Raw genomic sequence first — 83,785 nt, forward strand, 5'->3', positions numbered from 1 at the left:
GCCCATATTATATTTTTTTGCCAATGATCCATATCCTATGTTGCCATCTAAATACTCGGTGACAAGCTTCATTTTAAATTCTTCACTATATTTTGCCATAAAAAAACACCCCCGAAAGTTAGATTATTACTCTAACTTTCAGGGGTCGGTACCGATTCCAAGCGTCTTTTTTTAACTTGAAATTTTTGCAAGTTAATGGAACATGCTCGCTGAAAAAAGTACGAAGAATTATTGGTTTCACAGATGAGTACACTATAGATAAAGATTTTATAACTGCAGTGTGATAAGCAAAAAAGTGGACGAACTCCTTTCAAAAGCCGTAACATTTTTATATAAGATGGAAGAAAATAAGGAGTGCACATATATGCAAACAAAGCGATTTAATGGTGTTCCTTTATCTGTACTTGATTTAGCTCCAATCACAGAAGAGGGTTCACCTAGTGAAGCATTTCAAAATAGTGTTGAACTGGCTCAACATACTGAAAAGTGGGGATTCCACCGTTATTGGTTAGCTGAACACCATAACATGCCAGGCATTGCCAGCTCGGCAACTTCAGTAGTCATTGGACATATTGCGGGTGCAACAAACAGTATACGCGTAGGCTCTGGCGGTGTTATGCTGCCTAATCATGCACCAATTGTGATTGCCGAACAATTTGGCACACTAGAGTCGATGTACCCTGGACGAATCGATCTCGGTTTAGGCCGTGCCCCAGGAACTGACCAGGCTACATCCTATGCTCTACGACGAACTTTAAATAGTAGCCCTGAAGATTTTCCACAGCAGGTCGCTGAGCTTGAGCACTTTTTTGAGGGAGACCCAAATGCTCGTGTGAAGGCCTATCCTGGGCATGGACTTCGTATCCCTATCTGGTTGCTTGGATCCAGTGGTTTTAGTGCCCAGCTCGCTGCTCATAAAGGGTTACCATTTTCCTTTGCTAGCCACTTTGCACCCGACAATACGCTTGGGGCCTTGAAGCTTTACCGTGATAAATTTCAGCCGTCTGATGTATTGGAACAGCCTTATGCTATGGTTGGGGTCAATGTCATAGCCGCAGACACAGAGGAACGAGCTCAATGGTTATCAACCTCCCAGCAACAACAATTCCTAAGTTTGCGCAGAGGAGAATCCAGTCCATTGAAGGCACCGGTAGAAAATATGGATGAGGTCTCGACACCTTTTGAAAGAGCCGCTTTAGAAAGTACGCTCGATTCTCGTACAACTATTGTAGGGACGAAGGAAAAAGTTAAAGAAAAATTGAACAACTTCCTTGAGGAAACCAATGCAGATGAAGTGATTATCAACTCTCAAATTTATTATCAAAAGGATCGTTTACGCTCCTATGAAATTGTTGCTGAATTAATGGATTCTGAATAACTTGAACCCAATAAAATATTGTTATCGAAAAGAACGAATCTAATGAATATATAGGTTCGTTCTTTTTTCAACAGCAATTTCTAATACATAATTTCCCTTCCTAAGTAAGACAATAACATCACGAAGACAACCCGTGTTATGGCTCTTATTAATACAGAAGGGAGATTACTTATGAAAGAGAATTATACTGTCTTTTATATCTCTGTGGGAATTCTCATCATTCTAGTTTTGATGGGAATTATAATTCCTGAATCAACTGAACGAATCACATCAAATATGCAAGTTTTTCTTTATGACACTTTTGGTTGGTACTATTTAATTATCGTTAGCCTTCTCCTCGTCGTTTCCTTATACTTATTAGTTAGTCCAGTAGGCCGAATTAGGCTTGGTAAACAAGATGAAAAGCCTGAGTTTTCTAGACCCACATGGATAGCAATGTTATTTAGTGCTGGAATGGGGATAGGACTAGTCTTTTATGGTACTTCAGAGCCAATAAGTCATTATGCTGTTAGTTCCCCAACAGGAGAGCTTGGTACTGAACAGGGGATAAAGGATGCTCTACGCTTTACCTTTTTCCATTGGGGAATTCATGCCTGGTCTCTATATGCTATTGTTGCCTTAGCCATTGCTTACTTCCATTTTAGACATGAACGCTTGGGCTTAATAAGTGCAACATTAAGACCTATTCTTGGCAATCGTGTTGAAGGAGGACTAGGTAGAGCAATTGACGTTTTTTCTGTTATTGCAACCGTAATTGGGGTAGCAACCTCGCTCGGCTTTGGTGCTGTTCAAATTAATGGTGGACTGTCCTACCTTTTTGATATTCCAACGAATATCTGGGTTCAGTTTTTAATTGTACTCATTGTGACTGTTTTATTTTTGATTTCTGCTTGGTCAGGTTTGAGTAAAGGGATCAAAATACTAAGTAATGCAAATATGGGGCTTGCCGGACTAATATTTGCATTAATGTTTATATTTGGACCAACCTTATTTATCTTAAATTTATTTACCAATACCATCGGAAACTATATACAAACCCTTCCACAAATGAGCTTTCGAATCGCTCCGTTAAACGAAGACATTCGAGCTTGGATCAATGGCTGGACCATTTTCTACTGGGCATGGTGGATAGCATGGGCACCATTCGTTGGAATTTTTATTGCTCGCGTGTCCAGAGGTCGTACCATTCGCGAATTTGTATTTAGTGTGCTACTCGTCCCTACTCTTGTAGTAGCACTATGGTTCACAACATTTGGAGGCTCTGCTATCCACCTTGAACATAACGGGATCGCCAAGATATCAGAACTATCGGCAGAGCAAAATTTATTTGGGGTGTTTGCGAATTACCCACTCTCCATGGTGATGTCCATTACAGCGATGATTTTAATCGGTACTTTCTTTATTACTTCCGCGGACTCTGGAACCTATGTATTAGGCATGATGACAACAAACGGCTCCCATTCACCTAGTAACAAAATTAAAGTGACCTGGGGCATCATGCTATCCGCAACCGCCCTCGCTTTACTTTACACCGGAGGGCTACAAGCCTTAGAAAATATGATGATTATTGCCGCTCTTCCATTTTCACTTATCATGACCCTAATGGCAGTCAGTTTGTTAAAGGCACTGTCTAAGGAAGCAAAAGAGCTTGGAATCGGTCGAATTAGAAAGAAGAAAAAGCCAGTAGAGTAAGGTAAAGAAAAGGAACGCATCTTCTTAGACGCGTTCCTTGCTCTTTTTCTTTTTAATTTGTTTACTACGCAACTGTCCACAGGCAGCATCGATATCTGTTCCCTGTTCCAAACGAACCCCACAATTAATTCCACGACTTTTTAGTGTGTCGTAGAATGTTTTTATTGCTTCCAGTTCACTTCTTTGATACTGATTATGCTCACTAACTGGATTGTAAGGAATTAAGTTTACATATGATAAATGACGTTTATCACGAAGTAATTGTGCAAGCTGAATAGCCTCTTGCTTATGGTCATTCACATCTTTTAATAAAATATACTCAAACGTAATTCGGCGATTCGTCTTTTCCAAGTAATAATCGATTGCATCCATCAGCTTCTCAATTGGAAATGCACGATTAATCTTCATTATTTGCGTTCTTAAGTCGTTATTCGGAGCATGAATCGAAATCGCCAGGTTCACCTGTAAACCAAGGTCGGCAAAATCATAAATCTTATTCGCTAAACCACTTGTAGATACAGTTATATGACGAGCCCCAATGGACAATCCTTGTTGGTCATTAACAACACGTAAAAAGTCAACCAAATTATCAAAGTTATCAAATGGCTCCCCAATACCCATAACGACAATGTGACTCACTCTTTCATCCTTGCCTTTACTGTCAAGGTAATGCTGGACATTCATAATTTGTTCTACAATTTCACCACTGGATAAATCACGGTTTTTCTTTAGAATTCCACTGGCACAAAACGTACAGCCAATATTACATCCAACCTGTGTAGTTACACAAACCGATAATCCATAGTTATGACGCATTAATACTGTCTCAATCAAATTCCCATCCTGAAGCTTGAACAAAAACTTAACTGTTCCATCTTCTGATTTCTGCTGTATTTCTATATCTAAGGTCTGCACCTCAAAATGTTCATCTAAAAGGTCAATACAATCTTTATTTAAATTTTGCATATCCTGAAAGCTTTTTACTCTTTTTTGATAAAGCCAATCCCAAACCTGTTTTGCTCTAAACTTCTTTTGACCATGTTCGACTAACCATGCTGTCAATTGGTCAAAGGTTAACCCATAAATGGATTCTTTTGCCATAATATACCCTCATTTCAATACAATTCAATCCTATACTATCTTACTGGAATTTAAGGTGAGTAGCAAATGGATTATTGTGTTAATTAGCGGGTTTAGGGCCCGTGTCTTTAGCGAATGGCTGTGTGCATGTGCTTCTTCAGCATATTAAATAGTGTCTTTAGCCTCGAGCAGTCAATCTTTAGCATTTTACATTGTATTTCTAGCGTAGGCTCTGCATTCTTCAGCATTTGCCCCTGTCTTCAGCATTTCCAAACGTTTTTTAGCATAATCACAGCCTGGTTCAGTATCTATCTAGAACGCGCCTGCCTTCAGCATAATACTCGACATCTTCAGCCGAGACTTTTAGAACTTTAGCATAACTCTCATCTACTTCAGCAAAATCCCCTCAATCTTTAGCATTCCACACCTTCTTCAGCATTTGCTACAATAACTTCATCATAACCCACCAATCTTCAACACAACCCTCACCACATAAGCATCTAAAATCCAATGTAATTATTACCAATTTCATTCTTGTTATATTCGAAAATATCCTTCATAATATGATGCGGATTACGAAAAAATAAGTATGCGTTTTATTAAATTTTCGTGTTGAATGTCTCCTATTTTTGCGGACAAACACCACATTATTTTTCAGTCACGCATACGGAAGGAGGTTTGTGTGTACCTAGCACACAAAACAAATGAGTAAAAAAAATTATACTTATACAACAGATAAACCATCGATCGTATTTTACATTTCTGCTATTCTTGTAGCGTTATTTGTCATATGGGGAGCACTTTCACCTAAATCCCTTCAAGACATAGCATCACAAGCTCTTGAATGGATGATTACCAATTTTGGCTGGTATTACATGCTGATTACGGCATTTTTTGTTTTATTTGTGATTATCCTTGCCATTAGTCCTTATGGGAAAATCCGTTTAGGAAAACCAGGTGATGAACCGGAATATTCTTGGTTCTCTTGGCTTGGTATGTTATTTGCAGCTGGTATTGGCGTTGGATTTGTATTTTGGGGTGTTGCAGAACCGGTTCTTTATTACTTAGATCCCCCTTATGGATATGCACCTGAAACGAGAGAATCGGCTATTGCTGGTCTTCGTTATGGTTCTTATCATTGGGCATTACATCCATGGGCTATCTTTTCAATTGTCGGACTAACGCTAGCCTATGTTCAATATCGAAAGGGTTATCCTGCTTTAATTAGTTCTGCCTTTTACCCTATTTTCGGAGACCGAGTAAAGGGTTGGATTGGAAAAATAATTGATATTTTAGCAGTTCTAGCTACTTGTACAGGTGTTGCAACCACTTTTGGTTTAAGTGCGATGCAAATTACTGGGGGGCTTTCCCATTTAACTCCGATCCCAAATAATATTTGGACACAAATGATTGTGATTGCAATCGTAACAGTTTTATTTATGTTTTCAGCTGCCAAAGGCGTAAACAAAGGTATCAAGATTTTAAGTAACATCAACCTAGGTATTGCTGGTATCTTCTACTTATTTGTTCTCATTGTAGGACCAACTTTATTTATTTTTGAAAGCTTTGTCACCACACTTGGGGGCTACATCTCCAATGTGATTCCAATGAGTTTAACGCTCACACCGTTTACAGAAAGCGAATGGCTAGGAACCAATACCATCTTTTTCTGGGCTTGGCATATTTCTTGGGCACCTTTTGTCGGCTTATTCATCGCCAGAATATCCAGAGGCCGGACTATCCGAGAATTTATGGGTGGGGTACTAATTGTTCCTGCACTATTAGCTCTCATTTGGTTTACAACCTTTGGTGGAACAGCCTTAAACCTTGAAATGTATGGACCAGGTGGAATTGCTGATTTAGTAACGAACAATGTGGAATTAGCTCTATTCACAACGCTTGGGGAGCTGCCATTAAGCATGATCACGAGCGTCTTGGCGGTTATTTTGATCATTATTTTCTTTATTACGTCTGCTGATTCTGCATCTTATGTATTAGGTGCGATGACATCCAGAGGTAGTTTAGCCCCATTAACTTCCGTGAAAATAGTTTGGGGATTTTTAATTGCAGGAGCAGCAACTGTACTATTAGTTAGCGGAGGCGGTGGCCTAGATGCACTGCAAACCGCTTCAATCATTGCAGCATTGCCTTTTTCCGTTATTATGTTAGTGATGATTGTATCCATCTTGATTACATTGAGTCGAGATTTTAAAGCAGATAAAAGAAAGAAGCGCACCAAACGTATCGATTCATTTAAAGAGGAATTTAAGGATGAATTTTTTGATGATGTCAAAGAAGAAGTCTACGATGACATGAAAGAGGAAGTATATGATGAAATGAAAGACGAAGTGTACGATGAAATGAAAGAAGAACTTTACGATGAAATTAAAGATGAGGTCAAATCGGAAATGAAGGAAGAAATTCTTGAAGAGCTTGATTTAGACCAGGATTCCAACAATAACAATAAGGATAAAAAATAAAAAGGTAGTTATAGGTGACGCTTGCTAACGGCGTCACCTTTTTTATTAGGAATAAATTTTGGATTAATGATTATTTTGACTAATTTATTAATTTTTTGATATTTTGTTATTTTAGTAAAACTTTAAAACTTGAAAGTAGTATATTTTTCCTCTTATTAATAAGATTTTGACAAATGCCATATACAGAAAGTATTATATTAATATATGGGAGGTTTGAGAAATGTCAAAAATAAGTAAAGACAAAATTGTAGCAAGCGTTCCCCAAAAAGGATTTTTTGGTCATCCAAAAGGTCTATTTACACTGTTCTTTACAGAATTCTGGGAACGTTTTTCATACTATGGAATGAGGGCTATCCTTCTTTATTACATGTACTATGAAGTTTCACAAGGGGGATTAGGTCTATCTAATACTGCCGCCCTTTCGATTATGTCCATTTACGGTTCATTAGTTTATATGTCTGGTGTCATCGGTGGTTGGTTAGCCGACCGGATATTTGGTACCTCCAAGGCTATATTCTATGGTGGCATACTGATTATGTTAGGACATATTGCTTTAGCCATACCGGGTAGCTTAAGCATGTTTTTTGTTTCCATGGTTCTTATTGTAATTGGTACTGGTTTGCTTAAGCCAAATGTTTCTAGTGTAGTCGGTGAAATTTACAGTACAACTGATGATCGTAGAGATGCGGGCTTCAGTATTTTCTATATGGGAATAAACCTTGGTGCCTTTATCTCACCTTACATTGTGGGATCCAACTATGTAATGGAGACAAGCTTTCATATTGGGTTTGGAATGGCCGCTGTTGGTATGTTCCTAGGACTTATTCTCTTTATGGTAACGAAGAAAAAGAATCTTGGATTAGCTGGAACTACAGTTGCAAATCCACTTTCTCCTAATGAAAAGAAAAAGGTTACTAGCTATATCGTTATTGCCGTAATTGCAATTGCTATTATTTGTGCTATTACCATTCCTGCTGGTCTTCTAACGATTGAAAGCTTTGTTGGATTTGTCGGAATTCTTGGAATTGGTATTCCAACCATTTATTTTTGGAGAATGTTCAGAAGTCCAAAAACAACCGTCGAGGAACGTTCTCGCCTTATTGCCTATATTCCGCTTTTTATTGCCTCGGTAATGTTTTGGGCAATTCAAGAGCAAGGTTCAACGATTCTTGCAAGTTATGCGGACAATCGAACTCAATTAAATTTTGCTGGAATTGAATTATCCCCAGCATGGTTCCAATCTTTAAATCCGCTATTTATTATTGTTTTAGCACCTGTATTTGCTTGGATGTGGGTGAAATTAGGTAAACGTCAGCCGACAGTACCACAAAAATTCGCGCTAGGTTTATTATTTGCTGGTTTATCCTTCGTCGTTATCCTTATCCCGGGTTATTTGGCAGGTTCGGATTCATTAGTAAATCCAATGTGGCTAGTACTCACATATTTTATTGTTGTTCTTGGTGAGCTTTGTCTATCTCCAGTTGGACTCTCAGCGACTACAAAATTAGCGCCTTCAGCATTTTCAGCCCAAACAATGAGTTTATGGTTCTTATCAAATGCTGCTGCCCAAGCAATCAACGCACAAATTGTTAAATTTTATTCTCCTGAAAATGAAATCTTGTATTTTGGTGTTATCGGAGGAATATCTATATTACTCAGTATCTTACTCTTCCTTCTATCACCAAAAATTCAGAGCTATATGAAGGGTATTCGATAGCAATAAAAGAGTCTGCTTCCATAATGGAACAGACTCTTTTCATTTATCGATTTTCTTGTTTCTTTTGGTCAATGACAAAAGGAAAGGGTTGATCCGGATCCTTCCATAGCTTATAAAGGTAAGACGATGTTAATTTATAACCATCCTCAATTTTCTCCGTCAGATGGCTAACTCGCTCATATACAATCGAACGTAAATTATCCATTTGCCGAACCACTTTTTCCATAAGCGCTTCTTGGTTCTCCAAACGATTGAAAACCTCATTTTGTTTTTCATCATATTCTGAGATCTCTTCACATAATTCCTGCTGAAGTTTAAATAGCTCCTCTACTCTATCATTTAGATGATGATTGGACGTATCATACTTATCTAAATGATTTAAAATAGACTGGTTGGATTCATTTAAGTACTGGATCTGTTCCATGATTTCTTGATTTTGAGAATGCTCATCCTGTAACATACCTTGAATGTTTTGATTGCCTTGATGGAACTTTTCTATCCAATTCGATGCTTGTTGCTCAAATTGTTCATGCTTGCGACTGTTTTCAGTTAAATAGTTTAACTTTTGGTCGATTGCACTCCAACGTTTGGTTTGTAGATGATTTTGCTGTTTAAATTGACTAAGTGATTTTAGCATCGTCTTATTTAACTTCTTTTGTTCCTCAACCATTTCTTGGGCATAGTTTACCCGCGAATAACCTAGATTGGGTTCTTTAATTTTGTCCTGATTTTTAAACATATCAGGATGTTCACCTTTGTTCATAAAGATCGCCATAGTTATATCACATCCCTTATTGTCGTGCTGTATTATCCTATGCCGATGGTCTGAATTTGGGACGCATATAATGGCTTTTTTATGATTGAATCATATTTATAAAGTCAGCGAGTATCCTTGCTGTCAGCCCCCATATCACTCTGTCCTCATAAAGATAAAAATACTCATCTATTTTTCCTGTTCTCCAATTATAGTTCTCTCCACCTACTATCAGATCAAATGGGAACTTTTCGTCAGGCTCAATATTTATATATACATGATGTATATCAGGCTTAGTTTGGAGAAAGAAAGATAGTGGAACTGTAAATACTTCTCCAACCTCTTGAGGGTTTGAGTTTACGGCATCAGGTTCTTGAATAAACCCTACAAAAGGATAAACCATCATGCCAAAGGGAGATACGAGATAATTAATAGGAAAAACATTCGTGATATCTTGATCTTTTAAGCCGAGCTCTTCCTTGGTCTCTCTTATAGCTGCTGCCTGTTCTGTTGAGTCTTCTTGATCTATTCGGCCCCCAGGAAAACAAATTTCACCCGGCTGTCTTCTTAGATGTTGGGAGCGAACCTCAAATAAAATATGGAGACCATCTGACTTTTGAATGATTGGCAATAAGACGGCAGATTTTGTATATTCTTCGCTTCCTAATATAATTGGTTTATGTCCCTGAACCTTATTTAAAATATGCTTAGTATCCATATATTCACCTCAAGGTTTGGTCTTTCTAATACTATAACAAAGGATACAGAACATATGGAAATTTTAATGATTATTTTCTTATTCGCAATTGCTTACTATTTCCATTATGATAATAGCATAATCATTAAACATTGGAGTGATTGAACGTTGGAAACAAAGAAAGCGTTGCCCATTCTATTTGCCGTTATGTTCTTTGTAATGGTTGGGTTTGGGATAATTATACCTGTTTTACCCTTTTATGCAGAAGATTTAGGTGCATCACCAACTGAATTAGGATTATTAATGGCTGTTTATTCCGTGATGCAGCTCCTATTTGCTCCAATGTGGGGACGGATTTCAGATCGTATTGGGAGGAAGCCTGTCATAATGCTTGGTATTTTAGGGCTTTCCTTTTCCTTTTTCTTCATGGCTTTATCTACTCAGCTTTGGATGCTATTTGCCGCTCGAATCATTGGCGGTTTTTTATCCTCCGCTAATATGCCAACTGTTATGGCCTACGTAGCTGATATCACAAGCGAAGATGATCGTGGTAAAGGAATGGGCATCATTGGCGCCTCAGTTGGGCTAGGATTTATCTTTGGCCCTGCTATTGGTGGAGTCTTTTCTAAAATGAGTCTAAACATGCCATTCTATCTAGCAGGAACCTCTTCTTTATTAACATTCTTCTTTGTTTGGTTTGTGTTAAAGGAATCGATTGATGTAAATAGCCATGACGCTAAATCGCAGCAAAGACCATCTTTACGTCAGGCACTGAAAGGCACGGTTTCCTTTTTATTTATCCTGCAATTATTTGTCTCTTTATCCCTATCAGGACTGGAAGCAACATTTGCCTACTTTGCAGCCGAATCAGCAGGACTTGGGACAACGGAGTTAGGGTATATCTTTATGATTATGGGGTTAGCTGGAGCCATCGTTCAAGGCGGATTAGTAGGGAGACTCACCAAAAGGTTTGGAGAAGGCTCAGTGATTCAAGGTGGCATTTGGATATCCGCTTTAGGCTTTTTTCTCATCTTGTATGTAGACAGCTTTCTCACCGCCGCCGTTTTCTTAACGGTATTCGGTATTGGAAACGGAGTCATCCGACCTAGTGTTTCTTCCTTGTTAACTAAGAAATCTCAATCTGGGCATGGGAGTACAACTGGTTTGCTCTCATCCTTTGATTCACTTGGTAGAGTAATCGGCCCCCCATTAGGAGGCGTTCTTTACTCTGTTACTATAGGCTTGCCTTATATATCTGGGATTTTGTTGTCAGTTGTTGCGTTTTTGTTGTATCGGGTTTATGCGGCTAAACAGCTCAATTCTGCGGCTGCAGTACAAGATTCATAAAGGGGCTGTGCACTAATTTTTGCCTGTCATTGAAACCTCGTGACAGGCGTTTTTAATCCTCAAATAGGTTTTGGCCCCACTTAGCTTTTTTGAAATTAGAGCTAAATGAAAAAAAGATTAGATTAGAGCTATAATAAGCCTCGTAATCTAACCCACATTATCTGTATATTTAACCCCTTGTTTGTTTACTTTAATCGATAAACCCTTGTTTCATATGGCTTTAGTTGTATAGACAAAGGGGCCTCTGTTGTTTCACAAGAATAGTTGCTAATAAATAACTCATAAGATGTATACTTCAAGGAATCAGGTAAGTTAAATACTGGTGTTTCCTTTGAAAAGTTTGCAATTACTAGCAATGTTTCATCATTTAGCATTCTTGTATAAGCATATATTTGATTGTCATCCTCTAAAATAAGGTTATATGAACCATAAACAATGATGTCATGTTCCTTACGAAGCTGGATCAATTTCTTGTAATAATGATAGAGTGAATTTGGATCATTCATTTCCTTTTCTACATTGATGTCACGGTAATTCGGATTCACATCTATCCATGGCTTTCCAGTTGTAAACCCTGCATTAGGTGAATCATTCCACTGCATCGGTGTTCTTGCATTGTCACGTCCTCGGTAATGAATCGCATCCATCAATTCTTCCTCTGTAAAATTACCTTTATCCTTCTGATCATGATAGAAATTGAGAATTTCAACATCCTTATATTGATTAATGTTCTCAAAGGCTACATTTGTCATTCCGATTTCCTGACCTTGATAGACAAATGGTGTTCCCTGCATCATATGAAGCCACGTTGCTAACATTTTTGCACTTTCTTGATGATAGGCTTGATCATCTCCAAATCGTGATACAGAACGAGGTTGGTCATGATTTTCAAGATAAAGTGCATTCCATCCACGGCCATCTAAATCCTTTTGCCATCTGGTCATGATTTTCTTAAAATCAGTTAGTTTCCAGTCTCGGTTAATCATCCATTTACCAAGATTTCCGCCTACTGGTGATTTATCAATGCCCATATGCTCAAATTGGAAGAGCATACTCATTACACCATCTTCTTCATTCGTATAACGAACCCCATCTTCAGTTGTCACGGCTTGTGTTTCCCCAACCGTCATCATGTCATACTTATCAAAAACTTTTTCTTTCATTTCATGTAAATAATCCATAATCTTCGGACCGTTTAAGAAATAGTCCCCGCCCCACTGATATTTACCATCCATCGTCACTGGAGCGTCGGGCAACCCTTCTGTTTTCGATAAAACATTGATGACGTCCATGCGGAACCCGTCCACACCACGGTCAAGCCACCAGGTCATCATATCGTAAATTTCTTGGCGGACTTTTGGGTTTTCCCAGTTTAAATCTGGCTGTCTACGAGAAAAGAGGTGAAGGAAATACTCCTCTGTCTCTTCATCGTATTCCCAGGCAGATCCACTGAAAAAAGAAACCCAATTATTTGGTTCTTCCCCATCCTTACCTTTCCGCCAAATATAATAATCACGATAAGGATTAGCTTTTGACTTCCGGGACTCAATAAACCATGGGTGCTCATCAGACGTATGGTTTACCACTAGGTCCATCACAAGCTTGATGTCACGCTTGTGCATTTCTTTAATGAGCTGATCCCAATCTTCAAGCGTACCAAACTCATCCATAATATCCTGATAATCACTAATATCATAGCCATTATCATCATTAGGAGATTTATAGACTGGTGATAGCCAAACGATATCAATCCCTAAATCCTTTAAATAGTCTAGTTTGGATATAATACCTTGTAAATCTCCAATTCCATCCCCATTGCTATCATAAAAGCTTCTCGGATAGATTTGGTAGATGACTGATTCCTTCCACCATTTACGTTCCATGTACAATCCTCCGTTTCAAAAGTATGCTTACCCTTTTACTGCTCCTGCTGAAATACCCTCAATAATGTTCTTTTGTAAGAATAGATACATAATTAGTACTGGAATAATTGCTAAAGTTAACGCTGCTAGAGCATAGTTCCACTGGGTCATATACTGTCCAAAGTATACATATGAAGCCAATGAAATCGTTTGATTCTCAGGTGAACTTAGCATTAAATATGGTAATAGGAAATCGTTCCAAACCCATAGTGTATGAAGGATTCCAATAGTAGTTGTAATCGGTTTTAGTAATGGAAACACAATCTTAAAGAATGTTCGGAAAGGTCCACAGCCATCAATCGCTGCTGCTTCTTCAAGCTCCAAAGGAATTCCTTTAATAAAACCGTGATATAGGAAAACGGCTAGCGGTACACCAAAACCAAAGTACATCATAATAATACCGGGAATGCTATCAATCATATTAAAATCACTTGCTACTTTTACAAGTGGGATCATCATAGTTTGGAATGGAATGATCATAGCTGAAATGATAATAAAAAATAAAATATTACTAACTTTCCCTGGTGAACGCACAAGGCGATAGGACGCCATTGAGCTGATTAAAAGAATTCCAGCTACACTTACGACTGTTATGATTAAGGTATTCATAAAGACGACTGGGAAGTTCAACTGCTCCCAAACCTTCACAAAGTTATCAAAGCTTAACGCTGATGGTAGGGACGCCGTCGAGTTCAATACTTCATTATAGCTTTTAAACGCATTAGTAAATACTAGATAGATAGGCGCTATAAAAAGAATGGCTAACGCAATCATAATGATTTCTGTGAAAAATTTCGATGCTGTATATTTCTCCATCATTACATATCCACCTCTTTTCGTTTCATAAGAGCAACTTGTCCAAGTGTAATAAGCGCTACCATCATAAAGAAAACAACTGCCTGTGCAGAACCAAATCCGTACTGGTTATTCACGAATGCTTCTTGATAGATTTGTAGAGCTAACATCTCTGTTGAATTAAATGGACCTCCGTTTGTTAGGGAGAGGTTCAGGTCATACATTTTAAAGGCTTCTGCAGCAGCTAAGAACGTTGAAATCGTAATTGCTGGCATAATGAGTGGTAGAACAATATATCGTAAACGATCCCAACCACTAGCACCATCAATATAAGAGGACTCGACTAACTCTTTCGGAACCCCTTGAAGTGCAGCTAAATAAATAACCATTACATAACCAACAAATTGCCATGAGAATACAAGTACTAACGCATAGAAAGCAGAATCCGGAAGTGTTAGCCAGTTTATTTCAAAGAAGGACCAGCCTGTACTTCCATAAATTTGGTTAAATACTTGAGTGAAAATAAACTGCCAGATAAAACCGATAATTAGGGAGCCAATTACGTTAGGCATGAAAAATAACGTACGTAAAATATTTCGGGACTTTAATGCTTTATTTAATACAAGTGCAAGTAAAAACCCCGTTACGTTCACTCCGATTACCGTAAGAATAACAAATTTAGCAGTAATCCATAGTGATGATATAAAGTCTTTATCACTAAATAATGCAATGTAGTTATCAAGTCCTACCCATTTCGTTGATGCACTAATTCCATTCCACTCTTGGAAAGAATATATGATAGCTTGGGAAAAAGGGATAATAATGACTAGCGTGAAGAATATTAGTGCTGGAAGAACAAATGATAAGTAGATTAAGGTCTTTTTAAGCTTAGGTGTCATCTTTCTCCTAGCCCCTTTCCGTTTTATATTTAGTCCTTGTGTTAAAGGGAAAACACCTTCTAATGCTTAATTGATATGGCCATTAGAAGGTGCTTTCTTAGCATTTCTGCTTATAAATGATTATTCTTTCATTCGGTCATCAACAATTGATTGTAGTTGTTCAATTGTTTCTTCTTGGTTAGTTTGTCCTGCAACATAGGATTGAAGTGCTGCAGCGAAGTCCGTATCCAACCCTGATGGCCAGTAGTTCATAGCCCAAGGCATCGTTTGACCTTCCTTAGAGTACTTCATTAACTCCTTAGCCAATGGACCTAGTTCATCTGTTGTTTCAATATCTTCAAATGCTGGAATGAAGTTAAATGAATCAACTAGGTAAGTGTCACCGTTTTCATGTAACCAAGTTAAGAACTTCTTCGCTTCTTCTACGTGGTCACTTTGATTATTTACTGCATAGTAAGCTGGTACATCAACTGGTAATCTTGTTTCTTCTGCATTTTCACTTAATGGAATCGCGAACATTCCGATATTCATATCAGCGTTTGCTTCTTCAATAGATCCCATTGTCCATACACCTTGTTGCATCATTGCAGATTCACCAGATGTAAAGCTTGATAATTGACGAGTATAGTCAACACCAATTGAGTTTGTGCCTTCACCGTAGTCAACGGTTGCATCTAGTACATTAAAGAATCCGTCCATATAAGGGTTATCGTTTAATGTTTTCTCACCAGACTTTAAGCCTTGCGCATATGCGCCGGGATCTTCAACTGCTGAGAATGGTAGGTTAAATAAATGTAGACCTAAAATCCAATCCTCTTTATAACCTTCAGTAAAGGACTTAATTCCTGCTGCTTTGAGCTTTTCATTTACTTCCTCTAGCTCTGAAAGTGTTTTCGGTACTTCTTCAATTCCAGCTTCTTTAAATAAATCCTTGTTGTAAATGAAGCCATAGCCTTCTAGTCCTACTGGAAACCCATACATTTTTCCGTCTAGCGTCATTCCTGGTTTAGCTGCTTCTGAAACCTGATCCATCCATGGTTCATTTGAAAGGTCTGTTAAATACTCTGACCAATCCTCCATGTCTGTGTAACCGCGGACAAAGAAAATATCAGGACCTTGTCCAGATGCAAAACGTGCTTTACGTAAAGTAGAGTAGTCATCTACCACTTGAGCATTAATTTGAACATTTGGATTTTCCTTTTGATAATCCTCAGCCATTTGTTTAACTTGCTCTACAATCTCTGTTTTAAACTGTAGAAGATTAAGTGTGACCTTGTCTCCACTTTCTTCTCCGCTTTTGCCTTCATTATTGCTATCTTCTGTATTTCCACACCCAGCCATAATGACAAACATAAGTGCAATTAGAATAAATGATAATTTCTTAACCATTTAGAGTTCCTCCTTGTTCATCGGTGTAACTACATCATAAAACATTTTTGAAAGCACTTACATGTCATATTTACATGTGAAGTGGTAATATTTTAAGCGGTTTCATTTTTTGCATAATTACGTCAACTTAATATAAAAAAGAATGGATTTCGATTATCCATTCTTTTTCCCAACATATTTTTCTCGGTAATTTTTAGGAGATAATTGTACATACTTCTTAAAAACCTTGCTAAAATAATTTTCGTTACTAAACCCTAATTCATAAGCAATGTCCAAAATGGATTTGCTAGTTTTCATTAAAAGTTGTTTTGCCTTCTCTATTTTTAATTTCGTAACATATTCTACTATGGATATTCCATACTGTGCTTTAAATCGGTTCGAAATATACTGTGGTGATAAATAAAATTTTTTAGCAAGGATATCAAGTGTAATTCGTTCATGAAAGTGCCCATCTAAATAGTTTTTAATTTCTAATATGGAGCTACTTTCCTTCGTTTGTTCTTTTTCATCAATCTCCACTATCTTTTGAAATTGGCTAAAGGATTCTGTTTCCTGCCAATTTTTAATTGCTTGCTTTAGGGCTTTTTCAATTTCTTCTTTTTTAATTGGTTTTAGTATATAATCAACAGCGTTTGCTTGAATAACCGCTCTCATATATTCAAAATCATCATAGCCACTGATGACAACGACTTGGATGTTCACCTTTTCCTTCTTTAATGTTTCAATTAAATGGATTCCATTCTGTTCGGGCATCTTAATATCACAAAAAAGAATTTCGGGATAGTGTTCAGCAATAAGTTCTTCCGCCTCCACGACACTACCAGCAAATAAACGTTCCGTAATATTAAACTTATCCCAATCTATTAGATATTCAATGGCTTCACGTACGTGAGCTTCATCATCCACGATTAATGCTTTCACGGGTGACATCTCCTTCTTTTATGGATATATACAATCGAAGGACTGTGTTTTCAAAGGGTTCACTATCGATTGTCCAAGTGAACGAGTCTCCATATTCATAATACAGACGGAAAAGAACATTCATCAACCCTATTCCACCTTGTCTGTTTTCAGAGAGAACTTCTTTACTTTTATACATATTTTGTAGCTCTGCTATTTTTTCAACTGAAAAACCTGGACCATTATCTGAAACCTCTAACTGAAACATATTTTCATCCAACTGACTTGAAATTTGAATACGGCCTACTTGGTTGCCTCTCTCAATTCCATGAACAATGCTGTTCTCTACAAGGGGTTGTAAAACCATTTTAGGTACCTCTATTTGCAACGATTCATCAGTACAACGGATGTCATATTCTAAACGGTCTCCAAAACGCCCTTTTTGCAGGTATAAATATTCGTCAATCATCTCTACTTCTTTAGCTAAAGGAACACGCTTGTTTTTTAAGTCCATACTATATCTAAAAAGTGAGCTTAACGAGATTAACCGTTGATACACATCAGGCAGCTTATGTTTTAAAGCAATGGTTCCAATTGATTGAAGTGTATTATACAAAAAATGAGGATTGATTTGAGCCTGTAGCATTTTCAACTGTGCTGTTGTAACTTCCATTTGTAGACGCATTTCTTTGTTGACCAACTGATTTAGTCGGCCCACCATACTGCTAAAACGCTCTTCTAATAACCCAAGTTCATCTTCACGCTTAACTCCCTTTTCCTTAACCTCAAAGTCACCTTTTTCAATTGATCTAATGTTTTTCATTAACCGATGGATGGGCCTTGTGATAGAAATAGAGACAAAATAGATAAAAAAGATAATGACTAATACAGTAATCATTTGGACGATAGCTATTTGTTGCAAAGGGGATTGAGCCTCTTCTGCAATAATCGTAAACGGGATAAACTTCACTAATGTCAGAGAGAGATCTTCATATTGATCTTGATGAAACAGAGCCGTCCCATCCTCCTGATTCACTTCCATATCCAAGCTACCACTTGTCTGGCCATTATCTTTAATGCTATCAGTTAATATAGATAAAACACTCTCATCATTGACTTGATTTGGGTGTTCGGATGAATAAGAGGAAATAGTATTATTACTTTCTATAAATAAAAACATATTTTCATCTTCCTCATACAAACGCTGTAAAAAAGCATCTAGCTCATCCACATGTGTATAAATCGATAAATATCCTAACACTTCACGATCAGGTACGGAAACGATTTTTCGGTGGAGAACTAAAGCCACCTCATCTTGATATTTTTTTAGTTCAAATACCCGATAGCGATCACCCATTTTCTTACGTAAGTCGTCCACACGTTGTTTTTGTTGTAAATATACATTCCTCTCACTGTAGTAAGTATCCCCTGTATTATCCACAGAATATTGTACTCGGCTAATATTCGGATTTTGATATAACAAGTTTTTAATTTCATACTCTAGATTTTGTTCTTGTTGAAAGTTCAAGGTTTGATGATCTAGATCATTCATTAATTCTTCATCAAAGGTCCAAGAGAGGGACATTTGATCAAGCTCTCTAAAGTAATAAACTAAATTATCCATCCCTACTTCCATTAATTGCTGATTGGAATTCACTAAATTTTTTTCAATTGTTTCGGAAGTGGATTGGTAAGTAATAATAGTTGAAATGATAATAGGGATGACTGTGACTAGTAGCATTCCAACGAGCAGTTTTTTATGTAAGCTTTTACTCATAATTATGGACCCCTTGATTACCCATTTTTCGCTGTTTTCAATTCTTCCAGGCGCTTAAAGATAATTTGAGCAACCCAGGTAATCCAGTAAGCGGGAAGACTAAGACCAAAAAATAGCAATAAACCAGAAAAACTACTCAAAGCATAAACAAGTAGTCCAGTAACAATAAACATGACAATACTTAATAAAAGCTGAGAAAGGCTGATTAATAGAGTATTTTTAAAATACTCTATTGTTTTCAGCTTATAATGCGTAAAGACAGGGAAAATAAACAGGACAACAAGAGAAAATATAAAAATAATACTCCCTGTTAACAGCTCAATGACAAAAAACATCGGTCCTTCTTTTTCGGAAAAAAATTGATAGTCATAGTATAAAATAGCTCCAATGGCTACCAACACATAACCAATGATTTGAACCTTACCGAAGTTCTCTTTATATGAATTCCAAAAAGTCTTAAATAAAGGTATATCTTCTTTTCCCATCACCCAATAGCGTGTAATAGTGAATACGGAAGCTGTTGCAGGAAAGATTCCAAAGACAACTAGCCCACCCAAAGTAAATAAAACCCACAATATATTTAAGTAAGCTAAACGACTAATCCATTCACTTGCTTCATATAAACCTGACATTAAGCGACTCATGTTGGTGCTCCCCCTCTAGAACATTCATTCAAAATTTCATTGTATAATAACTACTAAGTTCTTACCAAGTATACGTACTAGATATGATGAAGAAAAAAAATAACACCGCCTTATTCTAATTTTTGAAGGCGGTGTTATTTTTATCCGTTTTGTATTCAGTTATTGCTTCTCATTACTCGTCAACGTCAAATCAACTGATTGTAATTCCCCATCACGATAAAATTCAATGGTGACTTCATCTCCAACCGATAGCTCTGTATATAAGTAATGGCGTATATCATCTGCATTTTTGATTTTTTTATCATTAATGGCCACGATAATATCTTCTTCCTGAATACCTGCTTTTCCAGCTGCTGAATCTTCATCAACTGAAACGACCATTGCTCCTTCTTTGATATCTCCAGACAGTTTGCTGCGATAATAAGGGTGAATCTCATCTAAACCTGCGAGCCCGACACCAATGTATGGGCGCACGACTTGGCCATTTTTTGAAATTTCTTCTACGATTTGCGAAACGTCATTACTTGGAATCGCGAAACCTAGCCCCTCTACACCGTTTTCGGAAATTTTCATGCTATTGATGCCTACTAGTTGACCTGATGTATTGATGAGAGCACCACCACTATTTCCTGGATTAATGGCAGCATCTGTTTGGATAACTTCTACCTCCCACTTACCTGCAGATGTCGGAACCGTGATGGTACGATTAACGGCACTGACGATTCCTTGTGTCACTGTTCTAGATAACTCAAGCCCAAGTGGGTTGCCAATGGCTATAACTTGCTGACCAGGGCGTAGGTTGCTGGAATCACCAAATTTTAATGGAGTAATATCATAATCTCCCTCTAATTTTAAAACCGCTATATCAGTTAATGAATCTGTCCCGACCAATTCCGCTTTAACTACCTCCCCATCATGTAAGGACACTTCAATTTCATTTGCCCCAGCAATGACATGATGGTTGGTGACAATGTATGCTGCATCCTCTGTTACTTTATAAATAACCCCAGAGCCTGTTCCTTTTTGTATTTCACCTGATGGTTGTCTAAAAGGATTAGAGGTCTGTTTTTGCTTGTTAACAACTCCTACAATGGCTTCCGATGACTGATCGACCACATCCGCAATAGATGTGGATTCTGCTGAAACCTGATCAACATTCACTGTTGAGGCTGACTCTTCCCTTGCTGTTTGTGAGACCTCTTCTTGCTTATTAGCATCTTGTATGTCGTTGTATAGGAAATCCATTTGTGGCACAGCTGCAAGAGTGAGTACAGAGCCAATGACTCCAGCTGATAACGTAGTCAAAAACCTTTTTAATGTGGATGACTTTTCATTTTTAACCTCTGTCTTTTGTTCTTGCTCTTCCATTATGATCACCTCTGATTTTGGATTGACAATTTTAGAGTGCTTATCTCTTATATGTTTTACTTTAAATCGTCAATGTGTCAGGCAGATGTCAAAAGGAAAATTTAATTAGGATTTACGTACATCAGGGTAATGACGGGTACTTTTCGGCTTTTTGTCATTCTTCGTATGTGATGTATTGCTCTTAGGTAATACAATCCGAAAAATCGTCCCATCTGATGAAGACTTTACAAGCTGCAGGTCACCTCCAAGCGCTTGGGCGATCATTTTACTAAATGGTAAACCAAGTCCGAGTCCACCTACTTTATATTTTTTCCCTTCTCCACGATAAAAACGCTCAAAAATAAATGTTTGTTCAGCCTCCGGAATCCCGATACCATTATCTTTTACATCAATAGTTACCGCATCTCGCTCCGTTCCTAATGAAATATCAATCTCACCTGTCTCATCCACAGCATGTAAGGCATTATTCAACAGATTCGTGATGACCTGCTGCAACCTTATTGGATCAACATTAAGCTCGATTTCATCATCTAGCACAGAAACAGTGACCTTTGATTTTTGATGATCCTGGGCTACCTCCCATTGATGAACGATATCTTTTACTAATTTATTAACCTCATGAATCTCCTTCGATATAGGAATGGCATTGGCCGCAAATGAGTTGAAGGCTAATAAGTCCTCCACCATTTTTTTCATTTTTGTTGTTTCTTTTAAGGATATTTCTAAAAACTCCTTGGCCTCATCGCCATTAACAACCCCATCATTTACCGCTTGAAGTAAGCCACTAATGGACGTAACTGGTGTCTTCAATTCATGAGTGACTCCTGCCAATAATTCGGTACGTAGAGACTCTAACTTCTTGAGCTGCTGGGACATCTCTTCAAACGAATGAATGAGTTCATACACTTCTTCTTCTTTCACATCACCCGGGGAGGGAAGTTTAACGTTGTAATCTCCTTTTTGTACTTGCCCAGCCGCTTTTGCTACCTCTTTGATTGGTTTGGACAGCCTTCTTGATAAAAAGTAAATGGCGGCCCAGCCTAAGAGAGCTAAGCTGCCAATCATAATAAGTAACTGTCGATACTCCTGATTAACAGCCGTTAAATTGTCTTCTGTATCCATCACCACTACATAGCCTAAAATATACGATTCATATTGGATAGGTCTTTTCACTAAGTAAACTGGCCCCGTTTGATCGTTTAAAGTAATTTTCTGTGTAGTATCCTGGCTTTTCATAATCGCAGGATTTAAACGCTGTTCAAAAGGACTTCTTGGTTTATTACTAGATAAAATCGCCCCATCCGTATTGACAACATAAATATAGGGTGTGCTTTTTAAGTTGGAAAACTCACCTCGTTCCTCTAAGAAAGCACGGACATCATCCTTTGGGTCAAGGGAATCCTCGTAAACAAAGCGGTACGCAATTTCATTTGCCATAAAATCCATCATATCCAACCGGTTTTCAAGTGTAGAATGGCGAATCCAAAGGGCAGAAAAAATCGCAACAACCACAAGCCCGATGACAAGCGTATATAAATATCGGGTCGTCCAATAACGCTGGAGAGGGATTCTTTTTTTATTTTTTATTGTAAACACTTAACTGATACCCCAATCCCCGTAGTGTTCTGATTTCCCCATCTGATTCAGGCCAGTCCTTTAAGGCTTTGCGAATACGTTTAATCGATAAATCAACCGCCCGGTCACTGCCATCGTAGTCAAAGCCCCAAACCCGTTCGATTAACTGCTCTCTGGTAAAGGTTTGATTCGGGTGGTTCACTAAAAATAGGAACAAGGACAAATCACGAGGGGTAAACTCAATCTCTTTACCCTTCAGATATACCCGGTGTGCTTGGAGATCGATTTTGAGTTGGCCAAATGTTTTCACCGATTCATTGTCATCATCTACACGTCGTAAAACCGCATGTACACGAGCGACGACCTCTTCACCTACAAAAGGTTTTGAAATATAATCATCTGCCCCTTGATTTAACCCACTTAACCGATAGTTCACGTCTCCAAGAGCTGTGAGCATAATGACAGGACATGAGCTTTTAGCACGGATCTCCTTCAACAACTCCCAACCATCCTTTCCTGGGAGCATAATATCTAACAGAACTAAGTCAGGAGATACCTCTTCAAATTTTTTTATTGCCTCTTCACCATCATAGGCCTGTTCCGTATGAAATTCCGCTTTTTGCAAATAGGCTTTTAGCACCTGGCTAATCGGGTATTCATCCTCAATAATTAAGATGGTTTTCATCGCAACCGCTCCAAATTTTGTTTTATATTTAATATTATCATGTAAAATATGTCAGCAGGATGTCAAGAGAATTCCAATTTGAGAACTACGTTTATTGAAAACTTGCTTCCTATTTTTGGACAAAAAAAGGATATCCTAATCAGGACATCCTGTTTACTTTAATCACCATTCTCCACACGATAATAGCTCTTAATTTCTTCAATATGCTCAAGTTTTTCAAGCTCAGATAAGACTTCTTGTATGCCTTTTTTGCTAGATTGGTGAGTCACAATAATTAATTCAGCTTTATGCTCGAGATGATGAGGTCTTTGAATAACTTGTTCAATGCTGACATCATAGCCTGCAAGCTTTTGTGTAATTTGGGCCAATACGCCACTCTGGTCATCTACTAAGAGACGCATAAAGTACTTGGAAAAGATTTCCTCGTCCTTTTTTAACTTCTTCTCTTTGTATGGGGCGACCATCCCTCTTCCGTTGACCCCAAGTTTCATATTTTTCACAACCGTTACTAAATCTGATACAACGGCATTAGCTGTTGGAAGTTCACCGGCTCCAGGTCCATAAAACATCGTTTCCCCTACCGCTTCACCATATACATAAACGGCATTAAAGACTCCATGAACAGAGGATAGTGGATGAGAATGCTTGAGCATAGTTGGTTCCACGCTAACTTCAATTAAATTATCATCTTGTTTAGCAATACCAATTAGCTTAATCGTATAGCCTAATTGTTCTGCATATTCGATATCCTCTAAGGTGACATTCTCCATTCCGTTGCAGTCCACTTCATCTAAATTCATTCCGACATGAAAGCCTAAGGTACTTAAAATGGACATTTTGCGAGCTGCATCTAATCCTCCCATATCTGCAGTCGGGTCTGCTTCTGCGTATCCGAGCTCCTGAGCCTCTTTTAATACATCCTCATAATTGCCGCCTTCCTGACTCATTTTCGTTAGGATATAATTAGAGGTTCCATTCACAATTCCCATCATTTTGGTTATTCGATCTGATGAAAATCCTTCAACAAGGGCTCTAAGAATCGGGATCCCACCAGCTACACTAGCTTCATAAAACAGATCACATCCGTTTTTGGCAGCTTCTTCAAGCAGTTCCCCGCCATGTACAGCCATAAGATCCTTATTGGCGGTTACGACATGCTTTCCCTGTTGAAGAGCTGCTAATATGTGTTCCCGGGTCCGCTCAACGCCCCCCATGACTTCCACAATGACGTCGATTTCTGGGTCCTGTAACAGGCTGTCAGGATCGTCTGTAAACAAATCAGACTCTACATCAATCGTCCTCTTTTTTTCCTTGTCTTGTACTAAAATCCTTGCAATCTCAATATTCATTCCTGTTTGTTGTGATAAATCCTCTTGATGGCTCTCAACTAAGCGGTAAACTCCGGTGCCGACCGTACCCATACCCATTAAACCGACTCGGACGCTCTGATTTGTCATCCACTTCACCCTCTCACCTTTTATGTCCTATATGCGTGAACATTTGTATTTATATAACGGACATTATAAATGCTTAAGAGGAACTTTTCAAGAGGAATTTTGTTCTTATTTAGGGTGCAAATGTAGAAACAAGGCTTGGGGAAAGAATTAATTTGTTTTACCAAGTTTTTTTGCAATAAAAACACCTCCCAGAGATACTCCCCAGGAGGCGTTAATCACATTTTATAAATTCTCTAAAAATAACCGAATCACATCTGCCCCACCAATAAAGGTGCCAAGTGAACTCCCAACATTCGCTAATACAACCACAAGCAGAATTCTGGTCACTTTATTATTCCAGAAGCCTTTGGCGCTAAACACATCCTCAGTCAGATTTTCAAAATCTCTTACATGAGGTTTTCGTATTAGAGCTTGAACAAATCCGGCAAAAAAGCCAGCTGCAATCAATGGATTGAGTGATGTAATGGGTGCTGCGATAAAAGCTGCTAATATGGTTAAAGGATGTGCTAAGGCAATAGCTGTTCCAATTGCTGAAAAGCTTCCATTCCAAAGTACCCAGCTTACAGTCTGCTGCCAACCCGCTGATGGGTTTGTAGCAAATGTATAAGCAATAATCGCCAATATCAAAACAGGAATTGACCATCCAATAATTTTAGGTACCTTTGATTTAGGTGGTCGTGTAGATAGCTTCTTTAAATCGTGATCCTTATGAATTTCTTCCTTAATTCCTGGAACATGAGCAGCCCCTAAAACAGCAACAACCTTATCCCCCTTGGCCTCTTTAATCTTTTGGGATAAATATTGATCACGTTCATCAATTAAAGGCTTTTTCAGCTTTGGAAAGTGCTCTGTAAACTCCTTCAGCATAGAATCAAGCATATCTTGGGATTTCATTTTTTCTAGATCCTCTTCTGAAATGCTCTCCTTACTAAAGATACCCCCAATGACCTCCATGAGAAGCATGGCCTTTCCTTTGAGTCCAATTCCACCCCAAATTCGAGAAAAGGTAACTTGAATATTTCGATCAGCTAAAACCAAATCAGCTCCTATTTCATTCGCTGATTCAATTCCTTGAATCATTTCTTGCCCTGCTTTAATTCCGAATTGTTTAGCCATTCTTTTTTGGAAGGAGGAAATGGCAAGGTTCATGAGCAATAAAGTAGCCTTCTTTTCTTTAATAACCTTAAAAATATCCATGTCCTTCCATTTGTTACCCTCTTGAATGGATTGATAGCGTTGCTCGTCCAATTCGACACAAACAGAATCTGGTTGCTCCGCTTCAATGACTTCTTTTACCTGTTCAGCACTATGCTTGGATACGTGCGCAGTTCCGATAAGAATATATTCTTTACCATCTAATTGGATTCTTGTAATGTTTTCTTCCGACATATAGACCTTCCTTCTACCTACTTTTAAGGAATACGTTTCTATTTCAATTGTAAACTAGAAACGGAAAAATTAGAATGTGAATTTTATACTTTATCCAAGAAAGTAAGGACTGACCCGAAATATAACTCGGGCCAGCCCTATCGAAACTTACTAACCATTACGTTGTAAACCATGTGAAATAAAACCAAGAAGCATCCCGATAAAGCTCGGAACAATCCATCCCACACCATTAGCCATGAATGGTAGGTAGGAAGTCCATTCGGTAACCATTTCTATTTCAAAGCCAGCACTAATGAATCCATCATAAATACTAACGATAGCTGCCCCAATAATACCTCCTAAGTACACTTTACGAGGAACCGCCTTAATAGCATGAACAAGGGACAACAAAATGAGTACAATCGCGACTGGATAAATAGCTGTAAGTACAGGCAATGATACAGCTATTAATTGACTTAAACCTAAATTTGCCATAGTTAAACTAAATAAACAAATAATCGTAATCATAGCACGATAAGAAATTCCTTTAATACGTTGACTTAAGAACTCCCCACATGCCGAAACTAGTCCAATAGAAGTTGTTAAACAAGCACCAATGATGACAACGGCAAGAATGATGGAACCGTATGGCCCAAAAAGATGGGACGCAACAGCAGCCAGAACAGCGCCCCCATTATCCTGTAAGCCTACTGTATCGACGCTAGTGGCACCCATATAGGCCAAAGTAATATAAACAAAGGAAAGACCAATTCCTGCGATGACTCCTGCCTTTATCGTATAGGAACGAATATCGGCAACCTCCGTCAAGCCCTTCTCCTTAATACGGTTAATAATAACTAACCCAAACACAAGGGCAGCAATGGCATCCATCGTTAAATAGCCTTCATTAAAACCACTAAAGAAGGCATTTTGTATATATTTACCTAATGGCTGTCCAATTGGATCCATAGGTGAGCTAAACCCTTTAATAGCAATGATTACAATGAGCGCGAATAGAATCGGTGTAATTAATTTACCAATTCGGTCTACAAGTTTAGCTGGATTTAATGCTAGCCAAAAGGTTATAGCAAAGAATATGAGGGTAAATATAAATAGACCGCCCCCACTATCCTCAGGAAGAAACGGCAAAACTCCGATTTCATATGCCACTGTTCCTGTGCGTGGAATACCAAAAAAAGGACCAATAGCTAAGTAAATAATAAATGGAAAAATGTATTGAAATCCGGGACTCACCCGTCTAGCCAAGTTATCTAAATTCCCGCCTGCAGATACTGCAATAATAGCTAATAAAGGCAGACCAACTCCTGTAGCTAGAAACCCAAATACTGCAGGCCATAACGATTCACCTGCTTGTTGTCCAAGAATAGGTGGGAAAATAATATTCCCTGCACCTAAAAACAAAGCAAACATAAAGAAACCTAACGCAAGTAGTTCTCTTGTTGGTAGTTTTTGTTTCATAGAATCCCCCGATAGTCTATTTTGACTTTGTCGAATATTGTAGATGATTGTTGTATTTTTTCTATTCAAATATACAAAAAATTTAAAAAAAGTGCAAAGAATTTTTTAAATTATATATACAGTTTGTGACCTGGTACAAATTTAAAGCGGGTCAGAGTAACTCCGCCTATATCATCTTAAAGTCTTCGCTTGGGTAACCGCTTCAGCAATTGTTATTAGTTCAAACATTCATATGCCTCTTTTCATCAGTCAATATCAGCAAGGACTTTATCATGAAATGGCGGGAAGGATTGTGAGGACCATCACTTTGATTAGCGCTCTTGGTTTTAGAAAATTTGCACAAAGGAGAACAATAACAGCTTCTTTTCATGATAAACTATCAGTAAATGACTAGAGTCACAATACACACAAAAAAGGATGGTAATGCATGACACAAAATGGTATAACCGCAGACGATCTACTAAAATTCTCATTTCTGCAGGATCCACAGCTTTCACCAGATGGAAATTGGCTTGTCTATGTAAAACGAAGTATTAATGAGGAGAAAAAATATCAATCTAGCTTATACATGATGGACCTACAAACGAAAGAAGAATTTCCTTTTACAAAAAAGGATGACAAAGCCGTACAACCTCGCTTTTCACCTGAAGGACATACGATCTTGTTTACATCTAACCGTAGTGGTACACAACAAATTTGGAAAATTGCTTCTAATGGTGGAGAAGCAGAGCAGCTGACCTATTTTAAAAACGGGGCAGCAGACCCAATTTGGTCACCAGACGGCAAACAGGTTTTATGTACTGTACCTCTTGCAGAAAATGAAGTCCTATTAACAGAAGATGACTCAGAGGACGATAGCAAGGAAGCCAAGCCTTATGTTACCTCTCGACTAAAATATAAAGCAGATGGAGAAGGCCTTTTAAACGAAACCCACAAACATCTTATATTAATAGATTTAGATTCAGGGAAAGGTACTAAACTGACCACCGGAAGTTATGATCACCAACAGGCTACCTTTTCACCCGATGGTAAGCGGATTGCCTTTGTAGCTAATCGTTCTAAAGATCCTGATTATGAGCTCATCTCGGATATATATGAATTGACACTTGAAGATAATCAGTTCACCAAATTAACGGATAGTGACGGTGTTTTTACATACCCAAATTATTCTCCTGATGGGACAACTCTCTCCTTACTTGGACACCGCCGAGAATACAAAGGAGCTACCTTAACCCGAGTATGGACACTTGACCGAGCAACTGGCAATCTCACTTGCTTAACAGGCGATTGGGATGTAGAGGCTAATGATGTGGCGATTAATGACATGGGAACAGGTGTACAAGGTAAAGGAGCGGTTTGGTCAACTGAGAATGATGCTCTATATGTTCAGGCAAGTGAAAAAGGCTATACAAATCTATATCATGTTTCTCTAAACAAAAGGATCAAAACGATTGTTAGTGGAAAGCGTCAAATCTACGCATTCAGCCTTGATCAACAGCAAAAAACGGCTGTCATTGGTGTTAGCGATCATGAAACACCAGGGGACTTTTCACTCGTTTCCATGGCTGATGGCAAGGAGGAAAAACTAACATACGCCAATCAGGAGTGGCTACAGGAAAAGGTCTTATCTGTTCCTGAAGAGATCAACTTTGAAGCAAGAGATGGAAGCAAACTTCATGGCTGGGTCATGAAACCGATTGGCTATCAGGAAGGAACAAAGTATCCACTAATCGTCGAAATACACGGGGGACCTCATGCGATGTATAGTCATGCTTTTATGCACGAATTTCAGGTGCTTGCTGAGAAAGGCTATGGCGTATTATATATCAATCCAAGAGGGAGTCATGGATACGGCCAAGCTTTTGTGGATGCTGTTCGAGGTGACTATGGGGGAAATGATTATCATGACATTATGGATGCTGTTGATTATGCAACAAAAACCTGTGATTGGATTGATAAAGACAGACTTGGTGTAACTGGAGGAAGTTATGGAGGGTTTATGACCAATTGGATTGTAGGTCATACAAATAGATTCAAAGCTGCCGTTACCCAGCGCTCCATTACTAATTGGTTAAGCTTTTATGGGGTAAGTGATATTGGATATTTCTTTACAGAATGGGAGCTAAAAGCTGATTTGATTCAAGACCCTGATACACTCTGGAAGCACTCTCCTCTCCGTTATGTAAAAAATGTAGAAACACCGCTTTTAATTTTACATAGCGAAAAGGATCATCGTTGCCCCATTGAGCAAGGGGAGCAGTTTTATGTAGCTCTTAAACAACAACAAAAGCCTACTCGTTTGGTGCGTTTTCCTGAAGCCAATCATAATTTGTCCAGAAGCGGTGACCCATCCCTTCGAATTAGTCGCTTAAACGAAATGATAGAATGGTTTGAGCAATATTTATAAATACAAAACGAATTTATTGCATAAAAATTCAAATAATTTATACTTTATTAAAACGACCATTTAAAGGAGGGATTGCTGAATGCCCATTAATATTCCGAAAAAGTTACCGGCACGAAATGTGCTTGAACACGAAAATATCTTTGTTATGGATGATGAACGCGCCCATACTCAAGACATTCGTCCTTTAAATATTGTGATTGTTAATCTGATGCCTGATAAGGAAAGGACAGAGACGCAATTACTTCGATTATTAGGAAATTCAGCTTTACAAGTCCATGTTACCTTGCTTCATACGGCTTCACACAAGTCCAAAAACGTAAGTGCATCACACTTGCAACAATTTTATAGTACATTTTCTTCCATCCAGGAACAACGGTTTGATGGAATGATTATAACAGGTGCACCTATAGAGCGAATGCCATTTGAACAGGTGGATTACTGGGAGGAGCTTTCGACCATTATGGAGTGGTCCAAGACACATGTAACCTCTGTCTTACATATTTGTTGGGGGGCACAGGCAGCCCTTTACTACCATTACGGGATTGGTAAGTTTGAGCTTCCTAGCAAGTGTTCTGGAGTATTAAGGCATAACCTGTTTGACTTTACTGTAGAGCTTGTACGTGGATTTGACGATGAATTTTTAGCTCCACATTCTCGTTATACGTCCACATCAATAGAAGAAATACAAGCATGTGAAGATTTAATCCTATTATCAGCCTCAGAGGACCAAGATCCATTTTTAATTTTATCCAAGGACGAAAAACATGTGATGGTGACTGGACACCTGGAATACGATTCGAAAACACTGGCGGACGAATACAAGCGTGATTTAAACAAAGGCTTAGAGGCAGACTTACCAAAAAATTATTTTCCAAATAATAATCCAGAAGAAACTCCATTAAATCGTTGGCGTTCACATGCGCATTTACTCTTTTCAAATTGGTTGAATTATTATGTTTATCAAGAAACACCTTTTGAATGGAAATAAGCTAATAGTAAGCAAGACGATCAAATAACTAATTCTTTGATCGTCTTCTTTTTAGGTATAATGGAGTTGTAAAGCACATTTGTTAATCTTTAGTAAATAGGCCAATCATTGTGGTGAACTCTTCCCCTTTTTCAGACTCACATGATTCGAGGTACACAATCGGTCCACGCTTTGATATGTATTGACATGTATAAGTACCTTTAGGAGACGGTGGATAACCCCCATATGTATTCTCAAAGGTTATCATTTTTCCATCGTAGGAAATTGTATTTTGAAAAGGAGCTCCTGTGGGGTTAAATATCGATATGTTAACAGAGGACTCATGGTTTTGCTCCACATCATTGATAAAATCATTGATTTTTTCGACATTTTCGACCTCTAATGCACCTTGGGAAATTTTGTTAAAGTTAACGGTTTGGTGCTTTACAATAATATCTTCATTTTCCCTGGCATCTTCAATTGTATAATTATCATCTGAACAAGCACCTAATACCATCATCCCAAACAACAAAAATAATACTCTTTTCATCAAATCACCCCCATTAACGAAAAAGGCTAAGAAAAGTTGCCTTAAAACTTATAAAGCTTATTCTATTTTTGTTTAATAAATTCCTTCATTTTATAAAAAGAATGAGATAAAGCAATTGTAAATGCTCCATCTCATTCTTATGGTGCGATGCTTTAATCACACAGTCCTTTCATTACAATACCTTTGACAAAAAGGCCTGCGTTCTTTCATTTTGCGGATGATTGAATAGCTCATCTGGTGTGCCTTGTTCAACGATATATCCTTCGTCCATAAAAATCACACGATCGGCTACTTCCTTAGCGAAGCCCATTTCATGCGTTACTATGGTCATTGTCATTCCTTCTTCAGCTAAATCCTTCATGACCTGAAGAACTTCCCCTACCATTTCCGGGTCAAGGGCTGAGGTTGGCTCGTCAAACAACATAATGCGGGGTTCCATCGCTAATGCTCGCGCGATAGCAACACGTTGTTTCTGTCCACCAGATAGGTTGTCCGGATATACATCCGCCTTGTCCACTAAGCCTACTTTTTCAAGCAGCTTTGTACCTAATTCTCTTACCTCCGCTTGGGACTTACCCTTTAATCGTTTAGGTCCCATCGTAATATTGTCCATTACAGACATGTGGGGGAACAGATTAAATTGTTGGAAGACCATTCCTAGTCGTTGGCGAAGTTCATTTATATTGGTTTTAGGATCTGTGAGATTGTCCCCTTCAATAAAAATATCGCCACCTGTTGGTTCCTCTAATAGATTCATACAACGAAGGAGTGTACTTTTTCCTGATCCTGAAGGTCCAATTACACAAACCACTTCTTGCGATTGAACATCTATATTGATATCTTTCAGCACTTCTAACTTTCCGAATGATTTTTTAAGATTATTAATTTCAATCATGCTCATGCTACATCCAATCTCCTTTCAAGCCAACGCGAGAACAGGCTTAATGAATAAATAATGACAAAGTACAGAATTCCTACAGCAAATAAAATTTCGAAGGCATGGAAATTAGCTGCATAAATAGATTGTCCAGATAGTGTAAGTTCAGCTAAACCAATCGCAGAAAGGAGTGAAGTATCTTTAATGCTTACAATAAATTGGTTAACAAAAGCGGGAATCATGCGACGTATGGCTTGAGGTAATATAATTAAACGCATAGTTTGACCATAGGAAAAACCAATTGTTCTTCCGGCCTCCATTTGTCCCTTATCAATAGAGTTAATACCTGCACGGAAAATCTCTACTAAATAGGCCGCAGCATTGACAGTAATGGCAATAACACCTGCAGCAAATGCTGTTAGACTAATATCTAGTACACTTGGTAAACCGAAATAAATAAACAAAATTTGAACGAGTAATGGTGTACCGCGAATGATATCAACAAATGCAGTTGAAATTGCACGTAAAACCTTAAACTTTGTGATACTAAATACACCAAGTACTAACCCAATAAACATAGCAAGAATTAGTGAAATAACGGTTACTTCTATTGTTAATCCCATTCCTTTTAATAGAGTGGGTAATCCTTCAAGTATAATCTTGATCGTTTCCATTGTTTGGCATCCCTCTTTCTATTTGAAAAGGTGTGACAAACTAGGCCACACCTCTTATCATTAATTATTTTTCAGAAAAATATTTGTTATAGATTTCATCAAACTCGCCACTATCTTTTAGCTCTTGAAGTCCAGTATTTACTTTCTCTACTAGTCCTTCGCTACCTTTAGAAATAGCAATACCATAGTCCTCACTAGGATACTTATCGCCTACAATTTGTAGCTGAGTATCATCGCCATCCTGGTTGATTTTATAAGCAACACTAGGATAATCATTGATGACAACATCGGCATTTCCATTTTCTAGTTCCATATACATGGTTGCATCATCTTGAAGCTTAGTGACATCCCCGTTATATTTTTTTGCCAGTTCATTGGCTAGTTTTAAACTAGAAGTTACTTGTTTTGCAACAATCGTTTTCCCTTCTAAATCTTCTTCACCTTCAATGCCACTACCCTTTAAAGTGACTAGTGATAGGCCAGATTCAAAATATGGGTCAGAGAAGTTTACTACTTCTAAACGATCATCTCTAATTCCAATTGCAGATACAGCTGCATCCACTTGGTTTGCCTGTAGCGCTGGAATAATTCCATCAAATTTCATAATCTTCCAGTTAACAGATAGGTTTGCTTTATCCGCAATCGCTTCCACTAGTTCTACATCGAAACCTGTGAGTTCCTCATCTACCTTATATTCAAATGGTGGATAGTCCTGCACCACCGCCACTGTAATTTCTTCTTTCGCATCACCTGTAGATTCGCCATTTGCTTCATCTGTTCCACAACCCACTAAAGCTAGTGCAATGAAACCTACCAAAGAAAACATTGCAATTCTACTAAAAAATCTGTTCTTCGTTTGTTGTTTACTCATGAAGAGCCTCCCAAATAGTTTTTTGCCGCTGTTTTTAAAACGACATATATAATTGTATCGATATACATAATCCTTTCCAAACGAGATTAATGTTGGTTTGTGATGATAAATTGATATCTTTTTAGATTATTCTCATTAATTAAACGTTTGTATAGAAATTCTTATAGAGAAGTAGATATACTATCATTTCCTTCAATATTGGTCAGAAAAAATAGACTAGTCCGACAGAAAATAAATAAAAATGCTCTTTTCTAAGAGATTGTTGTTTTGACTTAAAATTAGATATAAACTGCGACGTAACTCTAGTGTGACTCGTTTCCAAATATGATGAGTGCAAAACCATCACTCCGGAAATACACTTCGCTTTCCGCGGGCGAGCGGTGAGCGAAGTGTATTTCCTCCGCTATAAACAGTGCCTCATTCGTTTATTTAGAGGTAAACTATTGGTTGGTTAATTAAAAGCTTTTTAACTGTATAATCATCAGAACACTCCAATAGTGGAGGCAGAATACGGAGACTCCTATAGGAGGAAGCGTGGTGAAGACCCCGCAGGAAGCATCTTTGTTTCCGAGGAGGCTGAGGCCGTGCCCATGGAAAGCGGAGTATTCTGCCGGAACGGTATGCATGCACTCAATATTAATAAGAACGGCTCAAGCAAAACTAAAGAGTCTAACTATCTAGCACTTTCTATCTACTGTAAAGTACAAAAAGCAACAATTTTTACAAAAATATATAATAAAAAAAGAATGAGAAAAGAACTCTAATTCTTCTCTCATTCTTTGAACTCATATTATGATAAAAATATTGCCCCAAAGCTTAAAGCCCCAATTATCACAAAGGCTGGATGAACCTTAAGTTTCTCTAATAAGAGAAAGCTCACAACAATTAAAAAGATCGTTTCCCATAAACCTGTGTTTTCATAGGAAGTTTGAAAGAAACTAAAAGCCATAATTCCAAGTAAAATCGCAATCGTTGGACGAATTAACATCGTCATCTTTTTTACTTTTGGTGAATCTTTAAACTTATTCAACACACTTAAAAGGACAATCATGAATAGTAGAGAAGGAGCAACTGTTGCAAATACCCCAATTACGGATCCAAGTATACCTGCCTGCTGAAATCCAATATAACCCGCCATTTTAGTTGCAATCGGTCCTGGAAGGGCATTGGCCATCGCCAGCATTTCACTAAAGTCCTGAACCGTTAGCCAACCATAACGGTCGACTACTTCATTTTCCACAAGAGGAATGGATGCGGGACCACCGCCATATCCCACGATGCCTGGTATAAAAAAGGCTAAAAATACTTGCCAATAGATCATATCGATTGACCCTCCTCTTGAGGAATCTCGGTATCTTGGTCTTTGGTCTTTTTCGTTGGTTTAGCAATAGCATAGATTAGTAAAACTGCTATTAAAATACCTGGATGAATGCCAAGCCATTCGATCAAACCTAGAGAAACCACCGCTAATACGATTGTTAATGTCCAACCAAGGCCACCCTTAGCTTTTTTGAGGAAGTCATATGTCAAAACCGCAAGCATCACACCGACAACTGGAATAACAGCCTGCGTCATTCCCTGCACCCAAGGCTTATCACTCATAGATGATAAAAAGGTTAATAAAATAATCATGATGACAATTGTAGGTAGAATGGTTGCGAGGATTGCATTCAGCATCCCCACAACTCCAGCAACTCGATAGCCAATATAGCCTGCCATCTTAGTCGCAATGGGCCCAGGCAATGAATTACCGAGGGCCAGCGTGTTTGCAAAATCCTCGTCATTAAGCCACTTATACTTTTCAACTACTTCTTTTTGAACTAACGGAATGGAAGAAGGACCTCCACCATACCCCAGAATTCCAACACGAAAGAAGGCTAAAAAGATATGCCATTGTGTCATGTTGATCCCTCCATGTCAGTAATTAGTACGCCGCAATCGTTCCGTCTGTTCTAGACTCCGTTCCACCGTAAAGTGTTCCGTTTTCCTCGTCTCTCCAAATAATTTGACCTCTACCAAAAGCACCTCTATCTAACTGTACTTGAATCTCATGCCCTTTCCGCGCCAGTGCTTCAGCGATGTGTGTTGGGAAGTTTGGTTCAACTAAAACCTTTTTCCCTTCTACCCATTGCCATCTAGGGGCATCCAAGGAGGCTTGTGGATTTAAGCTTAAATCAATTGTGTTCATAATCACCTGCATATGTCCCTGTGGCTGCATAAAACCTCCCATGACTCCGAATGGTCCAACAGGCTTTTGGTCCTTTGTTAAAAAACCTGGAATAATTGTATGGTAAGTTCGCTTACCACCCATTAACACATTGTCATCCTCTTCATTTAAAGAGAAATTATGACCACGGTTTTGTAAAGAGATTCCGGTTTCTGGCACCACTAAACCTGAGCCAAAGCCCATATAGTTACTTTGAATAAAGGACACCATATTTCCTTCATTGTCTGCTGTTGCTAGGTATACTGTTCCACCTTTTGGCGGATTTCCCGGCTCTGGTTCAATAGCTTCTTCTTCAATAAGAGCACTTCTGGACTTTGCATATTCCTCTGATAATAATCCTTCTACAGTCTGTGACATATGCTTTTCTTCAGTAATGTATTTCTTTCCGTCTTCAAATGCTAGTTTCATAGACTCAATTTGTTTATGATAGAAATCTAGTGAATTTGTGCTAGTTGATTCAAAGTGTTTCATTGTATTAAGGGCCATTAAAGCAATTAGGCCTTGGCCATTCGGTGGGATTTCCCAAACATCATAGCCGCGATAATTCACAGAAATCGGGTTTACCCATTCCGGTTTATAAGCCGCTAAATCTGCTTTCTTTAAGAAACCATTGTGTTTCTTTGAAAAGGCATCAATTTGATCAGCAATTTCGCCTTCATAGAAGGACTTTGCCTTTGTTTCTGCAATTGACTTTAATGTACGCGCATGACCTGGTGACTTCCAAACCTCTCCTACTTCAGGCGCCCTGCCATTTGGAGCAAAGGTATCAAACCAATGCTTAAATTCGTCACCTTGTAAATTTTCCGTATATTTTTTCACAGCCGACTTCCAATACTTAGCTAGTGTTGGAGAGAGAGGAAAACCATTTTCTGCGTATTCAATGGCTGGTTGTAACACATCTGTGAGTGGTAACTTTCCAAAACGCTCTGATAATTCTGCCCATGCTCTCGGTGCGCCAGGAACAGTAACAGGAATCCATCCAAACTTCGGAATTTCATCATAACCGAGTTTTTTTACCGCTTCTACTGAAATATCCTGTGGTGATGGACCACTTCCGTTCAACCCATGTAGTTTCCCTTTTGTCCAAACAAGAGCAAAGGCATCTCCACCAATACCGTTAGAAGTTGGCTCCACAACGGTTAATGTAGCTGCAGTAGCGATGGCAGCATCAATGGCATTTCCACCTTTTTTCAAAATATCTAATCCTGCTTGAGCCGCTAATGGCTGTGAGGTTGCAACCATCCCTTTATTAGCAATTGTCGTATTTCTTTGAGATGAGTACGGGTGATATAGGGTGTCAAAGTTCATAACATTTCCTCCTAAGTCATTTTTTAAAATAATTTTGATATATTAACTGCCCAGTAATGAGTAATATAGCTACACCTACAGTAAGTAAAATGGCAATAGGAAAGTTTACCCATGTTAAGGATAAGTAACCGAACAGTGCAGCTAAAATTCCAGTGAGACTGTTTACTTTCTTATTAACAAACCTTATTACAATAACGGGGAAAAAAGCCACCATCCATATTCCGAAAATAAAAAACAAAAATGAAAAGTGCATCCATTGTTGATCTAAGGAAACAAGAAAGAAGATGAATGAGGGGAGTAACCATACTAACCCCTTATGAAGAAAACGAAATCCTTCAATCTTTTTAAACTCCATACGAAATGTATCCAGTAAGGTAAAGAGAAGAAAAATACTTACTAGCCAGAAAACAATTCGATAGTCAATGGTATATAGTAAGTCCCTCACGACGGTAAACGTAGAGTCAAATCCACCCTCATAAATAACGGAAAGAACAATAATAACAAACGAAATTGGCGTTGATGCCCACGCAATTCCACTGAGTAATACCACTTTGTAGTTGCTTTTCGTTTCTAAAATATAGGCAATCGACTTAGAATCAACTAGTATTCTACTCATAAACACCAGACATACTGCAAAGGTGAAGATTTCAAGATCGCCCCATTCTACATACAATAGATAAGGATGGTATAAGCGAAGACCACTAAAGATAACTTCTGCATCATTTGTCACATAAGTATAAACCATTAAGCCCGTCGTTATTAAACTTAAAAATATTAATTTAACTTGGTGTCTTATTGGGGGTAATTTCTGAACATATAAAAATAAAAAACCGACCCCAATGAATATCACGATCCCCACTGAAAGGTGATTCGAAAACAATATACTGATTACCATTCCGCCACCAATTGCTATCATAAATAACTGCATAAGTGAACTAACAATATAATAAAGTTGCAATACCCAGTCCGTTTCCACCTGTATACTTCGCTTATCCACAAAATAAGTTAAGTAAAGATAGCATAGGGAAACAGCAATCAAGACCGCAACACCAAAGAAAATTCCTTCCATCAGGCCATAGTGAATTAAAAAAGAGGGTCCAGTAAAAAGGGCACTAACGGATAACCAACGAGATATGATTTTTACTGGGTTTGTCGAATCAATGGATGAGTACTGTTTATTCATCAGCTTTGATGCCCTCTTCCCTAAATTCCTTAGGTGTTTGGCCTACCTTTTGCTTAAATGTTTTGCTAAAGTAATGTAAGCTGTTAAACCCACATTGATCTGCAATTGAAGAAATACTCTCCGTCCGGTTATTTAATATTTTTTCCTTCGATTTCTCTATACGATAGTCGAGAACATAGTCTGAAAACTTCTTCCCTGTTTCATCATGAAACTTCCTACTTAAGTAAGATGGATTAATGTGAATTTGTTCGGATATTAAGGATAAGTTTATGCGTTCATGGTAATTTTGATGAATGTAATTCAATGTATCTAACACGACAGTTGAAAAGTTATATTGTTGGACATACCTACCAAGTACTTCTTTTAATTCCTCTTCAATAATAGGCTTGGTCAGATAGTCATCGACACCAATTCGAATAGACGTTTTCGCATACCGAAAATCTTGATAAGCAGATAACATGACAATATTCACCTGTGAAAAGCTTTTTTTCATTTCCTTTGCTAAAGTTAATCCATCTTTTCCAGGCAATTCGATATCAAGAATAGCCAACTGAATATTGTGTTGATTCAGAACTTGTAGAGCCTGAATACTATCCACACAGCTAAAGGTTTCCCATTGTGGATGGAACTCTCCAATTAAATATTCTAATTGCTTTAACACAAATGGCTCGTCGTCAACTAGGAGTATTTTCATGTTCTTCACCACTCTTATTAGTTTGCAAGGGAAAGCTCACGCTGGCGGTCGTACCTGTATCAGACGGGCAAACTAGTAAATTTACATTCTCTTTACCAAAAAGCAACATCAAACGTCTTTGGATATTGTCTAAGCCATGACCAGAAGGCGTTGCTTCCATTTGTTTTAAGTTAATTCCCACACCATTATCTATAACTTGAATAACCAATCTTGTATCATCATTCTTTAAGAGAATTTTAAGATATTTCTCCCCAGCCTTTTTTTCTAGTCCGTGTTTAAAGGCGTTTTCTGTTAGGGTTTGTAATGTATATGGGGGAACCAAAGCATCATACACTTCCGAATCCACCTCATACTCGATGGTTAAATAAGATTCAAATCTTGCTTGTTGAATGGCCAAGTACTTTTTGGTTTGTTCAAATTCCATTGAAAGTGGAATCAGCTGATCTTGTACTTGATAGCTAAACCTTAAATACTGTGAGAAGTTTTCAATCGTGTTTACTAACTGCCTTTTCTCATCAAGCCGAGCATATCCAAGAATTAAATTAATCGTATTAAACAAAAAGTGTGGTTGAATTTGAGCGTTTAGCTGCATGTATTTACTTTGCTGGAAGTCTTTTTCTAATTCTACATTTTGTTGTTTGACCTTCATTAGCCGGAATTCCTTTTCATAGCCCATAATCATGAAAAGGGCAATGACACTAATAATAGGAATAAACACAGCTATGATAATCATCGTTGTAAACCATTCTTGGCTGATGAGCACAACATATCACTTCTTTTATTTAATAGTTAAGATAGTTCCTCAGCATAAAAACAGGCTACCCTATTTGTTTTGTCGCCTACTTGCTCTATAGTAGGCTCATTTTGCTTACAATATTCAGTTGCAAATGGACACCTAGTATGGAATCTACAGCCCGTAGGTGGATTTATTGGTGATGGAACATCCCCTTTTAAAATAACCCGCTCTTTACGCTTTGTACGATCTGGCTCTGGAATAGCCGATAATAAAGCTTTTGTATAAGGATGCTGTGGATGATCAAAAATATCTTTTTTCTCACCAATTTCAACCACTTTCCCTAAATACATAACCATAACACGATCGGATATATGTCGAACCACACCTAAATCATGTGAAATGAATAAATAGGTTAAATTATACTGTTTTTGCAGCTTCTTTAGCAGGTTGAGAACTTGTGCTTGTACGGATACATCTAAGGCGGAAACGGCCTCATCACAAATAATCAGCTTAGGGTTTGTTGCTAGTGCTCTTGCAATACCAATTCGTTGCCTCTGTCCACCACTAAACTCATGTGGGTAACGGTAGGCATATTCTGGACGCAATCCTACTTGTTGAAGCAATTCTTTAACCCTATCCAATCGTTTTTCTCTTGGCATATCGGTTAGTATTTCCATAGCTTCTTCAATGATTCGCCCTACCGTCTGTCTAGGATTTAAGGAAGCAAAAGGATCCTGAAAAATGACTTGAATATCTTTACGAGCCGCGCGCATTTCCCGTTTAGTTAAGTCTAATAAATTAATATTGTTAAATCGTACCTCACCTGATGTCGGGTTTTCAAGTCTTAATATTGAACGGCCTGTTGTAGACTTCCCACAACCAGATTCACCCACAATGCTTAGGGTTTCGCCTTCATATACCGTAAAAGAAACATCATCAACTGCTTTTACGTGATTAACCGTCCGGGAAAAGATCCCCCCTTTAATCGGGAAATACTGCTTTAAATTAGTTACCTTGAGAAGGGGCTGCTTCTTTGTTGATGTCACCATTTTGGCTCTCCTCCTTATTCCATTCATCTGTATAAGCGAAACATCTAACCTTACTTCCAGACTCGAGCGGCGTTAATTCTGGTAGCTTCTCGTGACAAATATCTTTTGCAATTGGGCATCGAGGTGCAAACCGGCATCCCTTTGGTAAATTATCTGGATTCGGCACAGTTCCCTCAATGGCATAAAGCTCATCAACATCTTCATCAATTCTAGGCATTGCTTTTAATAGCCCTTGCGTGTAAGGATGAAGTGGGTTATCAAATAATTGATCCACGTGTGTATGCTCAACTACCTTTCCCGAATACATGACGACGACATTGTCACAGGTCTCGGCAACAACTCCTAAATCATGAGTAATCATAATAACAGCTGAATTAAACTCTGACTGAAGCTTCTTCAACAAATCTAATATTTGAGCTTGAATCGTTACATCTAAAGCTGTTGTCGGTTCATCCGCAATTAGGAGTGAAGGGTTACAAGCAAGAGCCATAGCAATCATAACTCTTTGCCTCATCCCACCACTTAGTTCATGTGGTTCTTGCTTGGCTCTTTTTTCAGGAGAAGGAATCCCGACTAGCTCTAGCATCTCTACAGATCGTTTCCAGGCTTCGGATTTATTTAAACCTTGATGTATACGTAAGGACTCAGAAATTTGCTCCCCAACCGTAAAAACAGGATTTAAGGATGTCATAGGCTCCTGAAAGATCATGGAAATTTGGTTACCACGGATGGATCGCATTTCTTCCTCGGATTTATCTAGTAAATTTTGATCTTTAAAATAGACACCGTCACCAGAGATTTCACCCTGTTCATCTACCAGTCTCATAATCGATAAGGATGTCATACTCTTTCCGCACCCAGATTCACCCACAATCCCTAGGGTTTCGCCTTCCTTCACTTCAAAATCAACACCATCGACGGCCTTTACAACTTTTTTACCTGACTTAAAATGGGTTTTTAAACCTCTTACCTTTAAAATTTCTTTGCTTGTCATGGTGAAACCCCCTAGTTTAGATCTACTTTCTTATCAACAAATTTATAGGATATATCCACGATTAAGTTCACTAACACAAATAGTGCTGAAACAACTAGAATTGACCCTTGAACTAATGGTAAATCTCGCATTCGAATCGCGTCGACAATCATTCGTCCTAATCCATTAATGGCAAATACGGATTCCGTTAACACCGTCCCACCTAATAAAGCACCGAACTGTAAACCGACTACGGTGATAACTGGAACTAAAGCATTCTTTAATGCATGCTTATACACAATATATCTTTGTTTAACACCTTTAGCTTTTGCCGTTCGAATATAATCTTGTCTGATAACCTCTAGCATACTTGATCGAGTCATTCTTGCTACAATGGCAGCACCACTTGTCCCTAACGTAAGAGCCGGCAATACAATATGAGCAAACGTTCCCCATCCGGAAACCGGGAATATTTGGAATTGAACAGAAAAATACAAAATTAACATTAAACCTAACCAGAAGTTTGGTAGAGATACACCGATTAGAGCTGCAACCATAATACTAACATCAGTTAGAGAGCGTTGTTTCGTCGCAGAAATCACCCCTGCTAAAAGACCTAACACAACGGTAACAACAATACTCCAAAAGGCTAATTCGATGGTCACTGGTAAACGAACCAAAATCTCATCTAATACAGGTCGGTTTGACCGGATAGACGTACCTAAATCCCCTTGAATTACATTTTTAATATAATCAAAGTATTGAATATAGAGTGGTTGATCTAACCCTAATTGAGAACGTAATTGATTGACTTGTTCTTCAGTTGCACTTTCACCTGCTAATAAGACAGCAGGATCACCCGGTACCATTTGCATAATTAAAAATACAACTAGAGAAACACCTATTAATACTGGAATTGTTTGAAGAACTCTTCTGACGATGAATATAAACATAGACGATCCTCCTCTATTAGTTTTTCATCCTTGGATCTAACGCATCTCGTAATCCATCCCCAAGTAAGTTAAAGGCAATTACGATAATGGCAATCGCTAACCCTGGGAATGTTGCCACGTGCGGTGCTGACCAAAGGAAAGTTCGTCCATCCGATAGCATGGCTCCCCACTCAGGTGAAGGAGGCTGTGCGCCCATTCCTAAGAAGGATAGTCCCGCAGCTGTTAAGATGGCTGTTGCTAATCTTAATGTTCCTTGCACAATAATAGGTGACATAATGTTCGGTAATATATGGAGGAAAATAATCCGAAAGTCACTTGCTCCAAGTGCCTTTATCGCATCAATATACTCCACTTTCTTTAACGTCATTGTGGAACCACGGACAATTCTTGCAAAGGTAGGAACAGAGAATATTCCAACCGCAATCATAACGTTTATTAAATCTGGACCTAGCGCACTGATAATCGCTAAAGCTAGCAATATACCAGGAAAGGCTAATAAAACATCTATAATTCTCATGATGACTGTATCTACGAATTTACCGTAATAACCAGAAATCAACCCAAGTGCAATGCCAAAAAAGGCACCAATTAATACAGAAACAACTCCAACTGTTAGAGAGAGTCTGGAACCGTATATAATTCGACTTAAAATATCCCTTCCCTTATCGTCTGTCCCCATCCAATGATCTGCAGTAGGCGGCTGCAATTTATTAGGTAAATCAATCCCTAATGGATCGTAAGGAGCAATCCAAGGAGCAAATACCGCTGCCACAAAATAAATAAGTACGATAATTCCTCCGACCAGGGACATCTTATTTGTCACTAACTTCACCATAAGAGACTTGACCCTTTCTAGCCGAGGTGACTTTTTCTTTGGAAGGAAGTTTGGATCTTCTATTGTAGTTTCTACATTTGATTGATTTATTTCCATGGCCAATCCCCCTAAGTTTATTTATTAGAATATAAATTATCAGAATTTAAGGAAACTTTGTGCTTTTTTTCGACATAAGTCAAAATAATACAACAATTTGTAAAAATATTAAAAACATAATATTCAGAAATTTTCTATAATCGATTTAATATACAAAAAAGGTGGTGTCGTAAAGTTGTACCAAAAACGGTTGGAAAGTTTACATCAGCATATGAGCGATCAGCAAATTGAAGCTGTATATTTATGCTCTGATGTGAATTGTTACTATTTTTCTGGGTTTACAGGTTCTAGTAGAAACATTGTAATCAGTTCTAAAACAAATTACTTTTTTACCGATTTTCGATATGGAGATCAAGCTCAACAAGAGGTACAAGAACATGAAATAAAGGTTGTAACTCCACCTTTATTAAACACGGTCGTTGAAACCCTTTCAGAGCAGAAGGCCAAAAAGATAGGTTTAGAGTTTTCAAAGCTTAATACAAAAGACTATCTTTATTTAAAAGAAAAGCTGCCTGATGCAGAATTTATTAATGTGGATCCGTTTCTATCAGAAACAAGAATGATCAAAGACGAGGTAGAATTATCCTATATTAAAAAAGGGATGGAAATTGTGGATTCAACCTTTACCCACATTCTCTCTTATTTAAAAACTGGAATTAGCGAAAAGGAACTAGGTCTCGAACTAGAGTATACGATGAAAAAATTAGGTGCAGATGGCATAAAAGAAAACCATGTCATTGCAACAGGAGCTAGGTCTAGTTTGCCTCATGGACAAGCTACCAATAAAATCATTGAACATGGTGATTTTGTCAAAATGGATATTGGTGCCAAAGTAAACGGTTATTATACTGATTTTACACGAACCGTTGTAATGGGTGAGGCAACAGAAGAACAACTAAACATGTATTCAATCGTAAAAGAAGCACAAGAAGCTTCACTAGCTGCTATCAAAGCAGGAAAGACGTGTGCCGAACTAGACAATGTGGGAAGATCTATTATTCAAAAGGCTGGTTATGGCGAGAACTTCGGACACAGTTTAGGACATTCTTTAGGATTAGAAATTCATGAAATGCCAGCCATGAGAAGTACTGACCAAACTGTTTTACAGCCAGGAATGGTTCTAACCGTTGAGCCTGGGATTTACGTACAAAATTTAGGTGGCGTACGAATTGAAGATTTAGTGGTTGTAGAGGAAAATGGCATCAACAATTTAACAACATCAACAAAAGAATTACAAATTATTCAATAGGAGGGCTTAGCATGAAAAAAATTGCGATGCTAATGGCTATAAGTTTCTTAGCCATTCTAATGATGACTGGTTGTACGAGTGAGCCACAAACAGGTGGAAGCTCAGATAGTGAAGGGGCTGAAGGTTCTGGTAATGGATCTGCAGCCGGAGATGAACTTATTATTGCTGTATTATCTGATGCAACACAATTAGATCCACATACAGGAACAGATATCCCATCTGCGAATGTGTATCATGGGAAAATCTATGAAGGATTAGTTAAGCAAGACGAAAATATGGAGATTCAACCAGCTCTTGCAACAGAGTGGGAGCCAATTGATGATGTAACATGGGAATTTACATTAAGAGAAGGGGTTAAGTTCCATGATGGGACACCTTTCAATGCTGAAGCCGTGAAGAAAAATTTTGAACGTATTTTATCTGAAGAAATTGCATCACCAAGAGCCACTTTGTTTGAAATGATTGAAGAAGTTAAGGTTGTAGATGACTATACTGTACAAATTAAAACGGCTTATCCGTTTGCTCCATTACTTGCAAACTTAGCTCACTATGCAGGGGGAATTGTAAGTCCTACTGCAGCCGAAAAGTATGGTAAAGAATTAGGTCAGCATCCAGTAGGCACAGGGAAATTTAAATTTGAGGAATGGACACCAGGTTCTCAAATTACACTCTCGACATACGATGAATACTGGGGTGAAACACCTTCTTATGAAACTGTAGTTTACAAAGTTGTTCCTGAGGACGCTACCCGTATCGCAATGGTGGAGACTGGCGAAGCACATTTAGCAGAGCCTGTTCCTGTAACTGAAATTGAACGTATTGAAAACAGCGACAGTATGAGCCTTAATCGCAGTCAAGGGTTAGGAACAGATTATTTAGGTTTTAACGTACAAAAAGAACCATTCAATAACAAAAAGGTTAGACAAGCCATTAACTACGCAGTTGATACTGAGCAAATTATTGAAGGTGTTTATAACAATGTTGGAACTGTAGCTGACAGCCCAATGGGTCCTGGTGTTTGGGGATATAACGAAAATGTAGAAGGCTATGAATACAACATTGAAAAGGCAAAAGAACTTCTTAAAGAAGCTGGATACGAGGATGGCTTTAAAACGTCTATCTGGACCAATGACAACCAAGCTAGAGTCGACGTTGCTGAGGTAGTTCAATCACAATTAAAAGGTATTGGGATTGAAGCTGAAATCAATGTAATGGAGTGGGGAGCTTACTTAGAGGCTACTGCCAATGGAGAGCATGATATGTTCATTCTAGGCTGGTCTAATATGACAGGGGATGCGGATTACAATCAGTACTTCCTTTTCCACTCTGAAGCTCAAGGAACGCCTGGTAACAGAACATTTTATGAAAACGAAAAAGTTGACGAGCTAATTGATGCTGGCCGTCAAGAAACTGATCCAGAAAAACGTCTAGAGATTTATGCTGAAGCACAGAAAATTGAAGTTGAAGATGCACCAGCTATTTTCTTACGATATGATGAGAACCTTGTTGCAGTAAATAATAATGTAGAAGGATTCTGGATGCATCCAGCCGGAATTTATATGATTGATGATATCACGATTAATGAATAATTGAGGTTTAACTACTCCTCCATGTCTTCACAATTCGTGAAGTATGGGGGAGTTTTAATTGGAGTTCAATAGTAAATAAGATTTGTTAGCAAATTCACTAACAGGATCTTCCTAATTGCATATGATCAAATGCATTGGGAAGTGTTAGCTATTAATTCTATCTAAAACCCTAGCAATCTAGTCATCACAGAACCTAATCAAGTCAAACATCTTGATAATCACGTCCCACCCAGACTCCTGGCTAGTTGCTCTTATACTATATACCTATCAACAAATTTGATCGTATAAAAAAGGTGTACCGAGTTGGTACACCTTTTTTTAGTCCTCTTTATTCTTGTTATTGCCTCGTTGCTCTTTTCTTTCTTTTTTAGCTTCTTCTTTTTCTTTTTTCATTTCTTCACGTTCTTTTTCTCTTTCCTTTTTAGCTGCTTCTCTTTTTTCTTCTCGCTCTTTCTTAGCCTGTTCTTGTTGCTCTTTTCTTTCCTTTTTAGCTTGTTCTTTTTCTTTTTTAGCTTCTTCTCGTTGCTTTTCTTTCTCTTTTTTTGCTTCCTCTTTTTCCGCCTCAGTAGTTACATTCTCTACTTCCTTTTCTACTTCTTCAACATCACGATCTACTTCTTCCTCAATCTTTTCTTCCTTATTTTCTAATTCTGCTTCTAGTTTCGTTACTTCGCGGTTTGCTTCCTCTTCAGAAATTTGCCCAGATTCTTCTTTTTCTTCAACTTCACTGACTTTTTCATCAAATTTTAATTCTGCTTCTTCAAGCTTTTTAAATTTCTTTTCTAGTTTTTCAAATGACTTTTGAATGTTTTTCATGATGGCTTCTTGAGCACGTGGATTATCAATCTTTTCTAAAACAGCTACTAAAGAATCAATATTGTTTGCAAGTTTATTTTCTGTTGAATCCTCTGTTTTAGTGGTTTCCTTAGATTCAGTTGCGTCTTCCTCTTCTTTTGTTTCTGTGTCTTCTGATTCAGTTGCATTTACCTCTACAGTTCCTTCTACTTCTTCAGACTCAGTTGTATCTTCATTTGTTGTTTCTTCCTCTGTTGTTTCTTCATTTGATTCAGAAAGTTTCTCACCTGCTTGCTCTTGTGTCAAAATGGCTTCGTTAAGTAATTTTTCAGCTTCTTCCGTTTTCCCTTCAGCAATCAAGGCATTTGCCTCTGCAATACGTTCAGCAGCAAAATCCGCTAATAATTGTGCTTCTTTATAGTCATCAAATGTTACCGCAAGGCGGATATTCTCAGCAATTGTTTTAGTAAAATAGAAAAAGTCCCCAGGAATTAATGATGGCTCGTCCACTTTTTCTTGAGTGGCATCTTCTTGTTCTTCTGATTCTTCTGTTGTTTCTTCTGATTCTCCATCTGTTTCCACTGATTTTTCAGTATCTTCATTAGCTTCCTTAGCCGTATCTTCATTTTCTACCTGTTCGGTTGTTGTGGTAGTTTTCATTGGAACTTCCGTAATCTCCTCATCCTCGTTTGCAAAAACAGTTCCTGTACCCATTGATAGAATAAGTGCTGATGCCAATAAACTACTAGTAATTTTTCGTTTCATAGTAACATATCTCTCCTTTTTTATTTTCTAGTAAAGGAATTCGTCAATGTTTTGAACCATATGTCGGTAAATGTTTAATTATCATGGAATTTTTTAAAAATAGGAAAAAATACACCCATTAATATAAAGCATATGAAAACTAAGACTTTTTGTCCTGGTTATTTTTTATTCCCAATTAACTTACTGGTGCATAAGCTAATGAAAAAGCGGAGGTATGCACATGTATAGATACCCATATCATTATAATCAACAGTATGTACCAATGAATTATTACGGTCAGCCTTACTTTACGGAATTTCGGCAACAGCCTAGTGTTCAACAGGTCCTGCAAAGATTGCGTTCTCAGCACGACAACTTATATTCAAGACTTGAACAAAATGGTATGAATAGACAAATTGCCGATTATGCCTTTTACTTTGTGGTCAATTATACACTGAATCAAGCGAACACAAATCTTTCAGCTAGCCAAATTTATAACCAGTTCCAGAGACAAGTACCATGGCTTAACCTGTTATTCAGACAATATAACATTCCTCAAAACGTAATGACGCAAGTGTTAACGAGAGTGATTCAAATTACGTTAAACATGATGCAAGGCGGTGGAGAGCAGCCTGGGCCTGGTCAAGGCTGGTCACGCTGGGAAAACTTAGGTGGAACATTAACTTCAGCTCCTGCTGTTTCCTCTTGGCAACGAAACCGATTGGATGTGTTTGCAAGAGGAACAGACCAAACTCTTTATCACAAATGGTGGAATGGACAGAGATGGAGTGATTGGGAAACCCTCGGTGGCACTCTAACCTCTGCACCATCTGCTGTTTCTTGGGGACCGAACCGCATTGATGTGTTTGTGAGAGGAACAGACCAAAGCCTGTACCATAAATGGTGGGACGGTCAAAGATGGAGTGATTGGGAAAGCCTTGGTGGAACGTTAACGAGTGGACCTGCTGTATCTTCACGCCGTTCCAATCAACTGGATGTGTTTGTGAGGGGTACCAACAACCGTCTTTATAAAAAGACCTGGAATGGCTCTCGTTGGCTGGATTGGGAAGATCTAGGTGGAAATTTAAACTCTGAACCGGCTACTGTCTCATGGGGGCCAAATCGCATTGATGTGTTTGCAAGAGGGCAAAATCGAAATTTAATACACAAGTGGTGGAATGGGTCCACTTGGAGTAATTGGGAAAATCTTGGCGGTACTTTGACTAGTGCTCCTACAGTTTCTTCTCGCCGACCAAACCAATTAGATGTCTTTGTAAGAGGTAACAATAATCGCCTTTATAAAAGAACCTGGAATGGCTCTCGCTGGGAGGACTGGCAAGACCTTGGCGGAACCTTGACCTCTGCTCCTGCCGCTGTTTCTTGGGGGCCAAACCGTATTGATGTGTTTGCAAGAGGGCAAAATCAAAATCTTATTCATTCCTATCTAGGACAATAAGGACCACAAGGATATTGGGTATACAGCTACCCAATACCCTTATTTTTTATCCTTCCTGAACCCTTTTATTAGACGGTGCAAACCAGCCTAATAGGGCAATGCCGACTAAAACTCCATAAAAAGTAAGGGTCCAGCCTGTACTGTGAGGAAAATCATGAGGGAGTACACCTATGTCATTATGAGCAAGTGTAATAACAGCCAGCTTGACACCAACCCATGCCACAATTGCGTATGCTGTTGTTTCCAATGCCGGTCGTTTTTCAAGTAACCGAACAAACCATGTTGCTGCAAATTTAATTAAAATTAATCCAGCAATGCCTCCAAGTACAACCACAGCAAATTGACCGCCATCCATACCTCCGAAATCACCAAGCGGAGAATCAGGTAAGCCAAGTGCCAAGGCAACAGCAGCTAAAATGGAATCAATCGCAAAAGCAAGGTCAGCTAAAGCAATTTTTCCTACTGTTGGCCAAAAGCCTTTACCCGCTGATTCCTCCTCCACCTCTTCTTCTGCATTTTCATTTTCCTTTCCAAATTTATTTTGAATGACATGTTTTAAGCCTAAGTATAGTAGATAGGCTGCTCCAATTGCCTGCACCTGCCATACATTTGCAATAAAAGAAATGGCAAATAGGGCAATAAATCGAAATACAAAAGCCATTATGATTCCGTAATTAATTGCTTTCCCCTTCTCATTATCAGGTAAATGTTTGGCGATAACAGCTAATACAAGGGCATTATCTGCAGACAATAAGCCTTCGAGTCCAATTAAAATTAATAATGTCCAACCATACTCCAGCCATATTGACTCCAAAGTATATCTCTCCTTTCATAAATCCACATATATGGTTACAACTTATTGTTTTCTTCTACCCAAAAAGTATGATGCCGATTATATAACTAGACAATGTGTTTTTAGGTATATCTCTATTTTCTAATTTCATTCATTAATAACTCATCCTCCTGTTACCTATTTTGTCTACTATACATCCTCTTCTGTCCTATAGATTCCTTAGATTCTCTATAGTTTATTACACATTTTAAGATATTTAATATATTTGCCCATAGCATGTCCCTCCTATCAACATAAGGTGATTACAAAAGGAGGTGAGAACATGGTTGAACTATTGTTGTTTTCACTTATTGCTGGATTGTTTATCTATGGTGTAGCTTTTTCAAGAGTGATGACGAGACGTCAAGTAGACCAAACACTTAAAACACTTGTAGACAACTGGGAGCCTAAAACGAAAAAAGAAAAGGTTCTTTCTGTTCCTGAGCATCAGCTTGTTTTACAGGAATCCGTTAAACAAATGAAAGACTAAAAACAGAAATTACTATATTGTCTTCAATATAGAGTAGGACCTAATCCCAATATCCTACTCTATCTATTTCACAAAAAAACTAAATAACCTCCATTATTGTCACTTTTTTAAAGAAAGAAGGTGAAATGATGCTACAAATATTCCTATTTATTTTGGCTTTAGGTGTATTTCTCTTTGGAATGTACCTAGTAAGGACCGGTCTTTTCAAACTATCAGCTGACAAACTAAAAAAGTGGTTAGCCAAGTTAAGTGATAAGCCTTGGAAAGGTCTTCTTCTCGGTACGGTTGTGACGGCCATTTTACAAAGCAGTTCCGCGGTAACCATTATGGTCGTTGGACTTGTTGCTGGGAGAATGCTTACCTTTAGCCAATCAATCGGGATTATTTTAGGAGCTAATATTGGGACAACGGTAACCACTGAAATTATTACGCTAGATATCGATGCCTTGATCCTTCCTATGGCAATAATTGGTGCAATTTTATATGTTTTTAAACGAAAAAATGTACGCAACACAGGTATGACACTATTAGGATTATCTGCAGTATTTGGGGCAATGTTTGGACTTAAAGAGTTAGCAGCACCATTAGCAGAAATGGAATATATGAATCAGTTATTCCTCCGTTTAGATAATAATCTATTCCTAGCTGTGCTTGCAGGTACAATCATTTGTGCCATTCTTCAATCAAGTACAACCACTACAGCCATAACAATGGGATTTATTGCAGCAGGAGCACTACAGCTAGATACCGCCGTTGCCATTGTCCTTGGAGCCAATATCGGGACTTGTGTTGATGCATGGCTGGCTTCAATTGGTGGAGGAAGAGAAGCAAGACTTACTGCTTGGTCACACATTTGGATAAACATCTTAGGAGTTATTGCCTTTTTCCCATTAATAGGGGTCCTCGCAGATATTGGTACTTTATTAGCAGATCGCCCAGAAGTTCAGGTTGCACACATTAGTGTAATATTCAATGTTGCAAGCTCCTTAATTGCCCTACCATTTGTAGAAAAGTTCTCAAAGCTCATATTAAAAATCCATGATCGCAAAAACGCTCAAGTTTAGAAGCAGTTTCCCTATTTGGAAAACCATCTCCTACTTTTTTGGGAGATGGTTTTTAAGCTTAACAGTCTGGAGGGAGGTTAAAAAAATGATTTATATCATTGCTTTCATTTTATTCTTAGGAAGTTTTATCTTTGGCATGTACCTTTTAAGATCTGGACTCTTTAACCTATCAAGTGACACCGTAAGAAAATGGCTCATTACACTTACTGATACCCCCTTAAAAGGGATTTTAATCGGAATCTTGGTTACAGTGATTTTCCAAAACAGCGCTGTCGTTATAATGGTCACAGTCGGATTAATTGCGGCGGGATTACTTACCTTTCGTCAATCGCTTGGGATTATCTTAGGAACAAATATCGGTTCGAGTATAACAGTTGAAATCATAACCATTGACCTAGGAGCTTATGTTTTACCAATGGCTCTTATAGGGTCTATCCTATGTTATGTAAAAAATAATAATGTGATTCGTTTTGGTTATACGCTCATTGGATTATCACTTGTATTTGGTGCCATGTGGGGGTTGGAAATGATAGCAGCTCAAATAAAAGACCTAGATGGTGTTTTGGGACTACTTGTATATTTGGATGATCATCGTTTCTATGCTTTACTTATAGGTGCAATTTTCACTGTTCTTATTCAATCTAATACTGCTGTTACGGGTATGACAATGAGTTTCCTCTCAGTCGGAGCAATGGATTTAGCCACTTGTATTACCTTCATACTTGGTGGATATATTGGTATATGTGTGATTGCCTTAGTTGCTACCATTGGTTCTGGCAAAGAAGCACGGCATGCAGTTTTTGCCTATATGTGGTTAAATATCCTAGGTGTCCTTATGTTTTACCCATTTACTCATTTACTTGCTTCCATTGGCTCAGCCTTATCCAATTCTCCGGAAACTCAGCTTGCACATAGTAATTTGATTTTCACTCTGTTTGTTACCCTGCTCATTCTTCCTTTAGCCAATCAATTTCAAAAGCTTATTCAATACATTCATCGTTATTAAATAAAAGGCTGTTGGGTGTATCAACAGCCTTTTGCTTATTAGTTTTGACCATTTGTAAGTTTTTCCACCTTAATTTTCCTGACACGTCGACCAACAACCTCCTCAACGCTAATCTTTAAATTTTCATAAACAAAGTAGTCTCCTATTGAAGGAATGGTCTCTAGATTTTCCATCATCCACCCTCCTAATACATAATAGGAGCTTTGGGGTAATGGGATATTCATCTTCTCCGCAAAGTCATGTAAATGATACTGAGCATCAAAAATATAGGAATTTTCATTGATTTTAGATACGAGATAGATTTGTTCTTCATTTTCATCTAATATCTCTCCTACAATCTCCTCTAAAATATCCTCTAGTGTCACAAGACCTACTGTGCCCCCAAATTCATTGACCACTATGGCCATGGGTACCTTTTCTTTTTGGAGTCGTGGTAAAAGGGTGGAAACCTTCATCGATTCTGCTACATACAAGGGCTCTCTTAGCAGCTTCCTGATATTCACTTCCTTATCTTTTATTAAATGCGTTAAAAATTCCTTTTCAGTAATAAATCCAATAATGTGATCCATGCTGTTCTCATAAACAGGAATTCTGGAATAACGCTCTTTAAAGAATACATTTTTAACTTCTTCAGTTGATAAATTACAGTCAACGGCGACAATATCCATACGTGGAGTTAAAATTTCTCTGACAGGGGTCTCATCTAAATTCAATGAGCGATCAATTAATTGCCTCTCAACCTTATCAATAACACCCTCCTTTTCACCTATACCTAAAATGACCTTAATCTCATCTTCTGTGATGGATGGTAATTTGATTTTTGGACATAAACTTGTTCATTACTTCTTTTAATTTGAGAAAAAGAAAGTTAATCGGTTCAAGTAGCTTAATCAACATATACATTACAATGGATATAGACATTGAGTACGTTTCTGCATGCTCTTTCGCTAATGACTTCGGAAGGATTTCTCCGAATGTTAATATCAGTATCGTCATAACCACTGTACTGATGACAACACCACTATTTCCACCAACAAGGTCTGTCGCAATTTTGGTCGATATACTCGCAGCCGCAATATTCACAATGTTATTACCAACTAGGATTGTGGAAAGAGTTTTATCAAAATTTTGACTTTGTACAAGATGAAGGGCTTTTTTACTTCCTCGCTTTCCATCATTAGCAAACTTTTTCAGCCTTATTTTATTGATACTTGAAAAGGCAGTTTCAGAAGAGGAAAAGAAAGCCGACAATAGAATGAGAAAGGCCAATAAAATGAATGAATTCACGATATCACCTCCAATACATAATCATAGTTACTAAACTACTAATGGAGAACTTGTACACTAATGTAATAGGAGTTCGTTTGGTTTAAGTCACCTTTTTATTAAGATATGCTAGTAAATTCTATTAGAAACCGCTCTTATACCACTATGTTCGTACATATAATAAATTCTGATAATAAAAAAATAGACTACCTTTCTCCTCGCGTCTCAGGAAAAAGATAGTCCATGTGGTTATAGGATATTATTTCTTTTTATTTGATGTTGTGAACTCAATCATGTCAATTCTTTCACAAATGGCCACAAAGGTACTATTGGAACTATTAGTAAAATAAGCAAGGCCTCTTTTTCTATCATATCTTACAAACTCCTCAACACCTGACACATCTTCACCATTCATCATTAACTCCTTGACAGCTGTACCAGAAGGAGTTTCCTCTAAAAGTCTGCAGATAGAAGTCAACTTAAAATCCTCCCTTACTAATTAAGTTACTATACTATATTTGCATTAGAGGGCTTTTGTATGTGCATATATTGATTTATTCTAAAATGTGCTTTTGTATAGTAGATTAATAATCTAGTTATATCGTTCATTTTCACTTTTTCTAGGAATATACCGCTACAAAACCTTTAAAACTTCATAAATTATTAGAAACGTGATGAAGGGAAGGGAGAATATGTTTGGTTATTCCATGACCCAGATGGTGAGAAAGCACGCAGATAAACTGGATCGTCCTTTACGGGAAGAAATCCTAAACGTTTATAAACCTTTCAAATGGATACCTTGTTTTCTTCACCAAGTATTTGAAGGCTATTTCAAAAAAAATAGAAAAATATCTGTCATCATTGAGTTTGAAAATGGGAGCTATGATACAGGTTGTAAAGAAGTCCATGATATTATGAAACGTCATCGAAGGAATAAAATTAACCATTACTTTTCAAGAGTTTCCTGCTGCAGTGCAAATGTGACCCCAAATGGCTTAGAAGCTATTTTCTCCAGCTGTCAGCACATCAAAAGAATCTACATTAATCGTGAGGTAAAAGCACTTCTTGATGTGGCTGTTGAGGCTGCAAATGCAAAAAATATTACTAGAAATAATACGACTTTAACAGGGAAGGGTACTAAAATTGCTGTTATCGATACAGGAGTATATCCACATCAGGATTTAGCTGGAAGAATCACAGATTTTGTAGATTTTGTAAATAATAGAACAGAGCCTTATGATGATAATGGCCATGGTACACACTGTGCAGGTGATGCTGCAGGAAACGGTGAAGCATCAGCCTCAAAGTATAAGGGACCCGCACCAGAAGCAAGTATAGCAGGAGTAAAAGTATTAGACAAAATGGGATCAGGCTCTCTCGAAACGGTTATGCAAGGTATTGATTGGTGCATTCAATACAATGAAAACAATCCAAATAACCCTATCGATATCATTAGTATGTCATTAGGTAGTACGGCTCAAGACTATGGAGAGGAAAACAAAGATCCAATGGTTCAAATGGTAGAGGAAGCTTGGGCAACTGGTATTGTCGTCTGTGTTGCGGCGGGAAATGAAGGCCCAGAACCAAATACAATCGCAAGTCCCGGAATTAGTGATCAAATTATTACTGTTGGCGCATTAGATGATAAGAATACAGCAAATACGAGAAGTGACGATGAAGTGGCCAATTTTTCTAGTAGGGGACCTACCATCTACGGATTAACTAAGCCGGATATTTTAGCACCAGGAGTAAATATCGTTTCCTTACGCGCACCTAATTCCTATTTAGATAAATTACAGGGTTCTAGCCGAGTAGGTGAACATTACTTTCAGTTATCCGGAACTTCCATGGCTACCCCATTATGTGCTGGTGTTGTTGCATTAATAAAACAGTCTAATCCTAGACTCACACCAAAAGAGGTCAAGGATTTATTGAAATCGGGGGCAGATTTATGGAGAGACCGTAATTCTAATGTCTATGGCGCTGGTTATATAAACGCTCAGAGGTCTATGCCGTCGAATTAATATCTAAAATAAAAACAAGCGGTAACCTCTACATGGTCACCGCTTGTTTTATCTTTTCATGGCTATATGTGTATACACATCGTTTAAATGAACATAACCTAATTTTTTCACACCCCGAATTCCTTCAGACCATAATTCTGCTGTGGCTAATGCATCGTATAAAGCATGGTGTCTTAGCTGATTGTTAATTCCATAATGATTACAATATTCATCAAGGGTAAAAAGATTTAATTGAGGTTCCACAATTTTAGTTAAAAAGGACGTGTCGATAATTCGATGTTGAAAGTTAGTTTTCATAGCAATCCAACTAGCATGCTTCATAAAGTGTTTTTCATGACTAGAATGGTGAGCAACAAGTATATCACTTTTAACAAATTGATAAAATTCACTTAAAACGTCATGAATGGGCGGTGCGTTTCTTAATTGCTCTTGCGTGATTCCAGTTAAAGCTTCAATTTCCTCTGAAGGACCTTCATCATTATAAACTGCTGAGTAAAAGGTTTCTTCTTCTAAAATTTGTTCCCCTCTCATTCTGACAGCACCTATCGTTAAAATCCGATCCCCATTATATGGATAAAACCCTGTTGTTTCTATATCAAACACAACCACATTTAATTCATCAAACGGAATATTTAGGACATCATTCTTTTTCATTTCTCGTTGTAGGTTTCGAATATAGGCGATGTTCTGCGGATTTGATAAAGAGGTATAAGTATTGGAATTCAGTCGTCCTGACATTTGCTTTACAAATTGCACCACTTGATTCATAACCATGCCGATCACTCATTTTTGATGATTTTATTTGTTTTTGAAAAAAGGTCATAGCCTTTTTTCATTAATAATTTAAGTTCCTTTTTATCCAACTTTGTTAACTCATCAAGGGGTATAAGATGTGCCTGTTGATAGCTTTTTATATTCTGCTGAAAACGAAGACGAAACTTAAGTAGTTGATTAAAGTATGGTTCAAAATTATAGATTTCGGGATATGTATATTTAATTTGGTGAAAACGTGAGAGCGTAGATGGCTTCAGGATTTTCTCTTTTAAGGCTAATAGTCTCAATGCATTAACATGTGGAAAGAAGGCCGTTTGTTTCAGTTGAATATTCCCGGTCTGTTTACCATGTAATTCTGGTAGTAATTGACCGAAAACACCAACACCCTTTTTCATAAACTCAACATTTTCGATTAAGCGAATATACAATTTGGGTTGATTTTCCATGAAACGAAATACAAAATGTTTCACCTCATTGATAAAATCAGCATCACCAACTAATACTCGTGAATCAAAAAAGGTTAGAAAGTGACGTAAGGATGCCCAGCTTGCCTCCGTTAACCAATCTGATAACTGCAACTTCCAATCTCTAATGGAATGACACCACAATGGATTCGATGCCATTACCTTCCCTTCACATAACACATAACCCGTAACAGACAATCCATATGCAATTTCATTTCCTAATGTTAAAAAATAATCCTTACAGTCAGGAGGGCCATGAAAGATAAGGCCATGATCTTGATCACTCCATATCGACTGTTCAAATCGACCAGCGCTTCCCATTAAAAAGAAGGCAAAGGGAGCAGGAGGTGGCCCCCACTCTCTTTGCACTTTATCCATTGAAACTTGGACTGATTTTCGTATTATTTCATCGTGAAACGTATTCAATTGAACATGATTAGTTGAAACCTGGTGTATTTGTTTCTGGCGCCATTTAAAAATTTCCCCGTAATCATTCAATGTAGGCAACCCCCTGTTTCAACCCATCATATCATCTTACGCGCCCTTTTTGTCATTTGGATGAGGAATATTTTCAGGATAGCCATATCCACCATGTTCACTTAAATCAAGACCCACAATTTCCTCTTCCTCTGATACACGAATACCGCCCATAACTTTGTCCATGACTTTTAGGATTATAAATGAAACAACAAATGCGTAAAGACCACTCGTTACAACCCCGATTATTTGAACTCCTAATTGAGTGAATCCACCACCATAAAATAATCCTGGAAGTCCCCAGCCAATACCTGAAGAAAATTCAGGTACAGCAAATAATCCGTTAGCAAGTGTACCCCAAACGCCTACTGTACCGTGAACAGATAAGGCGAAGATGGGATCATCAATTTTAGCTTTATCAAACAGCTTCATGCTAAAGACGACAATGACACCACCAATCAAGCCAATGATAACTGCTGCCCATGGTTCCACAAAACCGGCAGGAGCTGTTATAGCAACAAGACCAGCTAATGCTCCGTTTAAGGTAGTGGGAACATCCGCTTTTCCTGTTAAAGCCCAGGCAACAAACATAGCTGCAACGGCACCAGCACCCGCTGCTACTTGTGTATTCAGAATTACAAAGCCAAAAAATCCATCCGCTACCGCAAAAGTACTTGCTCCGTTAAAGCCAAACCATCCCACCCATAGAAGTAGGACACCTAATGCTGTATATACTTGGTTATGACCAGCAAGATCATTAGAAGAACCGTCTTTATTATATTTACCCATACGCGGCTTTAAGACTAGGGTTGCAGCAAGAGCTGCCATGGCACCTGTTAGATGAACAACGGTCGATCCGGCAAAGTCCTGCTTTCCGTGATCAGCTAACCAACCACCACCCCAAATCCAATGTGCGACTACTGGGTAAATAACGGCTGAAAATAAAACGGCAAAAATAACATAGGAGGAAAGCTTTGCCCGCTCAGCAAATCCTCCAAACGCAACCGTCAATGCCACCAATGCAAACATCATCTGAAACATAAAATCAACTGCAGGTGCTAATCCTTCTCCACTAAATGATGCCTCTCCATAAAAGAAATCTGACAATCCGATAAACCAGTTACCTTCTCCATAAATAAAGCCCCAGCCAATCGCCCAGAAAACTAACGAGCCAATACCGGCTGTAAAAATGGTTTTACCAGCAATATGACCAGCATTCTTCATTCGAGTCGAACCAGCTTCAAGTAAAATAAAGCCACCAAGCATAAGAAATACTAAAAAAGTACCAATAATTACCCATAAGTTATCCATTAATGCTATTTCCATTTAAACATCTCCCCTTTTATGTTAATTTTTTTAACATTACTTGTTATTTAATAATTTACTATGGCATGAATTATCACACAATTAACCTGTTAGATTTTCTGACAGGGTTTTATAATAAAGGGAAATTCCGAAACAACATTTGAATATAACGCTTGTATACGACAAAAAATAAAGATTATTAAAAGACGATTAAAAGGAACTGAATATGAAAAAAGTATTCTTCTTTATATGCAGCCTTATCATTATGATGTCAGGAAATATGACTTCTCTTCACGCAGCTGAAGATATACCAAAGCAAAAAAGTAACCATATGCTAATGACTAAAAAAGAGTTTAAGGAGTGGTTATTTGATCAACAAGTCGATCGAAAAATAAGTCTGATTCAGCAGCATCATACGTGGGCCCCTTCATATAAGCGTTTTAATGGTTCAAACCATTTAGAGTTACTAAGAGGAATGGAAAAATATCACACAAAGGAAATGGGATGGTCACATATAGCCCAAAATATTACGACTTTTCCAGATGGCATGATTGCCGTATCACGCCCTTTAGATATAGCGCCAGAGGGGACCATCGGGGATCAAGCGAACGCTGAAGGAATAACGATTGAAAACCTTGGAAACTTTGACAAAGGGCACGATAAAATGACCAAGGAACAAAAGGATACAATCATTTACATTACCGCATTATTATCCTTGAAATTTGGATTAAAACCATCCATCGATACCATCACCTATCATCATTGGTGGCATATTAAGACGGGAGAAAGAGTACTAGACAATGCCGCTAGTAACGAGGTCAAATCCTGCCCGGGCACTGGATTTTTCGGTGGGAATTCAACGGAAAGTGCAAAAAAGTACTTTTATCCACTCGTGAGGGAGAAAATGAAGACAATAAAAAACTTATAGGCATAAAAAAGCAGCTAATTAATTAGCTGCTTTTTCATTATGCTAAAAGTTCTTGAGTTATATGTAGCTTTATGTGAACAACCTTAATATTCTACTTCTAACTCCTTAACACCAAACTCTAGTGCATCCTCTACCTCAGGCATATATACATCTATTCGTTTTTCTGTAACGGCACTACCTCTATCCTCACAAGTAAATGTGTCATCAAAATAAGGAATATACACTTCTGTACCAAATGAAATTGTTTTTGGACATGCGATGGTTTGTCCCTCTTTTACTTTTGTACCTGACGCAGTAATACCATACCCCGGATCACCAGGCCGTTTTCCAGTCGATTCATAACCTGCTGTATAAGCCGTTACTGTAAAAGTTTCCCTCTTTCCATCTGGAATAGTAATGGTCTGACCGGCAAAAATTATATCTGGGTCTGAAATTGCTGAGTTAGCTTCAACCAATCTATCCACGCTTACATTTTCCTTCACTGATATTTCCGATAATACATCACCTGGTTGGATTGTATACTTACTGCTCGCATATACTTCACTTGAAAATAATAATAAACCTAATGTAACTAATGTGATTAATCTTAAGTATTTGATAGAAATTACCTCCTATGTGTCTATTCAATATATAGATATCGCATAGAAGGCTAACTCTTTTGTAGGTTTTAATAGATTTGAAATATATATGTAAAACGAGACATAAACTACTTAAATGGACTTGAAACTATATAAAGAGAGGCTTTTAGCTCTAATAACTTATTAGAATCTTCTATTAGAAGTAATCAAAATGAAATCGAACTGTATAAATCATCTACTAGATTTCATGATATCTTATAGAAGGACCCGTATTATTTAAAATTTGGAGGCTATTTTATGTGCGTTCTCCATGACAATAAGGAAGGTATGTCACAAAAAGCTAGACGTCAATTGTCATATGAAATTATAGAATACAAGCAATTATTAAAAGGTTTGAAGATAAAATTAAATGATCTAACCAGCTCTTGTCCCAAAAATGCGGATACACGTCAAAACGCAATCAAAGTGGCAAAGCTCATATCCGAGAATACATTTTTATCAAACTATATAAAAGAAATGAAGAAACCGCCATTAAAGGAACTAAAAAAGCTCCCCATAGTTCACCATAAAACCATTAAAAAGCATAGAAAATATATCATTGCCATTTCCATCATCTATATCATGGAGTTTACCTACATCAAAAAATATATGAACCATTGAATTTTCTTGTCCGTGTTATCTATATGCTTAAAGAACATAACACGGACAACAGTAAGGTTAAGGGCGAGTATAGTCATCAGCATTAGGAATGCTTTGAATTTCTACTTTGATACTGTTAATTCTTTGATTCTCAATGTCCTCCACACTCACTTTTAAATTGTCATAAATAAAAGAATCTCCTTTAGAAGGTACAGTCTCAAGATTCTCTAAAACCCACCCTCCTAATGTGTTGTAGTCACTTTTTGGCATACGAATATTTAACTTATCTGCAAAGCGATGCAATTGATATTTAGGATGAAAAATATACACATTCTCACTAACTTTGGTAATAAGCTTCACTTTCTCATCACGATCATCCAATATTTCACCAACAATTCCTTCTAAAATATCTTTTAAGGTTACTAGCCCTGATGTTCCGCTAAATTCATCTAGGACAATTGCCACTGGGACCTTTTCCTGCTTTAATTGGGGTAATATTGAAGAGACCTTCATGGTTTCAACGACAAATATAGGTTTTCTGATCAATTTTCTAATATCAGTATGATCATTTATGATTAAATCATTTAAAAAGTCTTTTTCTGTTAAAATGCCTATAATATTATCAATACTTTCTTCATAGACTGGGATTCTTGAATAACGACTTTCAAAAAATAATTCGATGATTTCCTCTATGGGTTGATTGATATTGATAGCTACCATATCAATACGTGGGGTCATAAATTCTCTAATAGGGGTTTCGTCCAAATGCATAGAGCGTAGCATTAATTTCCTTTCTAAATGATCAATAACTCCCTCTTTTTCGCTTATATCTAATATTACCTTGATTTCCTCTTCAGTGACAGAAGGTAAAGGGTCATTTTTGTCTTTAAAAAACTTTAATAGAAATTCTGTCATTTTTATAAAGAGTTTACTGATTGGGGAGCATATTTTAATAATGATAGTCATTAAGCCTGCAAAAGCTATTGCTAACGTTTCGGTCTTTTCATTCGCCAAGGTTTTAGGAAGTATTTCGCCAAAAATTAGAATAACGATTGTCATGACTACTGTATTTAGTATGACCCCTGTATTACCGCCAACCATTTCAATGAATATCTGAGCTGATATCGTAGCAGCGGCAGTATTCGTAATATTATTTCCTACTAAGACGGCAGAGATCATATTATCAAAATCCTCCGCAATATGGAGAGCCTTTTTACTTCCAGGTCGCCCTTCCTTTGCAAATTGCCTCAACCTTATTTTATTTACACTTGAGTATATGGTTTCAGCCCCCGCAAAAAAGGCAGACCAAACTAATAAGAAAACCAACAAGATTATAGAACCTATTGGTATCGCCTCCAAACCATTCCACCTCCCGTTATCTGATAAACTAAGCAAATCATCTAAGAATAAACGAGCTTATCCAACCTTTGTTTACATTATTTTTTCATTTCCTTTGGTTTTCTTCATATTAAAATATGTCTTTTAAATTTTAATGGACACCTCATTATTCCTACTTTCAAAGCACATTTCAAAAAATAGGGTATAAAATAAACAAAGAGTGAACTAGGGAGGGTGTGCCGCGAGTTCTTTAAACATCGAAAAAAATATAGTAAAAGGAATAAAAAAGCAGGTAGAATAAATCTATATCAATTCTACCTGCTCTTTATTATTACGTTTGTTCTTCCGCTAACACTTTTTGCAATGCCTGAACAAATGTTTCAGTTGGCTGAGCACCACTTAGTGCATACTTCTTATTAATAAGGAAAAATGGCACACCATTAATGCCATATTCCCTTGCTTGTCGCTCATCGGCTAAAACCTCTTCTTTCATGTCTTCGCTTGCGAGCATTTTCTCTACAGCCTCTCGATTCAAACCAACTTCTACAGCTAATTCTGTTAAAGTTCTGTGGTCGCCAATATGCTTCGATTCAGTAAAATAAGCATGTAAGATTCTTTCAGTCATTTCTGTCATTAAGCCCTGTTCTTTAGCAAAAAGAGCTAATCGATGAGCATCAAATGTATTGGTTAAAATAAGTGTATCCAAATGATAATCCAAACCAGCCTCTTTTGCCATTTCAACCATGCTTTCGGTATTAGCCTTTGCTTGCTCTATACTCATCCCATACTTGTTGGCTAATTTTTCATACATGTTTTCCTTAACATCCCGTTCCATAGTCGGATCCAACTCAAATGATCTATAGGTTACTTCAACGGGGTGACCAATCTTCTGAATAGCGCCCTCCAGACGCCTTTTGCCTATATAGCAAAATGGTCAAGCGAAGTCTGTCCACATTTCAATATGCATTTTGAATACCTCCAAACAATGTTATTTATTTTATAGTATATCGAAAAACATTTCTTTTAAAAAAATATGCTCGACATATAAAGAGAAAATTTATGCAAAGATAGTACAAAAAAGGCATTGGTCTCTACCAATGCCTTTTTATCATTTAACTGTTAAGTTTTTGCTTAGTTGAGAATCACTCGATTATTTAAGATCAAAACGATCTGCATTCATTACCTTTACCCAGGCAGATATAAAGTCTCGAACAAACTTCTCTTGGTTATCTTCTTGAGCATAAACCTCTGCAATGGCACGTAATTGTGAGTTTGAACCGAAGATTAAATCTACTCTAGTTGCCGTGCGTACTACTTCACCTGTTTGACGATCACGTCCCTCGTATACGCCACCATCTACAGGCTTCCACTCTACTCCCATGTCAAGTAAGTTTACAAAGAAGTCGTTGGTAAGAGTGCCTACTCGATCAGTGAATACGCCATGTTTTGTGCCTCCGTAGTTCGTATCTAAAACACGCATACCACCAATAAGTGCAGTCATTTCAGGTGCAGTAAGAGTCAATAGTTGTGCCTTGTCTACTAAGAGCTCTTCTGGACTTACACGATACTCTTTCTTCTGATAATTGCGGAAACCATCAGCGAAAGGCTCTAGATCTTCAAAGCTTTCTACATCTGTTTGTTCTTCAGTTGCATCGCCTCGTCCTGGAGCAAATGGAACCGTTACGTCAAAGCCTGCGTCTTGTGCCGCTTTTTCAACCGCAGCACTACCGCCAAGTACAATCAAGTCGGCAAGGCTGACCTTCTTATCTAGGTGACTTTGAATACCTTCTAATGTATTTAGAACTTTTTCAAGTTGTTCAGGCTGATTTACTTCCCAATCCTTTTGTGGAGCAAGACGGATTCGAGCACCGTTTGCACCTCCGCGGTGGTCTGATCCACGATAGGTACTAGCAGACGCCCATGCAGTTGTGACAAGCTCACCAATTGTAAGTCCTGAATCTAGAATCAATACTTTAATATTTTCAATCTCTTCTTCTGATAATTCATAATCAACAGCCGGAACAGGATCTTGCCAGATTAGGTCTTCTTCTGGAACTTCTGGACCTAGGTATCTAGATTTAGGACCCATATCGCGGTGTAGTAGTTTGAACCATGCACGAGCAAATGCATCTGCAAACTCTTCTGGATTCTCATGGAATCGACGAGAGATTTTTTCATATTCTGGATCATGACGTAATGCTAAGTCCGTAGTAAACATTACCGTCGGAACTTTAGTAGAGGCATCTTCTGCATCTGGTGCAAGATCCTCCTCATCAGGATCAACTGCGAGCCACTGCCATGCACCTGCAGGACTCTTAGTCAACCACCATTCATACCCAAACAATAGATCGAAGTAACCATTATCCCATTGTGTTGGATTCGCAGTCCAAGAACCTTCAAGACCACTAGTGATGGTGTCGCGACCTTTTCCGCTACCATGTGTACTTAACCAACCAAGGCCTTGTGCTTCAATTGGAGCAGCTTCTGGCTCTGGACCGACATGTGCAGCATCTCCTGCACCGTGTGCTTTACCAAAAGTATGGCCGCCTGCGATTAATGCAACAGTTTCTTCATCATTCATTCCCATACGTCCAAAAGTTTCACGAATGTCGTGGGCACTTTTAAGTGGGTCTGGTTTACCGTCTGGACCTTCTGGGTTAACGTAAATGAGGCCCATCTGAACAGCTGCAAGCGGATTTTCAAGCTCACGATCGCCTGAGTAACGGTTGTTACCTAGCATTTCTGTTTCAGTACCCCAGTAGATGTCTTCTTCTGGATGCCAGATATCTGCGCGTCCACCACCAAAACCAAATGTTTTACCGCCCATTGATTCAATTGCAACATTACCAGTTAAAAGGAGCAGGTCTGCCCAAGAAATTTTATTTCCATACTTTTGTTTAATCGGCCATAGTAGTCGACGAGCTTTATCAAGGTTGCCGTTGTCTTCCCAGCTGTTAAGTGGCGCAAAGCGTTGATTGCCCGTTCCACCACCTCCACGACCGTCACCTTTACGGTATGTACCTGCAGCATGCCAAGCCATACGGATAAAGAATGGACCATAATGCCCATAGTCAGCAGGCCACCAGTCTTGACTGTTTGTCATTAATTCGCGGAGATCCTTCTTTAATGCCTCGTAATCTAGTTTTTTAAATTCTTCCGCATAATCAAAGTCTTCTCCCATAGGGTTAGATTTTGTGTCGTGCTGATGTAAAATATTCAAGTCTAATTGGTTTGGCCACCAATCTTTGTTTGTAGTAGCATTCGTATTGTTACTAGTGACACTACCGTGATGTACCGGGCACTTTCCAACTTTAGCATTTTCTTTTGAATCCATAATTTTTCCCCTTTCTAGATAAATTGCTAGATAATAATAATTATTATCTTGTTATGTATATTATAGTTAACTTCATCATAAATGAAAAGAAATATGACTCGACTTAATTTTTTATCTTTAAGTTCATTTAGGATTGAGAAAGAAACCATGGATTTTTTTAATAAAATAACGTATTCCATAATTCAGTTGAAAGTTTAATGAACTATAATGGAAAAACAGTCTATTCAAATGTATGCTCTGCAAGACAAGTACATGCATGCTTTTGAGCATGCAAAAAGAGCTAAGTTTAAAACTTAGCTCTTACAAAAGTATCAGCTTAACATCAACTTTTTGCTTCTATTTGTGGTACGGTTCACTTTTTAAGTATTGGTAAACATATTAAAAACCTTTATTAACATGTATTGCTTTTTGTAAGATAGTCAGTTAAACTGATTATATAATTAACTGATTAATAAAGGAGGTGATTTACATTTGAATAAGTTAAACCATTCTTATGGGTTTTTACTAGGTAAAGTTCTCCAACAAATGGAAAGTAAGTTTGCTGATACATTACGTCCATTCAACATTGATGCCAGACAATATGGAGTACTTTTATTTATCCAAGATAAGCCTTACTCATCTCAAAAAGTTATTGCTGAAAGACTACAGATTGATAGAACAACTATGGTGAGTCATATTGATCATTTAGAAACATTAGGTTTTGTTGAGAGGACTAAAAATCCAGATGACCGTAGATCCTATAGCCTTTTGATTACTAGTAAAGGTAATAGTGTATTGGATTCATGTTGGGGGTCTTTAACTAACACAGAAGCAGAGGTTTTATCCCCATTAAACGAACAAGAAAAGCAATTACTTAAGGATATACTTATAAAAGTTTGGAATTCACTATAGAAATCAGGAGGTTATTTTGTGAATACACTTGATTATTTTAATGCCCGCCTACAAGCAACAATTAGTCCAATGGATTATTTAAAGTCCATTAAAATTAATCCCGAAAAATATTTCTTAATTGATGTAAGAAACGGGCCAAATAATTTAAGAAATATTACAATTAAAGGTGCTAAAGTTATACCAGAACAAGAACTACAAAATCGCTTAAATGAGATACCAAAAGATAAAGAAATTATTGTCTATTGCTGGGACGTCTGGTGCAATACTGCTTCTAAAGTAGCAAAATTTTTATTAGAAAGAGATTATACAGTTAAAGAGTTAACCGGGGGTATAGCAGCATGGAAAGAAATGAACTTTCCTGTTTCAGATTCAACGCAAAAGGATAGCACACCTAATAATTGTGGGTGTTAAGACAATGCAAATGAAAACAAGGTATTGGATTTGCGTTGCGTCTCGTGATCATGTAAATAGGGGAGTGAATGGCGGATTTGCCCAACTTTGTCATGGAAAAGAGACTCCTTTAAAAAAGATGAATACTGGTGACTGGATTATTTATTACTCTTCAAAGAAGAATTTTAAGGAAAATACTCCGCATCAAAAATTTACTGCTTTGGGAAAAGTTATCGATGATAATGTTTTTCAGTTTGATATGGGAAATGGTTTTGTACCTTTCCGGAGAAATATAGACTTTATTAGTTGTACAGAAGCATCCATTCATCCGTTAATCTCCCAACTCTCTTTCATAAAAAATAAAGAGCGCTGGGGTTATCCATTCCGATTTGGCCATTTAGAAGTGTGTGAACAAGATTTTAAACTAATTGCAGAACAAATGCTTTAAAACAAAGGAGATTAGAAAGGTTTGCTGAAGAAGTCTTTCATTCCTTAAATGAAACAAATTATAGTCTTTTAAGCGATCCATTTAAGGATATAAATTCTATTGGTTTTTTTGAAAAAACTTATCACAAAAATAATGCTCTTTCTTCGCAACTAGAAAATTTCAAACAGATATTACCTAATCTCAATATTAATTCTATTGGTTATGAGGAACAATTTCATAAGATCATGTATTCTATTTTAAATGAACACTTAAATACATATACAGAAATCGAATCGTTACATGCAATTCGTAATTCTACACGTGAAGAATTATATAGAAGGGTAAGTATAGCACACGATTACATTAGATATTATTTTAATCAACCAATCAAACTAGAAGAAGTTGCTAAAGTTGCTTGTTTATCACCTAACCATTTATTAAGAAGTTACTCTCAAGTTTACGGTAGAACGCCCCATCAGCATATTTCAATATTTAGAATACAAAAGGCAAAACTACTACTAGCAGAATTAGACCATAATATGACCGATATAACCTTTGAACTTGGATTTCAAAACCCTGTATCCTTTAGTAAAATGTTTAAACAACATGTTGGTTTATCTCCTAAAGATCATCGAAAAAAAGTGATATTGGATAAGAAATTATAAGTGAGATTCTTTATTCTTATTAGGAATAAGAAATTTGAAGGGAGAAATGTTTTATGGATAATACAATGATTAAGAATGTTGGGCAAATTGGGATACCTGTAAAAGATATAAATAGGGCACTAGATTTTTATAAAGATAAACTAGGACTCTCTCTATTATTTAACACGGATAGTATGGCATTTTTTGAATGCGATGGCTTGCGGCTAATGTTGTCACTACCTGAAAAAGATGAATTTGCCCATTCAAGTTCAGTTATTTATTTTCAAGTAACAAATATTAAAGATACTTATGAGTGCTTAGTAGGTAAAGAAGTTACATTTATTGATGAACCACATGTGGTGGCGAAAATGGGACAAACAGAAACATGGATGGTATTTTTTAAAGATACAGAAGATAATACTCATGCATTGATGAGTGAAGTACAAGTTTAAGAAAACCAAAAGGAGACCGTCTAAATCACTTAAACGGTCTCCTTCAATTTAGATTAGCCTTTTTAATACTTCTTTTTCCAGAATTACTTCTACCCTCTGCTTTACCACTATTTGTGGTACGGTTCAGCGTAGTTATTTAAGAGGCAAAAAAGGCATTGGAATCCTATTATTTCCAATGCCTTTTTATAGAGGCAAGTTTATACTGTTATTCTTTTTGAGTACTACCAGTGGTCGGGGTTGATTAAAAGCTGATTGTACATATACTATTATCATTATGGATTTCGAATTTTACCAAAGGATTCTAATTCAATAAACTTTGACTTTGTATATTCAGGGTCCATCTTCCTTTTAATTAATTTGTAGAAATTTTCATTATGTGTGGAAAGTATTACTTGTTTATCAAGTTGGTTTGTAATAGTTCTTAACAAATCAATAAAAGAAAGTATATTAAGGTTATCTAAATGTTGTATAGGGTCATCCATAAAAATAGTGTTCAAACCATCGTGATCTTTTAGAAGTGCCTTTGCCAAAAAAATACTTAAAGATAAAATATTGACTTGGGCAGCACTAAAATAAAGAATTGGCGCTAACTTTTCTTTCCTATCAGAAGCATAAATATTTATTTCTGGTTTATCTTTGCTTAGGTCGCTTTCAAATTTTATATTGTTAAAATCCGGGTGGGGGTCTATGCGTTGGTATATACTATTAATGGATTCTAGATTAAAAGAATTATTAATCTTATTTTCTATATAATTAGTTATATACTCTTTAGCATTTGACAGCTCTTCATTACCTTTCTCTAAAACTGCTAAGCTGTCTTCTAGCTCTCTTTTTTTTGACTCTTTAGTTTTTGATTCAATATTATTTTCTATATAATTTGTAAATCCCATGAGATCATTTAAAATATTCAATGCTGAATTAGCTGAACTAATTTGATTAGATAAATCAGCATGAATTTGTATTAATTCCTCTTTACTTGAGGGATTACTTACTCTTAATTTGTCTAATTCCAAATTATAATTATCAATATAAGTCCGGACCTCTTGATGGCTATTTTGTAATTCCATATATTTATCATTTATGTCTTGTTCATTATATTGAAATAAGTCAATATCTAGGTTATAAATTTCATTAGAAATACTTCGCTTATTATTAACCTTTAATAAAAACTTTTCCTTCACTTCAACAGAGGTTTCTTTAATTTTTTCTATATTACTTCCTATTTTTAATTCACTTAACACTTGATTAAAGCTCTTTAGAATTGAATCTTCCCTAATTTCTCGTATTTTATTTTTATTAGAAACATATTCTACTTCTTTTTGTTTTAGTATTGTAGTTATTTTTTTAATACTTTCACTTGTTTCATTTACCTTATTTTCGTAATCAAGAATTGTTTTACTAAGATTGTTTATCTTTCCTAATATAGATGATTTAATATCAGCAATATTTTCATTACTACTATCTTCTATATCTATATTTAATTTATTGAAGAAACTGATTAAATCACTTTCTTCTTTTTTAATATTATTTAACTTATTGTTCATTCTTTGATTGAGAGAATTATAAGAAGAAATCTTTGTCTCACTTTCGATATCCATTATTGAGAGAACCTTTAATTCTTTGTCTATTTCTTTTCTATATAAATCAGTAAATTTATTTACCCTATTTTTTTCATCTTTTATACCGAGTTCGAGATTTACAATTTTACTTTTCATCTTATTTAAGATATCAATATCTTTAAAGTCTTTATCGACACTTCTTACTAAGCTTTCAAAATCATCATATTCTTTTTTGCATAAAGGACAAGAAGTAGTCCGAGATTCTTCAATAAACTTTTTTCCTACTTTATAAATTGTATTAATCTGCTCATTAAGTTTACCAAATTGATTATATTCCTGATTAAGTTCTTTTAATTCCAGTTCTTTTTGCTGAATAAATTTATAACTTTTACTGATCTCCATAACTAAACTGGTAATATTTTTATTATCAATATTAATATTGATAATATCTTTTACTTCATAATCTCGATAAGAATTTAGAGTAAGCATTTGTTTTTTATATTTTTGTATTTCAATCTGCCTTATATTAATCATTTCCTTTAGAAGTAAAAGTCTTTGGGATAAATGAGCTTTTTTTCGTCTTATATAAAAATACCCTTCTAGGTTGCTATCAAGTTTTGAATAACGGTATTCTATATCTTTTTTTAAATTCTGTATATTATCTAACTTCACTTTAGTTTCATTTAATATATGTTCTTGCTTAGTCTTTTGACTATTATTGGTTGATATTTCCTTAACTAGTTTTGAATTTTTCTCTTCAAAGTCTATTATCTTTTTTTGTAAATTTGCTGTTTTATTATGTAATTTAATTAGCTTTTTAATTTTTCTATATTTCTCATATAAATTATAGGCTTCATACACAATGCTATTTAAAGTATTTGTTCTCTTCTCTTTCTTTTTATATTTATCTAAAATATTTTTAGTGAATTTCATATCTTCTGTTATGTTAATAAGTATATTCTTCTTGTCGTTGTAAGCTTCAAAGTTTTTTGTCAGATATTGAGCAGTCAATACTTTCTTATTATTCTCTTCCATAGCAGATTCTAGCTTTGATTTAGTTTCAATTAATGCGTTAATAAATCGCTTATTATTATTTGTATTTAACTCAGGGAGACTTAATTCTTTTGACTTGATTTGGTTAAACTTTTCTACTAGATTGTTAATCTCTACCATAATGCTAGGTCGTATTACTAAACTTTGTATTTCTTTGGTAATCTCTCCTAAATCTTCTTTTACTTGTTTAAGTTGTTTTTCCGATTCACTATATAGATTTAATATCCTTTTAAATAATTCAGAATCATTTTCATCATCCCAGAAGTTTGTTAAGGTATCATACCTATCTTTAGGACTGATTGAACGAAGAAAAGAATCAATTTTATCCTGACCAAGTATAGATTTAGTAGAAAAATCAGCGTAATTAATTTTCTTAAATACATCAGATTTGAATATTAAGTCACCGTCCGCATAATCTGTCTTTCTATTACCACCAATTACCTTAGTTTTCTTTTCTAATAAGCCTCCGCCTTCTGCTATTAGTTTTACGGTTCCATATTCTTTTTCACTCTTTATATTTTTTAAAATTAAACCCTTTTCATTATCTGCTGTTTTCTTTAATATAGTGTTCTTTGATATCCTATTTATATTTCCCGTTAAAGCCCATTCAACTGCATCAATAAATGAGGTCTTTCCATATCCATTTGGTGCATATATAACAATTAGATTGGCCACCTCACCTGTATTAGTAAGGAAATTAAAAAACTGCTTGTTCTGGTATATTCTAAAAGCATCTAATTCTATACCTTTTAATTTAAAGTTCATTTTTTAACAACTCCAAATACTTAGTAAATAAAACTGAGGGCTTTTCATGATCGCCATCTTTAATAACTTTGATTAAATTTCCATACTTAGATTCTAATGTACTAAAAATTGATTCAGGGGGATTTGCATTACCAACAGACTCTACATTAACGTTAAATAGTTTCTCATTGATAATATTTTCAATATCCTCTGTACCTATAGGTCTTTCGACATTCTCAATTACTAATTTACGTGAAGAATATTTATTCTGTTCAATTAAATATCTTATATCATTATCTACACTACCCTGTACTAAGAACAAAATATAAATATTCCATATTTCAATATCACTTACTAATTCTCCCTGGAAATGGACTGCTATATCACCACTTATCTCCTTCCAATGTTCCATTAATTCGTCCTGGTCGTTTATTATCATAGTAAATATATAAACATTATAATTTGTTTCAGATTTTACTAGGCATTCAACTAAATCAAATGAATTGTTTCCGCTTTCATGTTTTATTCTTTTAATAACATCATATTTATTAAGGAACATTATTAAACACCTCTTTAATACAATCCTTTAATTTTTCTTCAAGTTCGGGCAAACTAGTTATTTCATCATATTTAGAAAAGATATCTTGAAATAAATCAATGTGTATAAATTCTACATCAGTTAGTTTTTCCGGATCATCTATATCAATACCTTTTTCAACTAATCTCTCTTTATCTGCACGATCTATCTTACGAACTATTCGCTTTGTTTTATCTTTATTGTAACTTTTGGTTCCTGGATTGCTATTTTTAGTATTAATAATTATTAAATCATTTAACTCTATATCGTCATAATTGTTTACAAATAAATCCATAATGCAAGTAGATAATCTTTTTTCCCTCGTAAAGTACATTTTAATATTATGGGAATACTCAACTCTATTTCTTATTAATTTAAAATTACTTTTATTTGGTAGATTAGATGTCTCCATATAATAGTATGTTAATAATGAAGCCCAACCTTCCCATAACTTAGGATTTAACAGTTCCTCTTCAACAAAAGAGTTATACGGTACATATAACTTTTCGTTATGGAACTTAACAATATCGTTAGGGGCTAAATCTAATATTGGCCTTGAATTTCTTTTTAATATTGACTGGATGTAACCTTCATTACTCTCAAAAGCTGTTTCGATGTAACTTTCAAAATTTAATAATTCTTCTGGTATTAACAAGGGTAGCTGGTTCTCTAATAGAATGTCATTTATTGATGAAATATCATAACCCAGAAGTGCACCATACGCACCGTCTTCTTCTTTTAACTGAGTGAAAATACCCATTAAAAACAAATTATTATCCGATTTTAGAAATATTCCCGACCCTGAAAAGCCACTTAAAGTTTTATTTACACTATTCATTAGGTTTGAGACATCAGGAATAGCTCTAAACTCTAATAAATTTTGTTCTGGATAATTGAAGTATGTTTTACATTCTAAAAGGTGACCTAATTCGGCTGTATCTTCTCCATTTAATAGATGTGGGAAACCATAAAGACCCACCTCTACATTATCTTTTGGAACTGTTATCAGTGTTCCAGGAATTCCTTCAATATATTTAACCTTAATTACTGCAAGATCATATTTACTATGAAAATAATAATCTAGCACGGTTATTTTAGTTCCTAAATTATGTAGGAATACCTCTATATCCTTCTTTTCAAATGATTGAGGATTCTCATTTGTCCCTTCTAAACAATGCCTTGCTGTTATTACATATGAGAATTCATTAGTAAATGGTTGAAACATACATCCTGAACCTTCAAAATCAATGCACTTTATTTTTACTGCTATTTCTCTGTATCTAGCATTAATACTCACCATTAACCCCCCACTGTATAACCGTTATCCCTGTTTAAATAGACACAAGTGATATTGTTTTCTTGACATTCTTCTGGAGAAAAAATTTTCTTCATTAAATTATAATTAAAATAAAATGCCACAGGTTTATCCATACTTTGTATTATTCTTGCCAAGCTTTCTTTGTTAGGTAGTCCGTGTTTACTCCCATCAGAACTAATAATGAACTTTTCACAATCTATTAGTTTTAATAATTCAGGACTTGTATTTTTTTTGCTTGCATGGTGAGAAATTTTCATAATGTCTACCCTTAATTTATTTTCATCTGAGTATCCTAAATTCCTCAAACTATTTACAATAGTTGATGGATGAGAATCACCCAACATTAATAGTCTAAAATTTTCATGCTCGAGTAAAAATGCAATACTACTTTTATTAAAGAGTGACGAATCCTCTTCAAATAATTCTGCAGCGAGTTCGTTAATTGATTTATGATAATCTGTGGCAGAGGACATCATTTTCTTTTTCATTCTTTTCTTAACTATCTTTTTTAATTCTGAATCCCACTTTTCATTTAATTCTTTAAGGGTCTCTATGTCTGGTGATAATACCCTAAGTATAATTCCATCATCATCATAAAATTGACCTGTAGAAATCAATTTTTTATGCCATACACCTGTTTCTTCAAGTATTCCTTCCAATGTTTCCCCTTGTCTTACACTCATCTTCCTTGATGATTCATCTGACGCTATTGGAAAATTAAAGTTACTCCCTTTATCTCCCTTTAATTCACTAGCAATTAAGGTTCCAGAATTAAACCAAACTCTATCTATAATAGATGTATTTACCTTTTTATCTTTAAATATCTTTATTATCCCTGCTATGTGATCATCATCAATATGAGTAACTACTAACAAATTGACTCGTTGATTATTATTTTCCATTTGTTCAAATTCATTTTTCAACATTAAATGACACAGTTCTCCTTTTCCACCATCAATAATAATATTTTTAATATCTGAATCATCTTTAATTCTTATTAAGAAACTATCTCCATTTGCAGCAGGATATACTTTTATATACTTACACATATGTCATTACTACCCCTTGTTAATTGTCGATAATTGGTATTAATATAATTATAATATTTTTATAGATATTATTTAAGGAATAATTAATAATAAAATGAGAAATATCTAATAATTAATATACTCAATTGGTATGACGGTGAAAAGACTTGGCTTATTTAGAATAATATGGTAGGGGGCTGCGTAGATTATTTATATAGAGAATTCAGGTATATGATAGTCGGGAAAAGAAATACAAATATAAATTGCAGATCACTCGAATTACTGTTCCACACACTCTATTTTCCAGTATTTCAACAGATAAATATAGTTCTTAACAATTTGACCTGATAACTCAAAAGAAACCCAAAACGATTCAGGATTGTTTTGGGTTTCTTATCTTTGATATTAGGAAATCATGAAGACGGTTCACCTTGGTTATTTAAGAGGCTAAAAAGGCATTGGTGAAATGATATGCTCCCCTTTAGGACTACTAAAGGGGAGTATTTTTTATGTCTAAAAGATCATTTACTCCAAAGTTTAAAACTGAGGTTTTACAAGCATGGGAAGATGGATCATTTACCTTATCGGAGATCGTTAGTAAGTATGAGGTTAGTGAAAGCACAATGAGGAAATGGAAATATAGATTTGATACATTTGGTTCTGAAGGTCTTAAAGAATCCTCAACTTGGAAGAAGTACACAAAGGATATAAAGCTTTTAGCTGTTAGTGATTATCTGTCTGGTAAATACTCTTTACTTGAGGTTGTCAGAAAGTATGAAATATCAAGTCATTCCGTCCTCCAAAAGTGGATAAAGAAGTATAATAGTCATAGTGAATTAAAAGATACGTCACAAGGAAGGACGAGTTCTATGACTAAGGGAAGAAAAACGACTTGGGAAGAACGAATACAAATTGTACTTGATTGCTTGGGGAACGGAAAAGATTATCAAAAAGCAGCTAATACTTATCATGTTTCGTACCAACAACTCTATCAGTGGGTTAGGAAGTACGAAGATGGTGGAGAGGAAGCGCTAAAAGATAAACGAGGTCATAAAAAAGAAGAAGCTAAGTTAACTCCAGAAGAGAAAATCAACCTTCAAATGAAAAAGTTGGAAAGAGAAAATGAACGGTTACGTGCGGAGAATTTATTCTTAAAAAAGTTAGAGGAGATCGAAAGGGGGCAAAAGTAAGTCAAATCAGATTTGAGGATAAATATATCGCTATTCAGGAGCTTCATGAAAAAGAGAATTTAAGCATTAGTTTACTTTGTGAAATTGCCGGTATTGCACGATCTGCATAAATGGTTAAATCGTACTCCTACATCCAGGGAAATACTGAATAAAGAAATCATCAACGAGATGAAAATTCTCCATGAAAAACTGGTGGCATACTTGGTTATCGCCAAATGACTCTTCACATGAATAGAAAGTTCGAGGAGAAGCTTAATCATAAAAGAATCTATCGGTTGATGAAAGTGGCTAGATTACGCTCTGTCATTCGTGTCAAGAAGAAGCGATATAAACGTTCTACACCCCAACATGTAGCAGAAAATATAAATCGTGAATTCGCAGCCGAAAAACCCAATGAAAAATGGGTAACGGACGTTACAGAATTAAAGTATGGCCAATCAAAAAAGGCCTATTTAAGTGCAATTCGTGATCTTTATGATGGATCCATTATAAGTTATGTTCTAGGACACTCCAATAATAATCAACTTGTATTCAAGACACTTGATCAAGCCACAGTACTATTGAAGGAAGAACACCCTCTTATCCATAGTGACCGTGGATTCCAATACACCTCTATAGGGTTCAAACGTAAGATAGATGCGGCAGAAATGACACAAAGCATGTCGCGAGTTGGTCGGTGTATTGATAATGGACCAATGGAGTCCTTTTTTGGGACACTGAAATGTGAGAAGTATTATTTACATAAATATAAGACCTATGAGGAACTTACTACTGCATAAATGAGTACATCCATTTTTATAATCATGAGAGATACCAAAAAAGATTAAACGGCCTTAGCCCTATGGAATATAGAGCTAAAGCCGCTTAAATCATTTTTATTATTTCCACTGTCTACTTGACAGGGAGCAGTTCAATATCTTGTGCACCCCAAAAATGCCACATATATTTTTGCTCTTTACCTGCTATGAAAGTTCCGTACTCTGCAAATCCTAATTTTCCATTGTCCCCAATTCTAAAAACAAAATTGCCTTTTTGTCCATCGTCTGAATTTACAACTTCTCTAACCAGAGTTGGACTTTCTTCCCAACTTTCTTTAGATGTCTTGATTTCTTCTTTTGAACAGCTCATCAAGAATATCCCACATATAAATATGAAAAGATATTTTTTTATTATAATTCCCCCCTAACTGAATTACCACTTTAGCCATTGTTTATTAAACTAATTTTACCTCGTTAGCTCATTATCTCCTAAACTAATGTTAACATAATATTCCAACTATTTATCGGATAAAATAAAGACGACCAAAATGTTGATCGCCTTGTTCAACTATTGCACCCTTCGTATTATAAGGTTAGCCAGAATGCTAAATATTTCTGGTTGACCTTTTTTTATATGGTCTTATTATAAGAGTAGCCAGGGTAGAACGTAACTGCCCGTGGGACATTGATCCCGTCAACTAAACCGTTCGCCCCTCTTGTAGAAACATGTTTGAGGCTGGTTGGGACCTAGATCTCGTATAACAAGCGAAGCTGTGATACTACATTAGGCATTAGGGGTTACTGGCAACTTTTCGATTGTATAGGAGAAGATACAAAATGAATTCAGTCGTTGGTCTGGATGTTTCAAAAGGAGAGAAAGTCAAGTTCAAGCATTCTTGGACAAAGGGAAACCATTTCGTAAGAGTTTCAAGGTTTCGCATACACTTGAAGGACTTAGTCCACTAGTAGAATTTCTTGAGGATGTAAAGAAAGAGTCTGGTCAAAAGCCACCTGTCATATTAGAGGCGACTGGACACTATCAAACTCCTGTTGTTCACTACCTGGAGGAACGTGGTTATCTATTAATTATCATTAATCCTTTAATTTCATACAAAGCTAGGAGTTCGAGTTTGAGGAAAGTTAAAACGGATTCCATTGATGCATATCTTCTGTGTGAGTTGTTATACAAAGAAGAATTAGAGCCTTATAATAAACGTGGGGTTCAACTTTTAAACCTTCGTAATCTCACGAGACAACATGAGAATATTACTGGGGTTGCGATGCAAACAATGCTTCAATTTCAGGCAGTGCTTGAACAAGTGTTTCCTGAATATAAAGGGATTTTGGGGATTTGTATTCAGTAGTTTCACTCTTAACTCTTCAAAGGTTTCCTTCTTCTGAAGATATTTTGAAAACTAGTGAAGAGATAATCATTGAGACGATTCATGAACTTTGTAAAAGTCGATCAATAACTTGGGCAACTGAAAAAGCTCAAAAGCTTAAAGTTGCAGCAGCTCGCAATCCTTTTGGAAATACCGTTTACCAGAGTCATATTTTAATTCTTGGTATGTATGTTAATATCATTCTCCAATATAAACAGCATCTATCCAAGTTAGAGACAGAGATAGACACTCTCGCTAGAGAAATTGAAGAATATCATATTATCAAATCTATCCCTGGTATCGGTGAAAAGATCGCTGCAACGATCATTTCTGAAATTGGCGAGATAGACAGATTTAATAATCCTAAAAAGCTTGTTGCTTTCGCAGGTGTTGATCCTAGTGTCTTTGAATCTGGTAAATTCTCAGCCACTCAGAACCGAATAACTAAAAGAGGATCTAGTAGACTTCGACATGCCTTATATGTGGTAGTACGTTGTGCTATTCGTGACTGTCGTAAGAGTAAGACTAGTGACGAGATCATTCCTCGTAACAAGAAGTTACATGAATTCTATGACAAAAAGCGTGAGGAAGGAAAGCCTTTTAAAGTCGCTGTAATTGCTTGTGTAAATAAGCTCTTACATTGGATCTTTGCCCTTTTAAAAGGCAAAACCACTTTCCAAGATATAGCCTAATATCTATATCTAACTAAATAACACAAAACCTTCCAACAAAGCTAAGACGGAAGGTTATTTGGCATGCGCTTTTTTAGTATATCATGTCTATTTTAGATTTTTTATTGAAAAATAATGACAAACTATTAGCTGGTTTAGTTAATAAGCTCGTTCTTTTTCTCTATGTATATTTTAACATATAATCCCAAAAAGCCTTTCCAAATAACCAGAACAAATCATTATTAGCTTCACATATCAACTTTAAAATACATAGCTTTTAACACGCTTTTTAGCAACTTAAATGTACACTGTACATGAATTTATGTACGTTTGTTAAAAAGGCTGCTATTTATAATGTCAATTTAGGAGTTAAAAATAGATAAATGTTGTCACATCAAAAAAATAGGAGTACGAAACGCTATGCGATTTGTACTCCTATTTAGTGTGTTATTTATTGTCTTCTCCTAGAACTGAACCTGTTAGTATTTTAGTTTAGGTCTAACATTATCTTTTTTTATATATTTTTCGAATGAAAACAACGGATGTAATAACCAAAAACATTCCCACTAGCAAAAATGCTATTGCATAAAAACTTAAATTTTCCTTAGGGACAGCATCACTTATCTGTAACCCAAGCACATACACGCCAATACCCGTCCCATCAACTGATTCAATAGAAAATAACTTATAACTCTCAACAAATAAAACAATTCCAATTATAAAAGACACAACTGACAGGATAATATTTTTGCCTTGATTTGCCACCATATAAAACACCCCTTTTCAACCAACATTTTACAATAAATGATTGAAAATTTCAGTAACGATTCGCATCTTTATGTCTATACAACTAAAAAGAAAGACGAGAACTTATGAATTCCCGCCTTTTTTAATGATAACTTAATTTTTTCTAGCGGAATCTAATTCCCAGTAAAGGTCAAAAACATTTACGTCTATATGATGTTTCTGATCATTGTTTTTGAGTTCTTTAACCTTTTGGTTTTTAAGTGCTTGTTTTTTATAATGGGCGCTAGAAATGTCCACTAAGAAAACATCATCACTCTCATTAAGTTTTTCGAAATCTTTGTTTTGAAGGTTAATATCAGCTTCAAAGGCATACACACCAACTACACTAATATCCTTTCCTTGTACGTTAGTAACTGATTTTATTTTCTCGTAAGGGATTTCATTTCCATCAGATAAATAGACCGTTAAACCTCCGATATCCCCATCGGATGTCTTTGTTCTAACAAATATTCTTTCACCCTTTATATTATTATCGTTCAATAGATCTTGTAATTCTGAATAACTAATAGTGTCTTCCAGTGTTACGGTGGCTGGTACTACTTTTTGATTGGATTTCACTAATTGTTTTTGAATGGCCGCTACTTTATTTTTATATTGCCTAAGATCTTTAAGGGTTGGTTTGTCTGTCTCCATGATTACATTTGCTTCAATTTCCTTTGATTCTTTTTCTTTCTCGAGAATAAATTTCATTGGGTTTCCGGGTATAATTTTTTGCTCATGAATATCAATTATTGTGTTTTTTAGATTTTTAACAGGCTCTGCGTTTGCATCTTTAGGGGAGGTTTCAGCTAATATTCCAGCGGAAATCCCACCAATAATTAAAGCTCCCATTATACTTTTCGATAAGAACCTTTTCATTTTTTTACCCCCTTTATTATTGAGCATAGTAATTAACAGTTCCTAGCCTTGAATAGTATTGAGTGTTATACTCTCCGTTCCACGCTTTGCTACTTTCATGTGCATTTATTTCAATGGTTCCATCTCCAGGTGCATTATATATACTGTCAGAACCACCGCCTCTGTTTACAAAGTCAACAGAATAATAGTAGTCAGTGGTCGAAGAAATTGATGTCGGCGAAAGTGATACCACTTCTGCTTCTTCATCAATGCTATTTGCGTCATCGTCATCTGTATCAAACTTATAGTTTGGTAAATTGGTAGCCATGCTAGATTCAGAAGTATCTAAGTTATCATTTAGATCCGTAGCATCATACCCGTGATAGTAGTTGTGATCATAATAATAGTCTCGAATACTACTTACTTCCGAATAGGTATAGTCAATGCTGTGCATCCTAAAATAGACCAAATCATTATAGGAGCTTCCTTCTTGGCTATTGGTATAATAACTCCCTGTATTTGGCGCATACGAACCAGCCGGATATGACCATGAACCTCCAACAACCTGCGCAAATGCACTGATACTAAAGAAAAGACTTGCGCAAACAACAATTATTGTTACTCCTAACTTTTTCATAAAATACCTCCTTTTTATTATTTAAATCATATTATATATTGTTAAAGGAGGGTGTGTAATATAATCATCAAATTACAATAGTAAGTATTTTTAAACTTAAATATCATTGGATTTTAGCCTGTTTTTTTGCACTGTAGCAATAATCAATAATAGTTTATGTTTATAAACTAAAATTACCACAGACCTATTAAATTTAGGACTGTGGTAATTTAGGTGATCGCTATGCTTAGTCGGTATATGTCTCATTGTTTATTCCTGCTGTATCTCCTTCATCATCAGCAAAAACCAATGAAGTTCCACTTAAAACAAGAAACAAGGAACAAATAAGGCTAATAACTATTTTTTTCTTCATAAAAAATCACCCCTTTATTTATATTAAGCTCCTCTTTGAAATGATAGGAGGCTAGCTTGTATCTTTTTGTTTGAAAAAAATATTCTCCAAGTTGTTCGTTTAATCCTTTTAAATTTTTTATATCTTTTTTTTCAGTGAAATATTTTATAGATTGTTTCATGAGTTTTACAAATATTTCGCTGTCTTCTTCTTTATTTAATAAAGCATAGTATGTATTCAGTTTATACTTATCTTTTTTATGTTGGACATTTTCGTAAGCAATATCCAAATATTTTTTCGCTAACTTCTTATTATCTAAATCTATGTAACACTTTATTACCCCTCTGTAAGACACCATTAAATTGACTGGTTCTTTATATATCTTCTTTTTCTTTTCAATCGCTTGTTTAAAGAACTCAATTGCTTTTTCATGGTCTTTCATAGATTGATAAACTAACGCTAAATTATGAAGTATTCTAGAGTGTAATACATCATCTTCTATAATCCCTTGTATTTCTTTCGCCTTTTTTAATTGCGCAATAGCCTCACTATAATCTTTTTTCTCCCAGTGTAACACTCCTAATAGAGTATACGTTTCTCCTATTTTCGACCAGTTATGATATTGTATATAAATTTCTAATGCTTGTTCTGCAAATTGAATAGAGTCCTGAGTTCGTTCTATTTTTTGATGAAGTAATGATAAGTTGTAGAAAATCGCTGCTTTAATTTTGATATTGTTAGTAGAAGGGAGAAGATTCTTAAACCAATAAATACTTTCTTGGAATTCATTTAGGAAGTATAATTGTATACCTTTGTAGTAGTAATAAGATCTTTTAATGTTTAACGGTAGTTCGTCAATATCTTCGTTGTGTAATAATATATTGATTTGCGAGTTTATAACAGAACTTGTTTTATTTTCTCGTTTTGCATCTAAACATGACTTCAATAGTAAGTATTGTAGTTCTAATTCCAATGATTGAAATGGAAAGAATTTTTCAGATTCAATTTGATTTATATAGTTCTGAGCTTTTATAGGATTAAGGATTACCAATTCCAATAATTTCTCTAAAATATCTTCGTATTCCTTTTTATATTCCTCATAATTTACTAGATAACGAGATGGAACCTTTAACTTCTTAGCTATAAGTTGAAGAACATCTTCTGGAGGTTTATATCTGCCTTTTTCTATATTACTTAAATGAGTCGTTGAGATTATCCCTTTGCTTATTTCTGATTGTTTCATTCCGTACTCTTTTCTTAAAATAATTATCCTTTTCCCAATATGCATAAATACATCCCTCCTCAAATTCCACTCTAAGACTATTGTATTACCATATTGTAACAAACACCATTTTTTAGGCAAGGGTTAAGTAATATTATAATAGGATATGAAACTGATTATAAGGTGTCACGTTTTATAACAAAATCAATAAAAGGACAATTAACACCATTCCTCAAAATGGTATTAGAGCATAACTCTAAACCCGCTTCTTCTAGTAAACAAAGGGGAAGGGCTTTTCTTTTTAAGAATGACCTATGATATAATAACTACATAATCTTTTAATTTGCTTATTCATTCTTTCTAACGCAGAGAGGCTCTTATTTATCATTAAAACGCCTTAATCAAAGGGCCCAAACTGTATCTCCTTATTTATACAGAATCCTGGACTTTTTGATTAACGGGTTCAGTTTAGGGAGAGAAAAATGCTAATAACATTAGAAATAACACAATAATTTTTGTGCATTTCGCACCCCGTTTTGCATAATAAATATCACGTTAAAAAACGCTCAGAAAGGTGGTTACCCCCAAAAGTTAGAGTTTTTATTATGCAGCTGATTGGCTGGATTGAGTTCGGTATTCAACTGGACTCAATCCAGCCAATTTTTCTTTTGATCGTTCATGGTTGTACCAGTAAATATATTCTTCTATCTGT

74 protein-coding genes and 3 pseudogenes are annotated in these 83,785 nt (G+C 36.5%); 24 read left to right on the plus strand and 53 right to left on the minus strand.

What is annotated here, in order from left to right:
* Positions 1–364 precede the first annotated feature (364 nt).
* Positions 365–1,378 carry an LLM class flavin-dependent oxidoreductase gene (locus GH754_RS16340; RefSeq protein WP_153729743.1) on the plus strand — a complete coding sequence of 338 codons (1,014 nt, stop codon included), beginning with the start codon at positions 365–367 and terminating at the stop codon, positions 1,376–1,378.
* Between the two features lie 171 nt (positions 1,379–1,549).
* The gene (locus GH754_RS16345) at positions 1,550–3,070 is read left to right on the plus strand and encodes a glycine betaine uptake BCCT transporter (protein WP_153729744.1); all 1,521 of its coding nucleotides are present in this window, start codon (positions 1,550–1,552) and stop codon (positions 3,068–3,070) included.
* Positions 3,071–3,094: 24 nt separating this feature from the next.
* On the opposite strand, the gene rlmN is transcribed toward GH754_RS16345, so the two are convergent.
* Entirely contained in the window at positions 3,095–4,171 is a 1,077-nt protein-coding gene (rlmN, locus tag GH754_RS16350; RefSeq protein WP_153729745.1) for a 23S rRNA (adenine(2503)-C(2))-methyltransferase RlmN, read from the minus strand.
* A gap of 683 nt (positions 4,172–4,854) precedes the next feature.
* On the opposite strand from rlmN, the gene GH754_RS16355 reads away from it, so the two are divergent.
* Positions 4,855–6,630, plus strand: a complete 1,776-nt coding sequence (locus GH754_RS16355) for a BCCT family transporter (protein ID WP_153729746.1) — start codon at positions 4,855–4,857, stop codon at positions 6,628–6,630.
* Between the two features lie 220 nt (positions 6,631–6,850).
* The gene (locus GH754_RS16360; protein WP_153729747.1) at positions 6,851–8,347 is read left to right on the plus strand and encodes a peptide MFS transporter; all 1,497 of its coding nucleotides are present in this window, start codon (positions 6,851–6,853) and stop codon (positions 8,345–8,347) included.
* A gap of 43 nt (positions 8,348–8,390) precedes the next feature.
* Here GH754_RS16360 and GH754_RS16365 read toward each other — a convergent pair whose 3' ends face one another.
* Both GH754_RS16365 and GH754_RS16370 read right to left on the minus strand, forming a co-directional pair.
* Positions 8,391–9,122, minus strand: coding sequence for a hypothetical protein (locus GH754_RS16365; protein WP_153729748.1), 732 nt, complete (start codon positions 9,120–9,122; stop codon positions 8,391–8,393).
* A gap of 79 nt (positions 9,123–9,201) precedes the next feature.
* Positions 9,202–9,819, minus strand: a complete 618-nt coding sequence (locus GH754_RS16370) for an NUDIX hydrolase (protein ID WP_153729749.1) — start codon at positions 9,817–9,819, stop codon at positions 9,202–9,204.
* 147 nt (positions 9,820–9,966) lie between these two features.
* Between GH754_RS16370 and GH754_RS16375 the strand changes: the two genes are divergently transcribed.
* Positions 9,967–11,145: an MFS transporter gene (locus tag GH754_RS16375; protein ID WP_153729750.1), complete on the plus strand. Its 1,179-nt coding sequence runs from the start codon at positions 9,967–9,969 to the stop codon at positions 11,143–11,145.
* 185 nt (positions 11,146–11,330) lie between these two features.
* On the opposite strand, the gene GH754_RS16380 is transcribed toward GH754_RS16375, so the two are convergent.
* From GH754_RS16380 to brnQ, 13 genes are all read right to left on the minus strand, one after another.
* Positions 11,331–13,028 carry a glycoside hydrolase family 13 protein gene (locus tag GH754_RS16380; protein WP_153729751.1) on the minus strand — a complete coding sequence of 566 codons (1,698 nt, stop codon included), beginning with the start codon at positions 13,026–13,028 and terminating at the stop codon, positions 11,331–11,333.
* A gap of 27 nt (positions 13,029–13,055) precedes the next feature.
* A complete protein-coding gene (locus GH754_RS16385; protein ID WP_153729752.1) occupies positions 13,056–13,886 on the minus strand; it encodes a carbohydrate ABC transporter permease in 831 nt (276 codons plus the stop codon).
* The gene (locus tag GH754_RS16390; protein WP_153729753.1) at positions 13,886–14,761 is read right to left on the minus strand and encodes a carbohydrate ABC transporter permease; all 876 of its coding nucleotides are present in this window, start codon (positions 14,759–14,761) and stop codon (positions 13,886–13,888) included. Before GH754_RS16390 ends, GH754_RS16385 begins: the two co-directional genes overlap by 1 nt.
* Positions 14,762–14,881: 120 nt before the next feature.
* A complete protein-coding gene (locus GH754_RS16395) occupies positions 14,882–16,150 on the minus strand; it encodes an ABC transporter substrate-binding protein (RefSeq protein ID WP_153729754.1) in 1,269 nt (422 codons plus the stop codon).
* A gap of 153 nt (positions 16,151–16,303) precedes the next feature.
* Positions 16,304–17,071, minus strand: coding sequence for a response regulator transcription factor (locus tag GH754_RS16400; RefSeq protein WP_194841387.1), 768 nt, complete (start codon positions 17,069–17,071; stop codon positions 16,304–16,306).
* The gene (locus GH754_RS16405; RefSeq protein WP_153729756.1) at positions 17,049–18,827 is read right to left on the minus strand and encodes a sensor histidine kinase; all 1,779 of its coding nucleotides are present in this window, start codon (positions 18,825–18,827) and stop codon (positions 17,049–17,051) included. Before GH754_RS16405 ends, GH754_RS16400 begins: the two co-directional genes overlap by 23 nt.
* Before the next feature lie 17 nt (positions 18,828–18,844).
* Complete coding sequence (locus GH754_RS16410; protein WP_153729757.1) at positions 18,845–19,471, minus strand: YesL family protein; 627 nt, start codon at positions 19,469–19,471, stop codon at positions 18,845–18,847.
* Positions 19,472–19,630: 159 nt separating this feature from the next.
* Positions 19,631–20,839 carry a S1C family serine protease gene (locus tag GH754_RS16415; protein WP_153729758.1) on the minus strand — a complete coding sequence of 403 codons (1,209 nt, stop codon included), beginning with the start codon at positions 20,837–20,839 and terminating at the stop codon, positions 19,631–19,633.
* Positions 20,840–20,944: 105 nt separating this feature from the next.
* Positions 20,945–22,435: a HAMP domain-containing sensor histidine kinase gene (locus tag GH754_RS16420; protein ID WP_323742072.1), complete on the minus strand. Its 1,491-nt coding sequence runs from the start codon at positions 22,433–22,435 to the stop codon at positions 20,945–20,947.
* A complete protein-coding gene (locus GH754_RS16425) occupies positions 22,416–23,099 on the minus strand; it encodes a response regulator transcription factor (protein ID WP_153729759.1) in 684 nt (227 codons plus the stop codon). Before GH754_RS16425 ends, GH754_RS16420 begins: the two co-directional genes overlap by 20 nt.
* A 158-nt stretch (positions 23,100–23,257) precedes the next feature.
* Positions 23,258–24,556, minus strand: coding sequence for a homoserine dehydrogenase (locus tag GH754_RS16430; protein WP_153729760.1), 1,299 nt, complete (start codon positions 24,554–24,556; stop codon positions 23,258–23,260).
* A 222-nt stretch (positions 24,557–24,778) separates the two neighbouring features.
* Positions 24,779–25,945 (minus strand): TraB/GumN family protein, encoded by a 1,167-nt coding sequence (locus GH754_RS16435; protein WP_153729761.1) that lies wholly within the window; start codon positions 25,943–25,945, stop codon positions 24,779–24,781.
* Between the two features lie 150 nt (positions 25,946–26,095).
* Positions 26,096–27,403: a branched-chain amino acid transport system II carrier protein gene (gene brnQ / locus GH754_RS16440; RefSeq protein ID WP_153729762.1), complete on the minus strand. Its 1,308-nt coding sequence runs from the start codon at positions 27,401–27,403 to the stop codon at positions 26,096–26,098.
* 427 nt (positions 27,404–27,830) lie between these two features.
* On the opposite strand from brnQ, the gene GH754_RS16445 reads away from it, so the two are divergent.
* Positions 27,831–29,810, plus strand: a complete 1,980-nt coding sequence (locus GH754_RS16445; RefSeq protein ID WP_153729763.1) for a S9 family peptidase — start codon at positions 27,831–27,833, stop codon at positions 29,808–29,810.
* Positions 29,811–29,889: 79 nt separating this feature from the next.
* Positions 29,890–30,798 (plus strand): homoserine O-acetyltransferase MetA, encoded by a 909-nt coding sequence (gene metA / locus GH754_RS16450; RefSeq protein ID WP_153729764.1) that lies wholly within the window; start codon positions 29,890–29,892, stop codon positions 30,796–30,798.
* 82 nt (positions 30,799–30,880) lie between these two features.
* Here the strand turns inward: metA and GH754_RS16455 are convergent, their stop codons facing one another.
* From GH754_RS16455 to GH754_RS16470, 4 genes are all read right to left on the minus strand, one after another.
* Positions 30,881–31,327 (minus strand): DUF4362 domain-containing protein, encoded by a 447-nt coding sequence (locus tag GH754_RS16455; protein ID WP_153729765.1) that lies wholly within the window; start codon positions 31,325–31,327, stop codon positions 30,881–30,883.
* A 172-nt stretch (positions 31,328–31,499) separates the two neighbouring features.
* Positions 31,500–32,222, minus strand: coding sequence for an amino acid ABC transporter ATP-binding protein (locus GH754_RS16460; RefSeq protein WP_153729806.1), 723 nt, complete (start codon positions 32,220–32,222; stop codon positions 31,500–31,502).
* Between the two features lie 2 nt (positions 32,223–32,224).
* Positions 32,225–32,878, minus strand: coding sequence for an amino acid ABC transporter permease (locus GH754_RS16465; RefSeq protein ID WP_153729766.1), 654 nt, complete (start codon positions 32,876–32,878; stop codon positions 32,225–32,227).
* A gap of 64 nt (positions 32,879–32,942) precedes the next feature.
* Positions 32,943–33,749 (minus strand): transporter substrate-binding domain-containing protein, encoded by an 807-nt coding sequence (locus GH754_RS16470; protein ID WP_153729767.1) that lies wholly within the window; start codon positions 33,747–33,749, stop codon positions 32,943–32,945.
* Between the two features lie 497 nt (positions 33,750–34,246).
* On the opposite strand from GH754_RS16470, the gene GH754_RS16475 reads away from it, so the two are divergent.
* A complete protein-coding gene (locus GH754_RS16475) occupies positions 34,247–34,513 on the plus strand; it encodes a hypothetical protein (protein WP_153729768.1) in 267 nt (88 codons plus the stop codon).
* Between the two features lie 26 nt (positions 34,514–34,539).
* Here GH754_RS16475 and GH754_RS16480 read toward each other — a convergent pair whose 3' ends face one another.
* The 10 genes from GH754_RS16480 to GH754_RS16525 are packed head-to-tail and all read right to left on the minus strand — an operon-like array spanning position 34,540 to position 43,803.
* A complete protein-coding gene (locus GH754_RS16480) occupies positions 34,540–35,070 on the minus strand; it encodes a chromate transporter (RefSeq protein ID WP_153729769.1) in 531 nt (176 codons plus the stop codon).
* A complete protein-coding gene (locus tag GH754_RS16485; RefSeq protein WP_153729770.1) occupies positions 35,067–35,651 on the minus strand; it encodes a chromate transporter in 585 nt (194 codons plus the stop codon). The genes GH754_RS16480 and GH754_RS16485 overlap by 4 nt, the downstream gene beginning before the upstream one ends.
* A gap of 22 nt (positions 35,652–35,673) precedes the next feature.
* Positions 35,674–37,284: a gamma-glutamyltransferase family protein gene (locus GH754_RS16490; protein WP_153729771.1), complete on the minus strand. Its 1,611-nt coding sequence runs from the start codon at positions 37,282–37,284 to the stop codon at positions 35,674–35,676.
* Between the two features lie 16 nt (positions 37,285–37,300).
* Positions 37,301–38,467: a hypothetical protein gene (locus tag GH754_RS16495; protein ID WP_153729772.1), complete on the minus strand. Its 1,167-nt coding sequence runs from the start codon at positions 38,465–38,467 to the stop codon at positions 37,301–37,303.
* Positions 38,460–39,161 (minus strand): response regulator transcription factor, encoded by a 702-nt coding sequence (locus GH754_RS16500; protein WP_153729773.1) that lies wholly within the window; start codon positions 39,159–39,161, stop codon positions 38,460–38,462. The genes GH754_RS16495 and GH754_RS16500 overlap by 8 nt, the downstream gene beginning before the upstream one ends.
* Positions 39,142–39,924: a sensor histidine kinase gene (locus GH754_RS16505; RefSeq protein WP_153729774.1), complete on the minus strand. Its 783-nt coding sequence runs from the start codon at positions 39,922–39,924 to the stop codon at positions 39,142–39,144. Before GH754_RS16505 ends, GH754_RS16500 begins: the two co-directional genes overlap by 20 nt.
* 26 nt (positions 39,925–39,950) lie before the next feature.
* Positions 39,951–40,946, minus strand: coding sequence for an ABC transporter ATP-binding protein (locus tag GH754_RS16510; protein WP_153729775.1), 996 nt, complete (start codon positions 40,944–40,946; stop codon positions 39,951–39,953).
* Positions 40,903–41,940, minus strand: a complete 1,038-nt coding sequence (locus tag GH754_RS16515; protein WP_153729776.1) for an ABC transporter ATP-binding protein — start codon at positions 41,938–41,940, stop codon at positions 40,903–40,905. Before GH754_RS16515 ends, GH754_RS16510 begins: the two co-directional genes overlap by 44 nt.
* A gap of 11 nt (positions 41,941–41,951) precedes the next feature.
* Positions 41,952–42,872: a nickel ABC transporter permease gene (gene nikB, locus GH754_RS16520; protein WP_153729777.1), complete on the minus strand. Its 921-nt coding sequence runs from the start codon at positions 42,870–42,872 to the stop codon at positions 41,952–41,954.
* Between the two features lie 16 nt (positions 42,873–42,888).
* Positions 42,889–43,803 carry an ABC transporter permease gene (locus GH754_RS16525; protein WP_194841388.1) on the minus strand — a complete coding sequence of 305 codons (915 nt, stop codon included), beginning with the start codon at positions 43,801–43,803 and terminating at the stop codon, positions 42,889–42,891.
* Positions 43,804–43,978: 175 nt separating this feature from the next.
* Here GH754_RS16525 and GH754_RS16530 point away from each other — a divergent pair, with 175 nt between their 5' ends.
* Both GH754_RS16530 and GH754_RS16535 read left to right on the plus strand, forming a co-directional pair.
* Positions 43,979–45,052 (plus strand): M24 family metallopeptidase, encoded by a 1,074-nt coding sequence (locus GH754_RS16530; RefSeq protein WP_153729778.1) that lies wholly within the window; start codon positions 43,979–43,981, stop codon positions 45,050–45,052.
* Positions 45,053–45,063: 11 nt separating this feature from the next.
* Positions 45,064–46,641, plus strand: coding sequence for a glutathione ABC transporter substrate-binding protein (locus tag GH754_RS16535; RefSeq protein WP_153729779.1), 1,578 nt, complete (start codon positions 45,064–45,066; stop codon positions 46,639–46,641).
* A gap of 318 nt (positions 46,642–46,959) precedes the next feature.
* Here the strand turns inward: GH754_RS16535 and GH754_RS16540 are convergent, their stop codons facing one another.
* Positions 46,960–48,201, minus strand: coding sequence for a DUF5667 domain-containing protein (locus tag GH754_RS16540; protein ID WP_153729780.1), 1,242 nt, complete (start codon positions 48,199–48,201; stop codon positions 46,960–46,962).
* A 220-nt stretch (positions 48,202–48,421) separates the two neighbouring features.
* Here GH754_RS16540 and GH754_RS16545 point away from each other — a divergent pair, with 220 nt between their 5' ends.
* Entirely contained in the window at positions 48,422–49,636 is a 1,215-nt protein-coding gene (locus tag GH754_RS16545) for a DUF346 domain-containing protein (RefSeq protein ID WP_153729781.1), read from the plus strand.
* Positions 49,637–49,682: 46 nt separating this feature from the next.
* On the opposite strand, the gene GH754_RS16550 is transcribed toward GH754_RS16545, so the two are convergent.
* A complete protein-coding gene (locus tag GH754_RS16550; RefSeq protein WP_153729782.1) occupies positions 49,683–50,450 on the minus strand; it encodes a TerC family protein in 768 nt (255 codons plus the stop codon).
* Positions 50,451–50,751: 301 nt separating this feature from the next.
* Between GH754_RS16550 and GH754_RS16555 the strand changes: the two genes are divergently transcribed.
* The 3 genes from GH754_RS16555 (at position 50,752) to GH754_RS16565 (ending at position 53,028) form a co-directional block, all read left to right on the plus strand.
* Complete coding sequence (locus GH754_RS16555) at positions 50,752–50,958, plus strand: hypothetical protein (RefSeq protein WP_153729783.1); 207 nt, start codon at positions 50,752–50,754, stop codon at positions 50,956–50,958.
* A gap of 128 nt (positions 50,959–51,086) precedes the next feature.
* The gene (locus tag GH754_RS16560) at positions 51,087–52,022 is read left to right on the plus strand and encodes a Na/Pi symporter (protein WP_153729784.1); all 936 of its coding nucleotides are present in this window, start codon (positions 51,087–51,089) and stop codon (positions 52,020–52,022) included.
* Between the two features lie 85 nt (positions 52,023–52,107).
* Positions 52,108–53,028: a Na/Pi symporter gene (locus GH754_RS16565; RefSeq protein ID WP_194841389.1), complete on the plus strand. Its 921-nt coding sequence runs from the start codon at positions 52,108–52,110 to the stop codon at positions 53,026–53,028.
* Positions 53,029–53,066: 38 nt separating this feature from the next.
* Here GH754_RS16565 and GH754_RS20005 read toward each other — a convergent pair whose 3' ends face one another.
* The 3 genes from GH754_RS20005 to GH754_RS16575 form a co-directional block, all read right to left on the minus strand.
* Positions 53,067–53,741: a hemolysin family protein gene (locus GH754_RS20005; RefSeq protein WP_323742073.1), complete on the minus strand. Its 675-nt coding sequence runs from the start codon at positions 53,739–53,741 to the stop codon at positions 53,067–53,069.
* A gap of 76 nt (positions 53,742–53,817) precedes the next feature.
* A complete protein-coding gene (locus tag GH754_RS20010) occupies positions 53,818–54,315 on the minus strand; it encodes a DUF21 domain-containing protein (RefSeq protein ID WP_323742074.1) in 498 nt (165 codons plus the stop codon).
* A 238-nt stretch (positions 54,316–54,553) separates the two neighbouring features.
* Positions 54,554–54,772: a hypothetical protein gene (locus GH754_RS16575; RefSeq protein ID WP_153729786.1), complete on the minus strand. Its 219-nt coding sequence runs from the start codon at positions 54,770–54,772 to the stop codon at positions 54,554–54,556.
* A 214-nt stretch (positions 54,773–54,986) separates the two neighbouring features.
* On the opposite strand from GH754_RS16575, the gene GH754_RS16580 reads away from it, so the two are divergent.
* The gene (locus GH754_RS16580; protein WP_153729787.1) at positions 54,987–56,318 is read left to right on the plus strand and encodes a S8 family peptidase; all 1,332 of its coding nucleotides are present in this window, start codon (positions 54,987–54,989) and stop codon (positions 56,316–56,318) included.
* Positions 56,319–56,366: 48 nt separating this feature from the next.
* Here the strand turns inward: GH754_RS16580 and GH754_RS16585 are convergent, their stop codons facing one another.
* From GH754_RS16585 to GH754_RS16595, 3 genes are read right to left on the minus strand one after another with little or no spacing between them, the layout of a single operon-like run.
* Positions 56,367–57,092, minus strand: coding sequence for an exonuclease domain-containing protein (locus GH754_RS16585; protein ID WP_153729788.1), 726 nt, complete (start codon positions 57,090–57,092; stop codon positions 56,367–56,369).
* A gap of 5 nt (positions 57,093–57,097) precedes the next feature.
* The gene (locus GH754_RS16590; RefSeq protein WP_153729789.1) at positions 57,098–58,054 is read right to left on the minus strand and encodes a DUF294 nucleotidyltransferase-like domain-containing protein; all 957 of its coding nucleotides are present in this window, start codon (positions 58,052–58,054) and stop codon (positions 57,098–57,100) included.
* Positions 58,055–58,090: 36 nt separating this feature from the next.
* On the minus strand, positions 58,091–59,359 hold the full coding sequence (locus GH754_RS16595; RefSeq protein ID WP_153729790.1) for an ammonium transporter: 1,269 nt from the start codon (positions 59,357–59,359) through the stop codon (positions 58,091–58,093).
* 205 nt (positions 59,360–59,564) lie between these two features.
* On the opposite strand from GH754_RS16595, the gene GH754_RS16600 reads away from it, so the two are divergent.
* Positions 59,565–60,266: a peptidoglycan recognition protein family protein gene (locus GH754_RS16600; RefSeq protein WP_153729791.1), complete on the plus strand. Its 702-nt coding sequence runs from the start codon at positions 59,565–59,567 to the stop codon at positions 60,264–60,266.
* A gap of 83 nt (positions 60,267–60,349) precedes the next feature.
* Here GH754_RS16600 and GH754_RS16605 read toward each other — a convergent pair whose 3' ends face one another.
* The gene (locus GH754_RS16605; RefSeq protein ID WP_407690677.1) at positions 60,350–60,730 is read right to left on the minus strand and encodes a 3D domain-containing protein; all 381 of its coding nucleotides are present in this window, start codon (positions 60,728–60,730) and stop codon (positions 60,350–60,352) included.
* Positions 60,731–61,141: 411 nt separating this feature from the next.
* Here GH754_RS16605 and GH754_RS16610 point away from each other — a divergent pair, with 411 nt between their 5' ends.
* Positions 61,142–61,504 (plus strand): hypothetical protein, encoded by a 363-nt coding sequence (locus tag GH754_RS16610; RefSeq protein ID WP_153729792.1) that lies wholly within the window; start codon positions 61,142–61,144, stop codon positions 61,502–61,504.
* A 57-nt stretch (positions 61,505–61,561) separates the two neighbouring features.
* On the opposite strand, the gene GH754_RS16615 is transcribed toward GH754_RS16610, so the two are convergent.
* From GH754_RS16615 to katG, 3 genes are all read right to left on the minus strand, one after another.
* Positions 61,562–62,842, minus strand: a complete 1,281-nt coding sequence (locus GH754_RS16615; protein ID WP_153729793.1) for a hemolysin family protein — start codon at positions 62,840–62,842, stop codon at positions 61,562–61,564.
* Between the two features lie 310 nt (positions 62,843–63,152).
* Positions 63,153–63,743, minus strand: coding sequence for a DsbA family oxidoreductase (locus tag GH754_RS16620; protein WP_323742077.1), 591 nt, complete (start codon positions 63,741–63,743; stop codon positions 63,153–63,155).
* 228 nt (positions 63,744–63,971) lie between these two features.
* The gene (katG, locus tag GH754_RS16625; RefSeq protein WP_153729795.1) at positions 63,972–66,155 is read right to left on the minus strand and encodes a catalase/peroxidase HPI; all 2,184 of its coding nucleotides are present in this window, start codon (positions 66,153–66,155) and stop codon (positions 63,972–63,974) included.
* Between the two features lie 471 nt (positions 66,156–66,626).
* Here katG and GH754_RS16630 point away from each other — a divergent pair, with 471 nt between their 5' ends.
* The 5 genes and pseudogenes from GH754_RS16630 (at position 66,627) to GH754_RS16650 (ending at position 68,959) form a co-directional block, all read left to right on the plus strand.
* Positions 66,627–67,046 carry a MarR family winged helix-turn-helix transcriptional regulator gene (locus GH754_RS16630; protein WP_153729796.1) on the plus strand — a complete coding sequence of 140 codons (420 nt, stop codon included), beginning with the start codon at positions 66,627–66,629 and terminating at the stop codon, positions 67,044–67,046.
* An 18-nt stretch (positions 67,047–67,064) separates the two neighbouring features.
* Positions 67,065–67,457 carry a rhodanese-like domain-containing protein gene (locus GH754_RS16635; protein ID WP_323742075.1) on the plus strand — a complete coding sequence of 131 codons (393 nt, stop codon included), beginning with the start codon at positions 67,065–67,067 and terminating at the stop codon, positions 67,455–67,457.
* A 4-nt stretch (positions 67,458–67,461) separates the two neighbouring features.
* Positions 67,462–67,884 carry an EVE domain-containing protein gene (locus GH754_RS16640; RefSeq protein WP_194841390.1) on the plus strand — a complete coding sequence of 141 codons (423 nt, stop codon included), beginning with the start codon at positions 67,462–67,464 and terminating at the stop codon, positions 67,882–67,884.
* A gap of 20 nt (positions 67,885–67,904) precedes the next feature.
* Positions 67,905–68,528: pseudogene (locus tag GH754_RS16645) on the plus strand (helix-turn-helix transcriptional regulator); the annotation flags it as partial.
* A gap of 53 nt (positions 68,529–68,581) precedes the next feature.
* Positions 68,582–68,959, plus strand: a complete 378-nt coding sequence (locus tag GH754_RS16650; RefSeq protein WP_153729797.1) for a VOC family protein — start codon at positions 68,582–68,584, stop codon at positions 68,957–68,959.
* Between the two features lie 272 nt (positions 68,960–69,231).
* On the opposite strand, the gene GH754_RS16655 is transcribed toward GH754_RS16650, so the two are convergent.
* From GH754_RS16655 to GH754_RS16670, 4 genes are read right to left on the minus strand one after another with little or no spacing between them, the layout of a single operon-like run.
* Complete coding sequence (locus GH754_RS16655; protein WP_153729798.1) at positions 69,232–72,336, minus strand: AAA family ATPase; 3,105 nt, start codon at positions 72,334–72,336, stop codon at positions 69,232–69,234.
* Positions 72,326–72,874, minus strand: a complete 549-nt coding sequence (locus GH754_RS16660) for an ABC-three component system middle component 1 (protein WP_153729799.1) — start codon at positions 72,872–72,874, stop codon at positions 72,326–72,328. Before GH754_RS16660 ends, GH754_RS16655 begins: the two co-directional genes overlap by 11 nt.
* Positions 72,864–74,189 (minus strand): ABC-three component system protein, encoded by a 1,326-nt coding sequence (locus GH754_RS16665; protein WP_153729800.1) that lies wholly within the window; start codon positions 74,187–74,189, stop codon positions 72,864–72,866. The genes GH754_RS16660 and GH754_RS16665 overlap by 11 nt, the downstream gene beginning before the upstream one ends.
* A 2-nt stretch (positions 74,190–74,191) precedes the next feature.
* Positions 74,192–75,259 carry a ComEC/Rec2 family competence protein gene (locus tag GH754_RS16670; RefSeq protein WP_153729801.1) on the minus strand — a complete coding sequence of 356 codons (1,068 nt, stop codon included), beginning with the start codon at positions 75,257–75,259 and terminating at the stop codon, positions 74,192–74,194.
* Between the two features lie 488 nt (positions 75,260–75,747).
* Here GH754_RS16670 and GH754_RS16675 point away from each other — a divergent pair.
* A pseudogene (locus tag GH754_RS16675) lies at positions 75,748–77,296 on the plus strand (IS3 family transposase).
* A 23-nt stretch (positions 77,297–77,319) separates the two neighbouring features.
* On the opposite strand, the gene GH754_RS16680 reads toward GH754_RS16675, so the two are convergent.
* Positions 77,320–77,556 (minus strand): hypothetical protein, encoded by a 237-nt coding sequence (locus tag GH754_RS16680; protein WP_194841391.1) that lies wholly within the window; start codon positions 77,554–77,556, stop codon positions 77,320–77,322.
* Between the two features lie 467 nt (positions 77,557–78,023).
* On the opposite strand from GH754_RS16680, the pseudogene GH754_RS16685 reads away from it, so the two are divergent.
* A pseudogene (locus GH754_RS16685) lies at positions 78,024–79,260 on the plus strand (IS110 family RNA-guided transposase).
* A gap of 483 nt (positions 79,261–79,743) precedes the next feature.
* On the opposite strand, the gene GH754_RS16690 reads toward GH754_RS16685, so the two are convergent.
* The 6 genes from GH754_RS16690 to GH754_RS16710 all read right to left on the minus strand — a co-directional run.
* Positions 79,744–80,007 (minus strand): hypothetical protein, encoded by a 264-nt coding sequence (locus GH754_RS16690; RefSeq protein WP_153729802.1) that lies wholly within the window; start codon positions 80,005–80,007, stop codon positions 79,744–79,746.
* Between the two features lie 132 nt (positions 80,008–80,139).
* Positions 80,140–80,904 (minus strand): hypothetical protein, encoded by a 765-nt coding sequence (locus tag GH754_RS16695; protein ID WP_153729803.1) that lies wholly within the window; start codon positions 80,902–80,904, stop codon positions 80,140–80,142.
* 16 nt (positions 80,905–80,920) lie between these two features.
* On the minus strand, positions 80,921–81,520 hold the full coding sequence (locus tag GH754_RS16700) for a hypothetical protein (protein WP_153729804.1): 600 nt from the start codon (positions 81,518–81,520) through the stop codon (positions 80,921–80,923).
* A 226-nt stretch (positions 81,521–81,746) separates the two neighbouring features.
* Positions 81,747–81,872 carry a hypothetical protein gene (locus GH754_RS19855; RefSeq protein WP_267206692.1) on the minus strand — a complete coding sequence of 42 codons (126 nt, stop codon included), beginning with the start codon at positions 81,870–81,872 and terminating at the stop codon, positions 81,747–81,749.
* A complete protein-coding gene (locus GH754_RS16705) occupies positions 81,850–83,139 on the minus strand; it encodes a helix-turn-helix transcriptional regulator (RefSeq protein WP_153729805.1) in 1,290 nt (429 codons plus the stop codon). Before GH754_RS16705 ends, GH754_RS19855 begins: the two co-directional genes overlap by 23 nt.
* Positions 83,140–83,676: 537 nt before the next feature.
* The coding region (locus GH754_RS16710; RefSeq protein ID WP_153728076.1) for an IS3 family transposase at positions 83,677–83,785 on the minus strand (109 nt) is incomplete at its 5' end.

This window comes from Salinibacillus xinjiangensis, from assembly GCF_009649735.1.
Lineage (GTDB): Bacteria > Bacillota > Bacilli > Bacillales > Alkalibacillaceae > Salinibacillus > Salinibacillus xinjiangensis.

Bases quoted from the DNA above. Each gene is read 5' to 3' on its own strand.
- GH754_RS16340 (WP_153729743.1), top strand. From the start codon at position 365: ATGCAAACAAAGCGATTTAATGGTGTTCCTTTATCTGTACTTGATTTA.
- GH754_RS16345 (WP_153729744.1), top strand. From the start codon at position 1,550: ATGAAAGAGAATTATACTGTCTTTTATATCTCTGTGGGAATTCTCATC.
- rlmN (WP_153729745.1), bottom strand. From the start codon at position 4,171: ATGGCAAAAGAATCCATTTATGGGTTAACCTTTGACCAATTGACAGCA.
- GH754_RS16355 (WP_153729746.1), top strand. From the start codon at position 4,855: ATGAGTAAAAAAAATTATACTTATACAACAGATAAACCATCGATCGTA.
- GH754_RS16360 (WP_153729747.1), top strand. From the start codon at position 6,851: ATGTCAAAAATAAGTAAAGACAAAATTGTAGCAAGCGTTCCCCAAAAA.
- GH754_RS16365 (WP_153729748.1), bottom strand. From the start codon at position 9,122: ATGGCGATCTTTATGAACAAAGGTGAACATCCTGATATGTTTAAAAAT.
- GH754_RS16370 (WP_153729749.1), bottom strand. From the start codon at position 9,819: ATGGATACTAAGCATATTTTAAATAAGGTTCAGGGACATAAACCAATT.
- GH754_RS16380 (WP_153729751.1), bottom strand. From the start codon at position 13,028: ATGGAACGTAAATGGTGGAAGGAATCAGTCATCTACCAAATCTATCCG.
- GH754_RS16385 (WP_153729752.1), bottom strand. From the start codon at position 13,886: ATGATGGAGAAATATACAGCATCGAAATTTTTCACAGAAATCATTATG.
- GH754_RS16390 (WP_153729753.1), bottom strand. From the start codon at position 14,761: ATGACACCTAAGCTTAAAAAGACCTTAATCTACTTATCATTTGTTCTT.
- GH754_RS16395 (WP_153729754.1), bottom strand. From the start codon at position 16,150: ATGGTTAAGAAATTATCATTTATTCTAATTGCACTTATGTTTGTCATT.
- GH754_RS16405 (WP_153729756.1), bottom strand. From the start codon at position 18,827: ATGAGTAAAAGCTTACATAAAAAACTGCTCGTTGGAATGCTACTAGTC.
- GH754_RS16410 (WP_153729757.1), bottom strand. From the start codon at position 19,471: ATGAGTCGCTTAATGTCAGGTTTATATGAAGCAAGTGAATGGATTAGT.
- GH754_RS16415 (WP_153729758.1), bottom strand. From the start codon at position 20,839: ATGGAAGAGCAAGAACAAAAGACAGAGGTTAAAAATGAAAAGTCATCC.
- GH754_RS16425 (WP_153729759.1), bottom strand. From the start codon at position 23,099: ATGAAAACCATCTTAATTATTGAGGATGAATACCCGATTAGCCAGGTG.
- GH754_RS16430 (WP_153729760.1), bottom strand. From the start codon at position 24,556: ATGACAAATCAGAGCGTCCGAGTCGGTTTAATGGGTATGGGTACGGTC.
- GH754_RS16435 (WP_153729761.1), bottom strand. From the start codon at position 25,945: ATGTCGGAAGAAAACATTACAAGAATCCAATTAGATGGTAAAGAATAT.
- brnQ (WP_153729762.1), bottom strand. From the start codon at position 27,403: ATGAAACAAAAACTACCAACAAGAGAACTACTTGCGTTAGGTTTCTTT.
- GH754_RS16445 (WP_153729763.1), top strand. From the start codon at position 27,831: ATGACACAAAATGGTATAACCGCAGACGATCTACTAAAATTCTCATTT.
- metA (WP_153729764.1), top strand. From the start codon at position 29,890: ATGCCCATTAATATTCCGAAAAAGTTACCGGCACGAAATGTGCTTGAA.
- GH754_RS16455 (WP_153729765.1), bottom strand. From the start codon at position 31,327: ATGAAAAGAGTATTATTTTTGTTGTTTGGGATGATGGTATTAGGTGCT.
- GH754_RS16460 (WP_153729806.1), bottom strand. From the start codon at position 32,222: ATGATTGAAATTAATAATCTTAAAAAATCATTCGGAAAGTTAGAAGTG.
- GH754_RS16465 (WP_153729766.1), bottom strand. From the start codon at position 32,878: ATGGAAACGATCAAGATTATACTTGAAGGATTACCCACTCTATTAAAA.
- GH754_RS16470 (WP_153729767.1), bottom strand. From the start codon at position 33,749: ATGAGTAAACAACAAACGAAGAACAGATTTTTTAGTAGAATTGCAATG.
- GH754_RS16480 (WP_153729769.1), bottom strand. From the start codon at position 35,070: ATGATCTATTGGCAAGTATTTTTAGCCTTTTTTATACCAGGCATCGTG.
- GH754_RS16485 (WP_153729770.1), bottom strand. From the start codon at position 35,651: ATGACACAATGGCATATCTTTTTAGCCTTCTTTCGTGTTGGAATTCTG.
- GH754_RS16490 (WP_153729771.1), bottom strand. From the start codon at position 37,284: ATGAACTTTGACACCCTATATCACCCGTACTCATCTCAAAGAAATACG.
- GH754_RS16495 (WP_153729772.1), bottom strand. From the start codon at position 38,467: ATGAATAAACAGTACTCATCCATTGATTCGACAAACCCAGTAAAAATC.
- GH754_RS16500 (WP_153729773.1), bottom strand. From the start codon at position 39,161: ATGAAAATACTCCTAGTTGACGACGAGCCATTTGTGTTAAAGCAATTA.
- GH754_RS16510 (WP_153729775.1), bottom strand. From the start codon at position 40,946: ATGGTGACATCAACAAAGAAGCAGCCCCTTCTCAAGGTAACTAATTTA.
- GH754_RS16515 (WP_153729776.1), bottom strand. From the start codon at position 41,940: ATGACAAGCAAAGAAATTTTAAAGGTAAGAGGTTTAAAAACCCATTTT.
- nikB (WP_153729777.1), bottom strand. From the start codon at position 42,872: ATGTTTATATTCATCGTCAGAAGAGTTCTTCAAACAATTCCAGTATTA.
- GH754_RS16525 (WP_194841388.1), bottom strand. From the start codon at position 43,803: ATGGAAATAAATCAATCAAATGTAGAAACTACAATAGAAGATCCAAAC.
- GH754_RS16535 (WP_153729779.1), top strand. From the start codon at position 45,064: ATGAAAAAAATTGCGATGCTAATGGCTATAAGTTTCTTAGCCATTCTA.
- GH754_RS16540 (WP_153729780.1), bottom strand. From the start codon at position 48,201: ATGAAACGAAAAATTACTAGTAGTTTATTGGCATCAGCACTTATTCTA.
- GH754_RS16545 (WP_153729781.1), top strand. From the start codon at position 48,422: ATGTATAGATACCCATATCATTATAATCAACAGTATGTACCAATGAAT.
- GH754_RS16555 (WP_153729783.1), top strand. From the start codon at position 50,752: ATGGTTGAACTATTGTTGTTTTCACTTATTGCTGGATTGTTTATCTAT.
- GH754_RS16560 (WP_153729784.1), top strand. From the start codon at position 51,087: ATGCTACAAATATTCCTATTTATTTTGGCTTTAGGTGTATTTCTCTTT.
- GH754_RS16565 (WP_194841389.1), top strand. From the start codon at position 52,108: ATGATTTATATCATTGCTTTCATTTTATTCTTAGGAAGTTTTATCTTT.
- GH754_RS16580 (WP_153729787.1), top strand. From the start codon at position 54,987: ATGTTTGGTTATTCCATGACCCAGATGGTGAGAAAGCACGCAGATAAA.
- GH754_RS16585 (WP_153729788.1), bottom strand. From the start codon at position 57,092: ATGGTTATGAATCAAGTGGTGCAATTTGTAAAGCAAATGTCAGGACGA.
- GH754_RS16595 (WP_153729790.1), bottom strand. From the start codon at position 59,359: ATGGAAATAGCATTAATGGATAACTTATGGGTAATTATTGGTACTTTT.
- GH754_RS16600 (WP_153729791.1), top strand. From the start codon at position 59,565: ATGAAAAAAGTATTCTTCTTTATATGCAGCCTTATCATTATGATGTCA.
- GH754_RS16610 (WP_153729792.1), top strand. From the start codon at position 61,142: ATGTGCGTTCTCCATGACAATAAGGAAGGTATGTCACAAAAAGCTAGA.
- katG (WP_153729795.1), bottom strand. From the start codon at position 66,155: ATGGATTCAAAAGAAAATGCTAAAGTTGGAAAGTGCCCGGTACATCAC.
- GH754_RS16640 (WP_194841390.1), top strand. From the start codon at position 67,462: ATGCAAATGAAAACAAGGTATTGGATTTGCGTTGCGTCTCGTGATCAT.
- GH754_RS16650 (WP_153729797.1), top strand. From the start codon at position 68,582: ATGGATAATACAATGATTAAGAATGTTGGGCAAATTGGGATACCTGTA.
- GH754_RS16655 (WP_153729798.1), bottom strand. From the start codon at position 72,336: ATGAACTTTAAATTAAAAGGTATAGAATTAGATGCTTTTAGAATATAC.
- GH754_RS16660 (WP_153729799.1), bottom strand. From the start codon at position 72,874: ATGTTCCTTAATAAATATGATGTTATTAAAAGAATAAAACATGAAAGC.
- GH754_RS16670 (WP_153729801.1), bottom strand. From the start codon at position 75,259: ATGTGTAAGTATATAAAAGTATATCCTGCTGCAAATGGAGATAGTTTC.
- GH754_RS16680 (WP_194841391.1), bottom strand. From the start codon at position 77,556: ATGAGCTGTTCAAAAGAAGAAATCAAGACATCTAAAGAAAGTTGGGAA.
- GH754_RS16690 (WP_153729802.1), bottom strand. From the start codon at position 80,007: ATGGTGGCAAATCAAGGCAAAAATATTATCCTGTCAGTTGTGTCTTTT.
- GH754_RS16695 (WP_153729803.1), bottom strand. From the start codon at position 80,904: ATGAAAAGGTTCTTATCGAAAAGTATAATGGGAGCTTTAATTATTGGT.
- GH754_RS16700 (WP_153729804.1), bottom strand. From the start codon at position 81,520: ATGAAAAAGTTAGGAGTAACAATAATTGTTGTTTGCGCAAGTCTTTTC.
- GH754_RS19855 (WP_267206692.1), bottom strand. From the start codon at position 81,872: ATGAAGAAAAAAATAGTTATTAGCCTTATTTGTTCCTTGTTTCTTGTT.
- GH754_RS16705 (WP_153729805.1), bottom strand. From the start codon at position 83,139: ATGCATATTGGGAAAAGGATAATTATTTTAAGAAAAGAGTACGGAATG.